We start from the raw sequence: 115,343 nt of genomic DNA, 5'->3' as shown, positions 1-115,343 counted from the left end.
CTTAAATCCGGCTGGAAAGCACCCCTTGAGACCGGATCGTAAACAGCTCTTAACCCTTTTCGTGGCATCTGCTGAGGCTCAGCCGAAATTTTATGAAGCCCCGATATCGTACCTATGTCCAGCCTGACCATGACCGTTTGGAACGCCTTTGACACCCACATGCGCGCCATTTGGCAATCCGCCATCATGGCCCGCCTGCGTGGGGCTTTCGTTGCCCTAACAGGTTTCGCCGGGTTCGTGGCGTTGGCAACCTATCACGCCGAAGATCCGAGCTTCAATACGGTCGGTCACGGTCCGATCCGCAATGCCCTGGGGTCATTCGGTGCGATCATCGCCGACATAGGCAATCAATCCATCGGTCTGGCGGCTTGGCCCGCCGCTGCCCTGATGATCTATTTCGGCCTTCAGCGCACCTTCCATCCCGATCCGGACCAGACCCGTGTGAAGCTGCGCCTCCACGCTCTATGGGCCACCCTGTTCGTCTTGGCGCTGGCCGCTGCCATCGCCCCGCTGATGACCTCCCAGGACGCGGTTTTGGGGCAAAGCTGGGGCGGCTTCTGGGGATCGGGGATTCATAACCTGTTGAAATCCCTATTCGACTTCATGCACCTGCCCGGCGCTGTCATTATCGCCAGCGTGATCTGGGGCGGTCTCTCCCTGCTTGGCTTTAACAAGGCTTTGAGCCTGAACATGGGCCATTATCTGCATCTGTCGAGCGCTATCGGCGCCCTGACGCGCAACGCGTTTTCGGGCGTGTCGCTCGGCGGCATGGCGACCGATGCGGGCGAAGCTGTCGCCACAAAGGTCAAGCGCACCCCGAAGGTCAAGCCAGTGGTCGAAGATCCGGCCGATGACATAGCGGAAGACGATGATTTCGCGCCGGCTCCAGCCCCCGCCTTCAGTGCGGGACCGCGTATTTCGCCCAATACAGCCAAGACCGGCGCACTTCCGCCGCTCGATGACGAAATGGCGCCCTACGAAGACCCTGACTTTGTCGACGACATCGCGCCCCTTCCCGTCATGGATATCAAACCGGCCAAACCGGCGCCCCGCGTAGAAGCTGAAAAACAGCCGGTGTTCGAATTCCTCCGGCCCGGCAATTTCCGTCTGCCCGAGCTGTCCATCCTGGCCAAGCCTAAGCCGCGCAGCCACGCCTATGACGAAGATTCACTGCGTCAGAACGCGCGAATGCTGGAAAGCGTCTTGGCCGAATTCGGCGTGCGCGGCGTCATCGACCAGATTCGCCCCGGCCCTGTCGTTACCCTTTACGAATTGGCGCCAGCCGCCGGCGTCAAAGGTGCCCGCGTCGTTGCCCTGGCCGACGATATCGCGCGGAACATGTCGGCCCGGTCCTGCCGCGTATCGATCGTTCAGGGCCGCAACGCCATCGGTATCGAACTGCCGAACCAGAAGCGCGAGACCGTCTATCTGCGCGATCTTCTGGCCTCCAACGAATTCGAGCGCGCCGGTCACATCCTGCCGATGGCCCTGGGCGAAAGCATCGGCGGCGAGCCCTATATCACCGACCTGGCCAAGATGCCCCACCTGCTGATCGCCGGTACGACCGGTTCGGGTAAGTCGGTCGGTGTCAACGCCATGATCCTGTCGATCCTGTACCGTCTCGATCCCGAGCAGTGCAAATTCATCATGATCGATCCGAAGATGCTGGAACTCAGCGTCTATGACGGCATTCCTCACCTGCTGGCCCCGGTCGTCACTGACCCGAAAAAGGCCGTCGTGGCGTTGAAGTGGACGGTCAAGGAGATGGAAGACCGCTATCGCCGTATGTCCAAGATCGGCGTGCGCAATATCGCCAGCTTCAACGAACGCGCCCGCGCAACCGCCGCCGAAGGTAAGAATTTCGTGCGCAAGGTTCAGACCGGCTTCGACGAAACCGGCCAACCCGTCTACGAATTCGATGAAATGGTGCCCGAGCCCATGCCCTATATCGTCGTGATCATCGACGAGGTGGCCGACCTGATGATGGTGGCGGGCAAGGACATTGAAGGCGCGGTCCAGCGTCTGGCCCAGATGGCGCGTGCCGCCGGCATCCACCTGATCATGGCCACCCAGCGTCCGTCGGTCGACGTCATCACCGGCACGATCAAGGCCAACTTCCCGACGCGGATCTCGTTCCAGGTCACGTCGAAGATCGATTCGCGTACCATTCTGGGCGAACAGGGCGCCGAACAGCTGCTCGGCCAGGGCGACATGCTCTTCATGGCCGGCGGCGGCCGTATTACCCGCCTGCATGGTCCCTTCGTATCGGATGAGGAAGTCGAAGCCGTTGCCCAGTTCCTGCGCGATCAGGGCACACCGAACTATCTCGAAGACGTCACCTATGGCGGCGACGAGGAAAGCGGGTCGGATGGCGGCGCGGGCGAAGGCGGCGGGTCCGGCGACGACCTCTACGACAAGGCCGTCTATTACGTCACCTTCGACCGGAAGGCCTCCACCTCCTACATCCAGCGCAAGCTTCAGATCGGCTATAACCGCGCCGCCAGCCTGATGGAAAAAATGGAGCAGGAAGGCGTGGTCGGACCCGCCAACCATGTCGGCAAGCGCGACATCCTGGTCGGTCCACCCGCCGGTCATTAGCGCTTTCCGAAAAGTGTGACGCACTTTTCGGATCAAAAAACGCGTAAAAATAAAAAATTAGAGCGCCGATCTGATGCAATCAGACCGGAGCTCTAACATCGGCAGGGGGCCGGTTTCGTCTAATGTGACGGGTCTATGCCTTCAGATCCACCCGTCCTGAAATCAGCCCTTCGGAGCGCGCGGTAATCTGTATCGCACCCGGCCGGCCGGCCGTTCTTTGTACGATCGCTTGGGCCAGCCCATTAAACGCCTTGCGATAGGTCGCCTTGTCCGGCTCGTGGCTGGTCGGGTTGCCGTTGCCGACGCCGATAACCCGCGCAGGCCCTTCGACATCGAAATGAATCAGATTGTCGGCACGTGGCGCGGCTATGCCCTTGGCATCGAATAGCTCCGCCTTCAGGACGGTGATGTCGTCGATCGTATCGGCGGTCAAAACCACCCGGGCCGCTTCCCCGGCTGTACGGCGTTCGGCCTTCATGACAACCTTCCCGCCCTTGTAGCCATAGGCCGTTATCTGGCCCGGCGCGAACGGTATGCTCCACTCAAGGTGACGGTCCTTCACCACATCCTTGCGGCCGGCCGACTTGCCGTTGACGAACAGCTCCACAGCTTCGCAATTGGAATGCACCCAGACCGGCACGACCTTACCCACGTCCCAGTTCCAGTGCGGAAACAGGTGCAAGACCGGCTTATCCGACCACCAGGCTTGGTAGTACCAGTAATTATCCTTTGGAAATCCGCACAAATCCATGATGCCGAAATGCGAGGTAACCGACGGCCACCAATTGAAAGGCGTCGGCTCCCCACGATAGTCAAAGCCGGTCCAAACAAAGCCGCCAAGCAGGTTCGGCGTGGCGTTATACAGCGGCCACCAATTTTCGGCCGTGTGTCCCCACTTCGGCGCCGTCGTGTCATAGGCCGGCACATAGAGTTTTGTATCCGAGCGTTCATATTCACCGCGCGTGCACAGGGTCGAGGCCGTTTCCGTCGCCACCACCGGCAGGTTGGGAAACTTTTCACGGACGGGCTGCAATCGCGTGACGTAATAGTTAACGCCCAGCACATCCAGCGCTGCAGTGATGCCGAAACCCTGGCCATTGTTCATTGCTGCCGTAATCGGACGCGTCGGATCCAGCCGCTTGACGACCCGCCTCATGTCACGGGCGATTTTCAGCCCGCGGGCCGTACCTTGCTGCGGCTCCTCATTGCCGATCGACCACAGGATGATCGATGGATGATTGCGCCCACGCCGCACGAGGGTTTCCAGTTCGGCCAGCCCTTCCGGCGCTGACGTCATCAGTCGCGTTTCATCGATGACCAGCAAACCCATGCGGTCACACGCATCCAGAACCTCTGGGGTCGCCGGATTATGCGATGACCGATAGGCATTGGAGCCCATGGCCTTCAGTTGCTGCAAGCGCCAGATATGCAGGGCATCAGGAATGGCCGAACCAACGCCGGCGTGATCCTGGTGGTTGTTTGTGCCCTTGATCTTCATCGGTTGGCCATTGAGGAAGAAGCCATCGACCTTGAACACCACCTCACGCACGCCAAACGTACTGGTGAAAACATCCACCACAACGCCCGCCTCGACGATTTCGGTTTTCACCGTGTAGAGATGCGGATCATCCAGCCCCCACAAACGCGGCCGATCGAGCTTGGTCGCCTGATTGATCGTCTGTTCCGTCTGAGCGGTCAGCGCGACAGCTGTTTCCAGCCGGGCTACGATGTGGCCGTCCCGGTCGGTAATCGTGGACACAAGCGTGACCGTCTTGTCCGCATCACTGGCAACCCGGGTTTCGATATCCACGGCGCCCGAAATATCCGATTTTATGTAAACGCCCCACTGCGGCACGTAGGTCCGGTTTGTTTTGACCATTCGCACATGACGATAAATGCCGGCGCCTTCATAGAACCAGCCCTCGCCATACGAGGCATCGACCCGCACCAGCAAAACATTGGGAGTGTCGTCGGTATTTATGAAGTTGCTGATATCGACTTCGAACGGGGTATAACCGCTTTCATGGCGGTTGATGATGTAGCCGTTCAGGAAAACCGTGGAATCGCGAAATACGCCGTCAAATTCCAGTGTCAGGCGTTTTAGTTCGTCGCCGGGGTCAAGCTTGAACACCTTGCGATACCAACCGACGCTGGTTTCGGGAAATTTGCGGCCGACGGGTTTGTAGCCGTGCGCCGCCGCCTCGTCCTCTTCATATTCGCGCCCGCCGGGCACATAGGTTTCGTTGTTGACGAAGGGCAGGTCCACGGCCCAATCGTGCGGCAACTGTACCGCAGTCCAGGTGCTGTCGTCATATTTGACCTCGGACGCCACAACACCCGACAATCCCTGCTTGGCGTGGGTATATTGATAGGCACCATAGCCAAAGTCGCGGGCAATATCGCTGGCGTGGCCAAACGCAAAGCGCCAGTTGTCATCAAATCTGATAATCTGGCGTGGCCCCGTATCTGGGCTGAGCGGCGCCGCTACGGACTCCCCCGACGCAACGACGGCGGGGACAAGCGACAGGGCTGCCGTTCCTTGCAAGAGATGACGACGGTTCAATCCAGTCATGGGGCGCTCCTTCTGTGGTGGACAAACTTAAATCGACTTACGGCGCAATGACAAGAATAATGTATACGATTTTGCTGAATGGCATTTTCAGACCTGGTTCACCCGTACGCGGATAAGGTCGTAAAAAGGACGCCTTGCAATGATGTTTCAAGGCATTGGATTTTTACGAACATTGTCTTTATGGGTTTTGGCCATGACCGATCTGAACAAACGCACGCTTTTGCTGGGCCTTACGGCCACCGGCCTGGTTTCCGCCTTGACATCTGGCCTGCCCGCCGCCGCGCAGAATAGTAAAAACCAGTTTGGCGGGCTAATTACGCCGCCGAATTTCAACGCCGCCGACAAGGCGCGGATCAAGAAAGCGACCGAATACCTGCAAGCCCTGGCCACAGGTCAGGGTCGTTTTGAGCAGACCGACTACAAGGGCCGACGCACGACCGGCAATTGGTATATCGCGCGTCCCGGAAAAATGCGCTTCGAATACGACCCACCCTATTCGCTGCTCATCGTGTCGGACGGAAAGAACGTGAATATGTGGGACCCACGTCTGCAATCCTTCGACAGCTATCCCTTGAGCGAAACACCCCTGTCGCTCTTCCTTGCACGCCAGATTCGCCTGGATCAAGGCGTCGTTGTCACGGCGGTCAGTTCCAATGCCCAAGGCTTCATCTTGAAAGCGCGCGACCGCCGCAAATCGGTGGAAGGCAATATCACCCTCGGCTTCAGCCAATCCGGCGACGGCTCGGTAGGTTTGCGCGAATGGACCATCACTGATGCGCAAAATCGCGCCACCACAGTCCGACTGACCAGTTTCACCCGCGATTCGGGGCTAAATCCGTCGCTTTTTGTGTTGAATAAGCCGCAGACAAAAAAATAACGCCAGATCAAACTTTTTTCTTGTCGTTTTTTATTGATCGTGTTATTTTTCACACATGGAGAATGACGGCGGTTTTTCTCTAGGCCCGGGACCTTCCGGGCGTGCGTTTTCCCTTTTTTCTCTTCGTGTTATGTGCCAAAATCTTTAAACCGGTTCGTCAGCGCGAACCGGTTTTTTTTGTCTGTTTGCGCAACCGACCTCCGTCATGTGAAACAGGCGGCCGGGAAAGCTTTTTGGAATGCGCCTTAGCCTTGCGTCGTGGAATGTCAATTCGGTCCGGCTCCGCCTGCCGCAGGTTGAACAGTTTTTAAAAACAAACGACATAGACGTCCTGTGCCTTCAGGAAATCAAATGTCAGGAACACGAGTTTCCTCGCGAAGCGTTTGAAGCCCTGGGCTATCCCCACATCCATATCGCGGGTCAAAAAGGCTGGCATGGCGTGGCATTGGTTTCACGCGTGCCGTTCGATGCGCAAGCCACCCCCACCTTCTGCCGCCGCGGCGAAGCCCGGGCTCAGGCCATCCGGATAGGCGACATCGATATCTGGAACTTTTACATTCCGGCCGGCGGCGACCTGCCCGACCGCGAGGGCAATGACAAGTTCGATCACAAGCTGACCTTCTACGAACGCTTGACCGAGGATCTGGCGCGGCGCGGGCCGGACAAACCCCTGCTGATCTGCGGCGACCTGAATATCGCGCCCGGCGAATTCGATGTCTGGAGCCATCGCCAGATGCTGCGCGTCGTCAGTCATACGCCGGCGGAAATCGCGGCGTTCGATGCATTGATGCGTGCGGGTGCTCTGCACGACCCGTTCCGTGTCGCCTATCCCGATCCGCAGAAGATTTTTACCTGGTGGAGCTATCGCGCCGCCGATTTTCGTAAGAGCAATCGCGGCCTGAGGCTGGATCACATTTTGCTCAATCCGGGTTTGATGGCAAAGGTCGGCGATCGTATCGCGGCCAAAATCCATGATACGGTTCGCGAATGGGATCGCCCCAGCGACCACGCCCCCATACAGGTCGAGTTCCAATATGACTGATCCCGTCGAAAGCCGACTGCCCGCCGACATTCTGGCGAAAGCCGATTTGCGTCACAGCGAATATGCCTGGCGGGTCGATAACCTGCCAGACGTCATTGCCGCGGCTAGGGCGTTGGGACTGCGCAATATCGGCGGCCAGTTGCAAATACGTACGCCGGACGCCATTGGCGAATGCGACTGGATCGACATCGATGCCTGCCAACTCATCCCGCCCGTCCTGCCGTGGGAGGCACAGGTCGAGATGGCGGCCAATATATCTTTGCAGGCTCTGGCCGAATTGAAGGCGGAGGTCGATTTCGCCGCGGAAATTCGCGAAGCCTTCCCGGGGCCGGTGGAACAATTGCTGGCCAATGGCGGACGATTGGAAGACGCCATATGGTTCGTGTGGTACGTTGACGCCGAAGACTAAATCGCACGCCGTATCTGATATTCAGAAGGCCGGGAATTCCAGTTTGGTGACATCGTAGCCCAAGGCCTTTGCTTTGGCGACCATGACCGCACGATCTTGCGGTGATGGCACCGCGCGAGCATATACCCACAGGTTCTTCATGGCCGGGTCCGCGCTGATAAACCAGCTATGGTCAGGCGCTTCGTACAGAACCCAATAGTTCCAGGTGATAAAAAACGGATACTGCACCCGCAGGCGCGCATTGTCGCCACCGGCATCGGTCAGCGTGCCTTTTCCCTTTATGGTCTTGAGTTTGCCCGTCGGCGTATCCGTGTGACACCCGTCTTCCACCGTCACCTCGCCCGGCGTCTGGCCTGTGCCATAGGTCGTGTAACCGGCAACGCAGCCATTTGTCAGCCACATGGGCCGGCGCGCGATTTCGAGCCAGGTGCCACTGTAATGGCTCATCGGTATGGCGACGGTTTTGGGTGCTGTGTCCGGGGCGGGCATGGAGGCGCAAGACGACAAAAGAAGTGCCGCACCGATCGTCAGATATCGCAACATAACCAATCCTTTTTTAACCCGGCCCGTAAGCTATACGCCGGGAGGATTGTTTCAGATTAGCCGGTCAGCATTCCACGACATTGACGGCCAGACCGCCCTGGGATGTTTCCTTGTACTTTGACGACATGTCGAGGCCCGTCTGGCGCATGGTTTCGATGACCTGATCCAGAGTGACCTTATGTTCGCCGCTGTCGCGTAAGGACAGGCGGGCCGCATTGGCTGCCTTCACGGCGCCTATAGCATTGCGTTCGATGCAGGGAATCTGGACCAGGCCGCCGACCGGATCGCAGGTCAAGCCGAGATTGTGCTCCATGCCAATTTCCGCTGCGTGCTCGATCTGCGATGCGCTGCCGCCCCAGACGGCGCACAGGCCAGCCGCACCCATGGAACAAGCCACGCCAACCTCGCCTTGGCAGCCCATTTCGGCGCCGGAGAGAGAGGCGCGTTGCTTATAGATCATGCCAATCCCGGCCGCAGTGAGGAGGAAACGCCCAATCTTGCCTTCCGATACCGCATCACCCGGCTGCCAGCCGTCGAAGGCGCAATAATAGCGGATCAGGGCCGGTATCACGCCCGCCGCGCCATTGGTCGGCGCCGTGACAACGCGCCCGCCAGCGGCATTTTCTTCATTGACCGCCATGGCGAAAACGTTGAGCCAGTCGAACAGGCGTTCCGATTCTTGATTGTGACTTTCGCTGATCAGGGTGTCGTACAGCCGCGACGCACGACGCTTTACGCTCAATCCGCCCGGCAGAATGCCTTCGGACCTCAGGCCCCGGTCGATGGCGCCGCTCATGACCTGCCAGATACGCAGCAGGCCGGCATCGGTTTCGGCGCGGGGACGCCGCGCGTCTTCATTGGCCAGGACGACGTCGTATATGTTCAGCCCGTCACGGGCACAGATGGCGAGCAGTTCGGCGGCGGATGAAAACGGTAGAGCCCCCTTGCCCGCCACGCCGATACGGTCGTTTTCGGCTGGTCGCGACAATTGTTCCGCGGAAGCTATGAAACCGCCGCCGGTGGAATAAAAGGTCGCTGAAAAGAGTTCCGAGCCCGCAGCATCATATAGTCGCACGCACAGGCCATTTGGGTGCAGGCGCGGCATGATATCGCCACGAAAGTCGACGTCGCGGCGGTAATTGAAGCCAACGGTCGGACCGTCAAAAAGTGCTATGTCGCTGGCCGTTTTCAACGCCTCGAATGTGGCTTCCGCCCAATCGGGGTCCAGGGTGTCGGGCTCGGCGCCAACAAGGCCCAATATCGCCGCCTTGTCCGAACCATGCCCTATGCCGGTTAGGGCCAGGGAGCCCTGTAGCTCGACCATGACACGGGCGGCGCGGCCCAGTACCCCCCTGTTCTTCGCCTCCTGCAAAGCACGCTTGGTGATACGCATCGGTCCCACCGTATGCGAACTGGATGGACCGATCCCAATCTTGAAGATGTCGAGAGTGGACAACATGGCCTGGCATCCTATGCGAAAGGTGAAACGCGCCCTCGCTTCGGCGCATCGGAAACGGCGCTTGTTTTGAACCCATTCTGAAGAAAAGAACAGATAGTTTCCACAAAAACTATCTTGTGCGCCGACATGAAAAAGCCGGGGCGAAACCCCGGCTTTCCGATCAGAACTGGAGGCGGTAACCGCCGGCGTCCGTCATCAACAGGCGCGCATTGGCGGGGTCCGGCTCGATCTTCTGACGCAAACGATAGACATGGGTTTCCAGCGTGTGTGTTGTGACACCCGCATTATAGCCCCATACCTCCGTAAGCAGCTCTTCGCGGGTGATTGGCTTACCGCCGGCGCGATAGAGGTATTTCAGGATGTTGGTTTCCTTTTCCGTCAGGCGCGTCTTCTTCTGCGTCTGATCGACCAGCACCTTAAGCGCCGGCTTGAATTCATAAGGCCCGATGCGGAAGGTCGCATCTTCGCTGGTCTCGTGCGAGCGCACCTGAGCCCGTATCCGCGCCAGGAGCACGGCAAACCGAAACGGCTTGGTGACGTAATCGTTTGCACCGGCATCGAGACCGAGAATGGTGTCGGAATCCGATGTCTGGCCCGTCAACATGATTACCGGCGTGGTCAGCCCGCCCTTGCGCAGCAGGCGGCAGGCCTCACGGCCGTCCATGTCCGGAAGATCGACATCAAGCAGAATCAGGTCGGCATTGACGCTTTTTCCGAGTTTCAGACCTTCGGTACCGTTCGATGCCTGAATGACCTTAAACTCTTCATGAAGTTCAAGCTGCTCGGCCAAAGCTTCGCGCAGTTCGTCATCGTCATCGACTATAAGGAGGGTTTTTTGTTGCACCATGATCCTGTATCTTGTGTTTATCGTTATGACTAAGCAGCAAAAAGGCCACAATGGTCAAGAATTTTACTGCCCGTGCCGACGGCACGCTGCGCCTGAATGAACATAGGGTGCGTTGCGCCTTGGGAAAAGGGGGCCTGCGCCCGGCAAGCGAGAAAAGGGAAGGTGATGGCGCTTCTCCGGTGGGAATCTGGCCAATCCGTTATGTTTTCTACCGTCCTGACCGTCTGGATAGGCCCCAAACCGCTCTAAACTGTGTCACTTTGTCGCCAGATGACGGTTGGTGCGACGATCCGTCATCACCTGTCTATAACCAACATGTGAAGCTGCCCGTAGAGTTCAGTCACGAGAAATTGTGGAGAGATGACCATGTCTATGACGTGATCGTCGTCCTTGGGTACAATGATGACCCGCCCGTCGCGTGCCTGGGATCGGCCATCTTCCTCCATCTGGCGCGGGAAGATTATAGCGGCACCGAAGGCTGCGTGGCGATCGCGCTGGACGACATGCGCACATTTCTGGCGGCGGCGCAGCCCGGCGACGGTATCGAAATAACCCTGACTTGAGACCATGATCTGACGCTGCGATCAGCGCGCGCCGAACAGCGCCGACCCCACGCGGATTTCGTTGGACCCAAAGGCGATGGCTGTTTCGAAATCATCGCTCATGCCCATGCTGAGGTGGGTTATGCCGTTACGCTCGGCAATCCGTTTCAGAAGGGCAAAGTACGGACCCCGCGGTCCATCCACCGGCGGAATACACATTAGCCCGTCAACAGCCAGTCCATATCCGACCACGGTTTTAAGAAAGGCGTCGGCATCTTTTGGCCAGACACCGGATTTTTGCTCTTCTTCACCGATATTGACCTGAACGTAGGTCGAAAGGGCCTTGCCCTGCCTTTGTATTTCATCGGCAATCGCGCGGGCGATCTTTTCGCGGTCTATGGTTTCGATCACGTCGAAAAACGCCACGGCGTCGGCGGCCTTGTTCGACTGCAACGGTCCGATCAGGCGCAACTCAAGGCCTGGATAGTTTGCGCGTTGCTTCCCCCAACGCTCCATTGCTTCCTGAACGCGGTTTTCACCGAAGCGACGATGCCCGGCGGCCAGGACAGGCGTGATGGCCGCCCATGGTTGATTTTTCGAAACGGCGGTAAGACCGACGCTGTCGGGCAACCGACCCGCATCGCTCAGGGCCTTGTGCATTCGGTCGATCAGCCTAAAATAGGTGTTCCCGGAATGGGCGTCCAGAGATGACATACAAGACCCGCTTTCAATATCTGCTCGATAAGGCCCGCGATATAGCGCAGGCAAGCGGCGCATTGAACCCCCAATTGCCGCCTCTGTTCTTCTTTACCGATCCGAAGCGGACCCCGCACCCTGAAGATATAGCCATTCACCTACCGGCCGGCTGCGGCGTTATCTACCGCCATTTTGGTGAAGCCCACGCGCTTCAGCGCGCGCGCCTGCTGCGCAAGATCGCAGAAGATAATGGCCTGACCTTGCTGATCGGCGAAGACGATGCGATGGCGCATGAGGTTGAGGCCCACGGCGTGCACCTGCGTCAGGCCAGCCAAGGCCGCGCCTGCGATCTGCGGGTCAAGCACCCGCACCTGAAATTGACGGTGGCCTGTCATGACATGGACAGCCTGCGCCGCCTGGACGGTGATAGCGCACTCGATGCCGTTTTTATTTCGCCCATATTCGCCAGTCATAGTCCGTCCGCCGCCAATGTCACCCCTTTGGGGGCAAAGGGTGTGCGTGACTGGACCGCTTTGACAGGCCGGCCGGTCTACGGGTTGGGCGGGATCACATACGACAATATCGCATCCTTGCATGACAGTGGCCTGTCAGGCATCGGCGCGATCGACGCCTTTCATTTATAGATTCAGAATTTAAAGGTCGTTTCCAGACGAACGCGCGGCTGCGACTTGGCGTTCTCTACGACACGACGGGCGGCTTCCGGCTTCAAGGGATCGGACTTTTCACCGAAACCCAGCGATCCGCCGACGCGGACGGACGGCGACAACTTGTAATAGGCACCCGCATCAATATCGTTCGCACCGGACGGCGTGGTCTCAGGCTGGTTGATATCGAACTTGACGCCCCACTTGCCCTGGAGATTGAACTGATAGACCTTGGACTGCGGCTTGGAGAAGCCGGTGGTATCATTGCTGATATAGCTTTCGCCGGCCGGCAGGCTCAGCGGCGTAAGGCCGAAGACATCGCCATTCGAGGCAGACGACTGCGGGCGGACAACCTTGGTCTGAGCCGACGCGACTGTGCTGCTTCCGGCAATCGCCAGAGCCAGGACAGGCACAAGAAAGGTCAGAACAGGTCTCATCATCACCGGCTTTACGTCGTCCAATCCCCCATTTCCCGCTCGTATCCACCCGTTCAGGCGGCTACTACGCAAAGATCACGAAGGATCAAACAGATATGCACATCTAATATGACATCGATGCGTCAATTTGGAATTAAGCTCTGCGGTCTTGTCCGTCAATTGAGATGCCCATAAAAACAGCACCCCAAGGTCATTCGCCTGAAGGATGTGTTGAATCCGCCACGGATGGTTAACGGCTAACGGCAACAAAATTGCCGATACGTCAGGCGTGACATAAAGAAAGCATAAGCTTTCGCGACGTGCCCCACATCCGCCCTTATTTGCTGTTGAGTTAACAAACTTGTGAAGGCACCCCTTGTCATACCCCCGGGCCTCCATGCTATAGAGACGTTCGGGCGCCTGACATATATGGGCATTGGGGCCAATAATTTAAGGATTTCCGGCGCTTTTTGAAGCACGCGCACGGGTCCACAGATGCGGAGTGATCATTCGATGACGACTATGCGGAAATCAGCCCTGGTCCTGGCTGCCCTTGGTGTTTGCCTGTCTTTCAGCGCCTGCGCCAGCTTGGGTAAAAAGTCGCCCGCCACGGCCTCCGCGAACACAACCACGCCGGAAGGCGAGGACAAGATCGATTTCGGCAAACTGTTCGGCGGCGGCAACGGAAAGAAATCGTCGAACGTTCAAGAGACCGCTGGTATTGGCGTCAACGCCTATTTGTGGCGCGCATCGCTCGACACCATCTCCTTCATGCCTCTGACTTCGGCCGATCCGTGGGGCGGCGTGATCATCACGGACTGGTATGCCAATCCGCAAAGCCCGGACGAACGTTTCAAAACAACCATCTTCATCCTCGATGCGCGTCTGCGCGCCGACGCTTTGAACGTCAACGTTCAGAAGGAAGTCCGCCAGGGCGACCGCTGGGTACCCGCCGATGTGTCGCAACAAACTCAGCTCGATATCGAAAACGCGATCCTGACGCGCGCGCGCGAACTTCGCCTATCGAACGTCAAGAACTAAACCTGACCGCCCGAGCACATAAGAAAGCCGCCGCGGTTTGGGCCGCTGCGGCTTTTTTGTATTGGTTTGCAAGGCAACGCGCCCTATAAGCAGCCCACCTGTTTTCCATTCATTCGCACAAGATTTATGGCCCGTTACAATCCCAAAGAGACCGAACCCCGTCAGTTGCAACGTTGGGCCGATGCCGATGTCTTCCTGACGCAGCAGGACGCCGACAAGCCTAAGTACTATGTGCTGGAAATGTTCCCCTATCCGTCCGGCCGCATCCACATGGGCCATGTGCGCAACTACGCCATGGGCGACCTGGTGGCACGTTTCAAGCGGGCGCGCGGGTTCAACGTTCTGCACCCCATGGGTTGGGATGCGTTCGGCATGCCGGCCGAAAACGCAGCTATGGAACGCAAAATTCATCCAAAGGGCTGGACCTACGATAATATCGCCGCCATGCGCGCCGAGCTGAAGCGACTGGGCCTGTCGATCGACTGGACGCGTGAGTTCGCAACTTGCGATCCGGCCTATTACGGCCAGCAGCAGAAGTGGTTTAACACCCTGTTGAAAAACGATCTGGTCTACCGCCGCGAAAGCCAGGTCAACTGGGACCCCGTGGACATGACGGTGCTGGCCAACGAGCAGGTCATCGAAGGCCGGGGCTGGCGTTCGGGCGCCGTGGTCGAAAAGAAGAAGCTGACCCAGTGGTTCATGCGCATCACGCGCTTCGCCGACGATCTGATTGAGGGCCTGACCACGCTGGATCGCTGGCCGGACAAAGTCCGCCTGATGCAATCCAATTGGATCGGCAAGTCGCGCGGCCTGAAAATGACCTGGCCGTTCGCGGACGGTGAGATGGGCGGAAAAGCCGGCGTCGAAGTTTACACCACCCGGCCGGACACCCTGTTCGGCGCCAGCTTCATCGCCATTGCCGCCGATCACCCCCTGGCCCAGGAAGCCGCCGCCGGTAATCCGGATCTGGCCGCCTTCATCAAGACGCTCAACAAGGGCGGCGTGTCCCAGGCCGACATAGACACCGGCGAGAAGCTCGGCTTCAATACCGGTATCAAGGTCAAGCATCCGTTCAAGGACGGGGCGACCCTCGACATCTGGGTCGCCAACTTCGTCCTGATGGATTACGGCACGGGCGCCATCTTCGGCTGTCCGGCGCACGATCAACGCGACCTGGATTTCGCTCGCAAATACGGCCTATCGGTAACCGAAGTCGTATTGCCAACCGGCGCTAATCCCGAGGAGTTCCGGGTCGGCGACGAGGCCTATACAGGCCCCGGCCATATCTTTCAGTCGGAGTTCCTCGACGGTCTCGACATCGAAGCCGCAAAAGATGCCGCCATTGCCAGGATCGAGACCATGGGGCTGGGCGAAGGCGCGACCGTATTCCGACTGCGGGATTGGGGCGTATCGCGCCAGCGCTATTGGGGCTGTCCTATTCCGGTCATTCATTGCGAAGACTGCGGCGTGGTGCCGGTTCCGGACGATCAATTGCCGGTCACCCTGCCCGAAGACGTAACCTTCGACGTTCCGGGCAACCCGTTGGAACGTCACCCGACCTGGAAGCATGTCAAATGTCCGCATTGCGGCAAGGATGCGCGTCGCGAAACCGATACGCTCGACACCTTCGTTGATTCCTCCTGGTATTTCGCCCGTTTCACCGATCCAAAAGCAGAGCAGCCGATCAATAAGGCGGCCGCCGATTACTGGTTGCCGGTCGATCAGTATATCGGTGGCATTGAGCACGCCGTTCTGCACCTGCTCTACGCCCGCTTCATTACGCGGGCTCTGAACCATTGCGGCTATCTGGAAGTCAAGGAGCCGTTTGCCGGCCTGTTTACCCAAGGCATGCTGACGCACGAAACCTATAAGACCACGGCCGGCGCGTGGGTTGAACCCGGCGACGTCGAGGTCAGCAATGAAGGCGGCGTCCGTATAGCCACTCAGGTATCGACAGGCGAAGTCCTGACCATCGGCGATATCGAAAAGATGTCGAAGTCCAAGAAGAACACCGTCGCGCCAGAGGACATATTCAATACCTATGGGGTTGATTCTGCAAGACTTTTTGTGCTTTCTGACTCCCCGCCCGAACGAGATGTGCAATGGTCGACCTCCGGTGTCGAAGGGTCCTGGCGCTTCACCCATCGCGTATGGGATCAATTCGACAGCTTGCCCGACGAAGATGTTCCGTGTACGGACGAATCAGCGGCTGCCGATCTCCTGAAGGCCGCGCACAAGACGGTGAAGTTCGTTACCGAAGGCTTTGAAAGCTTCCGTTTCAACGCGGCCATCGCCAAGCTGTATGAATTCGTCACGATCGTCCGCAACGCCGATATCGCCAAAACCGGTTCCAAAGCGCGCCGCGCGGCATTGACCTTGCTGGCCGGGCTGATCGCGCCGGTCACGCCCCACCTGGCGGAAGAATGCTGGACGCGTCTGGGTCATGATGGCCTGATCGCCGCCGCCGCCTGGCCAAAATTCGATCCGGCCATGGCGCAGGACGACGTTTATGTCATGCCCGTCCAGGTCAACGGCAAGAAGCGCGGCGAAATTTCCATACCGATCGGTGCGTCCGAAGACCAGATTCGCGAGATGGCGCTTGCGGACGAAGGGGTAAAACGGCATCTTGACGGCGTATCGATACGCAAGATCATTATCGTGCCGAACCGAATTCTCAACTTCGTTGTAGGATAGCTGAATGCGCCGCGTCGCCAGACTGATGTTCGCCGGGGTTATTGCCCTTATGCCGGTCGCCCTCGCCGGCTGTGGCTTCGTGCCCCTGTACGCGCAGCAAGGCTTAACGGCCAATATGGCACAGATCGGCATTGAGATGCCGCAAACCCGCACCGGTTATTTCCTGGAGCAGAATCTGCGCAATGGCTTTGGCAGCGATGACAAAAGCCAAAAGCGATACAAGCTGACGGTTAAGATGACCGAAAAGCGCTACGGCGTTGGCTTTCGTGTCGATGACACCTCGACACGTTCCGAATTGACCAGCTCAATTACCTACGTATTGACGGATGCTACCACCCACGCGGTAATGTACCAGAACAGCTTCGTCGAGACCGTGTCCTACGACACATCACCGTCGCCCCTGACCGGGGTTATCGCCCAGCAGGACGCCCAGGAACGCGTCGCATCGGCCATTTCGCGTAAGATTCAAACCGAGCTGGCGGTTTATTTCCACGAAAAGAAATAGTTCGTGGTGAAGCTGGCCAAACGCGCCGAGATCGACGCCTTTTTCGCCAAGCCCCCGGCCCATACGGTCGGGGTTCTCATCTATGGCAAGGACCGAAGCCAGGTCATCGAACGCTGTACTGTCCTCGCAAAGCGTATCGTTCCCGATATCACCGATCCATTCAATGTTTCGATTCTGACCGATAGTGACATCGAAGCTGATCCTGCGCGCCTGGAAGGAGAGTTGCAGTCCCTGTCCCTTATGGGCGGCAGGCGTCTGATCCGCCTCAAGTTCTTTTCCGAAAAAGCCGTCCTGGACAAAGCCGTAGCCGCCAGCCTGAAAGCCCACGCGGCGGGCGAGTTCAACAAGGATGCCTTTATTATCATCGAGGCGGGCGGGCTTGGGGGCGATTCAGCCCTCCGTCGTCTCGCCGACAGCGACAAAAACCTAGCCTCCATTGCCTGCTATGAGGACGAAACGGGCGACATCGTGCGCATGGCCCGCGAAGCCTTGGCCGCCGAAGGTGTATCGCTCAGCACCGGGGCCATGGATATTTTTGCGCAACGTCTGCCCAAGGAACGCGGCATTGCGCGCCAGGAGATCGAACGCCTGATCCTGTTTATCGGACCGGGATCGCACAAGACGCTGAACGAAAGCGAATTGCAGGAATTTCTCGGGGTCGAGCCGGAGGCTTCTCTATTCAAGGCCGCATCGGATGCGTTCGGTGGCCGGATGAAACAGGCGCAAGCCGGCCTGCGTCGTGCTTTTGCTGAAGGCGAAGGGGGCGCCGACGCCATGCGTGCTCTAAGCCTCCAGTACAATAAACTGAAGCTGCTCAAGAGCCATTTAGAAAAAGGTCTCGGCACAAAGGAAGCCGCACGCAATGCCGGTGTCTTCTGGAAGGACGAAGATGACATGCTACGCCAGGCCAGGGCCTGGAGCTTCGATGTACTGGATGGGCTGGCGCGTGATCTGATCGATGCCGACAAGCAATGTAAGTCCACAGGTATGCCGGACCTGCTTATCGCCGAGCGGCTCTATCTGCAAATCGCCGGCCGAGCGGCTCGCATGGGCGTTTAAGACAGCGCTCTGTGGCGAATCTGACGGGCAAATGCCCGACAGAGATCGCCAGATTCACCACAGAGCGATATTATATAAATAATTCAATTATTTCATAAGCTTACGGCAAATCTCGTCAAGCTGTTCCAGCGTTGCATAGCTAAGACGCAGCTCACCCCGCCCGCCCCGGTCGTCCAATTTTACGGTCAGGCCCAATGCCTCTTGCAAGTCCTGCTCAAGCGACAAGGTGTCAGCATTCGGTGCAGCCTTGGGCCGGGGCGCGGCAGCCGGCTTTGGCCCGGCCAGTTCGTCCCGTACCAGTTGCTCCGTCTGGCGGACGGACAACCCTTTAGCGATGACCTCTTCCGCCAAGCCCGTCGCGTTGGCGGAGGTAATGAGAGCGCGGGCATGGCCAGAAGACAACCGGCCGTGCATGACATGGTCCTGTACCTCTTCCGGTAAAGCCAGCAGACGCAGAACATTGGCGATGTGAGAGCGCGATTTACCCACAACCTGCGCCAATGCGTCCTGAGTTCGGCCGAAACGATCCTGCAAAACCTTGTAGGCGCGCGCCTCTTCTATTGCGTTCAGGTCGGCCCGCTGCACGTTCTCGATAATGCCGATTTCCAGCACATCCAGGTCGTCCATCTCGCGAATAATGACGGGAACGGTATGAAGTCCAGCTTTTTGGGCCGCGCGCCAGCGGCGTTCACCGGCAACAATCTGGTAGTGCCCGGCCTGACCGGGTGCAGGCCGAACAAGAATCGGCTGCAAAATACCTTTTTCCCGGATAGACGCTGACAGCTCATCTATCTCGGCGTCGTTAAACAGACGCCGCGGCTGATCGGGATTGCGAACAAGCAGCTCAATCGGCTGCTCCAGACCGCGCACCTGCTCAATGCTGCGTTCCGCAACCGCCGTCGCTTCTGTCCGCGGACTATTGGTATTCTGATCGCCCAGCAATGCGGACAAACCGCGGCCTAAACCTCTATTTTTTTCAGACATATAGTTTCTTTCTTACGCGTCAGGCGGCCTGGGCGCGGCGCGAGCGTTCGCGCGAGACGAGCTCCTTTGCCAGCCGGATATAGGCCTGGCTGCCGGAACATTTCATATCGTAGATTAAGGCTGGCTTGCCGAAAGAGGGCGCTTCCGACACCCGCACATTGCGCGGTATGACCGTGTCATATACCAGCGCGCCAAAGTGCGACCGGACATCGCGTTCCACATGACCGGACAGCGCATTGCGACGGTCGAACATGGTGAGGACGATGCCTTGCAGACTGAGCTTCGGGTTCAGACTACCGCGCACCAGATCGATGGTGCGCATCAACTGGCTCAGACCTTCCAAGGCAAAGAATTCACATTGCAGCGGCACCAGTACCGCATCAGCGGCACTCATGGAATTCACGGTCAGCAGATTGAGCGACGGCGGGCAATCGATAAGAATATAGTCATAGGGCGGATTTTTTTGATCCAGCCCATCCAGCGCGTCACGCAGGCGGTAGGATCGACGTTCGGCCTGGCCCAGTTCGATTTCAACCCCCGACAGATCTGGGTCTGACGGTAGCAGCCAAAGCCCAGGCACGGCCGTACTTACAGCCGTATCACCAATCGGGCGCTGATCGACGATGACGTCATAAAGCGAGCTGGCGCGTTGCTTCTTCGGCACGCCCAGACCGGTCGACGCATTCCCTTGGGGGTCCAGGTCGATAAGCAAAACGCGTTCGCCGATTGCCGCCAAGGCGGTTCCGAGATTGATGGCTGTCGTCGTTTTCCCAACGCCGCCTTTTTGGTTGGCGATGGCCAATACCCGCACTTTGCGTTCGGTTTCGAGGAATTTATCGGGCACGACGCAGCCTCCGGATATGGACCACGCGGCCGCGCGGATCACTGATGGACTCAGTCTGTTCTACGTCAAAGCGCCAGGTTTTTCCAGCTTCCTTCAGTTCACTTTCCACGTTTTCCCCCTTTAAAAACCACGCTTCCGCACTGGCTTTCATATAGGGTTCGGCAAAGCCCAAAAGCTTCGTCATCGGCGCCACCGCGCGTGCCGTCACGACGTCAACCGTCACCCTCACATTCTCCGCACGATCATTGATAACGATCGCCGGTAAGGTCAGGTCATCGACGACCGTTTGTAAAAAGCGGCATCGCTTGGCCAAGGATTCGACCAGATAGACCTTCGCCGGCGGGCCGTCTGCGTGCTTCAGCAGAATGGCCAGGACAAGGCCGGGAAAACCAGCGCCTGCGCCGAGATCAGCCCATGTTCGGGCGTTCGGGGCACGATCCAACAATTGCGCACTGTCGAGAACGTGCCGCGACCAATAGTCGGGCAAGGTTGCCGGCCCGACAAGGTTCATGACCTCATTCTGGGCGGCCAAAACAGCATAGAAACGCGTCAGGTCGCTTAAGGCTTCGTGTTTCACGTGAAACAGCAGCTTCGCCGCCATTTCATCCGGCGTCATATGAGTCATGCCGTCAGCTTGGCCTGATTACGAACATAGAAAAGAAGCGTCGTTAGAGCGCCCTGTGTGATGCCCTCTATGCGGCCAGCCTGCCCCAAGGTGTGGGGCCGTATGCGATTGAGCTTTTCGCGCGCTTCATTCGATAGACCGAGTATGGCCAGATAATCGATATCATCCGGCAGAACCAGATTTTCATCTTTGCGGAAACTCTCTATCTCCGCCTTCTGCCGCGACATATAACCGGCATACAGAGCATCAATTTCAATCTGCTCATACAGTACTTCCGGCCACGCGCCGATTTCGGGCCATAGGGTCTCGAGCCGTTCACGACTACAGCTGTCATAGGCCATCAGCTGGCTGACATTGCGCCGCTGGCCATCGCCGTTCACTTGAATACCTTGAGCCAAAGCCTCCTTAGGCGTAGCCACCAATTCAGCCGCTCGCACGCGAATCGCATCCAGAGCCGCCTTCTTGTTCAACCAGGTCGCCTTCCGCGTCTCACCGACAACGCCGATAGCCAACCCGCGATCCGTCAACCGCTGGTCGGCATTATCGGCGCGCAGGCTGAGACGAAATTCAGCGCGGCTAGTGAACATGCGATAAGGTTCGGTCACACCCCGCGTCACAAGATCGTCAATCATGACACCGATATAGGCTTCGTCACGACCCAACACGGTCGGGCTATATCCCCCTGCCCGCGCCGCAGCGTTGATACCGGCCATCAAGCCCTGTGCCCCCGCCTCTTCGTAACCCGTGGTCCCGTTGATCTGGCCTGCCAGAAACAAGCCCGGCAATGGTTTTAATTCCAGCGTCGGATGTAATTCGCGTGGATCGACATAGTCGTATTCGATCGCGTAGGCATAGCGCTTAATGACGACATCTTCGAGCCCAACGATGGTACGGATAAAGGCATCCTGGGTCGCCTCGGACACGCTAGTTGAAATGCCATTCGGATAAACGGTGTCGTCGTCATAGCCTTCCGGCTCGAGGAAGATCTGATGCGATGTCTTATCGGCGAACTTGACCACCTTATCTTCTATCGACGGACAATAACGCGGCCCACGACCGGACAGGTGGCCACCATATACGGCGGACTCCTGAAGCCGGTCGGCGATGATCTGGTGCGTCTTTTCGTTGGTATAGGTGATCCCGCAGGCAATTTGGGCGCGTTCAATCGAGGGGGTCAGCATCGAAAAAGGTTGAATCGGGTCATCGCCCAATTGCTGTTCCAAGCGGTCCCAATGGATAGTCTTGCCGTCGAGACGCGCCGGCGTGCCCGTCTTTAACCGTCCCATGTCAAGCTTCAAGTCATAAAGGCGTTGCCCCAGACCATTGGCTGGTGCGTCCCCCCACCGCCCCGCAGCAATGCGCTTTTCACCGATATGAATGACACCGCGCAAGAAAGTGCCAGTGGTTAGAACAACCGCTTTGGCCAGATAGTTCGCGCCGTCGCCATCGACAACCCCCGTGACAACATCACCATCCAGAATCAGGTCTTCAGCTGCCGCCTCGACAATGGTGAGATTCGGCGTCTGCGCCAACTCGGCCTGTACGGCTTCACGATAAAGTCGACGGTCGATCTGTGCACGCGGCCCACGTACGGCAGGTCCCTTGGATTTGTTAAGGACCTTGAACTGCATCCCGCCGATATCGGCCATCCGTCCCATGATCCCGTCCAGCGCATCAATCTCGCGCACCAGATGCCCTTTGCCCAGACCACCGATGGCCGGATTGCACGACATCTCGCCCAAGGTCGCAACCCTGTGCGTCAACAAAAGTGTCCGTGCGCCCATGCGGGCAGATGCCGTCGCGGCCTCGCAGCCGGCATGGCCGCCGCCAACGACAATTACGTCCCACATGGTTTTGGGTTTACTCATAAGTCTCACTCTGAATAGGAAGACGCCGCCTATACCATATAGGTGCGGCGCGCGCTACTTGCCGATGCAAAAGCTTGAGAAGATGACATCGAGCACGCCCTCGACATCATAGCGGCCAAAGAGGGCCTCGAAACTGTTCAAAGCCGAACGGATATTTTCAGCCGCCAATTCAGGCACTGCCAGATTTGACCGAATGGCCACCGTCAATTGGTCGCGGGCGTCGGTTAGCCGCTCGACATGACGTTCGCGCGTGGCCGCCGGAAAGGTTTGAACGGCCAATTGTTCACCGACAATGGCTTCCAATCTGGACACAAATTCAGGTAAACCCAGCGCCTGTGAGACACTAACGGCAAACACCGATGTTTCACGTGAAACACTTAAGGCGGCGACGGCCTGTCGCTCTGCTTCGAGGGCATCATCTATCTTGTTAAAGACCAACAGATCGCCGTCACGAAAATCGTCCGGCACGGCCGGACATGTACTATCAATCACCCAAACACGCAGATCTGCCTCATCGGCTTTGGCACGCGCCCGGCGAATGCCTTCGGCCTCGACCACTTCGTCCGTGTCGCGCAACCCGGCCGTATCGTAGAGCAAAACAGAATAGGGTCCGATACGCAGTTGCGCCTCTATGATGTCTCGCGTCGTGCCGGCAATCGGCGTAACGATGGCCGCCTCAGACTTTAGCAGGGCATTGAAGAGGCTGGACTTGCCGGCATTGGGCTCGCCCAGAATGACAATGCGATACCCTTCGCGTATCTGGCGGCCCCGATGCGAGTCAGCAATAGCGGCAGTGAGTGTGGCTTCAAGCGACCGCATCCGCGTCAGGATGGAATCCACCAAACTGTCGGGAAGATCTTCATCCGGGAAGTCAATAAAGACCTCAAGACGTGCCAACAGATCAACCAGATCCGACCGCCACACTTCATATTGCCGTTTGAGTCCGCCGCCCATTTGGGTGAGCGCCTGGCGCCGCTGCGCTTCCGTTTCTGCATCGACCAGATCGGCTATAGCTTCGGCCTGTGTCAGATCGAGTTTGCCATGTTCCAGCGCCCGCCGCGAAAATTCACCGGGAGCAGCGAGCTTGAGACCAAGTTCGTTGAATATGAGGTACAAGCGATCCAAAATCGCCCTTGAACCATGAACATGAAGTTCGATGCAATCTTCACCGGTAAAACTGTTGGGCGCTCGAAACCAAATGACAATGGCTTCATCGATAACATCATCTTGCCAAGTCAACGACGTGTAGGTCGCCTGACGCGGCAGAAGAGTTTTTGATGTAAGGTGTTGGACGGCACTTAACGCCTCTGGACCCGATAGTCGAATTATCGAGACCCCGGCCCGGCCCTGCGCAGACGCCAGGGCGAATATGGTGTGTTTCACGTGAAACACTCCTTTGTACTACTTGTCAGTCTTACCGGTATTGAACGGATTTAAGGAGGCCTGAGCGGCCGTCTGCATCAATTTCATGAACTGGTCCTGAGCATGAACGCCCATACTTGACCAGGATTTCATGATTTCTTCTGGCTTCATTGAATGTATATTCGCCTCGACACGCTTGCGCATCTGTTCGACCATAAAGTCGTTCAGCGGCTGGACGTCGGGAAGCCCCAGAAACGCCCTGGCCTCTTCAGGTGTGCACTCGATATCGAACGTGACCTTCATTTCAAGCTCCGAAAATATGACAAATCAGCCTGAACCCGTCAGGCTGATTTGGCAAGTCATCCTTAGGTGTTCATCGACTGGAAGAACTCGGCATTGTTCTTCGTTTGCCGCAACTTGTCACTGAGGAATTCGATGGCATCCTGAGCGCCCATCGGATTGAGGATACGGCGCAAGACATAGGTCTTTTGCAGGTTAGTCTTTTCGGTAAGCAGTTCTTCCTTACGCGTGCCGGACTTAAGAATATCCATGGCCGGGAAGACGCGCTTATCAGCCACCTTACGGTCAAGTACGATTTCAGAGTTGCCGGTGCCCTTGAATTCTTCGAAGATGACTTCGTCCATACGCGAACCGGTGTCGATGAGCGCCGTCGCGATGATCGTCAGAGAGCCACCCTCTTCGATGTTACGCGCCGCACCGAAGAAGCGCTTGGGACGTTGCAACGCATTGGCGTCAACACCGCCGGTCAGCACCTTACCCGATGACGGGACGACCGTGTTATAGGCGCGGCCCAGGCGCGTGATCGAATCGAGCAGGATGACGACATCACGCTTATGTTCGACCAGGCGCTTAGCCTTTTCGATGACCATTTCGGCGACCTGAACGTGGCGAGTCGCCGGTTCGTCGAAGGTTGAGGAAATGACTTCGCCACGCACGGTGCGCTGCATGTCGGTCACTTCTTCGGGACGTTCGTCGATAAGCAGAACGATCAGATAGCAGTCCGGATGATTGGCGGCAACGGACTTGGCGATGTTTTGCAGCATGACCGTCTTACCAACGCGCGGCGGCGCTACGATCAAGCAACGTTGCCCTTTGCCCAGAGGTGCCACGATATCGATGATGCGGCCCGAACGATCCTTGATCGTCGGGTCTTCCATTTCCATCCACAAACGCTTCTCCGGATAGAGCGGCGTCAGATTGTCGAAATGGACCTTATGACGGATGTTTTCAGGGTCTTCAAAATTGATCGATGTTGTCTTGAGCAGGGCGAAATAGCGTTCACCTTCGCGTGGGCTGCGGATCGGTCCTTCGACCGTATCGCCGGTACGCAGGCCGTAACGGCGAATTTGCTGCGGCGAAACATAGATGTCGTCCGGACCGGGTAGATAGTTGGCTTCGGGCGAACGCAGGAAACCGAACCCATCTTGCAAGACCTCGATTACGCCGGAGCCGGTGATTTCAACGCCTTCTTCGGCGAGCGCCTTAAGGACCGCAAACAGCATGTCTTGCTTGCGCATGTTACTGGCGTTCTCGACGCCAAGCGATTCCGCGAACGTCAGCAGGTCTGTCGGCGACTTGTCCTTCAGGGTCTGAAGCGACATCTTCTGGCCCGTCATCGACCCTTCGACAATCTCCTCATCGCCTTCTTCTGTTTCCAGATCGGCGTCCAGAGTATCTTCGGTTTGGGGTGCCGCGCTCGCGTCTGCCTCGGTTTCGGGCGTGGGCTGTTCGGGGTGGGTTTCGTCAGTCATGGGTGTATCTCTCGTGTGTTGATACGCGCGAGGACTTGCAAAGGGTTAAACCCTTGCAATCGCGATCGTATCCCCTGCCCCTTTTGGCTTAAACGCTTGAAAAGGCTGATAAATGTCATTTGAAGTGGCTGTTCCGCAGAACGCGGGGCCATGGTGCCGGTACCGGCTATCGCTGGATAGGTACACCAACGGCGTACAGAATCAAGAAAAACTTCTGTGCCGAAGGGTCAACGGCCTATCTAGATCCGTATTCCAAGGTCACCGACAACACCATGATAATGGCCAAAACGAACGGGACCTCGTTTATCTTGCGCCAGAAGCTTTCCGTACCGATGGGTTCGCCGCGTTGCAGCTTTTTGAAGCGCGAGCTCAACAGATGGTGATAGCCGGTCATGGCGACAACCCCCGCCAGTTTGACCAATATCCACGCGCTCAGCAAAGACTCCCAATGGGCGTGGAAGCGCATGTAAAGAAGAATGCCACCCAATATCCAGGCAACGATCATCGCCGGGTTCATGATAATGCGCAACAGATTGCGTTCCATGACATTAAAGACGCTTGTCACGGCCGGCACGTCGGCATTCTTGATATGATAGATAAACAGACGCGGCAGGTACAACAAACCCGCCATCCAGGCGATCACTGCCAGGATATGCAGCCCCCTGACCAAATCATACCAATTCATGCCGACTTCCTTTTCGGGCAGAATTTATGGCACCGATCGCAATTGTGATCGCCGATCACAGGCGCTTTCGACCCAATGGCCTTCAGTATCTCGTCATTCAACGCCTTGATGTAGTTCGGATCGATGCCGAGTGCCGGCAGACGAATATAGTCCTTTACCCCTGCCCCACTGGCCAGGTGCGCATATTCGATATCAAGCTCGACCAGGGTCTCGATATGCTCCGACACGAAAGCGATGGGCACCAGAATAATCGACTTGCCGTCCTTACCCGCTTTTTCGATCGTCGCATCCGTCGACGGCCCGATCCATTTCATCGGCCCGACCCGGCTTTGATAACAGATGGTATGCTCAACCGGTGCCCCCAAGGATGTCATGATGCGGGCGACGCAGGCCTCGACCTGTTCCTTGTACGGATCGCCGCGCTGTATGATGCTTTCAGGCAGCCCGTGCGCCGAAAACAACAAGCGGTAATTGACCGGATCCTTGATCGTTTTCAGCTTGGCCGCGATCATGTCGGCATGGGCCTTGATGAAATGATCGTTGTCAGCGTAGCAACAGACCGCGCTGACCTTAGCAGACCCCTTGTACGCCTTCTTGAAAGCCTGAAAGGACGATAGGGTCGTGGTCGATGAAAACTGCGGATAAAGCGGCAGGAGAACAATTTCCTCCGGGTTCCACGCCTCAATCTCCTTCACCGTCTCCTCGATGAACGGATGCCAATAGCGCATACCGATAAAGACCTTCGCGTCGATCCCTTTGGTGCGCGAAATATAGGCTTGCAACGCATCGGCCTGAGCCTGAGTTTCAGCCAGAATTGGAGACCCGCCGCCCATATAGGCGTAATTTTTCCGCGCCGATTCGGCCCGCCGACTCGAAATCAGCGACGCAACACCCTGGCGCACGCCAAAGGGCAGATTGATGATATTACGATCTGCAAACAGGTTGTAGAGAAATCCCTGCACATCTTCGGGAGCTTTCGGGCCGCCGAGATTGAACAATAGAACCGCAACCTTGGTCTGCGCCACCGCTTCGCTGCCTGAGCGCATTTTCATCAACCCCGAATTCGTAATAACACCTGCTCGACATGAGCCATGGGCGTATCCGGGAAAATGCCGTGCCCGAGGTTGAAGATCAAGGGCCCCTGCCCCCAGCTTTGTAAAATCAGATCGACCGCCGCATCCAGCGCCTTCCCGCCTGAGCGTAACACAACCGGATCGAGGGCGCCCTGGATAGGGACCTTTTTCTGTAATTCGATCCCAAGCGTCATCGGCGTTGCCGTGCCCAGGCCCATACCCTGAACCGGCACTGCGTCTATGTAGTCGTGGCAGCGAGCTTCGGCGCCACGCGGAAAGCCGATGATGGGCAAGGTAACGCCCAGTGCCCTCACCCGCTCGATTAACCGGATATGCGGCTGAATGACCAGGCTATCGAAATACGGGTCCGGGAAACCTTCCGCCCAGCTTTCGAAAATCTTCAGAACTTGAGCACCTTGATCCGCTTGCTTTTTCAGATACCAGGCCGATGCCTCGATCACGATATCGAGCAATTCCATAACCCTGACCTCATCTTCGTAAACGAAGGATCGGATCAGGCTGCGATCATGCGCCTTCTTGCCATTGAGCATGTAGGTCATAACGGTCCACGGTCCGCCACAAAATCCGATCAGCGTCGTCTCCGGCCCCAGCTGTGCCTTTACCCGTGCAACGGTCTCACCCACATTCTGCAAAGCCTCTCCGGCAAGCGGGGCCCTTTCACGCATAACCGCCAAATCAGGCAATTCACCCAATATCGGCCCCTCACCTACCGCGAAGGTCAAATCCTGACCCAAGGCCAGAGGGATCATCAGAATATCCGAAAAAAGTATGGCCGCATCAAAGCCATAGCGCCGGATCGGCTGAAGGGTCGCTTCCGCCGCCTTTTCAGGGTTCAGGCAGAAATCGACGAAGCCGCTCGTCGTCGCCCGCAAGGCTCGGTATTCCGGCAAGTAGCGCCCGGCCTGACGCATAAACCATACCGGGGGTACCGACAGCGTCTCTCCGCTGAGAACCTTTAATATCGATGGCTGGGTCACGGTCATATGTCAATCCGGGGTAAAACGTCGAACACGTCATGACCCATACTTAAATAAAAGAAAAGGTATGAAGGAGTTATAGAGGGCAGGGAAAGTGCGCAAAAGTGTCGCAGATTTGGCGGGATTCACTGGTTTTTCACATGAAGACGGAGAAGGTTAATGAGTTCTTAACAACCCTGTGAATGATTGGGATAATTAACCAAATGTTAGGAATAGCTAATAAATTCCTAACGCGATGTCGTGCCGTCTTGTGAATGGTTAATGAAGAGTTAACTTACGCACAGACACCCATAAGGATTTCATACAGTTTTGTGACATGCGGATAATCGACGGGTAAAAACGCCAGTTGTGCACCCTTATCCAATGGCCTTGCGGCACCAACCGAATTATCGGATGATCATCCCCAATCGCTCCCGACTTATCCCGGGCGGCCATCCACCGTTCCTTACACAGATATATTTCATGACTTCGCCCTCTTCCAAAATCGGCAGCTACTTTCACGTGCACCTGGTGTCGGATTCCACTGGCGAAACATTGAACGCCTTGGCCAAGGCAGCGGCGGCCCGTTTTGAAGCCATCCTGCCGATCGAGCATATCTATGTGCTTATCCGCTCCGAAAAGCAGATGGAACGCGCCTTGGCTGAAATCGAAAGTTTCCCCGGCATCGTTCTGCACACCATCGTCGATATGGAGTTGCGCACCATTCTGGAAACACGCTGTCGCGAACTGGACATGCCGGCGATTGGGGTTCTTGATCCGCTTGTTGTTGCCTTTTCCCGTCATCTCGGCGCGGCGGTATCAAAGCGTGTCGGCGCCCAGCACAATCTCGACAACGAATATTTTGAACGGATCGAAGCGCTTAACTACGCCATTGCCCATGACGACGGCGCGGCGGTGGATAAGGTGCGTCAGGCCGATGTCGTTCTGGTCGGTGTCTCGCGCACGTCCAAAACCCCGACCTGTATCTATCTGGCCCACCGCGGTATCAAGGCGGCCAACATCCCCCTCGTCCCTGGCCGTGAGCCGCCGGAAGAACTCGACCAGCTCAATATTCCCTTGATTGTCGGTCTGATAGCCTCTCCGGAGCGGCTGATATCTATCCGCAAGAACCGTCTGCTGACGCTGAACGACGACCGGCCCTCCTCCTATACGGATCAGGAAGCCGTCCGTCAGGAAATCATTCGTGCCCGGCGCCTGTTCGAAAAGAAGGGCTGGCCGGTAATTGATGTGACCCGGCGGTCCATTGAGGAAACGTCGGCGACCATCATCAGCCTGTTGAACGAAAAGCGGACAGGACGGCTGGGCGGTATCTGAGGCGCGCACATCACGTCTCTGCCATTTGCGCAATGAACGGCCCCGGGTTATGGCTCCCCTGCCCGTTTCTATATCCATGCTTCTGTATCAAAGACTGACATGACTGACCTTATCCTCGCCTCCGCTTCCGCGTCCCGATCGGCTCTTCTGACCGGAGCGGGTATTTCGCACACAAAAATCCCGGCGCACCTGGATGAGGACGCCATCAAGGACGATTGCCTCATGCGTGGCATGTCACCGAAATCGGTTGCCTTGAAACTGGCCGAGGCCAAGGCGCTTCATGTCTCGCAATCGCATTCCGGTCTGGTTCTGGGCGGCGATCAGGTGTTGCAACTCGAAAAAGACCTCATTAGCAAATCAAACACGCTCGACGAGGCCCGCGCCCTGCTTCGCCGCATGAGCGGCCAGACCCACTACCTGCATGCCGGTATGGCTTTGGCGGAAAACGGTATTATTGTCTGGTCGAATGTCGAGACGGCGGGAATGACGGTGCGATCTTTAAGCGAGGCCTTTATCGACCGTTATATCGCGCAGACAGGCGAAAAGATCCTGTCGGCTGTCGGCTGCTATATGCTGGAAGGTGAGGGCGTGCATCTCTTCGATACCATTCGCGGAGATTATTTCACCGTTCTCGGACTGCCTCTTTTGCCGCTTCTGGCTCAATTGCGTAATATGAAGGTCTTGATGGCATGATTCAGTCGCTTCCCACCGGCGCGGCCATGGTTGCCGCCATCGTTGGCCAGCCGGTCCATCATTCGATGTCGCCCTTCCTCCACACTGCCTGGCTGCGTCACCTGGGTTTGAATGGGGTCTATGCCGCTTTCGGGCCCAAGGATGAACATGCCTTTGACCGCCTGATCCTGTCGTGCCGGTCGAACGGTATAAAGGGTTTGAATGTCACCGCGCCGTTTAAGGGTCAGGCCCTGGCCCTGGCCGACACGGTCGCCGACAGCGCGCGCCGTTGCGGGTCGGCTAATCTGCTGACCTTTGACGATGACGGTTACGTTCATGCCCAAAGCACCGACGGTTACGGGTTGGTTCGCGCTTTTGAGCTTCAAGCGCCCGATTGCGATTTAACCTCAGGCGCCGTGGTCATCATGGGGGCAGGGGGCGCGTCGCGTGCCGCCGTTGCCGCCATGCTGGATGCCGGCGCGCCTGAGGTCCGCATTGTCAACCGAACCCTGGCGCGGGCCGAAGAACTGGTGTTTGCGTTTCAGGGTGAGACGGTAACGGCCTATGAGCTAAGCGACGTCGATCGCGCCTTTTCCGGGGCCGTGGCAGTGATAAATGCGGCGTCGGGCGGACCACTGCCCTTGTTTGAGGCATTGGATGCCGGGGCGACCGTTATGGACATGACCTATCGCCCACTGCGCACCAACTGGTTGAAGGCTGCGCAGGAAAAGGGCCTGAAGACCGTCGACGGCCTAAACATGCTGATTGAACAGGCGCGTCCGTCGTTTGAAGCCTTTTACGGTGTTCTGCCGGACGGCGCTTTTAATATCCGTAATCTCGCCCTTGAATTTCTTGGGGAAAGCGAATGATCACCCTGGGCCTGACCGGCTCCATTGGCATGGGGAAATCGACCATAGCGGCGATGTTCGCTGACGAAGGTGTGCCGGTTTGGGATGCGGATGGGGCCGTGCATCGACTCTATGCCGAATCCCAGACGGTGAAAGATCAGCTTGTCGCCGCCTTCGGCGATATACTGACAGATGGTGTGGTCGATCGCGTCAAATTGTCTGCCGCGCTGAACGGGGAGGCAGCCAATTTTGAACGGCTGAACGCGATCGTTCATCCGGCGACGGTCTCCGATCGCCAGCATTTTGTTGCGCAGCATGGTGATGCCCCGCTTATCGTTGTCGATATTCCGCTGCTGTATGAAACCGGCGCGGAGGCCTCTCTGGACAAGGTTTTGGTGGTAAGCGCACCCGCAGATGTTCAGGCGGCGCGCGTCCTGGCGCGCGCCGGTATGACGGCGGAAAAATTTGCGACCATCCTGGCGCGCCAGATGCCCGATGCGGACAAACGGGCCCGGGCCGATTTCATCATCGATACGTCGCAAAGTCTGGACGACTGCCGTAACGCCGTTCGTGCCCTGATTGAAAAATTAGCTTAACACCCTTTACAAATCAGCTGTACCTCCGCACTTAAGGACACATGGCGTTAGAAATTGTTCTCGATACCGAAACCACAGGCATTGACCACCGCAAAGGGCATCGCCTGATCGAAGTCGGCTGCATCGAAATCGAAGATCTGCTGCCAACCGGCCGGACTTTCCATCGCTATATCGATCCGGAACGCGAAATCGAAGCCGACGCCATCCGCGTTCATGGCATCACCAATGAGATGGTGCGCGGCAAGCCGAAGTTCGGCGATCTTTGCGACGAACTGGCGGAATTTATCGGTGACCGAAAAATCATCGCCCACAATGCATCGTTCGACCGCGGCTTCATCAATATGGAGATGGAACGTCACGGCCGCATGACGACGCCGGATCACCAATGGATCGATACGCTCGAAATCGCGCGGACGAAATTTCCTGGCGCGGCCAATTCGCTCGACGCCCTGTGTCGCCGTTACAATATTTCCCTGGCTGAACGCGATCTGCATGGCGCCTTGATCGATGCACGTCTGCTGGCCAGCGTCTATCTTGAACTGCTGGGCGGGAAGGAGCGGGGACTCGATCTTGAAATGGCATCGACACGCGCCCAGGCGGCAGCAACCGCTGCGCATACCAGCTATGGCCCGCGTCCGCGCCCCTTGGCATCGCGCATCACGGTTGCGGAAGCCGAGGCCCATGAGGCCTTCGTTAAAAAATATCTGAAAGAGAAGTCGCTCTGGAACTAGGCAGGTTTAAGCAGCCAACCGGCCGGTATTTGATCTGAGCAGCCACAACATGTCTTCGAGCATGTCCATATTTACCGGTTTGACGAGATGCAGGTCAAACCCTGCTTCTGCGGTTTGACGACGCGTCCGGCTATCGCCCCATCCCGTCTGGGCGATTATTTTTATACCGCTTAAGCCAGGCATTGCGCGCAAGGCCTTGCCGACCTCAAGACCGTCCATGTGCGGCATGCCAATATCAAGCAAAACGACATCCGGTCGGAAATCCGCCGCTACGCGCAGAGCAGACTGGCCATCGTGGCAGCTGCGAACATCGTAACCCATCAATTCCACGGCCCAATGGAGGGTATCTGCGGAGGCTTCGTTGTCGTCAACGACCAGTACGCGCATGGTATTTTCGCTTTTTTCAGCGGCAGGCAATTCGTTTGTCATTACTCGAACATCAGGCGGGAAGGGCAGGGGCCGTCTGCCTAGCTGAGCCGGAATAAAAAATCGCTGTGGGTTTGCATTTACCATGAAAAACCCCGCCAGCAGGACTGGCGGGGCGATACTTTTTCAGGATATCCAGGGAATTAAGCCTGGCCTGCGGTCTGCTGCACCTGGATGTTGGCTTTTTGCTGCAAATACAGGGAACCAAAATCGATCGGGTCCAGGAAGAAGGGCGGGCTAAAGCCGCCATCGGCGGTCGCATCGGCAATGATGCGGCGCGCAAACGGGAAGAGGTAGCGCGGGCATTCGACCAGAAGGGTGGGCTCGATCATTTGCTCAGGAATGTTGCCGAGTTGGAACAGGCCGCCATAGACCAGCTCGATGGCGAACATAGGACCATCCGGGGTCGTTGCCTTGACGGTAAGCTTGACGTCGACTTCGAACAGGCTGTCCGGACGGCCTTTGGCGCTCATTTCAACGCCCAGATCGACTTCAGGACGCGATTCCATGCGCAAGCTATTGGGCGCACGCGGGTTTTCAAACGAGAAGTCGCGGATGAACTGCGCTAAAACCTGCATTTGGGCGGGCGGGGTGTCAATAAGGGGGGCTCCGTTCGGGGCGGGCGTATCGGTCATGAATATAGGCTCCGGTATCTGTTACCGGCGCCTGAAACACGGCCTGCCGGTATGTGTGGGAACGCTGCTAACAGATAAGAAAATTTTAAGCAATAAAACGAAGAGTTCCGTTTCGCGAAACTTCCCCTATATAAGTTGGTGAAGTACGCGTTGAACGTCTCCGGAATGGCCTTCGCCGCCGGGAAAGCCAAAAAGAGATACCGTCGTGAACAATAATGTGATTGCCCTTATCGTATTTGCCGTCGTGGCGGTCGTGATCCTGGTCAATCTGTATAATGTGCTGGGCCGAAAGGTCGGCTTCCGTGCCGAGGAAAAGCCGGCCAATATCAAACCAGACGGTGACGTTGAGGTCGGTGTGCGTACCGAACGCCTGACCGAAGGTCCGCGCGTGCCTAATCTCGACGCTCTGAAGACGCGCGATGTTAATTTCAATGAAATCAACTTTCTCGAAAAGGCTAGGGAAACCTATGAACAGGTCGTCTTGGCGTTTCACAAGGGAGAATTGGAGACGATCAAGGACCGTTTGTCGGAGCGCGTGATGCAAAGCTTCAGCCAGGCTGTGGACAATCGCGATGCGCCCCCCAAGGAAACGCTCAGCTTCGTCGACCAGCCCAAGGCTGATCTCGACCTTATCGATTTCAAGGAAGATGTGGCGCAAATCCGTGTTCGTTTCCTGTCGGAACTGGCTTACGAAGATCCTACCGCTGAACCTGTCGCCGCGACCGTTACCGCCGGAAGCAAGGTTTCCGCGAAGAACGAACCGATCAAGCCGCATAAGACGTTCAAACGCACCGCTGAATATTGGACCTTCCAGAAAGCTATGAAGGCGGCGAACAGTCCGTGGCTGCTGACCAAGGTAGAGGCGGCCAAAGCGTGAATTTGAAGGCCGGACTAGCCCTCATGGGCGCGTTGCTTGTGGCGGCGTGCGCAGAGACCCCGACTGCGCCGCCGGTGGTGACCGGCCCGCATCCCGCTCCGCCGGTTGCACATCCCGAGCCGCCGAAGACGCCTTTGCCCTATTTGCCCAGCCCCGTGCCGGAAGACAGACGCCTGTCCAATCTGCCGGGTTGGAGTCAGAGCGACGCCTTTATCGCGCTGGAAGCGCTGCGTAGCACCTGTGTTTATAAAAAGGGCCGGCAATATGGTCAGGTCTGCGCCGATATGGCGAAGCAGGAGTTCAATTCTCCTGTAGAAATCATGGCCTTCCTGAATGCGCATTTGCAGGTCGAACGCATCGAAGGCACGGGGCTCATGACCGGCTATTTCGTGCCGGATTACGAAGCCCGCCATGAACCCGACGCCGAGTTTTCACAACCCGTTCGTACAAAACCGGCTGACCTGGTGGTGGTCTCCGGATCGCAACTGACTCCGGCGTCCAGCGCGGCGAAAGTGGCGGCGCGCAAGGTGGGCGACCTTTACATGCCTTACTTTACCCGCGCTGAAATCGAGCAAATACCGCCGAATTTCGGTACTGGGCCGGCCTATTACATGCGGCCGGAAGATTATTTCTATATGCAGCTCCAGGGCTCGGGCTTTCTCGACCTGCCTGATGGTAGCCGCGTCTATGCCGCCTATGCGGCCGACAACGGTTGGCCGTTTGTCGGCATAGCCAAGGTGATGACCGATCGCGGCATATTGGAAAAGACCCAAACTTCCGGTGACAATATCCATGCTTGGCTGGCGGCCCATCGCGGGCCGGAAGCGGCGGAAGTCATGAACGCCAATCCGCGCTACGGCTTCTTTTCAATCCAGCCGGAAACGACCGATGCCGTGGGCGCATCAGGCCTCGCCCTGCCGGCGGGGTCGGCGATCGCCGTCGATCCGTCACAGAACGATCTCGGCGATCTGTTCTGGATCGACGCCAATGCGGGTACGCTGAAAGACGCGTTTCCCGAATATCATCGATTGGTTTCGGCCCTCGACACGGGCGGCGCCATTAAGGGAAAAATTCGCGCCGATCTGTATGTGGGTCACGGCCAGCGTGCAGGATCTGAAGCCGGACGGATCAAGCACCAACTTAAAATGTGGCGGATCGTGCCTTACGTACCCGCGTCCTGACTGACGGGTGGTTGCCGATTAACGCCTGCCTTACAGGCCAAATCCGATCCACACCGCCTGAATGCACAACAGGCCCAACACCGCTGAACTGGCCAGGAACAGGCAAAAGCGGATGATGGTAATATTGGCCGTTGCCTGAACCAACGAATGGATGATGCGCAGGGCGACATAGAGCCATGCCAGGTATTCGAGGTCCGGGTTTGACAGGCCGCTGAGATAGATGCCCAGGCACAGGGCGTAGAACAGGGTCGGCTGTTCCATCAGATTGTTGTAATTGTCGGCCGACCATTGCGCCTGGGGTGGCAACTGGCGGGTGATATCGCTTTGCAGCCGCGCTTCGGTGAGCGTATAGCGCAGGAGGGCTGGCAGCCTGCGGACATATAGCCACACAAGCATGATCATCGACCAGGCGATCAGAGCGAGAACAGGTTGGATCATAGTCATGAGACTATGCGCCTAAAACCTGAACAATCGGTTGAACCGCTTAGGCTGGAACACGGGTTTACACGGGTTTCGCACAGACATGTGATGGTTGACCGTCTGGCGGCATCTCACGCGGGGTGATAGAAAATAGGTGCCGGTACGTGACTCTCTCGCGGATCGGTCCGCCGGATTTCGAGCCATGCCCCGCTCGGTCTTCGTCGGCAACGGTCAAAACGAAAGCGACGAAAGCCCTTTCCCCCCATAAAAGGTGCTTACGCCCAGGCCGCCAGTCCCCCGCCGGACTGGCGGCTTTGCTTTTTGACGGCGTTCCCAGGCTCAAGCATGCCGAAGCGGCCCAAGGCTTGTATCCAGGGCCTGCACTGCGGACCCTGCATAAAGTGATCACAAAATCTGTAACCCCCGAAACTTTGTAGTGAAACCGGCACACGGTTTTGTTAAACATTGCGCGGCATAGTCGATGTCGATTTTTGGCCGATTTTAAAGACTTTTCGGCCAATATTTAGACCTGATGGTGCAGACATAATAATGAATCGCGAACCGGCACCACCCGGGACCCGCGATCAGGATCAAGTGGAAATACGCACATGGATGCTCTCACGCCCGGCGACAGCCAAACCCCTTCCAAGGACACGCTTACACACGCCTTTATCGCCGCGCGCGGCGCAAAGGACTTTCTTCGGCTTGATGAGCACGAAAGGGTTTTCCTGACCCAGATATTGGAAGATTTCGACGCCGAGGAGCTGTCGGGTATTACGGCCGGCGACCTGAACCGGGTCATAGCCAGTTTCTGGGACTTCGCCGAACAGCGATCGGGGGCCCAGACTCTCAAGCGCATTCGTCCGGTTCTGGATTCCAAGGGTCAGCCGACCAACTACGATGTGGTCGAAATCGTTCAAAGCGATGCGCCGTTCATTGTCGAAACGGTTATGGGCGAACTGATCGATCAAGGCTTGTCGATCCGGTCGATGTTCCACCCCGTCGTTGTTACGCCACGAGACCTAAGCGACAAGCGCACCAAGGGCGGTGAGCCGGTTAAGGAATCGATGATGCTGGTCTTCATCGAACGCCAGTCCGCGGGAGGCATGGGCGCGGACAAACATAAACAAATTCTGGACGGTGTTGAAGGCAGCCTCAACGATCTCAAGCTGGCTGTTCGCGATTTTTCGCGCATGCAAAAACTGCTGGCCGAAGAAATCGCCGCCCTTGAAAAACAACGCGGCAATCCGGCGATTGACGCGGCAACCCTGGACGAAAACCTGGCCTTCCTACGCTGGATCGATCAAAACCACTTCGTTTTCTTGGGCGCTCGCGGCTATGCCTATCCGCGCGAAAGCGACGGCTCTTATGCTCGCGAAGAACCGCTCAACCAAATGCAGGAAGGTTTTGGCGTCCTGCGCGATTCCAACCGTGCCGTGCTGCGCCGGTCATCGGAACCGGCCGTGCTCAGCCAGCAACTGATGACGCAACTGGAAAATTCCGAGCCGGTGACGGTTGCGAAGGCCAATATCAAATCCCGTGTCCATCGTCGTATCTATATGGATTATGTCGGTATCAAACGGTACGGCGCCGATGGCAAGCCTTCGGGTGAGGTCCGCTTCGTCGGCCTGTTTACATCTGAAGCCTATGACCGTCCGGCCTTCGAAGTGCCGCTTATCCGCAAGAAGGCCGAACACGTCCTGCATGAGGCGACCGTGCTTGGTCTGTCAGGGGGCTATAACGAGAAGCGCCTGAAAAACATTCTCGAAACCTATCCGCGCGACGAACTCTTCCAGATGAGTGAGCAGGATTTGCTGCGCATTGCGCGCGGCATATTGCACCTGTCCGACCGGCCGCGCGTTAAGCTGTTTACCCGCGCTGATCCCTTCGACCGCTTTATAAGCGTCATGCTGTACATTCCGCGTGAAATCTATCAGTCGCAGATGCAAAAGCAGGCGGGTGAAATTCTCGCCGCCGCCTATCTTGGCCGCGTATCGGCAGCCTACACCTATATCAGCGACTCCCTGCTGTCCTGCATTCACTATATCATCGGGGTTACGCCGGGCGATCACTTCGACCCCAATATCACCGATGTTGAAGCTGATATCGAGGATATTACCCGATCCTGGCCGCAGAAGGTCGAGGCCCAGGTCGAGGGTATGGCCGACGTCCCAACCGACATCGATTGGATGACATGGGCAAAAGCCTTTCCGGCCGGTTATCAGGATCGCTATACCGCAGGCGAAGCGGTCACCGATACAACCTACCTCAATGGTTTGTCCGTTGATGCTCCGGTCAATCTGCGCGCCTACCAACGCCTGGAAGACGACAACAACCATTTCTGTTTCAAACTTTACACCCGGGCCGAAAAAGCCATTCCGCTGTCGGATATATTGCCTGTGCTGGCCAATATGGGCGTCAAGACGCTGGAAGAATATGGCCACCACGTCAAATCGCCGGCCATAGGCTCATTCTGGGTTCACGAATTCATCCTGAAGCTGCCACGCACCCATGCCAGCGCGTTCAGCGATTTCAAGACCGAGTTCGAACAGACCTTGCTGGCCCTGTGGTACGGTAAGACCGAGGACGACGGCTTCAACGCCCTGGCGTTGACCGGTCAGTCCTGGCGCGAAGTCGCGCTTTTGCGCGCCTTCTGCCGTTACCGCGTGCAGTCCGGCCTTGATCCGAGTCCGGACGTGCAGCAGGCGGCCTTGCGCGACAATCCGGAAGTTGTCGAAGCCCTGCTGGCCCTGTTCAACGCCAAGTTCGCCCTGGAAGCGCCGGAAAAGCAAAATTACGCCGCTGCCCGCGAAGCCAAGGTTACCGAAGCGACCGCACACATCGACGCGCTTCTGCAAAAGGTGTCCAGCCTGGACCACGACCGTGTGCTGCGCCGGTTAGCCGCCCTGATTGGCGCTTTGCGACGCACCAACTATTTCCAGAAGACCGCCGACGGTCAGGACAAGAGCTATATTTCGTTCAAGGTCGCCAGCCGTGAATTGGCCGACCTGCCGGAACCCAAGCCCTATCGCGAAATCTTCATCTGGTCACCGCTGGTCGAAGGCGTGCACCTGCGCTTCGGACCCGTGGCGCGTGGCGGTTTGCGCTGGTCGGATCGCAAGGATGATTTCCGTACCGAGGTCCTGGGCCTCGTCAAGGCTCAACAGGTCAAGAATGCGGTTATCGTGCCGGTTGGCTCCAAGGGCGGCTTCTTCCCGAAGAAATTGCCAAAGACCGGCACTCCCGATGAGGTCAAGGCAGCGGCGATCCGCGCCTATAAGACCTTCCTGTGCGGATTGCTCGACCTGACCGACAATATCGACGCCAAGGGGCAGGTCGTGGCCCCGGCGCAGGTCATTCGCTGGGACGATCCCGATCCATATCTGGTCGTCGCTGCCGATAAGGGGACAGCTACCTTCTCCGATATCGCCAATAGCGTGTCGGCCGATTACGGCTTCTGGCTGGGTGACGCCTTCGCATCCGGCGGCAGTGTCGGTTACGACCACAAGGCCATGGGTATTACCGCCAAGGGGGCGTGGGAAGCGGTCAAGCGTCACTTCCGCGAAATCGGCAAGGATATCCAGGCCGAAACCTTCACCTGCGCCGGCGTTGGCGATATGTCGGGCGATGTTTTCGGCAACGGCATGCTTCTATCGCAACAAACAAAGCTGGTCGCCGCCTTCGATCACCGCGACATCTTCATCGATCCCAATCCGGACCCAGCGGCCTCCTTCGCCGAACGTCAGCGCATGTTCGCCCTGCCGCGCTCGTCCTGGCAGGACTATAATAAGGACTTGATCTCCAAGGGCGGGGGCATCTTCCCGCGCAGCCAGAAATCGATTCCTCTGTCGCCGGAAATGAAGGTCTTGCTCGATCTGGAAGCCAACGAGGTGTCACCATTCGAACTGATGCAGGCGATCCTGAAGGCACGGGTCGAGCTGCTCTATTTCGGCGGGATCGGCACCTATATCAAGGCGCCGGGCCAGGCCAATCTTGACGTCGGCGACAAGGCCAATGACGCGATCCGGATTGATGGTCCAGAGGTTCGCGCCCAGGTCATCGGCGAAGGCGCCAATCTGGGCATGACCCAGGCCGGGCGTATTTCCTGTGCCGAGTCGGGCGTACGGCTCAATACCGACGCCATAGATAACTCCGCCGGGGTCGATTGTTCCGACCATGAAGTCAACATCAAGATTCTGCTCGGTCAGGTGATCGCGTCAGGCAAGCTGAAGGCTGCGGATCGCGACGCCCTTTTGGCCAGCATGACCGATGACGTGGCGCGTCATGTCCTTCGCCACAATTACGACCAGACCCTGGCCCTGTCATTGCAGGAAGCGACATCGGCGCAAGACAATGCGGTCCAGGCCGCCTTCATGACCGGATTGGAAAAGCGCGGGCGTCTTGACCGCAAGGTCGAGGGTCTGCCGTCAAACGCGACGATGGATACCCGTCGGGCCAATGGCCATGGCCTCTATCGTCCGGAACTGGCCGTTATAACGGCCTATGCCAAGCTGGTCCTGTTCGACGACATCGTTGCCGGGACCGCACCGGATGACGCCGGCCTTATGCCTATCCTGGTCGGCTACTTCCCGCCAGCCTTGCACGGCTATACCGACGCCATTCGCAAACATCGCCTGCATCGTGAAATCATTGCGACCGTGGTGAGCAACGAAATCGTCAATATGTGCGGACCCAGCTTCGCCATGCGCCTGACCAAAAGCGCCGGCGTCGATACGTCGGCCATGGTTCTGGCGTTCGAAGCCACGCGCCGCCTTTTCGGCATCGCCGACCTGTGGAAAGAGGTTGATGCCCAAGACAACAAAATCCCGGCGGCTGCCCAGTTGGCTCTGTACAGCGATCTGGCCAGCTTCGTCCGTCACCAGACCTATTGGATGGCGCGCCGTTTCGCCAATGGTTCGCATGACCTGGCCGCCATGTTGAAACCGTATGGCGACGGCGTGACGACCCTTGTCGCGTCAAACACGCTCGCTTTGACGGAGGGTGTGAAGGCACAGCTGGCCAAACGCGTGGCGGGGCTGGAAGCCTTGGGGGCGCCTGCCGATCTGGCGGCCCGCGTCACCCGGCTCAGTGCCCTGCATCATGCCGCGGATATCATCGACCTGGCGGCGGAAAAAAAGAAGCCGCTCGACAAGACGGCCGAGTTGTACTTTCAGACCGGTGAACGCTTCGGCTTTGATAGTCTGCAAGTAGGCGCGGGCAATCTGTCGTCCGCCGATCCGTGGGATCGCATGGCCACGCGTCGCCTGATCGAAGACGTCTTGTCCGAGCAGAAGACCGTGGTGAAAACCATGATGACACGGATGACGCCGTCGGAAATGCCGACCGACATCATCAGCAATTGGGTCGAGGAAAACAAATCCCTGATCGAGCCGTTGCAATCGATGATCGCCGACATGGAGACCGGTGGCTGGAGTTTCGCCAAGCTGACCATCGTCAATGCCTTGCTGCGGGAATGGGCGGCCAGGCTATAGTCAAGCCTCTCCGCAACGCCCCGAATTCCGCCTCCCGCCGCCCGGTTGGGAGGCGGATTGCGTTTCACACCGCGATCCCGCACAACAACCCCCTTGTCATCCTTATGGTTTGCGCCCATTTACGCCGAGTATTCGCGAAAGGCCCGCCTTTCCATCGCCCCAAGGTATCGCCATGTTTATCCAGACCGAAGCCACGCCCAATCCCGATGTCATCAAGTTCATTCCCGGACAGGACGTGCTCGACACCGGAACGCGGGAGTTCCGCACAGCCGACGACGCCAAAAGCTCGCCCCTGGCCGAAGCCCTGTTCAGGATCGATGGCGTCGCGGGTCTCTTTTTCGGCAGCGATTTTCTCACCGTTCGCCGTTCGCCGGAGTCCGACCTGATCTGGGCCCAGCTCAAGCCGCCGATCCTGGCCGCGATCATGGACTTCTATTCGTCGGGTCAGCCGATCCTGCGTGATGCCGCACAAAAAGACGAAATCGTCTATGAGGGCGAACTGGGTCAGATCGTCGCTGAAATAAAAGACCTCCTCGATACGCGCGTACGCCCCGCCGTGGCGCAGGATGGCGGCGATATCGAATTCGACCGGTTCGACCTCGATACCGGCACCCTGTACCTGCACATGCGTGGAGCGTGTTCTGGCTGCCCGTCGTCCTCGGCGACCTTGCGCCAAGGCGTTGAAAGCCTGATGAAGCACTATGTGCCGGAGGTAAAGACCATCGAGCAGGTCCTCTAATTGGACGCGCGTCTGGTCATCGACACCTCGCTCAATGCGTGCGGCCTGGGGCTGTTCGACGGCGAGTCGTGTCTGTTTTCATGCCATGAGGAAATGACGCGCGGCCAGCAGGAACGCCTTCCGGTCATGGCGCTTGACGCCTTTCGCGCGACCGCTATTGCTCCCCGCGACCTGACCGTCATCGGCGTCACCTTGGGACCGGGCTCCTTCACCGGCGTGCGCGTTGGCTTGTCGTTCGCCAAGGGGTTGGCGGCTGGCGCGGGCGTCCCGCTCAAAGGAGTGGGTACGCTTGAAGCGCTCGCCCATCACGCGGCGCTGGCGGGTAAGGCGCGTATGGCCGTAATCAATGGAGGGCGCGGACAGGTTTATGTTCAGTTTTTCGACGCTGAAAATGCGCCCTGCGCCCCGGCCACGCTCGACATTGCGCGCCCCGAAGAGCTAGCGGCTTTCGCGGCCAAAAATCCGGTCGACGTGATGACCGGACCGGCGGTATCTCTTCTGGCGGAATACTGGCCTGGTGTGGCGGAATTCCCCCAAATGTGGCCATCGCTTGACGCCCTTTGCCGCCTGGCCGTAGATGCGGGTCACGATGATTTGACCCCGCTTTACATGCGCGAGGCGGACGCCATTGCGTCCACGCGCGGCATTATAAGCCTTAACGAGTCCACCTGAATATGACGACCATCCGCCAGCTCGACGCACCGTCCAAACAGCTGGAACATATTCATACACGCTGCTTCGACTACGGCTGGAGCGAAGGTGTCTTCGCCGACCTGCTGATCAAACCGCACCATCGCACCTATGTCTTCGATGTCGATGGCGAGATCGTCAGTTTTGTGGTCATGACGGTGGTGGCGGGTGAGGGTGAAATTCTGACCATCTGTACCGACCCGAATTTCCAGAAACGTGGCCTGGCCCGTATGCTGCTGGAGCAGGTCATCACCACCTTACGCAACGAAGGCGCGGAATCACTGTTTCTTGAGGTGGCCATCGACAATCCGGCGGCCTTGCGGCTTTACGAATCTGTGGGCTTCAAGAAAACCGGGCGTCGCAAGGCCTATTACACCCGCAAGGACAAGCCGCCGGCGGACGCGCACATTCTCAGGCTTGCGTTGTAGCGCGCAACATCTTACATCTGGCCGCAGCGGCGGAATGCCGCATCACCCGGAAATATATCTAATCCAACGGGAGCGCAGGCCATGGATCGCATCGAAAAGCAATGTATCGAAAAAGGCATGCGGATGACCGATCAGCGCCGTGTCGTGGCGCGTGTGCTGTCAGCGGCCGAAGATCATCCGGACGTCGAAGAACTGTATCACCGCGCCGCCGCCGTCGATCCGAACATTTCGCTTGCCACGGTGTATCGCACCGTGCGTCTCTTCGAAGAGGCAGGCGTTGTGGAACGGCATGATTTTGGTGACGGTCGGTCGCGCTATGAGCAGGCCGGTGATGACCATCACGACCACCTGATCAATATCAAGACCGGTCAGGTCATCGAATTCTACGATAAAGAGATCGAGGCCATGAAGGAAGCTCTGGCCGAAAAGCTGGGTTACAAACTGGTCGGCCATAAGCTTGAACTGTATGGCGTGCCGATCGGTGAAGAAAAATAGGGCTATTCAGGGCTGAACAAATGCCTTTGTCATGATTACCGAAGCCGGACCCCTTTGGGCCGGCTTTTTTGTCTGTTTCCGACGCAAAGCGAACCCCTGAATTTTTGCCAACCCTTGAATTTCTATCCACAAACGACCATAACGCCCTGATGAACGATCACGTCCCTTTGAAGAAGCTGCATATCAAGACCTATGGCTGTCAGATGAATGTCTATGACAGCGAACGCATGATCGATATCCTGCGTCCGCTCGGCTATGAGGTATCGGACAAGGCGGAAGGGGCTGACCTCGTACTGCTTAATACGTGCCATATACGCGAAAAGGCGGCCGAAAAGGTGTATTCCGAAATCGGGCGCCTGCGGGAAATGCGCGAAGAAAAAGAAGCCCGGGGCGAGGGGCGCATGACCATCGCCGTCGCCGGCTGTGTTGCCCAGGCCGAGGGCAAGGAAATCATGAATCGTGCGCCGGCGGTCGACCTGGTCGTCGGTCCCCAAGCCTATCATCAGCTTCCCGAACTGATCGCACGGACGCACCGGTCGAAGGGTGAGCGCCTGTCCGCCGACTTTGCACCGGAAGCTAAGTTTGACGCCTTGACGGTGGATCGCACCGTTTCCGGTCCGACGGCTTTTTTGACCGTTCAGGAAGGTTGCGACAAGTTCTGTACCTTCTGTGTTGTGCCCTATACGCGTGGCGCCGAATGGTCGCGCCCGCTTGCCTCCATCCTGGATGAAGCTCGGGCCCTGGCGGACAAGGGCGTGCGGGAAGTGACGCTCCTGGGACAAAACGTCAATGCCTACAACGGCCTAAATGCCGACGGTACCCAATCGACCTTGGCGCGACTGATGTACGCCTTGGCGGACATTCCTGGCATCGACCGTTTGCGCTACACCACGTCGCACCCCAACGACATGGGTCAGGACCTGATTGACGCCCACCGCGACCTTCCCGCCGTCATGCCGTATTTGCACCTGCCAGTTCAGTCGGGCTCGGACAAGATCCTGCGCGCCATGAACCGCAAACACGGCCGTCAAAGCTATTTCGACCTGATCGACCGTATCAAGGCGGCACGTCCGGATCTGGCGTTGTCCGGCGATTTCATCGTTGGCTTCCCTGGGGAAACCGACAAGGATTTCGAAGACACGCTCGACCTTATCCGCCAAGTTGGCTACGCCTCGGCGTTTTCATTCAAATATTCGCCGCGGCCGGGAACCCCTGCCGCCGCCATGCCGGGTCAGGTTTCCGACGCCGTTGCCGATGAACGGCTGCAAATCTTGCAGGCCCTGATTATCGAGCAGCAGCAGGCATTCAAGGAAAACCTGGTCGGTCGGACGCTGGATGTTCTGTTCGAAAAGCGAGGCCGGCTAGAGGGTCAGGCGATCGGCCGTTCGCCTTATCTGCAATCGGTTTATGTCGATGGCGCCGTGAACCTTATTGGTCAGATTCATCCGGTGAAAATCATCGCCAATGGCAATAACAGCCTGCGGGGGGCGCTGCTCACTGAGACCGTGGAGGCCTGATGGCTGCCGTCAAAGACGATTTTATTTCCCTCGCGGACCCCTGCGTCCTGGCTGTGGTTGGTCCGGCCGAGCGCTACCTCGCCATGATCGAAGGCGCGTTCAAGGTGCTGGTTGAAATGCCCGGTGGCGGCCTGATTGTTTCAGGCGATGCCCGTGCCCGCCAAAAAGCCAAGGCAGTGATCATCGCCTTGGCCGACATGTATGATCAAGGCATCGACATCAGTGAAGTCGATGTACGGGGCCTGATCAACCAGCCCGCGGTCATCGAAACAGCAGGTCAGTCGGTTCCGTTCGACCAGCGCAATACCATTGTCATGGGCCGGCGCGGCGCCATTGCTGCCAAAACCCCGGGTCAAGCGGCCTATCTGCATGAACTGGGGAACAACGATCTGGTTTTTGCGCTGGGTCCAGCAGGCTCAGGCAAGACCTTCCTGGCGGTGGCGCATGGCGTGTCACTGTTGCTGAAAGGCGCGGTCGACAAGTTGATCATCACCCGACCGGCGGTGGAGGCCGGTGAGCGGTTGGGCTTCCTGCCTGGCGACCTGAACGAGAAGATCGATCCATATCTGACGCCGATCTGGGGCGCGCTGGACGATATTCTCGGGGCGCAAGCCCTGGCCAAGAGGCGCGAGTCGCGTGAAATTGAAGTCGCGCCTTTGGCCTATATGCGCGGCCGCACCCTGTCCTATGCCTATGTCATCATTGACGAAGCGCAGAATACCACGCGCATGCAGATGAAGATGATCCTGACCCGCCTGGGCGAAGGTTCGAAAATGGTTGTTACCGGCGATCCGTCCCAGATCGACCTGCCCAATCGCGGCGATTCCGGTCTGGTCCACGCTGTTCATCTCCTCGACAAGGTCAAGGGTGTCGGCAAGGCGGAGCTGCATGCCGAAGACATCGTCCGGCACGAACTGGTGGCGCGGATTGTGCGCGCCTATGACAATGAGTTCAAAAGCTGATGAAAAATATGGATCTTCTGTTTCATCTGGACAGATTGAGGTTGGCGTGAGCGAAAAAGTGGAACCCTTGATAGATATCGAGATCGAGGTGGACGATTGGCTGGACGTTCTGCCGGAGGCGCAGGCTGTGGTTGAGGCCGGTGTGACGGCGGCACTGAACGCTGTGGAAATCAGCGGGCAGGCCGATATCGTCGTGCTTCTGACCGACGACCGCGAGATGCGCGGTCTTAACAAACAGTACCGAAAAAAAGACTCGGCCACCAATGTGCTGAGTTTTCCGGCATCGAAAGACATGCAGATGCCGGGCATGACGCATCTCGGCGATATGGCGCTGGGTCTGGAAACCTGCGTCAGGGAAGCGAAAGAGCAGGGCAAGACCGTGAAAAATCACGTTCTGCACCTGACTATCCATGGCACTTTGCATTTATTGGGTTATGATCACATGACCGACGCAGAGGCCGAAGAGATGGAAGCGCTTGAACGTGACATCCTGAAGGCCCTCGGTGTCGCCGATCCTTACGGAACCGAACACACCCATGGCTGAGCCAGACGACTCGTCCAAGAAATCATTTTTCGCCTTTCTCGGCTTCAAGACAAAGGCCCAGGAGAAGGCGGAACAGGAAGCCGCCGAGCTGGAAGACAGTCCCGGCGCCAGCAATCTGATCGATCACGCCCGCGCCTTTCAGCGCCTCAGCGTGTATGACGTTATGACGCCGCGCGTCGATATCGTCGCTATCGAACTGTCCTCAACCCTGGCTGACGTGGTGCGCATCTGTGTGGAAAGCGAGCATTCGCGTTTGCCCATCTATCGCGACGGCTTGGATGATCCCGTGGGCGTGGTACACATCAAGGACATTCTGAAGCTTCTGGCACCCGAACCTGGCCGGGCTGCGCCCAACTGGGCGGAGCCTGTCCTGCACCGTCTGCGCCGCGAACTTCTATACGTGCCGTCTTCGATGACGGCCGCTGACCTGATGCTGCGCATGCAGGCGCAGCGCATCCATATGGCGCTGGTTATCGATGAATTCGGCGGCACGGATGGGCTTGTGACGCTCGAAGATCTGGTCGAAGCGGTCGTCGGCGACATCGACGATGAATATGATGAGGCGGCTGACGAAGACATGCGTGAACTGCCGAATGGCCAGTATGAGATCGATGGTCGTGTGGAATTGATCACCCTGGAAGAAAAGCTTGGCCTCAAGCTTTATCCGGAAGATACCGAAGAAGAAATCGACACCCTGGCCGGTCTGGTTGCTGTCTTGGCCGGACGCGTCCCGCAGCGGGGCGAAGTGGTGCCTTACCCCCAGGCCGGGTTCGACATTGAAGTGCTTGATGCCGATGCGCGTCGTATCAAACGCCTGCGCCTCCATCGCCGGGTCCGTGAGACGGCCGATTTGACTGCCGCCGATGACTGATCGGACGAGCGTTCTGGCACATCCGGCATTGGCGCCGGTGCATGCCTTTATTGGCAATCCGCGCAAACGGCCGCGTATGCTGGCGGCGATATCTGGTTTGCTGATTGCCTTCGCGCAACCTCCGTTCGGCTTTCTGCCGGGACTTCTGGGCTACGGACTTTTGCTGTATGCGCTTGAATGTGATCTCGGCAAATGGCCAAAGCGTACAGCCTTTTTCATGGGCTGGGTCGCTGGGTTCTTCTATTTCTTCATTTCCTGCTTCTGGGTTGCTGAAGCATTTCTTGTCGATGCGGAAACCTACGGCTGGATGGCGCCTTTCGCGGCAACGCTTTTGCCCACGGGTATCGGTCTTTTCTGGGGCCTTTTCGCCGTCATCTATACGATACTGGCGCCGAAAGGTTTGTGGCGGTTCATTTTCTTTGCCTCCCTGTTCTCCGTCTTCGAAATTCTGCGTGGCACAGTCATGTCCGGCTTTCCCTGGAATCCCGCGGGATCGACTTGGAGGGCGGGCAGTGCGATGTCGCAGATGGCGGCCTATGTCGGCGTTTATGGCCTGGGCTTTCTGACGGTTCTGGCCTTTTCGGCGGTGGGCGTTGCCCGGCGCGGTAAAGGCGTGTCGGGCTACGCGCCGGTTATCTTCGGAACCTGTATATTGATTGGTGCCTTTGGTGTCGGCCAGACGCGCTTATTGACAACATCCCCAGGTGATACGGGTTATGCTATCCGTATTGTTCAGCCGGCGGTCAGTCAGGCGGCCAAATGGGACAAGGATAATTTCCGTCATCTGTTCAATCTGTATGTGAGCATGAGCAAGGCGCCGCCGAAGCCGGGGCATGTTGCGCCGCAGTTGATCCTGTGGCCGGAAGGCGCCCTGCCGATCATGTGGGAGGACCTGACGGCTGAGGGCACCTATACCCTGCCCGTCATGATGAACCTGCTATCGGAAAATCAGTCACTGATCATGGGGACGTCCCGGCAGGAACTCACACCGAAGGGCCGATTGGTCTATCGTAACTCTCTGCTCATGCTGCGTAAGACCGGTGGGGTGACGCGCGTTGAAGGCGCCTACAATAAATTCAAGCTGGTGCCGTTTGGGGAGTTCACCCCATACCAGGATATACTCAATCCGTTGGGTATGTCGGCTCTGACACACTTTGACGACAGCTTTACGCCCGGCGAGCGTACGCGACCGCACAGCTTCCCAGGAATCCCGAGGGTTTTACCTTTGATTTGCTATGAAGGCATTTTCCCGAGCCTGGACATGACCAGTTATGGACCAAACGACACAATGCGGCCCAAATGGATACTTAACATATCCAATGACGCTTGGTTCGGGCCGACGACAGGACCGGTTCAGCATCTCAATCTGGCCAGCTATAGAGCAATCGAAGAGGGTGTTCCAATGGTTAGGTCAACTCCAACGGGAATATCTGCGGTAATAGATGCACTAGGCAGAGTAATTCCGAATACAAAACTGGGCATGGGCGAAGCAGGCTATAGTGATGTGACATTACCCTACCCTGCGCATATTACCGCTTTCGCCCAGCAGCGTAGTCTGATTATTATATTCATAGTATCGCTCTGCTTGTTCAGCGTTCTACTAGAAAGGGTTTTCCTGCAAAAAAACCGGAAAACCCTTAAAAAAATCTGGTTTTAATTGAACAGTTTCGCTATGCGATTGCGTATAATGTATGTTTTGGCGTGTCAGGTCACTGGACTGAAGCAATTAAGAGGCAAAATTGGAAGATAATTCTAAGGTGGAGCGTGGCCCAAACCCGGTGGATTTACACGTGGGTGCGCGCGTCAGAATGCGTCGTAAGTTCCTGGGCATGAGTCAGGAAGGCTTGGCGGAAACGATCGATCTGACGTTTCAGCAGGTTCAAAAGTACGAGCGCGGCTCAAACCGTATCAGCGCTTCCAAGCTGTATGAAATTTCCAAAGCGCTCAAGGCGCCGGTTGCCTATTTCTTCGAAGGCTATGGCGAAAACGAAGGCCTGGAAGGATTTTCGGAATCCGAATCTGAACAATTTGTCCATGGTTTCCTGATGACAACCGAAGGCATCGAACTGGCTGAGGCTTTCCCGCGCATCAAGAACGCCAAGCATCGCCGCCGTATTCTGGAACTGGTGCGCGCCTTGGCCGAAGAAGAAGACGCCTAAAACTCCGGCATCGTAAACGCTTATCAAAAGCCCCCTTCTTCGGAAGGTGGGCTTTTTGTTTGGCGGAATGTGAACCGCCAATTGCTAACTGGACGTATTATCTTCTTGATCGTATAAACATATCTTTATATGGTTATATAAATCCTTTTAGCCGAGAGCTCGCCCATGCGCCCAAATTATATTTTCACCAGCGAAAGCGTTTCCGAAGGCCATCCCGACAAGGTAGCGGACCGTATTTCGGACGTTGTCGTCGATGCATTTCTGGCGCGTGACCCGGAGGCGCGCGTGGCCTGCGAAACCCTGGTGACCACCAACCGCATCGTCCTGGCGGGTGAAGTCCGCGCCGGCGACGACCAGATCGAGGAAATTATCAGCGGGCTGGAAGACAAGGTTCGCCATGCCGTCAAGGACATTGGATATGCGCAAAAAGGCTTCCATTGGGCCATGGCTGATTACGCCTGCCATCTGCATGCGCAATCGAGCGACATCGCCATGGGCGTCGATTCGTCTGGTAACAAGGATGAGGGCGCGGGCGACCAGGGCATCATGTTCGGCTATGCGACCGATGAAACAGCGGAGCTGACGCCGGCGCCGCTGCAATGGTCGCACAACATCCTGCATCGCCTGGCTGAGGTCCGTCATGCCGGTGAGCATCGTCTGGAGCCTGACGCCAAAAGCCAGGTGACCGTTCACTATGAGAATGGCAAGCCGTCGCGCATCTTGAAGGTCCTGATCTCGCATCAGCATCAGGACGGCCTCACGCCCAAGGATGTTGAAGCCATCATCAAGCCCTATGCCCTCGAGGTTTTGCCGGCCGGTATGGTTGATGAAAATACGGAATGGTTGGTCAATCCCACGGGTAACTTCGTCATTGGCGGTCCTGACGGCGACGCCGGCCTGACCGGCCGTAAGATCATTGTCGACACCTACGGCGGTGCCGCACCGCACGGTGGTGGCGCCTTCTCAGGCAAGGATCCGACCAAGGTTGACCGTTCGGCGGCCTATGCGCTTCGCTATCTGGCCAAGAACGTTGTCGCGGCCGGCCTGGCTAAGAAATGTACGCTTCAGGTCTCCTACGCCATCGGTGTCTCCCACCCGCTGTCCTTCTATGTCGATACCCATGGCACAGGCCAGGTCGATGAGGAAAAGTTGGAAAAAATCCTGCCCGAACTGATCGGCGGCCTGACTCCGAAGTCCATTCGCCTGCATTTAGGCCTCAATCGTCCCATCTATGAACGCACCACGGCCTACGGCCATTTCGGCCGTACGCCCGATAGCGACGGCGGATTCAGCTGGGAAAACACCGATCTGGTCGATCAGCTCAAGGGTGCCTTCTAGGCGTTCGCCTGAATTCAGTCTGGCAAAAAAACGAGAGGGAGTTATACGGACGCGTATAGCTCCCTTTTACGTCTCTCAGGTTTCATGTCCGAAGATAGTCCCAAATTCCTGATGCGCTCGTTCGGCCGCGTCAAATCGCGTAAGATCAAGCCACAACAGGCCAGCCTGTTCGATACGCTTCTGCCCAGCATCGAAGCTAATCCGGCGCGGGTTGCCACCCTGCTGGCCTCCGGCCGGCCGGTCTGGCTGGAAATAGGTTTTGGCGGTGGCGAGCATCTGGCGGCGCAGGCCGCCAACCATCCAAACGTCGATATTATCGGCTGCGAACCGTTTCTCAATGGTGTTGGCTCTGCTCTGCGCCATATCGACGATGGTCATCTCGGCAATGTATCGATTTTGGCCGAAGACGCCCGGCCACTCCTGGATAGTCTGCCTGATGCCAGCCTGGAGCGGATTTTCATCCTGTTTGCCGATCCGTGGCCGAAGGCACGGCACAACAAGCGCCGCTTTATCCAGCCGGAGACCGTCGCCACCTTTGCCCGCGTGCTCAAGCCAGGCGGCAGTGTCCGTTTCGCCACCGACTGGGCCGACTATGCAGACTGGGCGTTGCAACGCTTTCTTGCCAATGCGGATTTTGACTGGACGGCACAGAGCCAGGCCGATTGGAATACGCCGCCGGCCGATCACGTCACTACCCGCTACGAAACCAAGGGCCTTGGCGACTGCAGACCTGTATTTTTCGATTTTTACCGCAAATAAGACGATTTCGAAAAGCGCCCTATAAGCTCAGAACACTGATTTTCCAACGCACTAGCCAAGCGGGTAAAATTAAGACATTGTTAATCTTCTGTCTTGGGGGCGTGTCGGGGGCGTAGCGTATGGAGCGGGTGCATAAAATATCGGCAGGGTTCGTCTTTGCCTTTTTGGTTCTGCATTTCTCTAATCATTTCATAGGCGTGTTGGGCATTTCGGCGCATGCGCAGTTCATGGACGCGGCCCGCCTGGTATACCGGCATCCCGTCGTTGAAATGGCTGTCATGTTGGCCTTCCTGGTCCAGATCGTCACAGGCGTTCCTTTGATCCTCGAAATCTGGGCGAAGCGAAAGGATTTTGTCCATCAATTACAGGCCGCATCGGGCCTGATCATGGTGTTGTTTATTTTGCTGCACGTCGCCTCGATCGCGATGGCGCGGCTGGTCTTTAATCTCGACACAAACTTTGATTTCGCGGCCGCCGGTTTCGTGGCGCCATGGACCTGGGCGGGCTATGGCTTTTATGGCGCGGGCGTATTTGCCCTGTTCACCCATTTCGGCTGCATCTTTTATGACGTGTTCAAGAAAAGCAACAAACCGGTCGGCTGGCTATTGCTCATCGTCACGCTGGGGCTCGGCGGTTATCTGACCTACCTCCTGCTGACAATGTATTCCGGGCACCTCTATCCGGTCGTCGTGCCGGAAGCCTATCGCGTGTCGATGTAGCCCGCCGATTTTATTTCTCTTGGCAAACGAAACAAGCGGGACTATATAGCTGTCAACAATGTCCGATTGCCGAAAGGCAGCGGCGGCGGCCATCGGCCTGCCGCCTTTTTTATTACCAAAAAGACCTGCACGTGCGCGCCAAAACGACTGAAGACCGTAAGCTGATCGAAATTTTCGATCCCATCGCCGAAACGCTGGGCCTTGATATCGTGCGTGTGCGCTTGCAAGGCTCAAGCAAGCCGGGCGGTTCGCGCCGGCTTCAGGTCATGGCTGAACGCAAGACGGATGGCGATATCAATGTCAATGAATGCGCCCGCTTGTCGCGGGCCATTTCGGCCTACATGGACGAAGCTGACCCCATCTCCGGCGAATATATGCTGGAAGTGTCGTCGCCCGGCATCGACCGTCCGTTGACGCGCTTGAAGGACTTCGAAACCTACGAAGGCCTTGAGGCGCGCATTGAGCTTGATCGCCTGGCTGAGGGGCGCAAGCGCTTCCGCGGGATTGTTGCCGGTGTCGAAGACGATCACATTGCCGTCGATCTGGAAGGCGAGGAAGAAACGGCCCTGATCCCCTTTGCCTGGGTGGTCGATGCCAAGCTTATCCTCAATGACGAGCTGTTGAAACGCGGCGCCGAAGCCCGCGCCGCACGTGGCGACGACGAGGATGAAGACGAAGAATCTGATGACGACTTCGAGGATGAAGATGACCTCGATGACGATCAACCTGCCAACGACGAGAAATAAGGAACTCACATGAGCTTCACCGGTATCAGCGCCAACCGCCAGGAACTGCTGCAGATCGCAGAGGCTGTCGCGCGTGAAAAGTCGATCGACAAGTCCGTGGTCATCGCCTCCATCGAAGAGGCGATCCAGAAGGCCGCCCGTTCGCGTTACGGCGCCGATCATGACATCCGCGTCTTCATTGATCCGAAGTCGGGCGAAATGACCATCACCCGCTACGTCACCGTGGTAAATGACGATGAGCTGGAAAACGAATATGCCCAGCGCTCGCTGAGCGATGCTCTGCGCATCGACAAGGAAGCCTTTGTCGGCAAGGAATATTCCGAAATCCTGCCGCCGTTTGAACTGGGCCGCGTCCAGACCCAGATGGCCCGCCAGGTCGTGACCCATAAGGTGCGCGAAGCCGAGCGCGAGCATCAATACGAAGAATTCAAGGACCGTGTCGGCGATATCGTCAACGGTACGGTGAAGCGCGTCGAATACGGCAATGTCATTGTCGATCTCGGCAAGGGTGAAGGCATCATGCGCCGCGATCAGTCGATCCCGCGCGAAGCTTTCCAGGTCAATGACCGTATCCGCGCCTATATCTATGATGTGCGCCGTGAAACGAAGGGCCCGCAAATCATGCTGTCGCGTGCCCACGGTGGCTTCATGGCCAAGCTGTTCGCGCAGGAAGTGCCCGAAATCTACGATAACGTTATCGAAATCAAGTCGGTGGCACGCGATCCAGGCTCGCGCGCCAAGATGGCCGTTCTGTCGAATGACAATTCGATCGATCCGGTCGGCGCCTGCGTCGGTATGCGCGGTTCGCGCGTTCAGGCCGTCGTCGCCGAATTGCAGAACGAAAAGATCGATATCATCCAGTGGTCACCCGATGAGGCCACCTTCATCGTCAACGCCCTGGCCCCGGCCGAAGTGTCGAAGGTTGTTCTGGATGAAGAAGAAGACCGGGTCGAAGTGGTCGTGCCGGACGAACAACTGTCCCTCGCCATTGGTCGTCGTGGGCAAAATGTCCGCCTCGCTTCCCAATTGACGGGCTGGCAGGTCGATATCATCACCGAATCTCAGGACAGCGAGCGTCGCCAGAAGGAATTCGCCGAACGCACCGCCCTGTTCCAGGAAGCGCTCGATGTCGATGAAGTCATTGCCCAGTTGCTGGTCACCGAGGGCTTCACCTCTATCGAAGACCTTGCCTTTGTCGATGAAAATGAAATCGCCGTCATCGAGGGCTTTGACGAAGATACCGCCTCCGAGCTTCAGGCCCGTGCGCGTGACTTCCTTGAGCGTGAGACCGCCGAACAGGACGCCAAGCGCAAGGCGCTGGGCGTTGAAGATGGTGTGCTGGACATCAACGGCGTCACCATGCCGATGGCGGTTGCGCTGGGCGAAGCCGGTGTCAAGACGATCGAAGACCTGGCAGACCTGGCGACCGACGAAATCCGTGGCGGTTTCGAGCAGCGCGGTGGCGAACGCGTTCGCGTTCCGGGCGCGCTGGAATCGTTCAACCTGTCCGTAGGCGATGCCGAAGCCCTGATCCTCAATGCCCGCGTCGTCGCCGGCTGGATCGAGGCCCCTGTCGTCGAAGAAGAGGCTTACGAGGAAGCGGGCGCTTTGGAAGAGTCTGTTGATTTTGAAGAGGAGGGCGAAAATGTCGCCACCTCCGAACAATGAGCCCGCGCTACTAACCGACATCGATGATGCGCTGGTCCTGGGCGAAAGCTCAAAGGGCCAGCCTCAGCGCCGCGATATCGCCAGCGGTGAGACCGTTCCAACCGACGGTCTCATCCGCTTTGTCGTGTCTCCGGACGGAATACTCACGCCCGATATTGCCCATAAATTGCCTGGGCGGGGCTTATGGGTCGCCGCAGATCGCGGCGCTCTTGAAATTGCGCTGAAAAAGAACATATTCAGCCGTGCGGCCAAACGACAGGTTAAGGCCGAACCCACTCTTGTGCCCCTTGTTCACGACCTTCTGCGTCGACGCTGCCTTGATCTTCTCGGTCTGGCGCGACGGGAAGGCGGTATCGTCAACGGCTTTGAAAAAGTGCTGGCCAATGTCAAATCGGGCAAGGCCGCCTGGGTCATAGATGCCTCTGACGGTGCCGAAGACGGCCGCAAACGCATATTATCGGCAGTTGCGGCACAAACACACTCGCCAAACGTCTGCGGAAGCTTTAGTAACGCCGAATTAAGTTTGGCTTTGGGCACGGAAAATGCCATACACGTCGCACTCCTGTCGGGGCGGCGCGTGAAGCGTTGGTCTTTAGAGATGAAAAGACTGTCGGGTTTCGAAACTCTTATCCCGGAAGGGTGGGGTCGAAGACCGGAGCCATAAGGCGCATTCGTTGCGCGAGACTGTGAGTGTTGGTCCTCTCTGCCACGCTCAATTTCGACGGCTGATGGTATATCGGGCGTTGGAAAGACATATTTTTGAAACAGAAATCCGGCAACAGGGCCAGATTTCCCAAGGGTTAGTAAGACGAGCCGGATGAGCGACGGAAAAGACGATAAGAACAACGACAGCCCCCGTAACGACGGATCACGTGAGCGCACGCCGCTGACGTTGAAGCCGCGTGTCGGCGGCAATGTTTCGACGGGCACCGTCAAGCAAAGCTTCAGCCATGGCCGCTCCAAGACGGTGGTCGTGGAAACCAAGCGCCGTATCGGCGCCCCGCCTGCCAGCGGTGGCCAAGCCGGTCATCAGCGCCCAGCCGCGCCGGAAATCAACCGTCCGCAGCAAAGTCAGGCGCCGCGCCCTTCGGGTCAGCCGCAACGGACAGCGCCCGGTGGTTTGCGTCAGGAAGAGCAAGATGCCCGCCAGCGCGCTATCGCCGCTGCCCTGGCCGATCAGGACCGTCGTGCTGCTGAAGCACGTGCCGCCGCGGCGCGTGCCGAAGCCGCCAAGCCAGCCCCGGCCCCTGTTGTGCCTCAGGCACCGCAGCCAGCAGCCGCGCCCCCGGTCGAGGTTCGTGCCGAAGCGGCACCCACTCCGGCCCCGACGCCTGCGCCGGCACCGGTCGTGACCCCCTCCGCACCGCAGCCGGTCGAAGCCCGTGCACCCAGACCGGCCCCTGTTGCGCCGCAAGCGCCCGCCTTCCGCAATGAACGCACGCCGCGTGAACCGTCCCAGTATACGCAGCGCGCCCCTGCCGAACGTTCCGGCGGTTTCAATCGCGACAGCAATCGCCCTCAGGGGGATCGTCCGCAAGGTGACCGTCCTCAGGGTGATCGTCCGCCGTTCAATCGTGACGCAAACCGCCCGCAAGGCGACCGTCCACCACGCGATCCCAATCGTCCGCAAGGCGACCGCCCCCCGTTCAACCGGGATGCCAATCGCCCGCAAGGCGACCGTCCGCCGCGCGATCCCAATCGTCCCTTTACACCGCGCGACCCGAACGCTCCGCCGCGTCCGCCGCGCGATCCCAATGCGCCCCGTGGTGAAACCGTGCGCTATAGCGCCAATTCGCCCCGTCCGCCCCGTCCGGCAGCCGGCGTTTCCGCCAATGCGCCAGCAACCCCTGAGGTCGATCGTATCCGCTCCTCGCGCGGCACTGGTGGCCCCGGCAAGGCGCTTGACGCCCGCAAGGCGGGTGACGAGGATGATCGTGGCGGCAACAAGCGCGGCAAACTGGGCGCGCCGACCAAGGCCGTGTCCCAGACCCGAGGTGAGCCTAAGCGCCGCGAAGGCCGCCTGACCCTGCAAGCCGTTGTCGGAGACGATGAAGGCACCGCCGACCGGATGCGGTCCTTGGCGTCTGTGCGCCGGGCCCGTGAACGTGAGCGCGAAAAGCGTAAGGGTTCCCAGGTCGAACAGGCCCGCGTTGCCCGTGAAGTCATCATCCCCGACGTCATTACAGTTCAGGAACTGTCCAACCGTATGGCCGTGCGCGCCGTCGACATCATCAAGATGTTGATGAAGCAAGGCATGATGCTGAAGATTAATGACGTCATCGACACCGATACAGCCGAATTGGTCGCGTCAGAATTTGGTCATACGGTCAAGCGGGTGTCGGAATCTGACGTTCTGGAAGGCTTCATTGACGCCGAGGACCATGACGACGATACGCAACCGCGTCCGCCGGTCGTGGCCGTCATGGGTCACGTTGACCACGGCAAGACCTCCCTGCTCGACGCGTTGCGCAAGGCAGATGTGGCGTCCGGCGAAGCCGGCGGCATCACCCAGCACATCGGCGCCTATCAGGTGCGCGTGGCATCGGGTGAACGGGTAACCTTCCTCGACACCCCAGGTCACGCGGCCTTCTCGGCCATGCGTGCCCGCGGTGCCAATGTGACGGATATCGTCGTGCTGGTCGTGGCCGCCGACGATGGCGTCATGCCGCAGACGATCGAAGCCATCAATCACGCACGCGCCGCCAAGACGCCGATGATTGTGGCCATTAACAAGATGGACAAGCCCGGCGCCAAGCCGCAGAACATTATCAATGAGCTGCTGCAACACGAAGTCGTCGTCGAAGCCTTGGGTGGCGAAACCCAGGTCGTCGAAGTCTCGGCCAAGACTGGCCTGGGCCTAGATACCCTGATCGACGCGATCCTGTTGCAGGCCGAAGTGCTCGACCTGCGCGCCAATCCGGATCGTACGGCTGAAGGCATTGTCATCGAAGCCAAGCTTGACAAGGGCCGCGGTCCTGTCGCGACTGTCCTGGTCAAGCGCGGCACTCTTAAGCGCGGCGATATCGTCGTTGCCGGTTCGTCGTTCGGTCGCGTCCGCGCCCTGATCAACGAACGTAACGAGCAACTGGCCGAAGCCGGTCCGTCCATGCCCGTGGAAATCCTCGGCCTAGACGGCGCGCCCGATCCGGGTGAGGCTTTCGCCGTGGTGGAAAATGACGCCCGCGCCCGTGAAATCACGGAATATCGCGAACGTATCCGTCGTGAAAAGACCGTAGCCCCTGTCGGCGCCGTGTCTTTGACCGACATGATGTCGAAGCTGGCCGACAAGAAGGTCAAGGAGCTTCAGCTCATCATCAAGTCCGACGTGCAAGGGTCGGGCGAAGCGATCGTTGGTTCGTTGGAGAAGCTCGGTACGGACGAAGTCCGCGCCCGTATTATCCACTCGGCCGCCGGCGCTATTACGGAATCGGATGTCCAGCTCGCCAAGGGCTCGGGCGCACCGATCATCGGCTTCAACGTCCGTGCCGGTAAGCAGGCGCGTGACCTGGCTGAGCGTGAGGGCGTGGAAATCCGCTATTACGCGATCATCTACGACCTGATCGACGACATCAAGGGCGTCATGTCCGGCATGTTGGCCCCGATCCAGCGCGAAACCTTCCTCGGTAATGCCGAAATCCTCGAAGTCTTCGATATTTCGAAGGTCGGCAAGGTGGCGGGTTGTATCGTCAAGGAAGGCAAGATGCAAAAGGGCGCCCGTATCCGTATCCTGCGCGACGATGTCGTCATCCAGGAAATGGGTATTCTCTCGACGCTCAAGCGCTTCAAGGACGAAGTCAACGAAGTCCAGGTGTCGCAGGAATGCGGCATGGCCTTCAACGGCTTCCAAGACCTCAAGAAGGGCGATTTCATCGAATGCTTCACGGTCGAGGAAATCAAGCGCACGCTGTAATTTCCGTAGTCAGCTGTAAAACCATAAAGGTGCGGGACCCCGGTTCCGCACCTTTTCTTTCATTTGAAACAGTCTACTTTTTCAATACTTTCCTGCTATAGCCTTTGCCATGCTCGACACCACAGACCTTGATCCCGCCCATTACGTCCTGATCATCAAATGTCCCGATACGCGTGGTATCGTGGCGGCCGTTTCCGGCTATCTCAACGACAACGACATTTCGATTGTAGAGTCGAACCAGTTCAACGACGCCCATTCCAGCGATCCGCGCGGCGATATGTTTTATGTTCGGGTTGTTTTCAAACAGGCGGGACCGCGTATGCCCCCAATGGCGACCTTGCGCGACGGTTTCAAACCTATCGCCCATCGCTTCGCCATGGATTGGGAGATCCACAGCCTCGGGAACAAGCCGAAGGTTGTAATCGCCGTATCGAAGTTCGGACATTGCCTGAATGAACTGCTCTACCGCTGGCGCTCGGGTCTGCTGCCGGTCGATATCGTCTGCGTCATGTCGAACCATGAGGACATGCGCTCATTGGTCGAATGGAGCGGCATTCCCTATGTCCATCTGCCAATGACGAAGGACAAGGCAGAACAGGAAGCGGCGTTTCTGGCTCTGATCGAACAGTACCAGGCCGATCTCGTCGTTTTGGCACGATACATGCAAATTCTGTCAGACGATCTGGCGCGTCGGCTGGATGGGCGCTGCATCAATATTCATCACTCGTTCCTGCCAAGTTTCAAGGGCGCGAAGCCCTATCACCAAGCCCACGCGCGTGGTGTGAAGATTATTGGCGCGACGGCGCATTACGTCACGTCTGATTTGGACGAAGGGCCGATTATCGAGCAGGATATTCAGCGCGTTCATCATGGTCTGACCCCGGAACAGCTGGTGGCTATCGGTCAGGACATCGAAGCCCGTGTATTGGCGCGCGCCGTAACCTGGCACGCGGAACGTCGCGTCATCATCAACGGCTTGAAAACGGTTGTCTTCAGCTAAGCTGTCAAACCGCTAAGGGCGCTGGCGATCCGTCTTTTCAGTGGTTGATCAGATGAAGCACCAGATAGGCAACGCCAGCCCAGGCGCCCGCGCAGAACAAAACAGCGCCGACCACGGGAAGGTTAAGTCGGACATCATGACCATCTGCACGAACGGTCATTTTTTTGACGGGACGGTCAAAAGAAAGGGCGTCTGAGGAAAGCGACTTGGTCAAGGACTGATACTCCCGATATACACAGACACCACATTTGGGGTTAATTTACCAAATTGTCAAAATTTATTTCTCGTTTTACGTAAGTATTTTACAACGCCTTGATGGGGAACAAATAATTTTTCAATGTGGAGAACGGGCAGGCATGTCGACTTATCCACAGAAGGTTAACGCTTGGTGTCGTTAACCGCATATATAGCCACATTTTAAGGCTTGATTAACGTTCTGTTGCGCCGCAATATTAACGCACTTCCTTACTGCATAAGCTTTCCGTCATATTTCCATCACCTAAATACGGGCCTCGGTCATGTTCGAGATATCGCCTGCAGATTCGCCCACAGGGCGAAATTCAAAACGGACGGCACCTGTCAAAATGCGAAATACGCCGGTTCTCGTCGTAACGCACTACGCGGAACAGGCAGGTATCGGGATGGGCCGTCTGAACGACGGTTCGGTGTTTTTGACACAACGTGGACTGGCAAGACTGTGCGGTGTGCAAAACGCCCATATCGGCACCATCAGTCGCGACTGGTTGACGACCAAACCCCGCATTCTGGCCATCAAGGCGCGATTGCAGGAGTCGGGCCCGGCACATCGCGAACTGATATGGATGGGCCATCGCTTGTTCGCCTATGAGGCGGAGACGTGCCGGGCGATTCTGGATTATTACGCGCTGGACGCCGGCGATCACATTCAGGCAGAGGCCCAAACCAATCGGCTGCGCTTTCTGCGCGAAGACCTGGCCGAATTTATCCGTAGCCAGTTCGTCCAGCCGGAAACGCCAAAATCCACCCCTCTCCGCTTTACACCCTTGCTGCGGCCGGAACCGGAAAGCCTTCAAGTGGTGGACGCGGTCATAGCATACGTCTGTGGCCTCCTGGCGCTGTCGGCTTGGTTGGCCGACACCTATATCGAGGGCCTTAAGCAGCGCGCCTTGAATGCGCCGTGGAATCGCCTTGGCCTGCATTTGCCGCTCAAGGCGATTCTCGAAATTCAGGCCGAAGCGCTTTTGCGGATAAATGGCACCTTTACCGTCAAATAGGTACAGGCCCTCCACAGCCATTCCAGTGGGCCGTACAAGAAGTAACGGAACCAAAGATGAGCGGTGGCGACCTGTACGGCGAAGGCGGCGATGCCAATCAGCACGGCCGTCGATTGCTGCATGGTGGCGTGCAGCCCGAGGCCGAAGCTGTAGAAGACGGGTACGAAAATGATCGATTGCAACACATAGAGTGTCAGGGTCATGCGCCCTGCTGGCGCCAGCAGGTTCAGAACACGATGGCCTGCTCCATAGTAAAGCGACAGGAAGCCCAGAGCCAAGGTAGCCATTAGACTCAGGTCGAACCAACTTGAGACTATGGTGTCCCACAGGGAGTGTGGCATGAACACGGCTTCGGAGGTCGGAACCAAGGCAACCAGCTTCGCCTTGCCCAGATAGAGCCCAAGCGCCAGAACGGCGGCGATTGCCCAGCCGAATAGACGGACCTTGGCGAACCGCTCAGGCTGACTAAAGAAGCCGATGCGACCCAGCACCATGCCAATCAGGGATAGCCCGAGTATCTGACTCAACCGGCCAGCTTCCAGCATGAACAACCATTTGAACGGATGTCCGTCCACCCAGTTCATGCGGATGGTTTCGATCAGGCTTTTGCCGGTTAGATAGGCCTCCGGGATGGTGCCGCCCCAGGACGCTGGCTTCTGATTGGCCCAGCCGGCACCCTGCAGCGCACTCACCATCTGGAAGACCAGCAACGGCTGACACAGGAAGAAGATACCGAGCGCGGTGACAACCGTATTGGATTTGACGCGATAGAAGGGAATGAGGAACAGGCCCATGACAGCCAGGACTTCCAGCACGTCGCCGCGATACCACAGGCCGTGAACGATACCGATGAGCCCAAGCAGGACCAGACGCCAGATGAAGCGGCCGGTGAAATCGATACCGCGCTTGGCTGACCGGTCCATGATGATGAAGAAGGATACGCCAAAGCACAGGGCGAGCAGGGCGAAGGCCTTGCCGGCGAAAGTCGTGAAGATGATATCATGCCAAAGTAACTGGGTCGGGTCTGTCGCCGGATGGGCCCAGTACAGCTCATAAAGTTCCGGCATGTGGACGAGAAACAGCCCCATAAGGGCAAAGCCGCGCAAGGCGTCCAATCCCTCCATGCGAGGCACGAAGTCGGGTTTTACAGCAGTCATTTCATCCCTGTATTGTGTAAGGTTTTACCTCTTATAGCCCAGCCTGGCATTTTGGCGTGGAAAAATTAGCAGAAACGCCTATATGGACCTGCATGAAACGTAACTCATTTAAAGACAAAGCCCAGAGGGATTTGGGACACAAGACCCATGGGCGCGCTCCCGCAGACCAGGGACCGACCCAGCGTCAGCTGCGCGCCGGCGAACTCGTGCGCCACGCCCTGGTGGAAATTCTGCGTGAAGAAGACATCCATGATGATGCCCTTCAGGGGGTATCAATCACCGTCACCGAGGTGCGCTGTTCGCCGGATCTGCGTCATGCCACTGTGTTCGTTGAACCGCTGGGTGCGGGCCTGGGCGGGGTGACGATTTCGAAGGCGCAGATCGGACCGGCGGTTGCCGCCTTGAACACGCATTCGAAATTCCTGCGCGGTATTCTGGGCCGGCATATCGACATGAAGTTTACGCCCGACCTGCGCTTCCTGCACGACGAAAGCTTCAATGAAGCCGCGCGCATCGACGCCCTGTTCATGCGTCCGGACATCGCGCGCGATCTGCGTCACGAAGACGAAACGGACGAAGACTAGAGCATCAGTGGGTGATAACCACCCGCAATTGTCCATGGAGCGGCCGCCGGATGCGCGGCCGTTTCCATGAGGAGTACCCATGGCCCGAAAGAAAAAAGGCGAGGCGATCCACGGCTGGGTCTGCTTCGACAAACCGCTGGAAATGACCTCGACCTCGGCGGTCGGCAAGATACGCTGGCTGTACCAGGCGCAGAAGGCCGGCCATGCCGGAACGCTCGACCCTCTGGCGACCGGCATCCTGCCGATAGCGCTGGGGGAGGCGACCAAGACCGTGCCCTACCTGATGGAGGCCGACAAGGTTTACAGCTTCACTGTGACCTTCGGCCAGACGACCGACAGCTACGATGCCGAAGGCCGGGTAACGGCCGAATCCGACGCGCGCCCGACACGGGACGCCGTGACGGCGGCGCTTGCGCAATTCATCGGCACGATTGAACAGGTTCCGCCCGCTTTCAGCGCCATCAAGGTCGACGGTAAACGCGCCTATGACCTGGCGCGAGAGGGGCAGGTGGTGGAGCTCAAGGCGCGCCAGATCGAGATTTTCGATCTGACACTTGACGATTTCACCGGCGACACGGCCAGCTTTACCCTGCATTGTGGCAAGGGCACCTATGTTCGTTCGGTGGCCCGCGACCTGTGTCTGGAACTCGGTGTTTGCGGCCACGTTACACGCCTGCGCCGTGAAGCGGTCGGTGCGTTTGAAACAAAAGACGCAATAACACTGGAAAAGCTGGAAGATTTAGTGCATAGAGGCGCCCATCTTGAGGCTTTGCTTGGCGTAGAGACGGCACTGGACGACATCCCGGGCCTGCCCATAACGCAAGACGAGGCCACCAGATTGAAGCAAGGACGCGACCTTGCCCTTCTGCCCCGTCAGATTGAACAGCTTCGAACGGCTCTGAAAGCCCGTCTTGATGACGGCTATCATGAGTTCCCCGATACGGTTCAGGCGGTGTTTCAGGGACAGGTTCTGGCCTTGTGTGAGCTGCGCGGCGGAACATTGCATCCGACGCGTCTTTTAAACCTGTAGCTTCTCACTAAGGAGAACCCGATGTCGATTACAGCCGAACGTAAATCGGAAGTCATCAAGACCCACGCCCGCACCACCAACGATACCGGTGGCGCCGAAGTGCAGATCGCGATCCTGTCGGAACGCATCGCCAACCTGACCGAACACTTCAAAGAACACAAGAAGGACAACCACAGCCGCCGCGGCCTCCTGAAAATGGTATCGCAGCGTCGTCGCCTTCTCGACTACTTGAAGAACCGTCACGCCGACCGTTATGCTTCGATCATCGAAACCCTCGGCCTGCGCCGCTAAGTTTCGCACTACCAAAGGGCTTGGGGTTCCGCTCCAGGCCCTTCTACATGACGACCGCCCTGCTTTAAGGGCGTGAAGTGCTTTCTTCGGAAAGCCTCGCCAGAAACGGCGATTATACACCCCGGCCGGACCTGTCCGGCTTGCTTATACACCCGCGAAGGACGACCTTCGCTTACACGCTGGGCCAAAGTTCAAGAAAAAGCCCTTTACACGCGCCGTCCCGATGACGGCAGACCTTGGCGGCATGGGGCCGATCATCGTCAGAACGAAAGACACAAAATGTTCGACATCAAAAGAAAATCCATCGACTGGGCCGGCCGCAAGCTGACCCTGGAAACCGGTCGTATCGCCCGTCAGGCCGACGCCGCCGTGTTGGCCACCTACGGTGAAACCACCGTCCTGGCCACGGTCGTCTATGCGCGTTCGCCGAAGCCCGGTCAGGACTTCTTCCCGCTGACCGTCAACTATCAGGAAAAGACCTTTGCCGCCGGCAAGATCCCGGGTGGCTACTTCAAGCGTGAAGGCCGTCCGTCGGAAAAGGAAACCCTGGTTTCGCGCCTGATCGACCGTCCGATCCGCCCGCTGTTCGTCAAGGGCTTCAAGAACGAAGTTCAGGTTGTCGCGACCGTCCTGTCGCACGACATGGAAAACGATCCGGATATCGTCGCCATGGTCGCCGCCTCCGCCGCGCTCACCCTGTCGGGCGTGCCGTTCATGGGTCCGATCGGCGGCGCTCGCGTCGGCATCATCGACGGTGAATATGTTCTCAATCCGACCTTGGATCAGATGAAGGAATCGGAACTCGACCTCGTTGTCGCCGGCACAGCCGACGCCCTGATGATGGTTGAATCCGAAGCCCAGGAATTGTCGGAAGACAAGATGCTCGGTGCCCTGATGTTCGCCCACCGTGGCATGCAGCCGGTCATCGACGCCATCATCGAAATGGCCGAACACGCCGCCAAGGAACCGTTCGACTTTGAAGCCGAAGATTTCTCCGGCATCGTTGCCGATATCAAGAAGCTGGTCGCCGACGATATCCGCGCCGCCTACGACATCAAGGGCAAGCACGAACGTCATGCCGCCGTCGGCGCCGCCAAGGCCAAGGCCGCTGTCGCCCTCGTGAAGACCGAAGAAAACCCGGACGGCGTAGATGCCGCCAAGTTCGGCGCCGCGTTCAAGGAATGCGAAGCCGAAGTTCTGCGTCGCGACATCATCGATCATGGCAAGCGCGTTGACGGCCGTCCGGTCGACAAGGTTCGCGCCATCGTGTCGGAAGTTGGCGTCCTGCCGCGTACCCACGGGTCGGCCCTGTTCACCCGCGGTGAAACCCAAGGCCTGGTCGTTGCCACGCTCGGCACCGGCGACGATGAGCAATTCATCGATGCGCTGGAAGGCACGTACAAGGAAAAGTTCCTCCTGCACTACAACTTCCCTCCGTACAGTGTCGGTGAAACCGGCCGTATGGGGTCGCCCGGCCGCCGCGAAATCGGCCACGGCAAGCTGGCCTGGCGCGCCTTGCGTCCGATGCTGCCGGAAGTGGCGGATTTCCCCTATACGATCCGCCTGGTCTCAGAAATCACCGAGTCCAACGGTTCCTCGTCGATGGCCACGGTCTGCGGCGGTTCGCTGGCCCTGATGGATGCCGGTGTGCCCTTGAAGCGTCCGGTTTCCGGTATCGCCATGGGCCTGATCCTCGAAAAGGACGGCTTCGCGGTTCTGTCGGACATTCTGGGTGACGAAGATCATCTGGGCGACATGGACTTCAAGGTTGCCGGTACCGAAGAAGGCATCACCTCACTGCAGATGGACATCAAGGTCCCCGGCATCACCGAGGAGATCATGACCAAGGCGCTGCGTCAGGCCAAGGACGGCCGTCTGCACATCCTCGGCGAAATGAACAAGGCCATCTCGGGCGCCCGTGAAGAACTGGGTGAATTCGCGCCGAAGATCGAAACGATCAAGATCGCGGTCGACAAGATCCGCGAAGTCATCGGTTCGGGCGGCAAGGTCATCCGCGAAATCGTGGAAAAGACCGGCGCCAAGGTCGATATTCAGGACGACGGCACGATCAAGATCGCGGCCTCGGAACAGTCGAAGATCGACGCCGCGCGCGACTGGATCAAATCCATCGCGTCGGAGCCGGAAGTCGGCGCCATCTATAAGGGCAAGGTCGTGAAGGTCGTCGATTTCGGCGCGTTCGTGAACTTCTTCGGCGCCAAGGACGGCCTGGTCCACATCTCGCAGATCAGCAAGGAAAAGGTTGCCAAGGTTTCCGACGTCCTCAACGAAGGCGACGAAGTGAAGGTGAAATTCCTGGGCTTTGACGATCGCGGCAAGACCAAGCTCAGCATGAAGGTGGTCGATCAGGAAACCGGTGAGGACCTGACCGAGAAGCTGGACGCCGAGCGCGCTGCCCGTGACGCCGCCCGTGTGGCGTCGGGCGAAGAGCCGGAGCTGGAAACGGCCGAAGGTGGTGAAGAGCGTGGCGGTGGTGACCGTCCGCGTCCGCGTCGTCGTCGTCGCGACTAAAAATGGGATGAGGGGTCGATGACCCTTTATCTTATCCGCTAAAAAGAAGAGGCGATCCCGTTTTGGGGTCGCCTTTTTTTGTTTCAGGCGGGATAAGGGACGCGGCCTATGCCCAAAAGGTGTATAAAATAGGCGCGTAAAGGAAATTCCATGTCTGACACGACGTCCGAAACGACCATTACCGACGAGACCCTCGACCGGGGTGCGATCCTGTTACTCGCCAACAAAGGACAGCCCGTGACCCTGACCGGTTGCGAGGTCGAAGAGGTTGACCTGTCCGACTTTATTCTCAATGGCTGGGTGTTCGATCAGTGCCTGTTCAAGAAGACGAAATTCACGTCCGCCAAGCTGGAGCAGGCGCGGTTTACGTCGTGCAAGGGCGCCCATGCCGATTTTACCAGCGCCATTCTCATCGAAGCCAGGTTTACGGGCTGTGATTTCAACAATGCGCTGTTTCGCGGTGCGACTCTGACCCAGGCGGAATTCCGGCGTTGCAAGCTGACGGGCGCCAACTTCAATGATGCGCGCGCCCTCGACATCAGTTTTGAGGAATGCCGGTTGAACGATGCCCGCTTGCGCGGCATTGCTTTTAACAAGCAGACCCTTAAGCAACTCGACATGCACAATGCCGAACTGCAAAGATGCGATTTCCGCGATGTCGTCTTTGAGGATTGCAGCCTGCGCGATGCGTCCCTGACCGACGCGCGTTTTGAGGGCGCGGACCTGCGCGGCAGCGACATCGGCGGGGTGCGCCTCGAAGATGCGCGCCGGTTCAAGGGGGCGACCATTTCCCGGTCTCAGGCCTCCGAACTGCTGTCAGAGTTGGGACTGCACGTGCGTTAAATTCGCGCGCCGCTTGCCGGCGACGTAGCGGAATGGCGGGTCACCAGCCGGTGCGGTGCCATTTCGTAAGCCTGCGGCTGTCCGCGAAACTGTCCCCGAATTTGCTGAAGTATGATCTCTACTGCCCGTTGCGCCATGGCGAAGACAGGTTGGTGGATGGTGGTCAAGGGGGGCCAAACCATCTGGGCGAAGGGAGCGTCGTCAAAGCCGACGACGGATATGTCCCCCGGCACGCGTACCCCGCGTTCGTGGGCGTGGTACAGTGCCCCTGCCGCCATGTCGTCATTGGCGCAGATCACCGCCGTAGCCGGGAAACCGCTGTCGATCAGGGCCCGCATATGGTCTGCCCCCGTGCTGAAGGTCAGTGTGCCGCGAAAGGCGCGATGATCGGCCTCGCCCAGCCCGGCATCTGTCAGGGCGCGACGAAACCCTTCGAACCGCTGGGCGGCGGAGATATGATCGCGCAATCCGTCGATAAAGGCGAACCGCTTGTGGCCCAGGCCGAGAAGATACCGCGTCAGATCGTAGCCGGCGGCCTCGTCATCTATGCCCACTCCGGCGCTGAGCGACCGCGTGGCCGGGCCGGCGGCAATGCTGGCAACCGGGAAATTGCGCATCTTGAGCAGGCCGATCAGTTCGGCGTCGTCGGAAAAAGGTGGCGCCAGAATAACGCCGTCGCAGGCGTGCTGGATAACCGGCTCCAGGATGCGGTCATGTCGTTTAAGGGAGTCGGGAAAAATCTGGGTCATTTGCAATTGCAATCCGGCCCGGGCGCAGCCGCGTTGCGCGCCGCTTTCGATGAGCAGGTTGTACCAGGTGACCGGCCCGACCTCGTCATTGGCCGGATAAACCAGCATCAGACTATGGACTCGCCCGCCCGCCAGAAGCCGCGCCTGAGTGTTGACCTTGTAGCGCAGAGCATGAATGGCGTCGAGCACGCGCGTCTTGGTGGTTTCGGCGACCCGGCCTTCGCCATTGAGGACGCGCGAAACCGTCGTGCGGCCGACACCGGCCAAAGCGGCCACGTCGTATATGGTCGGCGCCTTGGCCGTCATGCATCTCCCCTGTGTTGCGATGATAGTAGCGGTCGGACGTGACGGGTCAAGCGGACGACTGTCGCGCGCACGCAACGTTCGCGCCTGCAGCGAAAAATAAAACAATCAAAGCATTCAATTTGTTAGTTAAACAGGCCGTGCTGGGGTGACAAGATGAAAGCATGGGAGCGGGTCCATTTTCGCGTCATTGATTGACGGGTGGGGATGATATGGGCTCCTCTGGCGGCAAATTGTGGGACAGGGAAATCGCTATGAACCGCCACCTTATGGCCTAGTCGACCCAGGTCCCCAGGCCGATTCGCCCCTCATTCAGACTCTTCTGAAGCCTTCTGGCCCGCATGATCGTCACACGTGACAGGTCTGCAAACTGGCGAAGGCGGCCCGCTCCCTAAGGGTCGCCTCTTTTTTTGACCGTTCGCAAATAGGACTGTTCTGCGCCGAACGCGGTTACAAAAATAGACATTTTCCTGCCAAATCGCCAAACTTCGCCTTTCCTTGTCGGATAAGGCTTTGCGGGTTTCCGTAAGGGCAATCTCTGTTTTAAGCGCTTGCGCGGCGCCGATAATGGGCCTACGGGCGCAGGCATAGACCCCAAAAATGGGGCTACAAAAGAGGCCAAATATGATTTCAACGTCTGCGTGCCGTCTCATGACGGGCACAGCGCTCGCCTGCGTGTGGCTTGCCACCGCCGTCAACGCTCAAACTCCCGAACCCCCCGCCGAAACGGCCAGTGATCCTGTCGAGGTCACCGTTACGGCGCAAAAAAAGCCTGAACCGCTTAGCCGCGCGCCCATCGCCATGTCGGTCGTGTCCGGTCGCCAGATGGAAAAAGCTGGCGCGCACGACCTGAAGGATATTCAGACCCTGACGCCGTCCCTGCTGATTACATCCACGGCCAATGAAGCCCAGACAACGGCGCGCCTGCGCGGCGTCGGCACGGTCGGTGACAATCCGGGGCTGGATTCCTCGGTCGGCGTGGTGGTGGATGGCGTATCGCGCGCCCGCACCGCAACGGCTATGAGCGATCTGGGCGTTTTGGATCGTATCGAAGTGCTGAAGGGGCCGCAGTCGGATATTTATGGCAAGGGCGCATCCGCCGGCGTCATCCAGGTCGTCAGCAAGCTGCCGAGCTTTACCCCATCTCAGTCCTACGAACTGACGGCGGGTGAGCAGGGTACGTTTGGCGCATCCGCTTACGTCACGGGCGGGCTGTCGCAACATTGGGCAGGCTCTTTGTTTGCCACCAAGCGCCAGCGTGACGGTCAATACACCGTCCATACTGGTGACGGTCCGCGGACCCGCACGGATGACGGAAACCAGAACTACGGCTCGGTTCGTAGCCAGCTGCTTTATGACGGGGACGGGTGGTCGCGCCTGCGGATCATTGCCGACTATACCAAGCGGGATGAATCCTGCTGCGTCGGCACGGCCATCGCTATCGGTGGCACGCGTGGCTATATCGACAGCCTGGCGTCCGACGCGGGTACCGCCAGCGTCGTCGATCCGAAGGGCCGCGAAGCGTGGTCCAATCGCCCGACCGATCAAGTCATCGTCGATTCCGGTCTATCGGCGCAATGGGATCTGCGCCTGGCCAACAATGTCCAGTTGACCTCCATTACAGCCTATCGCCATTGGGACCATACCAACGGCTATGACGCTGACTTTTCGTCCGCCGATATCTATTATCGCGATCCGAACGGTGGGTTTGGCAATCGCTTCGACACCTGGTCACAGGAGGTCCGGCTCAACGGCAAGACTGCGCATTACGAATGGATGCTCGGGGCATACGCTAATCAGGAAGACCTGGTCCGCCATGACGAAACCCTCTACGGTCGGGATTACGAGGCCTATCTCGGCCTGCTGCTGACCGCTGGTGCCAACCGTAACCGGGTATCTGAGCTGACGGGCCTGCCGGTGGGGCAGTCCTTCGTGCCGGGCCAGGGCAATCACGACACCTACAGACAGCGCGAACGCAATATGGCCCTGTTCGGTCACGCCGAATGGTTCCTCACCGATACCGTGTCCCTGCTAGGCGGCCTGCGCTATAACCATCAGACCAAGGACCTGACCTCGGCCTATACCAATAGCGACAATGGCATTGCCTGCGCTCGTGCCACCGGTTCGCGTAGCACGATCTGCCAGCCCTGGTCCAACCCGGCCTTCAACGCCCTGACTGTGTCGCAAAAGAATGCCGAAGACGCGACGACGGGCTCGCTCAAAATGAAATGGCAAGCGACGCCGACGGTTATGGCCTACGCCTCCTATGCCACGGGTTGGAAAGGCGCCGGTTTCAATCTCGACCGGGAACAGATGGCCGATCTGTCCGCCGACCGCGATACCTCGTTCAAGGCGGAAACCTCGCGATCCTACGAAATCGGTCTCAAGGGCCGGTTCCTGTCGCGCCGTCTTGCCCTGGACGTGGCGGCCTTCGACGAACAGTTCCATAACTTCCAGCTCAATACCTTTCTGGGCACCAATTTCGTCGTCAACTCGGTGCCGCACCTGCGCTCCAAGGGCGTGGAAGTCGAAAGCCGTTATGTTGCCGGTGGTCTGATCCTTAATGGCGGCATTACCTATGACGACGCGCGGTTTGGCCCGGATGCCGTGCCCGGCGTGCCGCTGGTCGCCAATGGACGGGCGTCGTTTGCTCCGAAATGGTCGGCGGCCTACGGTCTCGACTACACCCATGGGCTTGGCAATTATCGCTTCAACGCCAGCTTCAGCGCCAAGTACAATAGCGATTACAATACCGGTTCCGATCTGGCGCCGATCAAGCGCCAGACGGCTTTCACTCTGTACAACGGCCGTCTGGCGATCAGCGACCCCGATGAGCACTGGTCGGTCGAACTGTGGGGCCAGAACCTGACGGACGAGGTCTATTACCAAGTGGCATTCTCCGCGCCGTTCCAGGCCGGCAGCTACAAGGCCTTCCTGGGTCAACCGCGGACCGTGGGTCTGACCTTGCGCCTGAGACGCTGATGCCTTCGCCTCCTCGCCATCACCGGCGGGGGGGCGTTGGCAATACGCCCGAAAAATCCCCTGGCGCATTGAGCGCCCGCGCCACATTTGGCGCGTAAGCCCAGGCCACGGAGTGGCCGCCCGGCGACTGAGGGCAAAAATATGTCGCATTGAGCGCCCGCGCCACATTTGGCGCGTAAGCCCAGGCCACGGAGTGGTCGCCCGGCGATTGAGGGCAAAAGCTTGTCTTCGCCGGTGTTTGTGCTAAGGGCACGCACCATGTCCGATATCGAAGCCGAAAACGGCGCCGCACCTTACCAGGTCACTGTCCTGACCATGTTCCCCGAGGCCTTTCCGGGCCCGCTCGGCGTGTCGCTGATCGGAACTGCCTGGAAAGAATCTCAGCGCTGGGCCTTGGAAACACTGGACATTCGCAACTTTTCGAGCGATAAGCGCGGCTTTCTTGACGATACCCCCGCGGGCGGTGGCCCCGGTCAGGTCCTCAAGGCGGATGTGATCGCTCAAGCTCTTGATTCTATGGAGCTTAATGATCGTCCTCTCGTCTATATGAGCGCACGCGGCAGGCCCCTGACGCAGGCGAAGGTCAAGGAATGGGCCCAAAAGCCCGGCCTGGTCGTTTTGTGCGGCCGGTTCGAAGGGGTGGATCAGCGGGTGCTTGACAGCCGTGGGTTCGAGGAAATCAGCGTCGGCGATGCCGTCCTTGCGGGCGGGGAAGCGGCGGCGATGGTTACGATCGAGGCGGTGGTGCGACTTATACCGGGAGTTCTCGGCGCATCGGCCAGTCTGGATAATGAAAGCTTTGAGGATGGTCTCCTTGAGCAACCGCAGTTTACGCGACCGCGGACGTTCGAGGGCCTCGACATTCCCGAAGTGCTGCTGAACGGCGATCACAAGAAAGCCGCCAAGTGGCGTCAAGACCAAAGAGAGGCAACCACGAAGGAACGGCGTCCGGATCTCTGGGCGGCTTATCTTTCCAAATTACAGGCAAAAGGCAAATAAGCCTCAACGTGTGTTTATCCGTAAGGATGGCACCTCAATCTTAGGAGCGTTCATATGAACCTGTTGCAGCAAGTCGAAGCTGAAGAAGTCGCCAAGTTGAAGGGCGGCAAGACTTTCCCCGAATTCCAGCCAGGTGATACCCTGCGCGTCAACGTCAAGATCAAGGAAGGCGACCGCGAGCGCGTCCAGGCCTTCGAAGGCGTCTGTATCGCCCGCGCCGGCGCTGGCATCAATGAAACCTTCACGGTCCGCAAGATTTCGTTCGGCGAAGGCGTCGAGCGCAAGTTCCCCTTCCTGTCGCCGCTGATCGACAGCATTGAAGTCAAGCGTCGCGGTGTCGTCCGTCGCGCCAAGCTTTACTATCTGCGCGATCGCCGCGGTAAGTCGGCCCGTATAGCCGAGCGTTCGATGAACTCGACGCGCGGTTCCAAGGGCGCCGAACTGCGTGCCGCCATGCAGAACGCCGCGTCTTCGGGCAATGCCGACGCCGAAGCGTAAGCTCGGATAAAGATAATACGAAAAACCCCGCCGGCAGCACCGGCGGGGTTTTTTTACGTCTGTGATCGACCGGACGGTTGCGATTATTGCGCTGATGAGTCCGGGCCGTAATTCAACCCGGGTGCGGGCGCCAGACTGCTTGACGACGAAGACGCCGCGCTTTCTGAGCCGAAGGGTTTGAAATCCATCGGCAGGTGAAGCAGGCCTTTCACATCGGTTTCCAGATCGCCGGGCAAGCCCAAATCCTGGCGAATAAAGTGGTAGGCTTTTTTGCTCGAGCAGCTGCAAACACGCAGATCATTGTTTTTGTTACGCCAAAAGACGAGGGGATAGGCGACGTTGACCTTGTTGTTGCGCAAAATCGGCGCGATCTGGTTGATGAAGTCGCGGGACGCCCAAACCACGCCGCTCCGCGCCAGATCGTTATCGGCCACCTCTATATTTTCGGCCTTCCAGACCTCCGCCGGAGTATTGCGCCATTTCACATATAACGGCCAACTGCGGTTCAACCACAGCTCAGCGATGGTGGATCGTTCTTCCGGGGTAGACTGCTTAACTGTACCATTGTCAGCCAGGGCGAACGGAATGACACGGGTTTCGATATTGCCTTGCTGAAGTCTTGGGAATTCAATGTCTTCATAAGCGCGGCAGGTGTCGCAGGTGCGGAATCCGACCATATAGACCCATTTTTTCGCCACGGGCTGGGTCACGGAGGTTGTCACGCCCGATGCCGGACCTGTGGTCAGAATGGCCTTTTGATAGTCGGGCGATACATAATCTGCGCGGTCAAGCAGGCTTTGCAGTTTGGCTATGTCGGCTGAGTTTTGAATCGTAACGGGCGCGTAGCGTTGGAACTGATCCCAATAGAACCAGTACCCCACCCCAAACAGGGTCGGGACGATTACCACGAAGGCCATGGCCCACAGCAGGAATTTCCGGCTCATTCACAAACCCCCCAATGGGCATAATAAGCACCGCACGGCGCCTAAATCAGCAGCGACTATAATCGTTAACGCATACGGGGAAAAGCCATCATGGTTAATATAAGAAATCCATCCCAAACCCCTCTGAAGCGAGGTTCATAAGGCTTTCCCGGTATTACCAGCGCAGGAACATGCTGATGAGTGCAAAAACCACACACAAAACAGCCGCAACCCAAAGCGTCATATAGGATGCGCGGTGTTTCGGCTGCCGCCGGTCCTCGGACACGGGCGAGGCGCGGTTGGTCAGGGAAGAACGGCTTGTGGCATCGGTCATACCGTCAGTCATACAAAGTCATCCGCGATTTGCCAACCCCGATTTGCCGCCTGGGGTGGCAACGGCGTTAACGTGTGGTTGCCTTGTGTACGCTCTTGCCGGATGCCCGGAAACCGGTTTACGGAAGGATATGGCGCAACTGCATATCATCGATGAATTGATATATGAGCGGGCACCCAAATTGGTGCGCTCGCCGGTCTGGCCTGCGCTCAGGCCTTTGCTCTACGCTATACTCGGCCGGCAAAAGGCGGTGGATATGGCGGACGCGGTGGCGGACATGGGCGGCGCGGAAAGCCTCGACTACGTCTCGAAACTTTTGTCGCTTGACGTCAATGTAAGGCATCTCGATCGCGTGCCCGTATCGGGACGCTGCCTCGTGGTGTGCAATCATCCGACGGGGATTGCCGATGGCATTGCTGTTTACGACGCCATCCGCAAACGCCGGTCCGACGCTATCTTTTTCGCCAATGCCGATGCGCTTCGTGTCAATCCCCGTTTTGCCGACGCGTTGATACCGGTGGAATGGGTCGAAGCGAAGCGGACCCGCGAAAAGACGCGAGTAACCTTGCATGGCGCCAAGACCGCTTTCGAAGCCGAACGCTGTGTGGTCATGTTCCCGGCCGGACGCCTGGCGCGGCGCAGTGCCGAGGGCCGTTTGGTCGATCCCCCTTGGGCGCCGACGGCGGTGTCACTGGCGCAAAAATATGCGGCGCCCGTCGTCCCGGTCCATGTCGCCGGACCGAACTCCTTCTGGTTTCACCTGTTTCACACATTTTCCCAGGAATTGCGGGATATCACCCTGTTTCATGAATTCCTCAACAAGGCCGGCAAACGCTTTGACCTGACCGTCGGGCCAATCATCGACCCTCAATCCGAAGAGCTGGAAACCGAAGCCCTGAAAGCCTATGTCGAAACCCGCCTGAGTGCCGATGCGGACGCGCCCTTCCATGCTTGAAATCGATCTGACGCAACCGCAAACCCTTTATCTGGCGGACGAGGCGGAAACCATCGCGCTCGGTGTCGCCCTGGCCCCGCACCTGAAAGCGGGGGACGTTGTCTATCTGACCGGTGAGCTAGGCATGGGCAAGTCGACCCTGGCGCGCGGGTTGATCCGCGCCCTGACCACGCCGGATCAGGACGTGCCGTCCCCGACCTTTACCCTGATGCAGACCTATGAGACGCCCGCCTTCGAAATCGCCCACCTCGATCTCTATCGTCTGAAAGCGCCGGAAGAATCCTACGAGCTGGGCCTGGACGACGCCCTGCCGCACAGTGTCCTGCTGATCGAATGGCCCCAGCGTCTGGCGCATTTGGGCTTTGACGACCGCCTGGATATCGTCCTAGAAGACAGCGACAACACCCACTCAAAGGCCGGCCGGCGCGTAACCCTTACGCCGCGAGGTCACTTCAGGGACTGAGATGATGGACCGCGAGGCGATCAAGCGCCACTTCCTGCTGAGTGCCGGATTTTCTGACGCCGAACGACATCCGTTGCCGGGTGATGCCTCGACGCGTCGTTATGAACGTCTGACGCGCACGGATGGCCGCACCTTCATGCTGATGGACCAGGTGCCCGCATTGGACATCCAGCCGTGCCGCCGCAATGAAACCGAAGCAGAACGGCAGGCATCCGGTTACACGGCCATGGCTCGTCTGTCGGCAGGCCGGATTGAAGCCTTTGTCGGCGCGGCCCATTATCTGCGCGATCAAGGCTTGTCAGCGCCGGAAATCTTCGAGGTCGATACCGCCAACGGCTTCCTGATCAGCGAGGATCTGGGCAATGACCTGTTCGCCCGTCTGATTGAGGCGGGAGCCGACGAAACACCCCTTTATCTCAGCGCCATCGAAGTTCAGGCTCGCCTGCATGACCTGACGCCGCCGGCCGTGCTGGACCATGATTGGCCGCTTCTCAGCTATGACGATATGGCCTTGAAGACGGGAGCGAACCTGTTTGTGGAGTGGTATCCGAAGTATGATGGGTCGGTGTCGCTAAGTGAGTCTGCTGTGGCGGAGTGGGAAGCGCAGTGGGCGCCGCTACGCCAACGCGCCGAAGCGGGTGTGACCGTCTTCATTCACCGTGATTATCATGCCGAAAATCTGTTGTGGTTGCCTCACCGCGAAGGTGTAGCCCGCGTCGGCCTGGTCGATTTTCAGGACTGTCTGCGCGCCCACCCGTCTTGGGACCTGTTGTCCCTGTTACAAGATGCCCGCCGCGATGTGTCGCGCGACCTCGAAACTGTGTGTCTGGATCACTATTTCGCTTTACGCCCCAATATCGATCGTGCGGCCTTCATGCAGGACTATGTCGCTTTGGCCACACTGAACGAAGCCCGTATACTCGGGGTCTTTGCCCGTCTGGTGACGCGCGATAACAAGCCGAGATATGAGGCCTTCATGCCCCGTATGTGGGGTCATATCGCGCGGAATATTCGCCAGCCGGGGATGGAAGGTCTGCGCGACTGGTTCTTGCGTCACGGTTTCGAAGACAGGCTGGCCATATGAGTCCGCAAACCGCTTTTATCCTCGCTGCCGGTCTTGGTACGCGCATGCGCCCTTTGACCGACGATCGGCCAAAGGCGCTGGTCGAGGTTGCCGGCCGCCCCCTGATCGACCATATGCTTAACCGGCTGAAGGCGGCAGGAGCGAAACGGTTTGTCGTGAATGTCCATTATTTCGCCGATCGCCTGGAAGCGCATCTGAAGGCGCGCACGGATATCGACATCATTGTATCGGATGAACGCGAAGCCTTGCTGGAAACCGGGGGCGGTCTGAAAAAGGCGCGCCCGCTTTTGGGGGATGACCCAATCTGGGTGGCCAATATCGACAGCGTCTGGCTGGAGGCGGCACCGGACGGTACGGCGCTTGAAGCCTTGGCCAAGCAATGGAACGCGGCCGAAATGGATGCTGCACTTCTGGTTACCGCCATGGAAACAAGCCACGGGTTCGACGGGGCTGGCGATTTCTTCCTGGGGAAAGATGGTCGATTGTCCTTCCGGGGCGATGCGGCGACAGCGCCTTTCAACTATATGGGCGTCCATATCACCCGCCCGGCGATTATCGATACGGAAACCGACGCGGCGTTTTCTTTGTCACGCATATGGCGGCGGATCGCGCCGCAAGGCCGCCTGTTCGGCACAGAGTTTACCGGCGAATGGATGCATGTCGGCGATCCGGCTGCGCGGGATTACGCCGACAAGCGGCTAAATTCCCGATCCGATCGATAGACGCCAGTGGCCAAACCTGAACTAGGCACCTTGGCCGACTCAGCCCAAAATCGACGCGATGGCATCTCATAACGATATTTTCGCACGGCCTTCGCCCCGATGGTTTTCAATACCGTCGGGGCGCTGTTTCCTGAATGATCTGGCCAGAGGTATTTGCGAGTCCCTAGGTGACCGGCTGTCGACGGCGCAAATATTGACACCGACGCGACGCGGCGCGCGGTCCATGGCCCGGTCGTTTTCCCAGCAGGCCCGTCACGGCGCGCTGCTGTTGCCACAAATCCGCGCCATCGGGGATCTGGACGAAGGCGAGCCGCCATTCGATCTGGACGCATTGGGCCTTGACCTGCCGCCGGCCGTGTCTTCCCTGCGCCGTCGCTTTGAGCTGGCCCGCCTGATCACCCGCCACTATGCCGGGCTCGAAGGTCGTGAGGTATCGGCCAAACTGGCTCTGGAACTGGCCGACAGCCTAGCCGGTTTTTTCGATTCGCTGGCCCTGGAAGAAGTGGATGCCGAAGACCGGCTCGACAGCCTGGTGTCCGGTGCCGGTCAGGATCAATATACCCTGGAAGGCTGGGCGGAACACTGGCAGGTATCGGCCAGATTCCTCAATGTCGCGGTACGTGAATGGCCAAAACGACTGGCCGAACTGGACCTGCTTGATCCGTCGCAGCGCCAGGTCATTTTGATTCGCCGACTGGTTGATCAGTGGACGGATCATCCGCCGCAGGTTCCCCTCATCCTGGCCGGAAGTACCGGATCGGCGCCGTCCATGGCCGACCTGATGCACGCGGTCGCCACCGCGCCGTTGGGCGCGGTCGTCTTGCCGGGGCTCGATCTGCATCTTGCCGAAGATGTCTGGCGTCAGATCGAAGATTCGCATCCGCAAGGTACGATGAAACGGACCCTTGATCGTCATGGGGTTTCGCGCGACCAGATTCATCTCTGGCCTGCCTCCGTCGAGGCCGACCGCAAGGGCGATGCCCGCCGCCGCCTGCTCAATGAAGCGCTGCGCCCGGCCGAGGCGACCAAGGACTGGCTGAGCCAGATTGCCACCTTGAAGGCCGAGGACGGCGATCCATTCCGCGACGGCCTTGATGGCCTCATTGAGATTAACACGGCGCGGGACGAAGAGGCGGCATCCGTCATCGCCTTGCTCATGCGCGAAGCCATCGAACGGCCCAAGGATGTCGTGGCCCTGATTACGCCGGATATTACCCTGTCGCGCCGCGTGGCTGCCCGTCTGTCGCGCTGGGGGTTGCAGCCGGACAACTCAGCCGGTGAGCCCCTGCCCAATACCCTGACCGGTCGGTTCCTGCTCGATATTATGGGTTTGATGGAGACGCCGTACGATCCGGTTTTGCTTCTGTCCCTGTTCAATCATCCCTATTGCCGTTTGGAGGGCCGCCCCGGCCTGTTCGTCCTGGAGACGAGGGCCTTGCGTGGCGCCACGCCTACAGGACTGGACATGATATCTGCCGCAATTGCGTCGGAGCCAATGGCGATTGATCTGTGGACGGATTATTTGGACCTCATCATGCCGGCGCTCGCAGCGCCCGTAACCGACCTGGGTCAGGCGATTGCCAGAATCGTCGGTCTGGCCGAAAGCCTGGCGCGGGAAGACGGTGCCGTTCTGTGGCAAGGGGCGCCGGGCGCACAGGCTTCGGAAATGCTGGCAGAGCTCATTCGCGAAAGCGCCGGCTTCCCGGTTTCGGGCGCGCGGGAGGTGCGTGATATTCTGTCCCATCTCATCGCTTTGTCCAAGGTTCGAACCGGTGGCAACACGCATCCGCGTCTGCTTATTCTCGGCGCCATCGAAGCGCGCCTCGTCAAGGCGGACAGGCTGATCCTGGCGGGTCTTGAAGAAGGGGTATGGCCGCAAGCACCCGATCTCGACCCCTTCCTGTCCCGTCCGATGCGTGAGCGCCTGGGCCTGCCTAGTCCGGAGCGGCGCACCGGTTTGTCGGCCCATGATTTCGTTCAGGCAGCCGCGGCGCCGGAAGTCTATCTCGTCACCCGCCACCGTCGCGAAGGCGAGCCTCAGGTGCAGTCGCGCTGGCTGTGGCGGTTGCAGACCCTGTGTGATGGAGCCGGCGTCAAAATCCCGGAGCGCCCACAGGTGCTGGACTGGGCGCGCGCCATAGATTGCGGCCTGAAGGCCAAGCCGTCCAGCCTGAAGCCCGCCACCCGTCCCGCACCGAAACCGCCCGTGGCCGTTCGCCCGATGCAGATGCCGGTGACCCAGGTCGAGGTCTTCGTGCGCGACCCTTATGCCATCTATGCCCGCCGCATCCTGAACCTGCGGCCCATGGATCGGCCGAATGAGCCGGTCGAGGCCCGTCAACGCGGGACAGCGATCCACAAAAGCCTGGAACGGTTCGGCAAGCAGGATTTATTGGGCGAAGCCGGTGTGAGGCTGCTGACAACCCTGCTGGAAGATGAACTGCTGGCCACGAATCTCTCTCCGGCCCAGATGGCCTTGCAGAGGCCGTTGCTGGAGGGCATGGCGCGGGAGTTTGTCGCGTTCGAGACCGAGCGCAGGGCCGGGCGGCCTAGTCTGTTGATCGAACAGTCCGGTGAGCTGAGGTTAGACACGTCGCGCGGCGACTTTATCCTGACCGCCAAGTCCGATCGCATCGAGGTGCGCGAAGACGCGGTCGATATTCTCGATTTCAAGACCGGCTTGCCGCCGTCGGCAAAGCAGGTCGCTGCGGGATTTTATCCGCAGTTGACCCTCACGGCGGCCATCCTGCGGCATGGCGGCTTTTCTGGCGTCAGCGACCGGCTGATCGGCGACCTGATCTATGTCCGGGTCGCGCCCGATGGCACGACGCAACGTTCGGCTGTTCAGAAGGGCGAAACGGCGTCTGACTTGGCGGAAAAGGCCTTGGCCGGGTTTCGTCGCCGCCTGGATGACTATGCCGATCCGGACAAGCCCTATCTTTCGTGGACCGCGCCGCAATTCCTCAAGATTCGCGGCGGTGACTACGATCAGCTGGCTCGCCTCTATGAATGGAATGTCCTGGGTGACGACGAAGCGATGGAAGAGGAGGTCGAGGCATGAATGCGCAAAATATCGCCGCCGATCCGCGCGCCTCGTCTTTTTTGACCGCCAATGCCGGGTCGGGAAAGACCTCGACCCTCGTCAACCGGGTGGCGCGCCTGTTGCTCAACGGCGCCAGGCCGGAACGCATCCTGTGCGTCACCTATACCAAGGCGGCGGCTGCGGAAATGCAGGGCCGGTTGTTCGAACGGCTGGGTGGATGGGCCATCGCGCCTGATGATGACCTGCGCCGGGATCTGGCCAGTATCGACGAAGCCGTCCACGACCTGCCGCAGGCGCGTGCCCTGTTTGCCAAGGCGCTGGAAACGCCCGGCGGCCTAAAAATCCAGACCCTGCACGCCTTTTGCGAAAAACTGCTGCGTCGCTTTCCACTCGAAGCCGGCCTGTCTCCCGCCTTTCAGGTGCTTGACGATTTGATTGGCGGCGATCTGGCCGAAACGGCACGCACCGGTTTGCTGACGCTCGATGCGCCGGAATTGGCGGCTCTGACAGAGGCACGCGACCGCTTGATCCGTAAACTGAAGGTTGGCGGTTTCGAACGGCTGCTGGCGCAGTTTATTCACCAGCACGACGACATAAAGGCGGCGTTCGAACGATTGGAAGCACGCGGTAATTGGCAGGCCGCGCTATTCCATAGCCTCGGTCTGGACGGCATCTGCACAAGCGTGGAATGCCTCGACGCCTACGAGGCGCGGCTGGAATGGGAAATCATACGCGATCTGGCCGCCGTATTGAGTACCGGTGCATCAAAGACCAATCAGGAAGCAGGCCAAGCCTTCCTGGCGCTTTACGAAGGCTATCAGGCCGGTCAGGGCCTGGACTTCGACCGCCTGAAATCCATCTTCATCACCAAGACGGGAACCCCGCGCAAGGCGACCTATACCAAGGAGACCCCGCCGGGTGACGCCATCGTTATGGACCGCCTCGGGCGCGAGATCGCCCTACTGGTTGAGCAATTGAAGGCGGCTGAGATTGCGGAAAACACGCTGGACGCCCTGCGCCTGTTTGCCATCTTCAGCACGATTTACCAGACGGAGAAACGTCAGCACGGCGCGCTGGATTTCCAGGACCTGATCAACAAGACCAAATCCCTGCTGTCGGATCGCATGATGTCGATCTGGGTGTTGTTCAAGCTTGATGGCGGGCTGGAACATGTTCTGGTCGACGAAGCGCAGGATACGTCCGGTGATCAGTGGGCCATCGTCAAGGCGCTGACCGAAGAATTCTTTGCCGGCGCCAGTCAGACGTCTGTGCAACGCACCGTCTTTGCCGTGGGCGATGAAAAGCAGTCCATCTATGGCTTTCAGGGTGCGAAGCCCGACCTGTTTCTCGGCAATGGCGCCTATTTCGAAGCGCGGGCGAATGAGGCATCCTTGCGCTTTGTCGCACCCGATCTGGTCGAAAGCTGGCGTACCCTGCCTGAACTGCTCGGCTTTGTTGATGCCGTCTTTGCCGAATCGGATCTGTCCCGCGCGCTCAACTTCACGGGCCACCCCATTGTTCACAAGCCGCAACGCCGGCGTCACAACGGGCTGGTTGAACTTTGGCCTCTGGTTCAGCCGATAGAGGTGCCCGAAGCGACGGCGGATGATGACGATATCGCGCCGGTCGACGCACCGTCGCGGGAACCGCCGTCAAAACGCCTGGCCAAGCAGCTGGCCATGACAATCAGGTCGGAAATCGACGCTGGCCGGGCTGTTTACATTAAGGGCAAGGAAGAGCCGCGCCCTATGCACGCCGGTGATGTGCTGATTCTGGTACGCAAACGCGACCATCTGTTTGAACATATCATCCGTGAACTGAAGATTGCGGGTGTGCCGGTATCGGGTGCGGATCGGCTCAAACTGGGCGACCATATCGCCTTCCAGGATCTGCGCGCCCTGATGCGCTTTTGCCTGCAACCCAATGATAGCCTGTCCCTGGCCTGTGTCTTACGAAGTCCCCTGTGCGATCTTAGCGAAGAGGATCTCTATAGGTTGGCGCAGGGGCGCGAAGGGGCTCTGTGGGGACGCCTGCTTGACTATGACGGCGTCGAGGACCGGTTTGTCGAAGCCCGCGTCTTTCTATTGTGGGTGCACCGCACAGCGCATCACCTGACGGCATTCGACTTCCTGGCGCGTGTGCTCAACCGCCGGGATGGCGCGGGCCGTTCGACCAAGCAGCGCTTCCTGACGCGGCTCGGTGACGAATGTGAGGACGTGTTGGATGAAACCCTGGCCCTGGCGCTGAAAGGCGAAGGTGTCGGCGATACTGGCCTGGCGGCCTGTCTCGACCTGTTTGAATTCCGTGCGGCACAGATCAAGCGTGAGCAGGAGGAAGGCGGCCGCAGTGTCCGCGTCATGACGGTGCACGGGTCCAAAGGGCTGGAAGCGCCATGGGTTATCCTGCCTATCGGGCCGCAGCATAGCTCCGCCACCAAGGACGACCTTTTGATGCGCAGCGACGACGGTGATCTGTACCTGTGTGCAACGGGTCGAAAAGGGGATACAGACCGCATCACCGCGATCCGTGACGCAAAGGCCCTTAAGGACGAGCAGGAGGGGTTGCGACTCCTTTATGTCGCCCTGACCCGCGCACGCGATCGGCTCACCCTGTGCGGCTATGCCGGCCGCAAGGCGACCGGCAAAAACAATGCCTTCGCACCCTGGTACGATCTGTTGAAGGACGCGTTCGACCGGCTTCCGACGACGTTGGAGCCGATGCCCTTGAAGGCGCCGTTCGACGATATGGAACAGGCGAAAGAAGTGATTGTGCAGCTTCATGGCGTCCGATCACCTGCCCTGACCGCCGAAGCCGCTGTTTTGGCGCCAGAGGTAAAATTACCCGACTTCGTCACCACCATCGTGGCCCAGGCCGATGTCGATCTGGAACGCGGCGCCGAACGCTGGGCGGCGATTTCGCAAATGGGGGACGAAGACCGTGAGGCGGAGGAACGCGCGCCATCGCCCCTGGAATCGCAAAACGGTCTGGGCCGCTATCGCCGGGGCATATTGATCCACAAGCTGTTTGAAATCCTGCCCGATATCCCCGCCACCAAGCGCGAAGAGGTGGCGATACGCTATCTGGGGCGTCAGGCGGACCTTACGGACAGCCAGCGAATTGAAATGGCGGGTGCTGTGCTGGCCGTCCTGACCGATGCCCGTTTTGCCGAAGCCTTCGGACCGCAAAGCCGTCCGGAAGTCGCATTGGCGGGAGGCATCGGCCGGACGGTGCGCGGAGACGAAATCATGTTGTCCGGGCGGATCGACCGTCTGGTCGTAACCGACGACCGCGTGGTGATTATCGATTATAAATCCAATCGGCCAGCCCCGGACACGGCGGAGGGCGCGTCTGTGACCTATCAGCGTCAGATGGCCGGCTATGTGGCGTTGCTGCGGCAGATCTATCCGCAAAAGACGGTCGAGGCGGCACTGTTATGGACGGACGGTCCGAAACTGACTCCCTTAAGCGAGACTTTAGTAAATCTCCGCCTGGCGGAAATTCTGGCGCGTTGATTTCTGTCACCAATGCTCTTACATATTGGCCAACAGTTGAAAGGAGCCGATTATGGCTACGCATAAGATCACCGACGAATCCTTTGAAAACGATGTCCTGAAGTCCGACACCCCTGTGTTGGTTGATTTCTGGGCAGAGTGGTGCGGCCCCTGTAAGCAGATCGCACCGATTTTGGAAGAACTGGCTGATGGCCTCGGCGACAAGGTCAAGATCGCCAAGCTTAACATCGAAGACAGCCCGATGACGCCTTCGCGTTTCGGCGTGCGCGGTATCCCGACCATGATGTTGTTCAAGAATGGCCAGATGACCTCGATGAAGGTCGGCGCCATGCCGAAGGCCAAGCTGCTGGAATGGCTGGGCGAGAATTCAATCGCTTGAAATTGGCGATAGGCGTCGCGGTCGTCGCTTGCGGGTATTGAAATATACCCGCGTCGCTAGCCGGCTAGCCTCTCATCCAATTTGAAGCGATTGCGACCTGTCAATTAGGTTGGCCACGTCTCTTGGGACATGGCCAGGCAGTCGCCGACCAGATACAGCGAGCCGCAGATCAGGACCCGCAAGGGTGTTTGAGTCAGACTTTCAATCGCATCCAGAGGGCTTGAAGCGACATCCGCTTCAAGCCCTTTGCTTTGGGCGGCGGCTGCCAGGTCGGCGGGGGGAATGGCGGCGTCGCTGCTGAAGGTGACGCAATGGACATGGGCGTCCAACCCGGCAAAATGCGCGAAGAACTCCGCCGCATCTTTTGTGTTGATCAGACCGCAGATCAGATGCAGCGGTTTCGCGTCCCGCGCCTGCTGCCGGTCGATAAAGTCGCGCAAGGCCCGCGCGGCATGCGGATTATGACCGCCATCGAGCCACAGTTCCGAGGCGCGGTCTTTCAGAGCGGTAAACAGGGGGCCGCCCCTGAGCGCCTGCAAACGGCCGGGCCATTGGGCGGTGAGCAGCCCTTTTTCGATAGCCTCGACGCTCAGGCCGAGCATCAGGCCTGCCTTGACGGCAAGGCCCGCATTTTCAATCTGATGTTCACCGGCCAGCCGCGGTAGCGGCAGGTCGTAAAGCGCATCTTCATCCTGGAAGATCAGCCGGTCCCCTTCGCGCCACGCATCTATGCCTTGGCCCATGCTTGTCAGGGTGACGTTCAGCTTAAGCGCTTGGCGTTCCAATGCCTGGGCGGCCTCGTCGGGCTGGCGGGCGCTGAGCGCGGGAACGCCGGGTTTGAAGATACCGGCTTTCTGGCGGGCAATGGTGCTGAGGTCATTGCCCAGAAAGGACTGATGATCATAGTCGATGGGCGTGATGAGAGTCGCATAGGGTTTTGCGATGATATTGGTGGCATCGAGGAGCCCGCCCAAACCCGTTTCCAGCAGCAACAGATCAGCGGGCGTTTCGCTGAAGGCGACAAAGGCCGCGGCCGTGGTCGATTCGAAAAAGGTCAGGGGCGCGCCGGCATTGGCGGCTTCGACCCGGCTGAGGACGTCCGCCAGATAGGTTTCATCGATCAATGTGCCGGCCAGACGGATGCGTTCAGCGAATCGGACCAGATGCGGCGAGGTATAGACATGGACCTTCAGCCCTTGGGCCTCGGCCATGGCCCGCAGAAGGGCGATGGTCGATCCCTTGCCATTGGTGCCTGCCACATGGACGATGCGTGGCAGGCGGTCCTGTGGGCGGCCCAGCGCTTCGCAGACACGCAACATCCGGTCGAGGTTGAGGTCGATCAGCTTGGGATGCAGGGCTTTCAGGCGTTCAAGCGGCGCATCAAAAGGCAACAGGCGGTCGGTCATGCGCGTGTTTAGCGCCTTTCACCGGGACCTGTCTATCCCAGCAAGGGCGCGGTAAAACAAGTACGCCCGTCATAACGAATTTAAGCCGCCTTGCGCTTGCCGCCCATCAGCATGGACATCAGGGCGCCAAGCACTTCCGGCAATTCCGAGCGCGACACGACGCGATCGACCATGCCCTTTTCGACCAGATATTCCGAACGCTGGAAGCCTTCCGGCAGCTTTTCGCGGATGGTGCTTTCGATAACACGCGGGCCGGCAAAGCCGATGAGCGCGCCCGGTTCGGCCAGATGAATATCGCCCAGCATGGCGTAGGACGCCGTAACACCGCCGGTCGTCGGATCGGTAAGGACGACGATATAGGGCAGCTGCACCTTTTTCAGTTCCTGAATGGCCAGGGTAGTGCGTGCCATCTGCATCAATGACAAGGCCCCTTCCTGCATCCGCGCGCCGCCGGCGGCGGTGAAGACGACCATGGGGCATTTGCGCGCGACAGCGGCTTCCGCGGCGGCGATAAAGCCTTCGCCAGCGGCCATGCCGAGCGATCCGCCCATGAAGGCGAAATCCTGAACCAGCACGACGCAGTTCACGCCCTGGACCTGGCCATAGCCGATGGCCATGACGTCACGCGCACCTGTCGAGGCGCGGGCGGCCTTCAGGCGCTCCTTGTAGGGTTTGCCGTCGGAAAAGTGCAGCGGATCTTCGACCACTTCCGGTGTGGGCAGGGAGTCGTAGCGGCCATCGTCAAAGGTGAATTTCAGGCGAAGCGTGGCGCCGATACGCATGTGGCGACCGGAGGGCGTCACCCACAGGGCGGCTTCCAGGTCCGAGCGATAGATCATGTCGCCGGTATCAGGATCCTTGACCCACAGATTTTCCGGCGTTTCGCGCTTGTTGCCGACAAAGTTGGATATGCCTGGCGCAATCTTGCTCAGCCATCCGCCGCGCTCACGGCGCGGTGCGGGGGAGGGGGCTTGCGGCAATTTTGGGCCTTTATTGGACTTGTCAGGTGTCGCCATAGGTTAAGATACTCCGATTAGCCCTTGGCCGCCAAACGTGCAGAATGAACAGCCTGTGCCAAAACTGTGGCCTTTTCCAGCACTTTCGCGCTAGCGGTGCCATTTTCCAGTAAACTTTCTGTTTGCTCTGTCGCGTCGCGGCTTGAGAGCCAGTGTTTGATTTCATCCACCAGCGCCGATCCCACAACCGCCGCATCGGCGATGCGGGCAATACTGGCCGCGCTGTCTGCGCTGCGGATTCCGAAACCAACCGCCACGGGCAGGTTGGCGGCTTCGCGAACCCGCGCGACCGCTTCGGCGATCGCATCGGCATTGGCTTCCTTGACCCCAGTGACGCCTGCCACCGAGACATAGTAGATAAAGCCGCGAGTCCGTTTCACAACCGTTAACAGTCGGTCGGCGTCGGTGGTGGGCGTCGCCAGCCGGATCAGGGCGATATCATTGGCGTCGAGCGCGTCGCTAAGCGCATCGGCTTCTTCCGGCGGGCAATCGACCACGATCAGACCATCGGCGCCCGCTTCGGAGGCGGTTTGCGCAAAACGGTCGTAGCCGAGATATTCGACCGGGTTCATGTAGCCCATCAGGATGATGGGCGTGTCCTGATCGATTTCGCGGAAACGCTTCACCAAGGCGAAGACATCACGCAGCTTTGTTCCGGCGGCCAGAGACCGTTCAGCGGCGCGCTGAATGGTCGGCCCTTCGGCCATCGGGTCGGAGAAGGGGAAACCCAGTTCGATGATGTCGGCACCGGCGGCGGGCAGCCCCTTGAGGATGTCGAAGGTGGTTTCCAGATCGGGATCACCGGCCATCACATAGGCGATGAAGGCGGATGTGTTTTGGGCCTTCAGCTCGGCGAAGCGCTTGTCTATGCGGGCGACACTCACGACAGGGCACTCCCATTTTGTTCGCCCATATGCTTGGCGACGGTGGCGATATCCTTGTCGCCACGACCGGAGAGGTTTAGCACGACGATGCCACCCTTGCCGACTTCGCGCGCCAGGTCGCCGACCTTGGCGATGGCGTGCGACGATTCTAGCGCCGGAATAATGCCTTCCAGCTTGCAGGTCAGTTGGAAGGCATCGAGTGCTTCCTGGTCGGTACAGGTGACGTATTTCGCGCGGCCTGTATCGAACAGGTGGGCGTGTTCGGGCCCGATGCCGGGATAGTCGAGGCCGGCGGAAATCGAATGGCCTTCCAGAATCTGGCCGTCCTCGTCCTGCAGCAGATAGGTGCGGTTGCCATGCAGCACGCCAGGCCGTCCGCCATTGAGCGACGAGGCGTGGCCGTTATAGACATCCAGCCCATGACCGGAGGCTTCGACGCCAACCAGCTTGACCGTGTCGTAGTCGATAAAGGGGTGGAACATGCCAATGGCATTTGAGCCGCCGCCGACGCAGGCGATGAGGGCGTCAGGCAGTCGGCCTTCCATTTCCAGAATCTGTTCGCGCGTTTCCTTGCCAATGACGGATTGGAAATCACGCACCATCTCAGGATAGGGGTGCATGCCGGCGGCGGTGCCGATCATGTAATAGGTGTCGTGGACGTTGGTGACCCAATCGCGCAGGGCCTCGTTCATGGCGTCTTTCAGCGTGCCCTGACCGTTGGTCACTGGCGATACCTTGGCGCCGAGCAGCCCCATGCGGAAGACGTTGGGCTTTTGGCGTTCGACATCGGTAGCGCCCATATAGACGATGCAAGGCAGGTCGAAGCGCGCGCATACCGTGGCCGATGCAACGCCGTGTTGGCCGGCGCCGGTTTCGGCGATGATGCGCTTGCGACCCATGCGTCTGGCCAGCAGGATCTGACCGATGCAGTTGTTGATCTTGTGCGCGCCGGTGTGGTTCAGCTCCTCGCGCTTGAAATAGATCTTTGCCCCGCCGTGGTGCGCCGTCAGGCGTTCAGCAAAATAGAGCGGGCTTGGCCGACCGACAAAATGGGTCATCAGGCTGTTGAACTCTGCCCAGAAGGCGGGGTCATTTTTGGCGTCATGCCACGCGGCGTTCAGTTCCAGAACCAGCGGCATCAGGGTTTCGGGGACATATTGGCCGCCGAACTGACCAAACCGGCCCTTGGCGTCCGGTTGGCTGTAGCTGTTTCGCAGAACGGGATTGCTCACCGTGGGTATTCCTTTGTGTAAAAGAGAAGGAGAAGGGCTTATATAGCTTTTGCCGTGCGAAGAAAGCCAGAAATGAGTCCTGCGTCCTTCTGACCCGGCGCCGATTCGACGCCTGAGGAGACGTCGAGCAGGGTAGCGCCCGACAATTCAACCGCTTCACGCGCATTGGCGGCATCGAGACCGCCGGCCAGGAACCAGGGTGTCGTTCCCCGGTATCCCTGCATGAGTGTCCAGTCGAACCGCAGGCCCAATCCGCCGGGCAAGGCCGCGTCCTTGGGGGGCTTGGCATCGAACATCAGGTAGGTAACATGCGGTTCATAGGCCTCGGCGGCATAAAGATCGGCAGCCTCACCGACGCTCAGGACCTTAATCAGGGGCAAACCGGTCAGGGCGGCAATCTCCGCGACCCGCGCCGGCGTTTCCTTGCCGTGTAATTGAATGAAGTCTGGTCTTACGGTGTCTCTGAGCGCGTCCAGTAATGTGTCGTCGGGATCGACAACGACGGCGACCAGGGGCAGTTGGGCGCCAGTCTCGCGAATCACTTTCATAAGCGCCGCCATGTCATCGACGGACAGATGACGCGGGCTTTTGGCGAAATGAATGAAGCCCAAAAAGTCAGCGCTGTCATTTATAGCCGCCTGAGCGGCAGCTAAAGTCCGAATTCCGCATATTTTTATCTTGGGACGCATAAAACACCTCGACTTGATGTGTCTTTGGGGAGAGCTTTAGCAAAAATCAAGATTTGAGATCTAAATTTCAAATTAAATAATTCGGCTCGTCACAAAAAAGAAACTGCCGAAACTATATCAGGGTACGGAAAATCATGGCTGAATATGTGTTGTTATGCGACATAAGCAACGGAACTTATCTGAAACTGGCACTGGCGCGGCGTGGGGGCCGCCCCCACGAAAATACACATTACGCCTGTAATAGTCTTGAGGAATTCAAGACGGCGATTACCGATTTTCTGGAAGCTCAGGGCCAGCCGACCTTGGCCGGCGCCGCGATTTCGGCGGCGGGTTGGGAGCGTGGCGGCATCATACATCTGCCCAATCACGGCTTTTCCATTGATCGCGCCGACATGCGACAATTCCTCGACATTCAGCGGATCAATCTGGTGAACGACTTCGTCGCCAAGGCCCTGGCCATACCTCGCCTTGAAGCGAATGAACGTGAGCAGATCTGCGGTGGGGAGGCCATGGATGAGCAGGTGATCGCGGTGATCGGCCCGCATAATGGGCTGGGCATGTCTGCCTTGGCGCCCGACGGTATGGGCAACTGGACCGCCATGCCGACCGAAGGTGGCCATTCCGATCTGGCGCCGACCAGCGATCTCGAAGACGCGGTTTTGCGCATTCTTAGCGAAAAGTACGGTCACGTGTCGCGCGAACGGGTGATTTCGATTCCAGGTATCAGCGAGTTGTGGTCCGCAGTGGCCCGTCTTGAAGGCGATAATGCAACGGCGCCGGGCATCGAAGAAGTGATTGCCATGGCATCGACAGGTGATGCGCGGTCAAAACAAGCGATCGATCTCAGCATGGGCTGGTTCGCCGCCATGGCGTCCGATGTCGCCCTCATCCTGGGGGCACGTGGCGGGGTTTATCTGGCCGGCGACCTGCTTGATATGATTGGTGATCTTTTCGATGTGCCGGCCTTCGTCAAGCGCTATGGGACTAAGGGACGCCTGAGCAATTACGTCAATGAGGTTCCGGTTTTCAAGGTAACGGCGCGTGACATGGAGCTTATCGGCCTGGCAACACTGTTTGATTAAACGGCGTACACCCCAGAAAATACACCCAGAATCAAAAAACCCCCAGCCTAAGCCGGGGGTTTTTCGATATCTGAGCCGGAACCCCGTGAGAGGTTCCGGTTCTTGATTACCTGCTCGGGCTAGGCCCGAGTAGTGGCTTACGAGCCTTGCTTATCGCGCAGGGCGGCGCCGAGGATGTCACCGAGCGAAGCGCCCGAGTCCTGCGAACCGTACTGTTCGATGGCTTGCTTTTCGTCTGCCATTTCCAGGGCCTTGATCGAAACGGAGACCTTGCGGGCTGCCTTATCGATGTTGGTGACCTGGGCATCGATGCGGTCGCCGACGGCGAAACGCTCAACGCGTTGTTCGTTACGGTCGCGCGACAGGTCGGACTTGCGGACGAAGGCCGTCATCGGGGCGTCGTCTTCACCGAACTTCACTTCGATGCCACCGGAGGTGACTTCGGTGACGGTCACGGTGATCGTCTGGCCCTTCTTGTAGGTATCGCCGGTCATCGGATCGTTGCCGAGTTGCTTGATACCCAGCGAGATACGTTCCTTTTCGACGTCGACGTCCAGAACCTTGGTCTTGACGACATCGCCCTTCTTGTACTTGGCGATGGCTTCTTCGCCCGGTACGTTCCAGTCGAGGTCGGACAGGTGAACCATGCCGTCGATGTCGTTTTCGAAGCCGATGAACAGACCGAATTCGGTCGCGTTCTTGACTTCGCCTTCGATGGTCGAACCGACCGGATGCTCACGCAGGAACTGATCCCACGGATTTTCCTGGGCTTGCTTCAGGCCGAGCGAGACGCGGCGCTTGGAGGCGTCGACTTCCAGCACGACAACTTCGACTTCTTGCGAGGTCGAAACGATCTTGCCCGGATGGACGTTCTTCTTGGTCCACGACATTTCCGAAACGTGCACCAGGCCTTCGACGCCCGATTCCAGCTCCACGAAGGCGCCGTAGTCGGTGATGTTGGTGATGCGACCGGAGAACTTGCCACCGACCGGATACTTCTGGTCGACACCGTCCCACGGATCGGATTGCAATTGCTTCATGCCGAGGCTGATGCGTTGCGTGTCCGGATTGATCTTGATGATCTGGACGCGAACAGCGTCGCCGACATTGAGGACTTGCGACGGATGCGATACGCGCTTCCACGACATGTCGGTAACGTGCAGCAGGCCGTCAATGCCGCCGAGGTCAACGAACGCACCGTAGTCGGTGATGTTCTTGACGACGCCGTCACGGATTTCGCCTTCGGCCAACTGGCCAACCAGCTCGGTGCGTTGTTCGGCGCGGGCTTCTTCCAGGATGGCGCGGCGCGAAACGACGATGTTGCCGCGCGGGCGGTCCATCTTCAGAATGGCGAACGGCTGTTCCTTGTTCATCAGCGGAGCGACGTCGCGGACCGGACGGATATCGACCTGGCTGCCCGGCAGGAAGCCCGATGCGCCGTCCATATCGACGGTGAAGCCGCCCTTGACGCGGCCGACGATGGTGCCCATGACAGGCTCGCCCTTGTTGAAGATGACTTCCAGGCGGGTCCAGGCTTCTTCGCGACGGGCCTTCTCGCGGCTGATGACCGCTTCGCCCATGGCGTTTTCAACACGTTCCAGATAAACTTCGACCGTGTCGCCAACCTTCAGGTTGCCGCCTTCGGCGCCGAATTCCTTCAGGGAGATACGGCCTTCGGTCTTCAGACCGACGTCGACCATGACGTATTCTTTTTCGACGCCGACGACGAGGCCGTGAATGACCTGGCCTTCCAGCATGTCGCGGCCGTGCATCGATTCATCAAGCAGGGCGGCGAAATCGTCGCGCGACGGATTGTAATCGCTCATTTAGACTCTTTGTTTGTGGGCGCGTGTCCCGGTCTTCCGGATCCCGAAAACGACATGAGGCCGTAACGCTGACGGGGAAAGGGCGCGGGGGTGCGGCTTTGGATTGACTGATATTATGAGGTTTGGGAGGCAGCCTGGCGGCGGGCCCCAAGACATGAACCGCAGGCCTTTCGGCCCCGTGGCGTCCCTAAATGTATCCTCAAACGGCCTCTGGTGGATTTAACACGGCTTGCGTGTCACAGACGGCTTTTCACAAGGGATCGCGCAGTCGCGATGGCCGTGTCTATACCTAAGTCGGAGGTATCTAGCAAGAGCGCATCTTTCGCCATTTCCAACGGTGCGTCGGACCGGCCGGAATCGCGGGCGTCGCGGATGCGGATATCCGACAGAACCTCTTCCAGCGTCAGGGCCGGATTGATTTGAACAAGCTGTTTCCAGCGACGCTCGGCGCGCACTTCCGGCCGAGCGGTGACGAACAGTTTCACCCGTGCGTTCGGCGCGATCACTGTGCCGATATCGCGGCCGTCGAGCACCGCGCCCGTGGATTGATTGGCGAAATCCTGCTGGTACTTGAATAGGGCGGCGCGCACCTCGGGAAGGGCGGCGACCTGTGAGGCGCGCTCGCCGGCTTCGCGACCGCGCAGCGCCTCATCGGCTAAAACCTGCGCATCTATCAAGGTGGCGGCGACGGCGGGATCGATGTTGCGTACATGCGCCAGATGACCGGCGGCGCGGTACAGGAGGCCGGTATCGAGAAAGGGCAGACCGTAATCGGCGGCGAGAAGCGAGGCGAGCGTGCCCTTGCCGGAGGCAGCGGGGCCGTCCACAGCGATCAGAATAGGAGTCGTCATAGTGTTAATAATGGTTAATATGCCACGGCTATAAGCAAATGCGCAGCCAGTCCGGCGGGGGTGTTTGAAAAGCGCTGTAAGTTGCGTAATGTCAAGTCAGGGACCACAGGGGCGGGCATGAATTTCTGGACGTGGATCACAGGGCTGTTCGCCGGCGACTTGCCTGCCCGCAAGTCGGCGGAAGCCAACCGGGCTGCGTTACTGAAAGCCATAGCCACCGCCAATAGCGAGCTAAACGGATTTTATCTTCAGCTTGAAGCCGTTGTGGATGCCTTTGCGCATGAACACATCTTCTTCGGGGACCGCTATTTCCGTCTGCGCTTCGCCATGAAGGCTGTCGTGCCGCCGGCCGATTTCAAACTGATATGCCAAAAGCTGAAGGCGGATGCCGGATTATATACACCGCGTGCGAAGGCCCTGGAGCTGGGTTTGGCTGCCGATGGCTTTTATGATTTTCTGCGGCATCACAACCACGATGTGATCATCAACTTCCTGATGTATGACAACAGCGTGCGGAAGCTGCTGAACACTATAGAAGAAGTCCATCTGCGCCAGTTGGCCACCTTGGCGGCGGGCGCCGGCCAGCCGGGCGGATCCCCGCTGGGGATTAACGCGCTTATCGAAGCTTTCGACGCCGAGGTTCGGCGCTATGCTGCGGCTAAGGCGGGCTTTGCCGAATTGCAGGCCGGTTTGGCCGGTCTGAAACTGGACAGGCCGATTTAACGGCTATTCGACCCGTTATTCGAACCGCATCTCGACGCCGACGCTTTGCAGGTCGCGCCAGTAGCCCGGATAGGTCTTGGCCGTGCAACCGGGGTCGAGAATGCGCAGGCCATGGATCACGAGGGCTGCCTGAGAAAATGCCATGGCGATGCGATGATCGTGATAGGTTTCAATGTCGGCGGCAAGCGTGCGACCAATAAGCGTACGATCGGGCGTGACCAGCAGATCGTCACCGATTTCCTGCGCCAAGCCCGCCTGGATACGGTTTAGTTCCGTTGCCACGGCATTGATACGGTCGCATTCCTTCACACGCAGGTTGGCAATGCCGACGAAACGGACAGGGTGCATGTTGAATGCAGCCAACACGGCGATGGTCGGGATCGCGTCCTGCATCTGGCTGCCGTCGATGACCGCCGGAAGGTGCGGGAACTGCGCGATCACGTCATAGGCCTTGGCATCCGGCTGCATCATGTCCCGCGGGGCGATACCGATATCGATATCCGTGTTCAGGAGCGCATTTATGCCCCAAATGTAGGTCGCGGCGCTGGCGTCGGGTTCTACCCGGTAATCGCGTGCCTGATACGGACGGCTGCCAATGTCCCAGCTCAGTGGGCCCGTCTGGGTAATTTCCGCACCGAAGGCGCGCATGCAGGCTATGGTAATGTCGATATAGCCGCGGGCGCCGATATCGCCGTCCTTGACCTTCAGGCTGAACGGTCCTGTGCCCTTGATGCCTGCCATCATGAGGGCCGAAACATACTGGCTGGACAGGCTGGCATCGACATCGATGGAGCGGGTAGCGAAGCCGCCATTGCTTGTCACGGTGACGGGCGGGCAGCCGCTTGGGGCGCTGGCCGTGATGCCGGTGGCGTTAAGGGCTTCGACCAGCGGCGCGATCGGGCGCTTTTGCATGTGCGCGTCGCCGGTCAGGACCGTCGTGCCAGCGATATTGGCGGCGGCGGCCGTCAGAAAACGCACAGCGGTTCCGGCATTACCGAGGAACAGCGGCGTCTGCGACGGCGCCAGGGTGCCGCTGCTTTCGACCAGAAAATCCGTATCGCCCGTTTCGGTGATCGTGACGCCCAGTTGCGTCAGGGCCCGCGCCATATAGGTAGTGTCGTCGCTTTTAAGCGCGCCGCTGATGTGACTTTTACCTTTCGCCAAGGCCGCGATGAGCAGGATGCGGTTGGTGATGGACTTCGATCCCGGAAGGGCAATATGTCCGGATAGGGCAGCATGGGGAGGCGCAAGTCTTACAGCCGTCATCGGGCTGGTCACGGGCGAGCTGGGCACGGGAAAGTCTCGGTTTAAACGAAAAAATGAACATTACGCCCAAAAGGGGCTTTGACAGGAGGCTTATCTAGTGGCAAGGGGGCCGACGCAATCGAATTTTTCTAAAGACTGAAAAGAAGGACGTCTCGTGGCTGATCCTGCCTTAGGTACCAAACAAGTTTGCCCGAACTGCACGGCAAAGTTCTACGACCTGAACAAACATCCTGCGCACTGCCCGCGCTGTGACACCGAGTTTGATCAGGAAGAAGTCGTCCGTACACGCCGTTCGCGTGTCCGGACCACCGCCCCCGACTACGAGGATGCGGACGAAGAGGCCGAAGATCAGGTCAAGGGCAAAACCGCCAGCGAAGACGAAGACGAAGAAGAGCCGGAAGTTACCGCGCCCGAAATCGACGAAGTCGTCGCCGATGACACTCTGCTGGTCGATGAAGACGAAGACCTTGACCCGGCCGACCCGGCGCGCGTTGGCGCCGGCGCCGATGCGGTCGATATGGACATCGAAGACGCCGACCTGGTCGATGACGATGCCGATGACGTGCCCTTCCTCGAAGACGACGAAGACGCCGATTTCGACGAAGAAATCGACGGCTTGCCCGACGACCAGGATCGCGACGACATCTAAGCCCTTTCCAAGGGACGCAAAACAGATCCAAGACGAAAGCTGCCGGAGTGATCCGGCAGCTTTTTTCGTATTGTCTGCCGCCGACATGTGCGCTATATACTGAACCAAATGGTTCAGTATATACAACCTCATCTGGATGCGTCGTTCGCTGCCCTCTCTGACCCCACTCGACGCGGGGTTCTGGAGCAGTTGGGGCGTGCGGATGCATCGATCACCGACCTGGCGGACAGGTTCCACATGACTCTCACCGGCATGAAGAAGCACGTCGGCGTCCTTGAGCAGGCAGGGTTTGTTATCACCGAAAAGATTGGGCGCGTAAGGACCTGCAAGCTGGGCCTGCGTCGACTGGAGGAAGAAGCGGCCTGGATCGAGCGTTACCGCCGGGTCTGGGAGGCGCGCTTCGACGCGTTGGACGAGATCGTCGAGGAATTGAAAAGCAGGGAGAAAATCGATGAACGAAGCAGAGGGTAGTGAGGCAGCGCCTGTCAAGAACAGCACCAAGGTGGAGCGGACGTCTGAGCGTGAGCTTGTTGTGACGCGAATCGTCAATGGTCCAGCTCGTATCGTGTTCCAGGCTTGGGCGACGCCCGAGCTTTTCAAGCGGTGGTGGGTGCCGAAGTCGTCAGGGATGTCGCTGCTGTCGTGCGAGATGGACGTACGGACCGAGGGTAAGTACCGCCTTGAGTTCGGCCACCCGTCGTCGGAGCGAACCATGGCGTTTTTCGGCAGATACCTCGAAGTGATACCGCCCACCCGAATCGTGTGGACGAACGAGGAAGGCGATGACGACGGCGCTGTCACGACGGTGACGTTCGAAGAGAAAGACGGCCAGACGCTGCTGGTGTTACGCGATCTCTATCCTTCGAAGGCAGCGCTTGATGAGGCCATAGCTTCCGGCAGCACAAGCGGATTTGTCGAGCAGTTCGAACAACTGGACGACCTTCTCCTTGCCCTGGACACAGGCGTCTAATGAGTGACTTCGCCCGTGATCTGGCCATTAAAAAACCCCACCACATGGGCGGGGTTTTTTAATGGTGGAGCTTAGCGGAGTCGAACCGCTGACCTCTTGCATGCCATGCAAGCGCTCTACCAGCTGAGCTAAAGCCCCATCCTTTAACGATGGCCGGGGACGTTGCCGCCTCCGAGGCGGCGACTTCTAGCCAAGCCGTACCGGAGACGCAAGCTCTTTTTTCAACTTTTTTTCGACTCGACAATGTTCTCTTTTTGTTCCATTGTGCATAACATGGACATGCTGTTCGACCTGGGTCTAGAAAACGATGTAACCGAAATCCATGTTCGGCTACGTACCTATTTCGGTGACCTGACCTATAGCACGACCCGAACGCCGGTAGGCGCCTTGGTCAAATCCATGATCAGTTGTCGGACGAAAGACGAGGTTTCGTTGCGGGCCTATGACGCCTTGGTCGCCACCTGGCCGGACTGGCAGGCAGTTGTTGTCGCCGGGTCGGTGGCCGTGGCGGCGGTCATACATGACGTGACGCTGGCGGAGCGTGAAGCCGGCTATGTCTGCGAGGCGTTGCGACGCATAGGGGCCAGTCATCCCGATTTCGACCTCGATTTTCTTGGTGTCGAGCCTGTGCCCCGCGCCATTGCCTGGCTTGAGCGTCTGCCCGGTGTGGGGCGCAAAGTATCTGCCGCGACGCTTAACTTCAGCACTCTGCACCGTCCCGCGCTGGTTATCGATACGCATATTCAGCGTGTGTTTCAGCGGACGGGACTCGTGGCCGCGAAGGCCAGCATAGACGCTGTGTATGATCGCGTTATGCCTGACCTGGCGCACTGGACGGCGGCGGATCTGTCGCAACTGCATGTCCTGGTCAAGCGTCTGGGCCAGGTCCATTGCCATGCGCCGGCCCCCGATTGCCGCGGCTGCCCGTTGGGCGACGTCTGTAAATCCTACCGGTCAAGGCATGGCTTGAATCGAGGCTCGCCTTTCCGGCAAACCCAGCTATAGTCCCGCCATGTCGACTATAACCCTGTGGCGGCCGGTGGGCCCAAAAGAGCTGGCTCTGATCGAATTGTCGGGTATGACGGCATTTCCGCCCCGATTGCCGGAACAGCCGATTTTTTACCCTGTGACGACGCGCGCCTATGCCATCAAGATTGCGCGGGATTGGAATGTGCCGGAAAGCGGGGCTGGATTCGTTACGCAATTTGAGGTCGATGCCGCCTATTTGGCGCGATATGCGGTCGAAACCGCCGGGGGACGGGAACATCAGGAATACTGGATACCGGCCGAAGATATGAACGCCTTCAACGCGGCCATTGTTGGCCTAATACGGATTGTGGATAGCTTCACCGCGCCTTGATGGCAATCGGGTGGGTGCGTCATTGACGGTGTTCCTAACTCTTCATACTCTTGCGCCATGATCACCACCCTGGCCATTTCCGGTTACCGTTCCTTGCGCGACGTGCGCCTGGAACTGGATATGCTCAATGTCATCACCGGCGCCAATGGATCTGGAAAGTCGAGCCTTTATCGGGCGTTGCGCTTGTTGGCTGAGATCGCTCACGGGGGCATAATCCGGGCCATTGCTTCAGAAGGCGGCCTGGACTCGACCTTGTGGGCAGGCCCCGAACAGTTTTCGCGCGCCATGAAATCGGGTGAACACGCTATTCAGGGCACAGTCCGCAAGCAGCCCGTCGCCCTGAAGCTGGGTTTTGTCTCCGAAGACTATGGCTACGGCATTGATCTGGGATTGCCACCGCCATTGACATCGGTGTTTCCGCATGATCCACAAATCAAGGCGGAAAGTCTGTGGATTGGTCAGGTGCTTAATCGCCGCAATGAAATTGCCAGGCGCAAGGGGCCGCTTATCCAGGTGCGTGACAAGGCAAACCTGTGGCAGGAGGTTTTGACCAACCTGTCTCCTTTCGACAGCATGATGACACACGGCAGTGATCCGCGTGAGGGCGCCGAATTGCTTCTGGTGCGCGAAAGCATGCGAAGCTGGCGCTTTTACGATCATTTCCGTACGGACCGTGATGCGCCCTTGCGCAAGCCGCAAATCGGCACCCATTCGCCGGTCTTGTCGAGCGACGGCCATGATCTGGCGGCGGCGATCGAAACAATTCGGGCCGTGGGGGCGGCTGAGGATCTGGACGCAGCCGTGGATGACGCCTTTCCAGGCGCGGCCATTCATGTTGAATTTTCGGGCGCCTATGTCGAAGTGCTCATGCAGCAAAAAGGGCTGTTGAGGCCATTGCAGACGGCGGAATTGTCAGATGGGACCTTGCGCTACCTGCTTCTGATCGCGGCACTTCTGTCGCCACGCCCGCCGTCTCTTATGGTGTTGAACGAACCGGAAATGAGCCTGCATCCGGATTTGCTGGCACCTTTGGGGCGTCTGATTGCTGCCGCTTCCCGGCGCTCACAGGTCATCGTCGTATCGCATGCGCCAGAACTGGTGACCGCCCTGGAGGCGGCGGCCCCAGTCCGGCGCATCCTGCTGGAAAAGGAATTAGGCGAAACCCTCATCCGAGATCAGGACAAGCCGGACTGGGAATGGCCGGACAGATAAGAGTCCACTCGGTTTGGTTAAGCCCTGATTCAGGTCTTCCTCATCGAATCTTGATATTTATCGCGTATATTCGAGCCATGTTCATATGATGAGGCCGGCGCAGACCGGTTGGTAGGGTTCGAAACGATGCAAAAGATCGCCGCTGTAAACTGGATTTCCGCCGCCCGCGCCTGTGCTCCCGCGCAATGCGCCGCCGCCTTTGTCTCCGCGATGGCGGCGCCGCGCAACCGTGCCAATACGGAAGCGCAGCGCCAGCAAGCTAGCCGCTAACCTACCATTTGACGGGTTTCGGATTACGTTCGTCGAAATCCATCTGATGCCAGTAGGGATAGGCCGGATGCCGGTGTGACGCCGCATCCAGTATAGCTACCTGTTCCGATGTCAACGACCACCCGATGGCCCCCAGATTGGCGGTCAGTTGCTCTTCGTTGCGCGCGCCGATAACGATATTGGCCACGCCGGGACGACCCGCCAGCCAGTTCAGCGCCACCTGCGGCACGGTCTTGCCGGTTTCCTCGGCCACTGCCTCAAGCGCGTCAATGACTCCGTACAGATATTCATCCTCGACCTGGGGGCCGCCGCCTGCCCCGCCTTGGGCGATACGGCCCTCTCCCAGGTGTCCGCGCTTGATCTTTCCGGTCAGGCGGCCCCAGCCGAGCGGCGACCACACCATGGTGCCGACACCCTGGTCCAGACCTAGTGGCATCAATTCCCATTCGTAGTCGCGACCGATCAGCGAATAATAGCCTTGATAGGCCACGAATCGCGCCAGGCCGTATTTTTCCGACGTCGCCAGATCCTTCATCAAGTGCCAGCCCGAATAGTTGGATGCGCCGATATAGCGGACCTTGCCCGACTGGACGAGGTGATCGAGCGCTGACAGCTTTTCTTCCGGCGGGGTCAACGCATCGTAGCCATGCATGAAATAGACATCGATATGATCGGTGCCGAGGCGCTTCAGGCTGGCCTCGGCTGCCTTGATGATGTGATAACGCGATGACCCCTTGTCGTTCGGGCCGGAACCCATAGTGAAAGTCGCCTTGGTCGACACAAGCACCTCATCGCGCCGCCCCTTTATGGCCGCCCCCAGAATTTCTTCCGAGGCACCGCCGGAATAGACATCGGCCGTGTCGAAAAAGTTGACGCCGTGCGCCAGGCACAGGTCAACCAGGCGGGTAGCCTCGGCGACATCGACATTGCCCCATTTGCTGAACATGTTGCCCTTGCCGCCGAACGTGCCGGTGCCAAAGCTTAAAACGGGGACTTTCAGGCCGGACCGGCCAAGCTGACGGTATTCCATGGGGAGGCTCCTCTCAAAAAGCCCTCTTCATCTGGGGTGTCGATCGGCCATTTCAAACCGCCGCGGCAAAAAAGACGGCGTTAAATTCAGTCGCCGTTTCGCGATGCCGTGTGATATGGAAAACGGATGACCTTGAAGGACCGTTGGCATGATCTGGCCCGTGCGCTCGGCGTGGGCGAGGCGGAAGGGGCTGTCGTTTGGCAGCGGTTGTCAGGCGTGTACGGCGAACCGCATCGCCATTACCACACCCTGACGCATATCGACGCCGTGATCCACGATCTGGATCGTCTGGCCCAGGCGTTCGTTGCACCGGATGAAGCGGCTCTGGCCCTGTTTTTTCATGATGTCGTCTACGATCCGGCGCGCTCCGACAACGAAGATCGCAGCGCCGAATATCTTCGCGACACCTTGCCGGAATTGGATACCACTCACGCCCAGTCAATGATCCGCGCCACCCGGCATCATCGCGGTGACGCCGACCCGGATACCAATCTCCTGCTCGATATCGACATGGCCATCCTGGCGGCGGACTGGCCGGATTATCTGGCCTACGCGCGAGGGGTATATCGCGAATATCTGCCGGTCTACGGTCATGACGCCTACGCTGCCGGTCGAGTGGCTCTGTTTCTGGAACCCACCTTAGCCCGCACACATCTGTTCCTGACTGACGCTTTCGCCGCCGGTGAAACTACGGCGCGCGAGAATTTGAACAGGGAAATCGCCTTGTGGCGCGATGGCGGGTTTGCGACCTATTCGAACGGGGCTATAACACCGGCTCCCTAACATATGGAGAGACATATGGGCCGCATGATCACCCTCACTCGCCCGGACGGCGGTTCGTTCGACGGCTATCTGGCGGAGGCCGGCAAGGAAAAGCCGTGTGTCATCGTCATCCAGGAATGGTGGGGGCTCAATGACCATATAAAGTCGGTCGCCGACCGGTTTGAATTCGAAGGTTTTAATGCCCTTGCGCCCGATCTGTACCATGGGCGCATCACCCAGGACGCCGATGAAGCCAGCCATATGATGAACGGCCTCGATTTCCCCGGAGCGGTGCATCAGGACATCGTCGCCGCGCGCGATTATCTGGCAGCCATCAACCCCGCCGTCGCCGTCATGGGCTTTTGCATGGGCGGCGCCCTTACCATTGGCGCGGCGGCTCGCCTCGACGGTTTCAAGGCGGCGGTCTGCTTTTATGGCGTACCGCCGAAGGCGTTTGCTGACCCGGCCGATATCAAGATTCCGTTTCAGGGACATTTCGGGACCCGTGATGATTGGATCACGCCGGAGGTGGTCGCCGGCTTGCAGGCCGATATGGAAAAAGCCGGTAACGCGCCGGACGTCTACAGCTACGATGCCGATCACGCCTTCTTCAACAAGACCCGTCCGGAGGTCTACGACGCGGACGCCGCCGAACAGGCCTGGATGCGCATGATGGCGTTTTTGCGCGCCAACCTCTAGCTTAGATTGACCTTTTCGGCGTTTGGGATTAGGCCAGTGCCAACGGGGACACCTGCGGTATTGGCCCAGCGAAAAGGCGTTTGTTTTGACTGTATTCTATCACGAAGGCGACCTGCCGGACGGGCTTGATCTCGGGAGCATCGTTGCCATCGATTCCGAAACCATGGGCCTGCGCTTCCGCCGCGACGACCTGTGTGTGGTGCAATTATCGAGTGGTGACGGCCATGCCCATGTGGTGCGCATGAACCGTCCGGGCTATAACTGCCCGAACCTGAAGGCGCTCCTGGCCGATCCGGCCGTGCTGAAGCTGTTCCACTATGGCCGTTTCGACATCGGTATGTTTGAACTGCACCTCGGCGTGACGACCGCACCGGTCTATTGCACCAAGATCGCGTCCAAGCTGGCGCGCACCTACACCGACCGTCATGGCCTTAAGGATCTGGTTCGCGAACTGCTGGCGGTCGATCTGTCCAAAGCACAGCAAAGCTCAGATTGGGGTGCGGCCACGCTGTCCGCCGAGCAACTGGCCTATGCGGCTTCGGACGTGCTGCATCTGCACGCCCTTAAAGACAAGCTCGATACCATGCTGGCCCGCGAAGGCAGGCTCGAACTGGCCCAGGCCGCCATGGCGTTTTTGCCGCACCGCGTCAAACTGGATTTGGCAGGATGGGAAGATTGCGATATCTTCGCCCATAGCTGGGCCTGAACCAGAGCCCGAACCGAAAGCCAGACATGTCGGATATTCACGCACCGCTTGAGCCCTTAGGCGTCGCCACGCGCATGGACGCGGCGACGGAGGCGGCCGAGCGCCGCGTCCGCCTGTCCCAGCAGGTCGCGGCCGTCCGTCGCCGGTCGCGACTGATCAAGTCGTTGCGTAAGCTGTTTCCGGCGGCGATCATCGGCTTAGGCGTGCTCAACCTGGGCTGGATCGCGGTCCAGACCGTGCTCAATTCGATGAACCTGTACGGCGGCAATTCCAACGAAATCCGCATGACCAATCCGCGCTATTACGGTCAGGGCGACAACGGCGACCACTACACGATCAGCGGGTTGGAACTCATCCGAAAGGGTAACAACGCCACGACCGTCACCCTGCGCGCGCCGAATATAGAGTTCAAGGGGGCCGATACCGATAACCCGACACGGGTGACGGCGGCAAACGGGGTTTACGATCAGAACACCAACCGCATGACCCTGACAGGAAATGTCGTCCTCCAGGCGGGGGAATCGGATTTCGTGCTTAAGACCGAAGAAGCCGTAGCCGACCTAGCGAATTCCACGATCTACGGTAACAAACACGTTGATGGAACGAGTTCGGTGGGTCATATAGAGGGGGAATCCTTTATCATTTCGGATAACGGTAAGCAGCTGACCATGCGGGGCAAGGGCCCCATACAGGTCCATGCGAAAGAGAATCCGGTGCAGAAATGAAAAGGCGCGAAAAGGGACATGCTGCGATGAAAAAGCTTTTGATTTCGGCCGCCGTTCTTGGCCTGAGCCTGGGGGCGGGGGCCATCCTGACCGGCTCAGCCGGCGCGCAAGTGTCGTCGAAGGGCGGGCCGATCATGGCCAGCGGAAATACGATGTCCATCGACCAGAATACCCGCACCCAGACCTTCGAAGGTCAGGTTGAAGTGTTGCAGGACGATGCCCGCCTTAGGGCCGACAAGATTGTGGTAACCCGGGCGCCGGGCGCCAATGGCGAAGGCATGGGTGAGGTGGTCAACATCGTCGCCACCGGCAATGTCTATTATGTCACGCCTGAAAACACCATGAAGGGCGATATGGCTGTCTACACCAAGGCTACCGACGACATGGTCGTGACCGGCGACGTCATCCTGACCCAGGGCCAGAACGTTCTGACCGGCAATCGCGTAGTCAGCGGTGTCTCCAGCGGGATCACCACCATGGATGCGCGCCCGACCGCTGGCAACGCCAAGGGCCGCGTCAAGGCGGTCATCTATCCGGATGACAAGAAGACGCCCGCCAAGAAGCCTGCGCAATAAGATGATTTCCTTCGAAGACCCCAAGTCGACCATTACTGACGCTGCCCTCAACGAAGGCATTGTCGTCGAAGGCATAGGCAAGACCTATAAGGAACGCGCGGTCGTCAAATCGGTCAGCCTTCAGCTGCGGCGGGGCGAAGTCGTGGGGTTGCTGGGCCCTAACGGCGCCGGCAAGACGACCTGCTTTTACATGATTACGGGCCTGATCGAGGCCGATTATGGCACGATCAAGCTCGACGGACAGGACATCACCCACCAGCCGATGTATCAGCGTGCCCGCATGGGCCTGGGCTATCTGCCGCAGGAAGCGTCGATCTTTCGTGGCATGTCGGTCGAACAGAACATACTGGCGGTTTTGGAACTGAACGAAAAAAATCCGGCGGTGATCAAGGAAGATACGGCGCGTCTGCTTGAAGAACTGCGTATCACCCATATCCGCCACAGCCCGGCCACCGCCTTGTCCGGTGGGGAACGCCGCCGCGTTGAAATCGCCCGTGCTCTGGCCGGTAAGCCGTCCTTCATGCTGCTTGACGAGCCCTTTGCCGGTATCGACCCGCTCGCCATTTCGGATATCCGTGAGGTGGTGAACTACCTGAAGGGGCGCGGCATCGGCATTCTCATCACGGACCACAATGTCCGTGAAACCCTGGACCTGGTCGACCGCGCGTCGATCATCCATTCCGGCGAAGTCCTGTTCGAAGGCACGGCGGAACAGATCACCCACGACCCGGAAGTCAAGCGGGTCTATCTGGGTGAATCTTTTGCGTAAAATGGATGCTTGACCAAAATGGTTAAAGCCAAATTTTAACGATTTCATGCCAGAACTAAGCGCTGAAATTCGTTGGATAAAATATGGCGCTCGGTCAAAGATTAGAACTCAAGCAGGGTCAGGGGCTGGTCATCACGCCCCAGTTGCAGCAGGCGATCAAGCTGCTGCAACTGTCGAACCTTGAGCTTGAGGCGGTCATTGAAACCGAGCTGGAGCGCAACCCGCTTTTGCAACGCGACGACAGCGACCCGGCACCGGACGGTGCCGAATCGGATGCGCCCGTTAAGGACGATTCGGGCGAATCGCGCGAACTCGACCTGGGCGACCGCGACGCCATGGCCGCCAATTCTGATCTCGACGCCTCGGTGTCCGATGTCTATGGCGACGAAGCGCCGACCGTGCGTGAACGCGAAAGCGTCGTGTCCGATTCGGGAGAAGGCCCCATTGTTGACTGGTCCAAGGCCGGCAAGGGCGGTGGCAGTTTCGATGGTGACGACGAAGGCTTGGAACGCGCGCTCACGCGCGAAAAGACGCTGCATGAACACCTGACCGACCAAGCCCTGATCGCCCACTTCACCGCACCGGAAATGGCGATTGCCCAGATCCTGATCGATGCCGTTGATGATGCCGGCTATATGCGGGTGCCGCTCGCCGAAATCGCCGACCGTCTGGGCTGCGAACTGACACTGGTCGAAAAGGTACTAACGACCTGCCAGGGCTTCGAGCCGACCGGCATCATGGCCCAAAGCGTGCCGGAATGCCTTAAACTGCAGCTGATCGAACGCAATCGTTTCGACCCTGCCATGGCGGCTTTGATCGACAATCTCGAACTCCTCGCCCGCCGTGACCTCAGCGCCCTGCGCAAGGCGTGCGGTGTGGACGACGAAGATTTGTCGGAAATGATCGCCGAACTGAAATCGCTCAATCCGCGTCCGGGCGCCGCCTTCGATGCCGAGCCAAGCCAGACCGTCATTCCCGATGTCTTCGTCCGTGCCGACGCCCAAGGCGGCTGGCGTATCGATCTCAATTCGGACACCTTGCCGCGCGTATTGGTTGATCAAAAGTATCACGCCAAGGTGGCAACATCGGCCCGGTCGGATTCCGAAAAGACCTACCTGAATGAATGCCTGACCCAGGCAAACTGGCTGATCAAGAGTCTGGACCAGCGGGCCCGGACCATACTCAAGGTCTCGGCGGAAATCGTGCGCCAACAGGACGCTTTTTTCGTCTATGGCGTGGAATATTTGCGCCCGCTAAATCTGAAAACGGTCGCCGATGCGGTAGGGATGCACGAATCGACGATCAGCCGGGTGACGTCCAACAAATATGTCGCCACGCCACGGGGCGTGTTCGAGCTGAAATTCTTTTTCACCTCGTCAATCGCCTCAAGCGACGGTACGTCGGCGCATTCCGCCGAAGCGGTGCGCCACAAGATCAAGAACCTGATCGACGGTGAAAAGACGTCGGGCGAAATCCTGTCGGACGATCGCATCGTCGAAATCCTGAAAGAAGCAGGCGTCGATATCGCCCGCCGTACGGTCGCCAAATATCGTGAAGCCCTGCGCATTCCGTCTTCTGTCGAACGCAAGCGCGCCAACAAATAGCGCGTCGTGAAACGGTCACGACGGTCTCGGTTTCCCCAATTTCCGTTAACTTTATTCGTCTCAGGGCGATGGTGTTTTTATAAAACCATATAAATGTATAGTTAATACGAATTATAATTTACATTTATAAAAACAACTAACCTGATTGTCTAACCTCTATATGTGTTGGCGCACCTGTCCTTAGTAAATGGTCTTTCAGGTGCCACATGTAAGGTGGGCGGCACCGCCTGCCGGCTTTTTGCGATGGCCTGGGATAGATAGAGTTTGCGGCAACTATTTAACGATCAGCCTCAAAGGGGAAAATCGACCGGCGGGCTCTGTCGTCACAGCTAGGTGCGGGTGTTTACACGCTCGCCTTTTGTGGTCTTGGTTTGTCGTTTCCCTGACAGATAAACTGTAATTAATCTATATTAATCAAGGACACTGCGACATTTCGCCCAACACAATTTCTTGACTGGCCATCGCGGCCAAGAGGCGTACAGTTGGCTTGTGCTTACAAGCACTGAGTGCCGCCGACCACTCCAGGCCGGCGACGGTTCTTTAGTCATTAAGAACGGAGCGACATATCGCTATGCAAATTCAAGTCAGTGGAAAACAAGTTGAAGTCGGTGAAGCGCTGCGCGCGCGTATAGAAACCGAATTGACCTCCGGTATTGCTAAGTATTTCGAACGCGGCGGCGACGCCGAGGTGACGATTTCTAAGCAAGGTCACTTATTCAAGGCGGATTGTTGGGTCAGGCTGGCGTCAGGCCAAACCTTGATTTCTCACGCCTTCGGCGGTGACGCCCACTCGGCTTTCGACGGAACCCTCGACAATATGGAAAAGCGCGTGCGCCGCTATAAGCGCAGACTGAAACAGCATCACAACGGCACGCCGGTTAAGGAAGAAACGGCGAATGTCACCGTGCTTCGGGCGTTCGATGGCGACGATACCGCCGAGATCGAACTGGACGACGGCATGGACCATGACAGCCCGCCGCATTCGATGATTATCGCGGAGACCGAGCAGGCGCTGCGTACCATGACTGTCTCCACCGCGGTTGCCGAGATGGAACTCAGCAACTATCCAGCCATCATGTTCCGCAACGCGGCGCATGGCGGGTTATCGGTAATATATCGCCGTCCGGACGGTAATATCGGCTGGATCGACCCGAAACGGACTGGATCCAAGGCCGTGACGCAATAAACCAGGACGATAATTGCCAGTAGGAGAGGTGGGTTGACCTTGTCGGCCCACTTCTCTATGGCATCGGGGCACGGACGGCGCAGGCCGGACGGCACAGGGTGCGGATGCGGCCGCAGTGACGACCACGGATCTATTATGTTTCTAACCACGGTGCTTGACCGGCATGCCATACTTGGCAATGTCAGTGTCAATTCCAAACGCCAGGCGCTCCAGATGGTGGCAGATGTCGCTGCGCGTCAGCTTGGCGTCGATGCGGCTGACGTGCATCAAAAGCTGATCGACCGCGAAAAGCTGGGGTCGACCGGTGTGGGCATGGGCGTCGCGGTGCCGCATGCCGAAATTAAAGGGCTGGACCGGATGCATGGTGTGTTTGTGCGCCTCGAAACGCCGGTGAATTACGATTCGATAGACGATGCGCCGGTCGATTTGATCTTCGCTCTGCTGGCGCCAGAAAACGCCGGCACGGAACATTTGCGCGCGCTGGCCAAGGTCTCACGGGTCCTGCGTCAAAAGGATTTGCGCGAACAGTTGCGCAAGATGGAAAATCCCGACGCGATATATGCCGTTTTGACGGGCATTGCCGATTCGAACGCGGCTTAACCGGTCACTTTAATCGGTATAATCCGGATATCGTCGACCGGCGTCGGTCGGACGAGATCTATGTGCAGCAGGCCGTAAGCCAAGCTGGCGGCGCGCACATCCAAACCATCGCTCAGTACGAAGGCACGCGTAAACCCGCGCAAGGCAATGCCGCGATGGAGGTATTCGCGCTCCGGTGTTTCGCCGACCCTGTCCTTGGTTGCTGAAACGGTCAGGTGTGCGCCCTTGACCTCAATGCGCAACTGATCGGCTGTGAAACCCGCCACAGCAATGCTGATGCGCAGGTGGTCCGGGGGCAGGCTTTCGACATTGTAAGGCGGGTAGTTGTCATGGCTTCGCCCTATGCGTTCGATCAGTGATCGCATATCGTCGAAACCCAGCAAGTACGGGCTGTCAAAAACCACTGTCCGCGTCATGTCACCTGTCCTGAAGCCAAACCAGGATATGGGAGCAAGGCGCCCACGCTCAAGCCATGAAATGCCTGGCCGGCGAAAAAATCAAACCTGGCTTTCCAGGAAGGCCATCAGGGCGGCGCGGGCCTGAGGTTCAGTCAGGTCGGGCGCGTGGCCGACATGGGCGATATCGACGCGGGTGAAGTCGCGGCATTGCGAGGCCATTTTCTTGGCTTCCGCGGCGTCGAGTAGGTCAGAAACACCGCCGCGTATCAGCATGAGCTTACGATTGGCCGCCAGGGACGCATAGCACGGGGCTAGGTCGTAATGATTGACAGCCAGGGTCATCCCCTTGAAGGCATCGGTAATCCGCGGATCATAGGCCAGATGCAGATAACCGTCGCGTCCTTTGCGGAACAGGCGGTGCGCCATCTTAAGCCAGTCGGCCTGGGTATGGTTAGGAAATGACGCCTTGTAGCGTTCACCCGTGAAAACAGCCGCATCGTGCCAGTCGCGCATCGGCCTGTGCGGCTCGGTGACAAAGGTGGATATACGCGCCAGCCCTTTTGGCGATAGTACCGGACCGACATCGTTGAGTACCGCCGATTTGATCAGGTTCGGACGCAGAGTGGACAGAACCATAGTAACCAGCCCGCCCATCGACGTACCGACGAAGATGGCCTGGCCGATGCCGAAGGCGTCGCATAGCGCCAATACGTCCTTGGCATAGGTCCACAGGTGGTAATTGGTCGCGTCGGGATCGTTTTCCGACAGGCCGCGTCCACGGAAATCGGGGACGATGACGCGGCGGTCGGCCTGGGCGATCCAGGTGGCGACCTCTTCAAAATCGGCTGAATTGCGCGTCAGACCGTGCAGACAGATGACGGGCAGGCGAACTCGGCCGGATGCCGCCGGATAATCGCGCGCGTAATGGCGAAGGCCATCTTCGCTCATCCACCAGCGATCGTGATAGGCCGGCGCCTTGTGGCTTACGATGGTCAGGGCATCGTCCGCCAATCCGGGCACTGTCTTTCTCAGATTGAGCACGCGTCATTTCCGAACAATGGTTTTACAGACGCTAACCCGGATATGTTAACACTCCGTCACGGCCCTTGCGCGTGCTTACGCGATTATCGCCGCCAACGGTATTCGCCGTTGGCGGTCTTATCTCTTCGGCCGCATCTAAACCCGTCGCGGCTTGCCTATTTTGCCGGTGCCGCCTGTTCCGAGCAGAGGCCCTTGTCACAAAGACCCTTTTGAATATCTTTCATCATGTCCGGCATGAGGCTCGACATGGCCGGCATGAATTCCTGCATCACTTGCGGCAGCTTCTTGAGAACAGCCTGACCGTTCGGGCTTTCGTAGAAGACGACCATGCTGTTAAGTTCCTCTTCCGTGAATACCTTGGCATAGGCCCTGAACATCTCATCCTTCATGCGCGGCGTATATTTTGTCGTGACGCTGATGGTGACCTGGGTCACATCCTGCACCTGCTGATCGGTAATTTTGGGGTTGGATTGACGCAGGGATTGGAACATTGCCGGCATCATCTGCTCGTACATCTTCTTCATCATGCCGTCGAAATCCATGGCTTGATCGAGGCGCTTTAGAAGGGCCAGCTTCGCCGGGGAAATGTCGGAAGTGGGAACATTTGACGCCGCGGCTGCTTTTACGGGTTCGGCGTTGGATGTTGCGGCACCGGTAAATGCCAAGGTCAATGCCATGACGGAAGAACAGAATAGATTGCGCAACGGATACCCCCATTTAAGTGTGTGACTGGTTTTTCAGCTCAGACAGCGTAAACCCATTTGGCGGGGATATCCAGACTCGCCTTAAAGCTGTTATGTTGAACTTCAAACGGTCCGCGAAGACTTTATCTTACCTGCGGGTGATCAGGGTGTGCATACGACGTGGTGTGGCGCCCGGCACGCGGTTGAGTTTGATCAGCCCTTCCGGTTCGCCCCACAGGTCGTAGGCGTCGGCACGGGTCACCTTGGCGCGGGCGAAATCGCCGGCTTTCAGGCCCGTGAAGCCTTTCAGGAAGATGTGACCGTCGATCTCAGGCGCGTCGCCCCGGGTGCGCGCGATGGCGGTGCCGTCGTTGCGGATATCGTCGACCAGCACGTCCTGAACGGTGCCAACCTTGCTGGCCAGCTTCTGGGCGGAGATACGCGACGCCACGGCCATGAACCGCGCCAGCCGGTCCTGCTTGACCTCCTCCGGTACGTGATCGGGCAGGAGGGCGGCGGCTGCACCTTCGACGTTTTCGTAGGCGAAGGCACCGACGCGATCAATCTGTGCCGCTTCCAGCCAATCCAGAAGCAGGTTGAAATCGGCCTCGGTTTCGCCAGGAAAGCCAACCACGAAGGTCGAGCGCAAGGTCAGGTCAGGGCAGATTTCACGCCAGCTTTCGATGCGCTGCAAGGTCTTGTCCTGATTGCCGGGACGTTTCATCGCCTTGAGGATTTTCGGGCTGGCGTGCTGGAAGGGTATGTCCAGGTAAGGCAGGATCTTGCCTTCGGCCATGAGCGGGATAACCGCATTTACATGTGGGTAGGGATAGACATAATGCATGCGGACCCAGATGCCGAGTTCCCCCAGGCCGCGCGACAGGTCTTCGAACGAGGCATCCCACATCTGGCCGCGCCATTCCGACTGGGCATAGCGGATATCGAGCCCATAGGCGGAGGTATCCTGGCTGACGACCAGCAGTTCCTTTACGCCGGACTTGGCCAGGATTTCGGCTTCGCGCAGCACCTCGGCGACCGGCCGCGAGGCCAGGTCACCGCGCAGGGACGGAATGATGCAGAACGAGCAGCGATGGTCGCAGCCTTCGGAAATCTTCAGGTAGGCATAATGTTTTGGTGTCAGGCGGACACCGGCGCTGTCTTCGGGCACCAGGGCGCGGAACGGGTCGGGCTTGGGCGGCACGATATTGTGCACGGCATCCATAACCGCCTCGTATTGGTGTGCGCCCGTGACGGCGGCGACATTGGGAAAGCGCGACCGGATCAGCGCCTCTTCTCCGCCCATGCAGCCGGTGACCACCACCTTGCCGTTTTCCGCCAGGGCCTCGCCGATGGCGTTGAGGCTTTCTTCCTTGGCCGAATCCAGGAAGCCGCAGGTATTGACGACGATGACGTCGGCGCCAGCATAGGAGGCGGAGGTATCGTAGCCTTCGCCTTTCAGGCGGGTCAGGATACGTTCGGAATCAACCAGCGCCTTGGGACAGCCCAGCGACACGAAACCCACCTTCGGGGCTTCCGATTTCAAGACGGCATCACTCATATGGACAAACTTGGGCTGGAGCGCCGCCCGATATAGGGTGAGCCCATTCGGATAAGACGCGCAAAAAAACAGTATACGGCAAAATCTCGGGGGTTACTTCGCGACGTTTTTGCTATATGCGCTCCCCATACAGAATTATCCCGCCGGTTGGAAGCCTATTCCCGACATACACGGTCGGGAAATGCCCGCCCGCAAGCCCTGAAAGACCACTCCATGCTGCTTTTTGCCGATACCGCTGACACCAAGATCCTTGCCGAACTGCTGGAAACCGGTCTGATTGACGGTGTCACCACCAACCCGACCCTGATTGCCAAGTCGGGCCGCAACATCCTCGAAGTCATCAAGGAAATCTGCGACATGTGCGAGGGGCCGATCTCGGCCGAAGTCGCCGCCACGGACGCCGCAACGATGATCAAGGAAGGCGAAAAGCTGGCCAAGATCGCCACCAACGTGGTCATCAAGGTGCCGCTGACCATTGACGGCCTGAAGGCGACCAAGGAATTTTCATCGCAGGGCCTGATGACCAATGTCACCCTGTGCTTCTCTGCCACTCAGGCCCTGTTGGCCGCCAAGGCCGGCGCCACCTACATCTCGCCGTTCGTTGGTCGCCTCGACGACCAGGGCGCCGATGGCATGCAATTGATCCACGACATTCGCGCCGTCTACGACAACTACGATTTCGATACCGAAATCCTGGCAGCCTCCCTGCGCAACAATACCCATGTTGCCCAGGCCGCCATCGCCGGCGCCGACTGCGCCACCCTGCCGCCGCAAACCTTCCGCGACATGTTCAAGCACCCCCTGACCGACAAGGGTCTGGAAACTTTCCTGTCCGACTGGAAGAGCACGGGCCAAAGCATCCTGTAAGGCGAGGCTGCGCAAGCCGCAGCAGTAAACTATCAGAGGCCGGAAACGCCATAGCGTCTCCGGCCTTTTCTATGACGGCGTTTAAGCGGCATTAACCGCCTTTTGTCACCGGGCGGTAAGGGTGTTTCGTTATCCTGGCGAGGTGAAGGCCGAACCCATCCACATATCGTTTCATACGCCCGGCGTCGTTCGATGGGGCCTGTCCGCGTTCGGGCTTGTCTTGATTGGCCTGGCGGGCAAGGATTTGCTGCGCGCACTATGGCCGATGTCCGCTTTTACGCCTGTGTTTGCCTTACTGATGGGAACGGGCGTCGCGGCCGGCATAGGCCTCGTCGTCGCTTCGCATTGGGGCGCCGATGAGCGTTGGCGCATCGCCGATGGCCGCCTGACAATCGTGCGATCCTTGCGGAAGTTTCGCTCTGAGATCGCCTACACAGCGCGCGCCATTTTCGCCATTCACATCGACGTTGTCGATAAGGACAGCGGGCCCGACGCCTATCGCCTGATTGTCGTGCTCAATAGCGGAAAGCGCCTGAATTCTCCTGATTTCGCGACCTTGGCGCGTGCGGAGGCGGCGCGTGATCGCCTCCTTGCCAACAGCCCGCAATAGGATAAGCTGACGCCGTTATCCTGTGGGGGAGGCGCGAAATGGCCGAAGAGTCCGATGCCGATGCAACCACCGACGGTCCGCTGACAGCGGCGGAGCGTCCGCACCGGCTGGAGATGATCGACCTGTTGCGCGGAGCGGTGATCATGCTGATGGTCCTCGATCATACCCGCGATTTCTTTCACCGCGACAGTTTCCTCTTCGATCCGCTTGATCTGGAAAAAACGACGCCGATCCTGTTCTTCACCCGCTGGATTACGCACTTGTGCGCTCCGACCTTTACCTTTTTGGCCGGGGTGTCGATCTGTCTGCAAAAGGCCAAGGGTAAGGCCGGATGGGCCCTGTCGCGCTTCCTCTTTACACGCGGCCTGTGGCTGGTCGTCCTGGAACTGACGGTCGTCAGTTTTGGCTTTAATTTCGGTTATCCGTTCTTCTTCCTGCAAATCATTTTTGCCATCGGAATCGGCATGATGGTGATGTCCATCCTCCACTTCCTGCCCGGACACTCCGTGCTGATCCTGGGTATCGCTATCATTGCCGGTCACGACCTGCTGGCGGGCGTGGATGTGAAAGGGCTTCCGCCGGGCGGTCAGCTTTTCTGGCATCTCACGATGCAACCGGGTGGATTGGGTGCGTTACCTGGCTTTATTGTCTATCCCGTCATTCCGTGGTTGGGTATTCTGTGCCTCGGTTACGGTCTGGGTCCCATTTTCAGCCTGGAAGAACTGGCGCGCCGCCGGGCGGTGACCTTGCTGGCGGCGGGAATGGTTACCCTCTTTCTTATTCTGCGGCTGCCAAACCTCTATGGCGATTCCAATCTATGGGAATGGCAGAAGAGTCCGGTTCTGATGGCCCTGGACATTCTCGACCTGTCCAAATACCCGCCCTCCTTGGATTATACGCTGATTACGCTGGGCGTGGCCATGTGCCTGATGCTGGCCCTGACCCATTTGCCGAAGATTTTGCAGGCACCCTTCCTGGCTTTCGGGCGAACCCCCTTGTTGACCTATCTCATCCACGTCTATCTGGTGCACGGCGGCGCCTTGCTGCTGGGGCTGGCCATGGGCGTGCCTGCGGCGGGTTTCGCCGACTTCCTGTCTAACCCGGGCAGATTGGCGCCAGCGGGCTGGGGGCTAAGCCTGCCCGAGGTTTACGGCGTCTGGCTGGTGATCCTGATCGCGCTTTATCCTATCTCGCGCGCCTTCGCCGCCTACCGGGCGAAACATCGCCGGTGGTGGACCAGCTATCTGTAATCCCCGGTGTGTAACAGCTTAGCTACCAGACATGGCATCGACGATCTGATTGACCACGGCCTGGACCTGGGCGGCGTCATCACCTTCGGCCATCACGCGGATCAGAGGTTCCGTGCCTGAAGGGCGCACCAAAAGGCGGCCGGAGCCTTTCAGCGCCTCTTCGCCGTCGCGAATCGCCTGTTGCACGGCGGGGCGGTTGAGCGGGCTTTCGCCTGTATATTTCACATTCTTGAGCAGTTGTGGCACGGTATCAAACTGCTTGCCCAGAATGCTCATCGGTTTACCGGACTCGACCAGA

The 115,343-nt window shown here is 58.5% G+C and carries 111 protein-coding genes and 1 tRNA gene (1 of these 112 only partly in view); 73 read left to right on the top strand and 39 right to left on the bottom strand.

Annotated elements, in window-relative coordinates:
• Positions 1-114: 114 nt before the first annotated feature.
• A complete protein-coding gene (locus tag RCJ00_RS11500) occupies positions 115-2,598 on the top strand; it encodes an FtsK/SpoIIIE family DNA translocase (RefSeq protein ID WP_316222060.1) in 2,484 nt (827 codons plus the stop codon).
• 133 nt (positions 2,599-2,731) lie between these two features.
• Here RCJ00_RS11500 and galA read toward each other — a convergent pair whose 3' ends face one another.
• Positions 2,732-5,170 carry a beta-galactosidase GalA gene (galA, locus tag RCJ00_RS11495; RefSeq protein ID WP_316222059.1) on the bottom strand — a complete coding sequence of 813 codons (2,439 nt, stop codon included), beginning with the start codon at positions 5,168-5,170 and terminating at the stop codon, positions 2,732-2,734.
• A gap of 193 nt (positions 5,171-5,363) precedes the next feature.
• On the opposite strand from galA, the gene RCJ00_RS11490 reads away from it, so the two are divergent.
• From RCJ00_RS11490 to RCJ00_RS11480, 3 genes are all read left to right on the top strand, one after another.
• Positions 5,364-6,047 carry a LolA family protein gene (locus RCJ00_RS11490; RefSeq protein WP_316222058.1) on the top strand — a complete coding sequence of 228 codons (684 nt, stop codon included), beginning with the start codon at positions 5,364-5,366 and terminating at the stop codon, positions 6,045-6,047.
• 238 nt (positions 6,048-6,285) lie between these two features.
• Positions 6,286-7,089: an exodeoxyribonuclease III gene (gene xth / locus RCJ00_RS11485; protein WP_316222057.1), complete on the top strand. Its 804-nt coding sequence runs from the start codon at positions 6,286-6,288 to the stop codon at positions 7,087-7,089.
• Entirely contained in the window at positions 7,082-7,498 is a 417-nt protein-coding gene (locus RCJ00_RS11480; RefSeq protein WP_316222055.1) for a hypothetical protein, read from the top strand. The genes xth and RCJ00_RS11480 overlap by 8 nt, the downstream gene beginning before the upstream one ends.
• A 21-nt stretch (positions 7,499-7,519) precedes the next feature.
• On the opposite strand, the gene RCJ00_RS11475 is transcribed toward RCJ00_RS11480, so the two are convergent.
• The 3 genes from RCJ00_RS11475 to RCJ00_RS11465 form a co-directional block, all read right to left on the bottom strand.
• Positions 7,520-8,041, bottom strand: a complete 522-nt coding sequence (locus tag RCJ00_RS11475; RefSeq protein WP_316222054.1) for a lipocalin family protein — start codon at positions 8,039-8,041, stop codon at positions 7,520-7,522.
• Positions 8,042-8,105: 64 nt separating this feature from the next.
• The gene (locus tag RCJ00_RS11470; protein WP_316222053.1) at positions 8,106-9,500 is read right to left on the bottom strand and encodes an L-serine ammonia-lyase; all 1,395 of its coding nucleotides are present in this window, start codon (positions 9,498-9,500) and stop codon (positions 8,106-8,108) included.
• 160 nt (positions 9,501-9,660) lie between these two features.
• Positions 9,661-10,347, bottom strand: a complete 687-nt coding sequence (locus RCJ00_RS11465) for a response regulator transcription factor (protein ID WP_023456094.1) — start codon at positions 10,345-10,347, stop codon at positions 9,661-9,663.
• A gap of 50 nt (positions 10,348-10,397) precedes the next feature.
• Here RCJ00_RS11465 and RCJ00_RS11460 point away from each other — a divergent pair, with 50 nt between their 5' ends.
• Positions 10,398-10,910 (top strand): L,D-transpeptidase family protein, encoded by a 513-nt coding sequence (locus RCJ00_RS11460; RefSeq protein WP_316222052.1) that lies wholly within the window; start codon positions 10,398-10,400, stop codon positions 10,908-10,910.
• A gap of 21 nt (positions 10,911-10,931) precedes the next feature.
• On the opposite strand, the gene RCJ00_RS11455 is transcribed toward RCJ00_RS11460, so the two are convergent.
• Positions 10,932-11,603: a YggS family pyridoxal phosphate-dependent enzyme gene (locus tag RCJ00_RS11455; protein ID WP_411267540.1), complete on the bottom strand. Its 672-nt coding sequence runs from the start codon at positions 11,601-11,603 to the stop codon at positions 10,932-10,934.
• Between RCJ00_RS11455 and RCJ00_RS11450 the strand changes: the two genes are divergently transcribed.
• A complete protein-coding gene (locus RCJ00_RS11450; RefSeq protein ID WP_316222051.1) occupies positions 11,597-12,229 on the top strand; it encodes a thiamine phosphate synthase in 633 nt (210 codons plus the stop codon). The two genes, RCJ00_RS11455 and RCJ00_RS11450, sit on opposite strands and share 7 nt — an antisense overlap.
• A 2-nt stretch (positions 12,230-12,231) precedes the next feature.
• Here RCJ00_RS11450 and RCJ00_RS11445 read toward each other — a convergent pair whose 3' ends face one another.
• Positions 12,232-12,690, bottom strand: coding sequence for an NtrZ family periplasmic regulatory protein (locus tag RCJ00_RS11445; protein WP_316222050.1), 459 nt, complete (start codon positions 12,688-12,690; stop codon positions 12,232-12,234).
• 489 nt (positions 12,691-13,179) lie between these two features.
• Between RCJ00_RS11445 and RCJ00_RS11440 the strand changes: the two genes are divergently transcribed.
• The 4 genes from RCJ00_RS11440 (at position 13,180) to holA (ending at position 17,965) form a co-directional block, all read left to right on the top strand.
• Entirely contained in the window at positions 13,180-13,707 is a 528-nt protein-coding gene (locus RCJ00_RS11440) for a DUF3576 domain-containing protein (RefSeq protein WP_316222049.1), read from the top strand.
• A gap of 126 nt (positions 13,708-13,833) precedes the next feature.
• A complete protein-coding gene (gene leuS, locus RCJ00_RS11435) occupies positions 13,834-16,401 on the top strand; it encodes a leucine--tRNA ligase (protein ID WP_316222048.1) in 2,568 nt (855 codons plus the stop codon).
• Between the two features lie 4 nt (positions 16,402-16,405).
• The gene (locus tag RCJ00_RS11430; protein WP_316222047.1) at positions 16,406-16,906 is read left to right on the top strand and encodes a hypothetical protein; all 501 of its coding nucleotides are present in this window, start codon (positions 16,406-16,408) and stop codon (positions 16,904-16,906) included.
• Between the two features lie 6 nt (positions 16,907-16,912).
• Positions 16,913-17,965, top strand: a complete 1,053-nt coding sequence (holA, locus tag RCJ00_RS11425) for a DNA polymerase III subunit delta (protein ID WP_316222787.1) — start codon at positions 16,913-16,915, stop codon at positions 17,963-17,965.
• Positions 17,966-18,052: 87 nt separating this feature from the next.
• Here holA and RCJ00_RS11420 read toward each other — a convergent pair whose 3' ends face one another.
• From RCJ00_RS11420 to hemE, 10 genes are all read right to left on the bottom strand, one after another.
• On the bottom strand, positions 18,053-18,949 hold the full coding sequence (locus tag RCJ00_RS11420; RefSeq protein WP_316222046.1) for a ParB/RepB/Spo0J family partition protein: 897 nt from the start codon (positions 18,947-18,949) through the stop codon (positions 18,053-18,055).
• 19 nt (positions 18,950-18,968) lie between these two features.
• Positions 18,969-19,760, bottom strand: coding sequence for a ParA family protein (locus RCJ00_RS11415; protein WP_031237922.1), 792 nt, complete (start codon positions 19,758-19,760; stop codon positions 18,969-18,971).
• Positions 19,761-19,782: 22 nt separating this feature from the next.
• Positions 19,783-20,409 (bottom strand): 16S rRNA (guanine(527)-N(7))-methyltransferase RsmG, encoded by a 627-nt coding sequence (rsmG, locus tag RCJ00_RS11410; RefSeq protein WP_316222785.1) that lies wholly within the window; start codon positions 20,407-20,409, stop codon positions 19,783-19,785.
• Between the two features lie 5 nt (positions 20,410-20,414).
• Positions 20,415-22,286: a tRNA uridine-5-carboxymethylaminomethyl(34) synthesis enzyme MnmG gene (gene mnmG / locus RCJ00_RS11405; RefSeq protein WP_316222045.1), complete on the bottom strand. Its 1,872-nt coding sequence runs from the start codon at positions 22,284-22,286 to the stop codon at positions 20,415-20,417.
• Between the two features lie 54 nt (positions 22,287-22,340).
• A complete protein-coding gene (mnmE, locus tag RCJ00_RS11400) occupies positions 22,341-23,669 on the bottom strand; it encodes a tRNA uridine-5-carboxymethylaminomethyl(34) synthesis GTPase MnmE (RefSeq protein ID WP_316222044.1) in 1,329 nt (442 codons plus the stop codon).
• Positions 23,670-23,687: 18 nt separating this feature from the next.
• Positions 23,688-23,951 (bottom strand): DUF6489 family protein, encoded by a 264-nt coding sequence (locus RCJ00_RS11395; protein ID WP_316222043.1) that lies wholly within the window; start codon positions 23,949-23,951, stop codon positions 23,688-23,690.
• 62 nt (positions 23,952-24,013) lie between these two features.
• Positions 24,014-25,420 carry a transcription termination factor Rho gene (gene rho, locus RCJ00_RS11390; RefSeq protein WP_316222042.1) on the bottom strand — a complete coding sequence of 469 codons (1,407 nt, stop codon included), beginning with the start codon at positions 25,418-25,420 and terminating at the stop codon, positions 24,014-24,016.
• A gap of 235 nt (positions 25,421-25,655) precedes the next feature.
• The gene (locus RCJ00_RS11385) at positions 25,656-26,105 is read right to left on the bottom strand and encodes a CopD family protein (protein ID WP_316222041.1); all 450 of its coding nucleotides are present in this window, start codon (positions 26,103-26,105) and stop codon (positions 25,656-25,658) included.
• Positions 26,102-27,157 carry a ferrochelatase gene (gene hemH, locus RCJ00_RS11380; protein WP_316222040.1) on the bottom strand — a complete coding sequence of 352 codons (1,056 nt, stop codon included), beginning with the start codon at positions 27,155-27,157 and terminating at the stop codon, positions 26,102-26,104. Before hemH ends, RCJ00_RS11385 begins: the two co-directional genes overlap by 4 nt.
• Positions 27,157-28,182 carry a uroporphyrinogen decarboxylase gene (hemE, locus tag RCJ00_RS11375; protein WP_316222038.1) on the bottom strand — a complete coding sequence of 342 codons (1,026 nt, stop codon included), beginning with the start codon at positions 28,180-28,182 and terminating at the stop codon, positions 27,157-27,159. Before hemE ends, hemH begins: the two co-directional genes overlap by 1 nt.
• Before the next feature lie 456 nt (positions 28,183-28,638).
• Between hemE and RCJ00_RS11370 the strand changes: the two genes are divergently transcribed.
• The 5 genes from RCJ00_RS11370 to dnaQ all read left to right on the top strand — a co-directional run bounded on the left by RCJ00_RS11370 (position 28,639) and on the right by dnaQ (position 32,337).
• Positions 28,639-29,490, top strand: a complete 852-nt coding sequence (locus tag RCJ00_RS11370) for a pyruvate, water dikinase regulatory protein (protein WP_031237914.1) — start codon at positions 28,639-28,641, stop codon at positions 29,488-29,490.
• 99 nt (positions 29,491-29,589) lie between these two features.
• A complete protein-coding gene (locus RCJ00_RS11365; RefSeq protein WP_316222037.1) occupies positions 29,590-30,183 on the top strand; it encodes a Maf family protein in 594 nt (197 codons plus the stop codon).
• The gene (locus RCJ00_RS11360) at positions 30,180-31,031 is read left to right on the top strand and encodes a shikimate dehydrogenase family protein (protein WP_411267539.1); all 852 of its coding nucleotides are present in this window, start codon (positions 30,180-30,182) and stop codon (positions 31,029-31,031) included. Before RCJ00_RS11365 ends, RCJ00_RS11360 begins: the two co-directional genes overlap by 4 nt.
• On the top strand, positions 31,028-31,606 hold the full coding sequence (coaE, locus tag RCJ00_RS11355; protein WP_316222035.1) for a dephospho-CoA kinase: 579 nt from the start codon (positions 31,028-31,030) through the stop codon (positions 31,604-31,606). The genes RCJ00_RS11360 and coaE overlap by 4 nt, the downstream gene beginning before the upstream one ends.
• Before the next feature lie 41 nt (positions 31,607-31,647).
• Positions 31,648-32,337, top strand: a complete 690-nt coding sequence (gene dnaQ, locus RCJ00_RS11350) for a DNA polymerase III subunit epsilon (RefSeq protein WP_023456071.1) — start codon at positions 31,648-31,650, stop codon at positions 32,335-32,337.
• Positions 32,338-32,343: 6 nt separating this feature from the next.
• Here dnaQ and RCJ00_RS11345 read toward each other — a convergent pair whose 3' ends face one another.
• Together RCJ00_RS11345 and secB are read right to left on the bottom strand one after the other, a co-directional pair.
• Positions 32,344-32,724, bottom strand: a complete 381-nt coding sequence (locus RCJ00_RS11345) for a response regulator (RefSeq protein ID WP_316222033.1) — start codon at positions 32,722-32,724, stop codon at positions 32,344-32,346.
• Between the two features lie 182 nt (positions 32,725-32,906).
• Positions 32,907-33,398 (bottom strand): protein-export chaperone SecB, encoded by a 492-nt coding sequence (gene secB, locus RCJ00_RS11340; protein ID WP_316222032.1) that lies wholly within the window; start codon positions 33,396-33,398, stop codon positions 32,907-32,909.
• A 205-nt stretch (positions 33,399-33,603) separates the two neighbouring features.
• On the opposite strand from secB, the gene RCJ00_RS11335 reads away from it, so the two are divergent.
• Positions 33,604-34,275, top strand: a complete 672-nt coding sequence (locus tag RCJ00_RS11335; protein ID WP_316222031.1) for a Tim44/TimA family putative adaptor protein — start codon at positions 33,604-33,606, stop codon at positions 34,273-34,275.
• On the top strand, positions 34,272-35,456 hold the full coding sequence (locus tag RCJ00_RS11330) for an MltA domain-containing protein (protein ID WP_316222030.1): 1,185 nt from the start codon (positions 34,272-34,274) through the stop codon (positions 35,454-35,456). Before RCJ00_RS11335 ends, RCJ00_RS11330 begins: the two co-directional genes overlap by 4 nt.
• A 30-nt stretch (positions 35,457-35,486) precedes the next feature.
• Here the strand turns inward: RCJ00_RS11330 and RCJ00_RS11325 are convergent, their stop codons facing one another.
• Positions 35,487-35,900 carry an MAPEG family protein gene (locus RCJ00_RS11325; protein ID WP_316222029.1) on the bottom strand — a complete coding sequence of 138 codons (414 nt, stop codon included), beginning with the start codon at positions 35,898-35,900 and terminating at the stop codon, positions 35,487-35,489.
• Between the two features lie 584 nt (positions 35,901-36,484).
• On the opposite strand from RCJ00_RS11325, the gene RCJ00_RS11320 reads away from it, so the two are divergent.
• The 19 genes from RCJ00_RS11320 (at position 36,485) to purU (ending at position 59,913) form a co-directional block, all read left to right on the top strand.
• Positions 36,485-41,368 carry an NAD-glutamate dehydrogenase gene (locus RCJ00_RS11320; protein WP_316222027.1) on the top strand — a complete coding sequence of 1,628 codons (4,884 nt, stop codon included), beginning with the start codon at positions 36,485-36,487 and terminating at the stop codon, positions 41,366-41,368.
• 172 nt (positions 41,369-41,540) lie between these two features.
• Positions 41,541-42,107 (top strand): NifU family protein, encoded by a 567-nt coding sequence (locus RCJ00_RS11315; RefSeq protein ID WP_316222026.1) that lies wholly within the window; start codon positions 41,541-41,543, stop codon positions 42,105-42,107.
• Positions 42,108-42,779, top strand: a complete 672-nt coding sequence (gene tsaB, locus RCJ00_RS11310; protein ID WP_316222025.1) for a tRNA (adenosine(37)-N6)-threonylcarbamoyltransferase complex dimerization subunit type 1 TsaB — start codon at positions 42,108-42,110, stop codon at positions 42,777-42,779. It abuts the gene before it with no gap.
• Between the two features lie 2 nt (positions 42,780-42,781).
• Positions 42,782-43,225 carry a ribosomal protein S18-alanine N-acetyltransferase gene (gene rimI / locus RCJ00_RS11305; protein ID WP_316222024.1) on the top strand — a complete coding sequence of 148 codons (444 nt, stop codon included), beginning with the start codon at positions 42,782-42,784 and terminating at the stop codon, positions 43,223-43,225.
• A gap of 81 nt (positions 43,226-43,306) precedes the next feature.
• Positions 43,307-43,720: a Fur family transcriptional regulator gene (locus tag RCJ00_RS11300; RefSeq protein ID WP_023456061.1), complete on the top strand. Its 414-nt coding sequence runs from the start codon at positions 43,307-43,309 to the stop codon at positions 43,718-43,720.
• 149 nt (positions 43,721-43,869) lie between these two features.
• Entirely contained in the window at positions 43,870-45,237 is a 1,368-nt protein-coding gene (gene miaB, locus RCJ00_RS11295; protein WP_316222021.1) for a tRNA (N6-isopentenyl adenosine(37)-C2)-methylthiotransferase MiaB, read from the top strand.
• Positions 45,237-46,199 carry a PhoH family protein gene (locus RCJ00_RS11290; RefSeq protein ID WP_316222020.1) on the top strand — a complete coding sequence of 321 codons (963 nt, stop codon included), beginning with the start codon at positions 45,237-45,239 and terminating at the stop codon, positions 46,197-46,199. Before miaB ends, RCJ00_RS11290 begins: the two co-directional genes overlap by 1 nt.
• A complete protein-coding gene (ybeY, locus tag RCJ00_RS11285) occupies positions 46,126-46,743 on the top strand; it encodes an rRNA maturation RNase YbeY (RefSeq protein WP_316222019.1) in 618 nt (205 codons plus the stop codon). The genes RCJ00_RS11290 and ybeY overlap by 74 nt, the downstream gene beginning before the upstream one ends.
• Positions 46,736-47,614, top strand: coding sequence for a hemolysin family protein (locus RCJ00_RS11280; protein WP_316222018.1), 879 nt, complete (start codon positions 46,736-46,738; stop codon positions 47,612-47,614). The genes ybeY and RCJ00_RS11280 overlap by 8 nt, the downstream gene beginning before the upstream one ends.
• Positions 47,607-49,271 carry an apolipoprotein N-acyltransferase gene (lnt, locus tag RCJ00_RS11275; RefSeq protein WP_316222017.1) on the top strand — a complete coding sequence of 555 codons (1,665 nt, stop codon included), beginning with the start codon at positions 47,607-47,609 and terminating at the stop codon, positions 49,269-49,271. The genes RCJ00_RS11280 and lnt overlap by 8 nt, the downstream gene beginning before the upstream one ends.
• 151 nt (positions 49,272-49,422) lie before the next feature.
• Complete coding sequence (locus RCJ00_RS11270) at positions 49,423-49,773, top strand: helix-turn-helix domain-containing protein (RefSeq protein ID WP_411267538.1); 351 nt, start codon at positions 49,423-49,425, stop codon at positions 49,771-49,773.
• A 165-nt stretch (positions 49,774-49,938) separates the two neighbouring features.
• Positions 49,939-51,111, top strand: a complete 1,173-nt coding sequence (gene metK, locus RCJ00_RS11265; protein ID WP_316222015.1) for a methionine adenosyltransferase — start codon at positions 49,939-49,941, stop codon at positions 51,109-51,111.
• Between the two features lie 84 nt (positions 51,112-51,195).
• Positions 51,196-51,870 (top strand): tRNA (guanosine(46)-N7)-methyltransferase TrmB, encoded by a 675-nt coding sequence (gene trmB, locus RCJ00_RS11260; RefSeq protein WP_316222014.1) that lies wholly within the window; start codon positions 51,196-51,198, stop codon positions 51,868-51,870.
• Positions 51,871-52,097: 227 nt separating this feature from the next.
• Positions 52,098-52,589: a hypothetical protein gene (locus RCJ00_RS11255; RefSeq protein ID WP_316222013.1), complete on the top strand. Its 492-nt coding sequence runs from the start codon at positions 52,098-52,100 to the stop codon at positions 52,587-52,589.
• Between the two features lie 131 nt (positions 52,590-52,720).
• A complete protein-coding gene (rimP, locus tag RCJ00_RS11250) occupies positions 52,721-53,335 on the top strand; it encodes a ribosome maturation factor RimP (protein ID WP_316222012.1) in 615 nt (204 codons plus the stop codon).
• A gap of 9 nt (positions 53,336-53,344) precedes the next feature.
• The gene (gene nusA, locus RCJ00_RS11245; protein ID WP_316222011.1) at positions 53,345-55,003 is read left to right on the top strand and encodes a transcription termination factor NusA; all 1,659 of its coding nucleotides are present in this window, start codon (positions 53,345-53,347) and stop codon (positions 55,001-55,003) included.
• Entirely contained in the window at positions 54,981-55,667 is a 687-nt protein-coding gene (locus RCJ00_RS11240; protein ID WP_316222010.1) for an RNA-binding protein, read from the top strand. The genes nusA and RCJ00_RS11240 overlap by 23 nt, the downstream gene beginning before the upstream one ends.
• A 153-nt stretch (positions 55,668-55,820) precedes the next feature.
• Entirely contained in the window at positions 55,821-58,913 is a 3,093-nt protein-coding gene (gene infB / locus RCJ00_RS11235; protein WP_316222009.1) for a translation initiation factor IF-2, read from the top strand.
• Positions 58,914-59,022: 109 nt separating this feature from the next.
• Positions 59,023-59,913 carry a formyltetrahydrofolate deformylase gene (purU, locus tag RCJ00_RS11230; RefSeq protein WP_316222007.1) on the top strand — a complete coding sequence of 297 codons (891 nt, stop codon included), beginning with the start codon at positions 59,023-59,025 and terminating at the stop codon, positions 59,911-59,913.
• A 37-nt stretch (positions 59,914-59,950) separates the two neighbouring features.
• On the opposite strand, the gene RCJ00_RS11225 is transcribed toward purU, so the two are convergent.
• On the bottom strand, positions 59,951-60,127 hold the full coding sequence (locus tag RCJ00_RS11225; protein ID WP_316222006.1) for a hypothetical protein: 177 nt from the start codon (positions 60,125-60,127) through the stop codon (positions 59,951-59,953).
• A 370-nt stretch (positions 60,128-60,497) separates the two neighbouring features.
• Here RCJ00_RS11225 and RCJ00_RS11220 point away from each other — a divergent pair, with 370 nt between their 5' ends.
• Entirely contained in the window at positions 60,498-61,166 is a 669-nt protein-coding gene (locus RCJ00_RS11220; RefSeq protein ID WP_316222004.1) for a hypothetical protein, read from the top strand.
• Here RCJ00_RS11220 and RCJ00_RS11215 read toward each other — a convergent pair.
• Entirely contained in the window at positions 61,118-62,323 is a 1,206-nt protein-coding gene (locus tag RCJ00_RS11215) for a DUF418 domain-containing protein (RefSeq protein ID WP_316222002.1), read from the bottom strand. The two genes, RCJ00_RS11220 and RCJ00_RS11215, sit on opposite strands and share 49 nt — an antisense overlap.
• A gap of 92 nt (positions 62,324-62,415) precedes the next feature.
• Between RCJ00_RS11215 and rbfA the strand changes: the two genes are divergently transcribed.
• The 5 genes from rbfA to RCJ00_RS11190 all read left to right on the top strand — a co-directional run bounded on the left by rbfA (position 62,416) and on the right by RCJ00_RS11190 (position 67,600).
• Positions 62,416-62,907 carry a 30S ribosome-binding factor RbfA gene (gene rbfA / locus RCJ00_RS11210; protein WP_316222001.1) on the top strand — a complete coding sequence of 164 codons (492 nt, stop codon included), beginning with the start codon at positions 62,416-62,418 and terminating at the stop codon, positions 62,905-62,907.
• A 79-nt stretch (positions 62,908-62,986) separates the two neighbouring features.
• Entirely contained in the window at positions 62,987-63,937 is a 951-nt protein-coding gene (gene truB / locus RCJ00_RS11205; RefSeq protein WP_316222000.1) for a tRNA pseudouridine(55) synthase TruB, read from the top strand.
• Between the two features lie 21 nt (positions 63,938-63,958).
• On the top strand, positions 63,959-64,228 hold the full coding sequence (rpsO, locus tag RCJ00_RS11200) for a 30S ribosomal protein S15 (RefSeq protein ID WP_023459929.1): 270 nt from the start codon (positions 63,959-63,961) through the stop codon (positions 64,226-64,228).
• Positions 64,229-64,507: 279 nt separating this feature from the next.
• The gene (gene pnp / locus RCJ00_RS11195; protein ID WP_316221997.1) at positions 64,508-66,757 is read left to right on the top strand and encodes a polyribonucleotide nucleotidyltransferase; all 2,250 of its coding nucleotides are present in this window, start codon (positions 64,508-64,510) and stop codon (positions 66,755-66,757) included.
• Between the two features lie 150 nt (positions 66,758-66,907).
• Positions 66,908-67,600, top strand: coding sequence for a pentapeptide repeat-containing protein (locus RCJ00_RS11190; RefSeq protein WP_316221996.1), 693 nt, complete (start codon positions 66,908-66,910; stop codon positions 67,598-67,600).
• Here RCJ00_RS11190 and RCJ00_RS11185 read toward each other — a convergent pair.
• On the bottom strand, positions 67,597-68,655 hold the full coding sequence (locus RCJ00_RS11185) for a LacI family DNA-binding transcriptional regulator (RefSeq protein WP_316221995.1): 1,059 nt from the start codon (positions 68,653-68,655) through the stop codon (positions 67,597-67,599). The two genes, RCJ00_RS11190 and RCJ00_RS11185, sit on opposite strands and share 4 nt — an antisense overlap.
• A 621-nt stretch (positions 68,656-69,276) precedes the next feature.
• Here RCJ00_RS11185 and RCJ00_RS11180 point away from each other — a divergent pair.
• From RCJ00_RS11180 to rplS, 3 genes are all read left to right on the top strand, one after another.
• Positions 69,277-71,634 (top strand): TonB-dependent receptor, encoded by a 2,358-nt coding sequence (locus tag RCJ00_RS11180; RefSeq protein WP_316221994.1) that lies wholly within the window; start codon positions 69,277-69,279, stop codon positions 71,632-71,634.
• A 258-nt stretch (positions 71,635-71,892) separates the two neighbouring features.
• Positions 71,893-72,633 carry a tRNA (guanosine(37)-N1)-methyltransferase TrmD gene (trmD, locus tag RCJ00_RS11175; protein WP_316221993.1) on the top strand — a complete coding sequence of 247 codons (741 nt, stop codon included), beginning with the start codon at positions 71,893-71,895 and terminating at the stop codon, positions 72,631-72,633.
• 54 nt (positions 72,634-72,687) lie between these two features.
• The gene (rplS, locus tag RCJ00_RS11170; protein WP_316221992.1) at positions 72,688-73,131 is read left to right on the top strand and encodes a 50S ribosomal protein L19; all 444 of its coding nucleotides are present in this window, start codon (positions 72,688-72,690) and stop codon (positions 73,129-73,131) included.
• Positions 73,132-73,214: 83 nt separating this feature from the next.
• Here the strand turns inward: rplS and RCJ00_RS11165 are convergent, their stop codons facing one another.
• A complete protein-coding gene (locus RCJ00_RS11165) occupies positions 73,215-74,075 on the bottom strand; it encodes a hypothetical protein (RefSeq protein ID WP_316221991.1) in 861 nt (286 codons plus the stop codon).
• Positions 74,076-74,229: 154 nt separating this feature from the next.
• Positions 74,230-74,388, bottom strand: coding sequence for a hypothetical protein (locus RCJ00_RS11160; protein WP_316221990.1), 159 nt, complete (start codon positions 74,386-74,388; stop codon positions 74,230-74,232).
• A gap of 130 nt (positions 74,389-74,518) precedes the next feature.
• Here RCJ00_RS11160 and RCJ00_RS11155 point away from each other — a divergent pair, with 130 nt between their 5' ends.
• The 7 genes from RCJ00_RS11155 (at position 74,519) to trxA (ending at position 84,546) form a co-directional block, all read left to right on the top strand.
• Positions 74,519-75,343 (top strand): lysophospholipid acyltransferase family protein, encoded by an 825-nt coding sequence (locus RCJ00_RS11155; protein WP_316221989.1) that lies wholly within the window; start codon positions 74,519-74,521, stop codon positions 75,341-75,343.
• Positions 75,336-75,806, top strand: coding sequence for a tRNA (adenosine(37)-N6)-threonylcarbamoyltransferase complex ATPase subunit type 1 TsaE (gene tsaE / locus RCJ00_RS11150; RefSeq protein ID WP_316221988.1), 471 nt, complete (start codon positions 75,336-75,338; stop codon positions 75,804-75,806). Before RCJ00_RS11155 ends, tsaE begins: the two co-directional genes overlap by 8 nt.
• Before the next feature lies 1 nt (position 75,807).
• Complete coding sequence (amgK, locus tag RCJ00_RS11145) at positions 75,808-76,890, top strand: N-acetylmuramate/N-acetylglucosamine kinase AmgK (protein WP_316221987.1); 1,083 nt, start codon at positions 75,808-75,810, stop codon at positions 76,888-76,890.
• Positions 76,887-77,612: a nucleotidyltransferase family protein gene (locus RCJ00_RS11140; RefSeq protein ID WP_316221985.1), complete on the top strand. Its 726-nt coding sequence runs from the start codon at positions 76,887-76,889 to the stop codon at positions 77,610-77,612. Before amgK ends, RCJ00_RS11140 begins: the two co-directional genes overlap by 4 nt.
• 223 nt (positions 77,613-77,835) lie before the next feature.
• Positions 77,836-80,673: a double-strand break repair protein AddB gene (addB, locus tag RCJ00_RS11135; protein WP_316221983.1), complete on the top strand. Its 2,838-nt coding sequence runs from the start codon at positions 77,836-77,838 to the stop codon at positions 80,671-80,673.
• Positions 80,670-84,167 carry a double-strand break repair helicase AddA gene (addA, locus tag RCJ00_RS11130; protein WP_316221981.1) on the top strand — a complete coding sequence of 1,166 codons (3,498 nt, stop codon included), beginning with the start codon at positions 80,670-80,672 and terminating at the stop codon, positions 84,165-84,167. The genes addB and addA overlap by 4 nt, the downstream gene beginning before the upstream one ends.
• Positions 84,168-84,219: 52 nt before the next feature.
• Entirely contained in the window at positions 84,220-84,546 is a 327-nt protein-coding gene (gene trxA / locus RCJ00_RS11125) for a thioredoxin (RefSeq protein ID WP_023459916.1), read from the top strand.
• A gap of 104 nt (positions 84,547-84,650) precedes the next feature.
• Here the strand turns inward: trxA and RCJ00_RS11120 are convergent, their stop codons facing one another.
• The 5 genes from RCJ00_RS11120 to RCJ00_RS11100 form a co-directional block, all read right to left on the bottom strand.
• Complete coding sequence (locus RCJ00_RS11120; RefSeq protein ID WP_316221980.1) at positions 84,651-85,952, bottom strand: bifunctional folylpolyglutamate synthase/dihydrofolate synthase; 1,302 nt, start codon at positions 85,950-85,952, stop codon at positions 84,651-84,653.
• 80 nt (positions 85,953-86,032) lie between these two features.
• A complete protein-coding gene (locus tag RCJ00_RS11115; protein ID WP_316221979.1) occupies positions 86,033-86,968 on the bottom strand; it encodes an acetyl-CoA carboxylase carboxyltransferase subunit beta in 936 nt (311 codons plus the stop codon).
• A gap of 17 nt (positions 86,969-86,985) precedes the next feature.
• Complete coding sequence (gene trpA / locus RCJ00_RS11110) at positions 86,986-87,852, bottom strand: tryptophan synthase subunit alpha (RefSeq protein WP_316221978.1); 867 nt, start codon at positions 87,850-87,852, stop codon at positions 86,986-86,988.
• Complete coding sequence (trpB, locus tag RCJ00_RS11105; RefSeq protein ID WP_316221977.1) at positions 87,849-89,084, bottom strand: tryptophan synthase subunit beta; 1,236 nt, start codon at positions 89,082-89,084, stop codon at positions 87,849-87,851. The genes trpA and trpB overlap by 4 nt, the downstream gene beginning before the upstream one ends.
• A gap of 38 nt (positions 89,085-89,122) precedes the next feature.
• The gene (locus RCJ00_RS11100; RefSeq protein WP_316221975.1) at positions 89,123-89,773 is read right to left on the bottom strand and encodes a phosphoribosylanthranilate isomerase; all 651 of its coding nucleotides are present in this window, start codon (positions 89,771-89,773) and stop codon (positions 89,123-89,125) included.
• Between the two features lie 134 nt (positions 89,774-89,907).
• On the opposite strand from RCJ00_RS11100, the gene RCJ00_RS11095 reads away from it, so the two are divergent.
• Positions 89,908-90,855 (top strand): glucokinase, encoded by a 948-nt coding sequence (locus RCJ00_RS11095; RefSeq protein ID WP_316221974.1) that lies wholly within the window; start codon positions 89,908-89,910, stop codon positions 90,853-90,855.
• Between the two features lie 137 nt (positions 90,856-90,992).
• Here RCJ00_RS11095 and rpsA read toward each other — a convergent pair whose 3' ends face one another.
• Positions 90,993-92,681: a 30S ribosomal protein S1 gene (gene rpsA / locus RCJ00_RS11090; protein ID WP_316221973.1), complete on the bottom strand. Its 1,689-nt coding sequence runs from the start codon at positions 92,679-92,681 to the stop codon at positions 90,993-90,995.
• Between the two features lie 236 nt (positions 92,682-92,917).
• Positions 92,918-93,532, bottom strand: coding sequence for a (d)CMP kinase (gene cmk, locus RCJ00_RS11085; RefSeq protein ID WP_316221971.1), 615 nt, complete (start codon positions 93,530-93,532; stop codon positions 92,918-92,920).
• A gap of 117 nt (positions 93,533-93,649) precedes the next feature.
• Between cmk and RCJ00_RS11080 the strand changes: the two genes are divergently transcribed.
• Positions 93,650-94,255 carry a hypothetical protein gene (locus RCJ00_RS11080; protein ID WP_316221969.1) on the top strand — a complete coding sequence of 202 codons (606 nt, stop codon included), beginning with the start codon at positions 93,650-93,652 and terminating at the stop codon, positions 94,253-94,255.
• A gap of 15 nt (positions 94,256-94,270) precedes the next feature.
• On the opposite strand, the gene RCJ00_RS11075 is transcribed toward RCJ00_RS11080, so the two are convergent.
• Positions 94,271-95,548 (bottom strand): 3-phosphoshikimate 1-carboxyvinyltransferase, encoded by a 1,278-nt coding sequence (locus RCJ00_RS11075; RefSeq protein WP_316221968.1) that lies wholly within the window; start codon positions 95,546-95,548, stop codon positions 94,271-94,273.
• 127 nt (positions 95,549-95,675) lie between these two features.
• On the opposite strand from RCJ00_RS11075, the gene RCJ00_RS11070 reads away from it, so the two are divergent.
• From RCJ00_RS11070 to RCJ00_RS11060, 3 genes are all read left to right on the top strand, one after another.
• The gene (locus RCJ00_RS11070; RefSeq protein ID WP_316221967.1) at positions 95,676-96,170 is read left to right on the top strand and encodes a TIGR02300 family protein; all 495 of its coding nucleotides are present in this window, start codon (positions 95,676-95,678) and stop codon (positions 96,168-96,170) included.
• A gap of 108 nt (positions 96,171-96,278) precedes the next feature.
• Positions 96,279-96,641, top strand: a complete 363-nt coding sequence (locus RCJ00_RS11065) for an ArsR/SmtB family transcription factor (RefSeq protein ID WP_316221966.1) — start codon at positions 96,279-96,281, stop codon at positions 96,639-96,641.
• Positions 96,622-97,140: an SRPBCC family protein gene (locus RCJ00_RS11060; RefSeq protein WP_316221965.1), complete on the top strand. Its 519-nt coding sequence runs from the start codon at positions 96,622-96,624 to the stop codon at positions 97,138-97,140. Before RCJ00_RS11065 ends, RCJ00_RS11060 begins: the two co-directional genes overlap by 20 nt.
• A gap of 62 nt (positions 97,141-97,202) precedes the next feature.
• Here RCJ00_RS11060 and RCJ00_RS11055 read toward each other — a convergent pair.
• Positions 97,203-97,278: transfer RNA gene (locus RCJ00_RS11055), tRNA-Ala, on the bottom strand.
• 135 nt (positions 97,279-97,413) lie between these two features.
• Here RCJ00_RS11055 and RCJ00_RS11050 point away from each other — a divergent pair.
• The 4 genes from RCJ00_RS11050 (at position 97,414) to RCJ00_RS11035 (ending at position 99,982) form a co-directional block, all read left to right on the top strand.
• Positions 97,414-98,145 (top strand): endonuclease III domain-containing protein, encoded by a 732-nt coding sequence (locus RCJ00_RS11050; protein WP_316221963.1) that lies wholly within the window; start codon positions 97,414-97,416, stop codon positions 98,143-98,145.
• Between the two features lie 7 nt (positions 98,146-98,152).
• Positions 98,153-98,500, top strand: a complete 348-nt coding sequence (locus tag RCJ00_RS11045; protein ID WP_316221961.1) for a hypothetical protein — start codon at positions 98,153-98,155, stop codon at positions 98,498-98,500.
• 57 nt (positions 98,501-98,557) lie between these two features.
• On the top strand, positions 98,558-99,712 hold the full coding sequence (locus tag RCJ00_RS11040; RefSeq protein WP_316221959.1) for an AAA family ATPase: 1,155 nt from the start codon (positions 98,558-98,560) through the stop codon (positions 99,710-99,712).
• A gap of 126 nt (positions 99,713-99,838) precedes the next feature.
• Positions 99,839-99,982, top strand: a complete 144-nt coding sequence (locus RCJ00_RS11035; RefSeq protein WP_316221958.1) for a hypothetical protein — start codon at positions 99,839-99,841, stop codon at positions 99,980-99,982.
• A 1-nt stretch (position 99,983) separates the two neighbouring features.
• Here the strand turns inward: RCJ00_RS11035 and RCJ00_RS11030 are convergent, their stop codons facing one another.
• Complete coding sequence (locus tag RCJ00_RS11030; protein ID WP_316221956.1) at positions 99,984-101,012, bottom strand: aldo/keto reductase; 1,029 nt, start codon at positions 101,010-101,012, stop codon at positions 99,984-99,986.
• 126 nt (positions 101,013-101,138) lie between these two features.
• Here RCJ00_RS11030 and RCJ00_RS11025 point away from each other — a divergent pair, with 126 nt between their 5' ends.
• The 9 genes from RCJ00_RS11025 to ptsN all read left to right on the top strand — a co-directional run bounded on the left by RCJ00_RS11025 (position 101,139) and on the right by ptsN (position 108,638).
• On the top strand, positions 101,139-101,795 hold the full coding sequence (locus tag RCJ00_RS11025) for an HD domain-containing protein (RefSeq protein WP_316221955.1): 657 nt from the start codon (positions 101,139-101,141) through the stop codon (positions 101,793-101,795).
• Between the two features lie 15 nt (positions 101,796-101,810).
• On the top strand, positions 101,811-102,473 hold the full coding sequence (locus tag RCJ00_RS11020) for a dienelactone hydrolase family protein (RefSeq protein WP_316221954.1): 663 nt from the start codon (positions 101,811-101,813) through the stop codon (positions 102,471-102,473).
• A gap of 85 nt (positions 102,474-102,558) precedes the next feature.
• A complete protein-coding gene (locus RCJ00_RS11015) occupies positions 102,559-103,179 on the top strand; it encodes a ribonuclease D (protein ID WP_316221953.1) in 621 nt (206 codons plus the stop codon).
• 26 nt (positions 103,180-103,205) lie between these two features.
• Positions 103,206-103,904: an LPS export ABC transporter periplasmic protein LptC gene (gene lptC, locus RCJ00_RS11010; RefSeq protein ID WP_316221952.1), complete on the top strand. Its 699-nt coding sequence runs from the start codon at positions 103,206-103,208 to the stop codon at positions 103,902-103,904.
• A gap of 26 nt (positions 103,905-103,930) precedes the next feature.
• Complete coding sequence (locus tag RCJ00_RS11005; RefSeq protein ID WP_316221951.1) at positions 103,931-104,479, top strand: LptA/OstA family protein; 549 nt, start codon at positions 103,931-103,933, stop codon at positions 104,477-104,479.
• 1 nt (position 104,480) lies between these two features.
• Positions 104,481-105,248, top strand: coding sequence for an LPS export ABC transporter ATP-binding protein (lptB, locus tag RCJ00_RS11000; RefSeq protein WP_316221950.1), 768 nt, complete (start codon positions 104,481-104,483; stop codon positions 105,246-105,248).
• An 83-nt stretch (positions 105,249-105,331) separates the two neighbouring features.
• Complete coding sequence (gene rpoN, locus RCJ00_RS10995; protein WP_316221949.1) at positions 105,332-106,852, top strand: RNA polymerase factor sigma-54; 1,521 nt, start codon at positions 105,332-105,334, stop codon at positions 106,850-106,852.
• A gap of 571 nt (positions 106,853-107,423) precedes the next feature.
• Positions 107,424-108,038 (top strand): ribosome hibernation-promoting factor, HPF/YfiA family, encoded by a 615-nt coding sequence (gene hpf / locus RCJ00_RS10990; protein ID WP_316221947.1) that lies wholly within the window; start codon positions 107,424-107,426, stop codon positions 108,036-108,038.
• A 135-nt stretch (positions 108,039-108,173) separates the two neighbouring features.
• Positions 108,174-108,638, top strand: a complete 465-nt coding sequence (gene ptsN, locus RCJ00_RS10985) for a PTS IIA-like nitrogen regulatory protein PtsN (RefSeq protein WP_316221945.1) — start codon at positions 108,174-108,176, stop codon at positions 108,636-108,638.
• Here ptsN and RCJ00_RS10980 read toward each other — a convergent pair.
• From RCJ00_RS10980 to rimO, 4 genes are all read right to left on the bottom strand, one after another.
• On the bottom strand, positions 108,635-109,054 hold the full coding sequence (locus RCJ00_RS10980) for an Hsp20 family protein (protein WP_316221944.1): 420 nt from the start codon (positions 109,052-109,054) through the stop codon (positions 108,635-108,637). The genes ptsN and RCJ00_RS10980 overlap by 4 nt on opposite strands.
• A gap of 81 nt (positions 109,055-109,135) precedes the next feature.
• Positions 109,136-110,077 carry an alpha/beta fold hydrolase gene (locus RCJ00_RS10975; protein WP_316221943.1) on the bottom strand — a complete coding sequence of 314 codons (942 nt, stop codon included), beginning with the start codon at positions 110,075-110,077 and terminating at the stop codon, positions 109,136-109,138.
• Between the two features lie 155 nt (positions 110,078-110,232).
• A complete protein-coding gene (locus tag RCJ00_RS10970; protein ID WP_316221942.1) occupies positions 110,233-110,781 on the bottom strand; it encodes a DUF2059 domain-containing protein in 549 nt (182 codons plus the stop codon).
• Between the two features lie 127 nt (positions 110,782-110,908).
• Positions 110,909-112,318, bottom strand: coding sequence for a 30S ribosomal protein S12 methylthiotransferase RimO (rimO, locus tag RCJ00_RS10965; protein ID WP_316221940.1), 1,410 nt, complete (start codon positions 112,316-112,318; stop codon positions 110,909-110,911).
• Positions 112,319-112,531: 213 nt separating this feature from the next.
• Between rimO and fsa the strand changes: the two genes are divergently transcribed.
• The 3 genes from fsa (at position 112,532) to RCJ00_RS10950 (ending at position 115,045) form a co-directional block, all read left to right on the top strand.
• A complete protein-coding gene (gene fsa, locus RCJ00_RS10960) occupies positions 112,532-113,185 on the top strand; it encodes a fructose-6-phosphate aldolase (protein WP_023459882.1) in 654 nt (217 codons plus the stop codon).
• Between the two features lie 121 nt (positions 113,186-113,306).
• Positions 113,307-113,795: a hypothetical protein gene (locus tag RCJ00_RS10955; RefSeq protein ID WP_316221938.1), complete on the top strand. Its 489-nt coding sequence runs from the start codon at positions 113,307-113,309 to the stop codon at positions 113,793-113,795.
• A 38-nt stretch (positions 113,796-113,833) separates the two neighbouring features.
• Complete coding sequence (locus RCJ00_RS10950) at positions 113,834-115,045, top strand: acetyltransferase domain-containing protein (protein ID WP_316221937.1); 1,212 nt, start codon at positions 113,834-113,836, stop codon at positions 115,043-115,045.
• A gap of 18 nt (positions 115,046-115,063) precedes the next feature.
• On the opposite strand, the gene glmM is transcribed toward RCJ00_RS10950, so the two are convergent.
• On the bottom strand, positions 115,064-115,343 hold the 3' portion of the coding sequence (gene glmM / locus RCJ00_RS10945; protein WP_316222781.1) for a phosphoglucosamine mutase. The gene runs 1,070 nt beyond the window's last position; 280 of the gene's 1,350 nt are visible here — the last part of the coding sequence; its start codon lies off the right edge, out of view; it ends in the stop codon at positions 115,064-115,066.

It is taken from the genome of Asticcacaulis aquihabitans, assembly GCF_032490435.1.
GTDB lineage: Bacteria > Pseudomonadota > Alphaproteobacteria > Caulobacterales > Caulobacteraceae > Asticcacaulis.
The sequence above is the reverse complement of the archived record's forward strand: the minus strand, read 5'-3'. Positions and strand labels throughout refer to the sequence as shown.

Coding starts and splice junctions, on each gene's coding strand:
- RCJ00_RS11500 (WP_316222060.1), top strand. CDS start 115: ATGTCCAGCCTGACCATGACCGTTTGGAACGCCTTTGACACCCACATG.
- galA (WP_316222059.1), bottom strand. CDS start 5,170: ATGACTGGATTGAACCGTCGTCATCTCTTGCAAGGAACGGCAGCCCTG.
- RCJ00_RS11490 (WP_316222058.1), top strand. CDS start 5,364: ATGACCGATCTGAACAAACGCACGCTTTTGCTGGGCCTTACGGCCACC.
- xth (WP_316222057.1), top strand. CDS start 6,286: ATGCGCCTTAGCCTTGCGTCGTGGAATGTCAATTCGGTCCGGCTCCGC.
- RCJ00_RS11480 (WP_316222055.1), top strand. CDS start 7,082: ATGACTGATCCCGTCGAAAGCCGACTGCCCGCCGACATTCTGGCGAAA.
- RCJ00_RS11475 (WP_316222054.1), bottom strand. CDS start 8,041: ATGTTGCGATATCTGACGATCGGTGCGGCACTTCTTTTGTCGTCTTGC.
- RCJ00_RS11470 (WP_316222053.1), bottom strand. CDS start 9,500: ATGTTGTCCACTCTCGACATCTTCAAGATTGGGATCGGTCCATCCAGT.
- RCJ00_RS11465 (WP_023456094.1), bottom strand. CDS start 10,347: ATGGTGCAACAAAAAACCCTCCTTATAGTCGATGACGATGACGAACTG.
- RCJ00_RS11460 (WP_316222052.1), top strand. CDS start 10,398: ATGGTCAAGAATTTTACTGCCCGTGCCGACGGCACGCTGCGCCTGAAT.
- RCJ00_RS11450 (WP_316222051.1), top strand. CDS start 11,597: ATGACATACAAGACCCGCTTTCAATATCTGCTCGATAAGGCCCGCGAT.
- RCJ00_RS11455 (WP_411267540.1), bottom strand. CDS start 11,603: ATGTCATCTCTGGACGCCCATTCCGGGAACACCTATTTTAGGCTGATC.
- RCJ00_RS11445 (WP_316222050.1), bottom strand. CDS start 12,690: ATGATGAGACCTGTTCTGACCTTTCTTGTGCCTGTCCTGGCTCTGGCG.
- RCJ00_RS11440 (WP_316222049.1), top strand. CDS start 13,180: ATGACGACTATGCGGAAATCAGCCCTGGTCCTGGCTGCCCTTGGTGTT.
- leuS (WP_316222048.1), top strand. CDS start 13,834: ATGGCCCGTTACAATCCCAAAGAGACCGAACCCCGTCAGTTGCAACGT.
- RCJ00_RS11430 (WP_316222047.1), top strand. CDS start 16,406: ATGCGCCGCGTCGCCAGACTGATGTTCGCCGGGGTTATTGCCCTTATG.
- RCJ00_RS11420 (WP_316222046.1), bottom strand. CDS start 18,949: ATGTCTGAAAAAAATAGAGGTTTAGGCCGCGGTTTGTCCGCATTGCTG.
- rsmG (WP_316222785.1), bottom strand. CDS start 20,409: ATGACGCCGGATGAAATGGCGGCGAAGCTGCTGTTTCACGTGAAACAC.
- mnmG (WP_316222045.1), bottom strand. CDS start 22,286: ATGAGTAAACCCAAAACCATGTGGGACGTAATTGTCGTTGGCGGCGGC.
- RCJ00_RS11395 (WP_316222043.1), bottom strand. CDS start 23,951: ATGAAGGTCACGTTCGATATCGAGTGCACACCTGAAGAGGCCAGGGCG.
- rho (WP_316222042.1), bottom strand. CDS start 25,420: ATGACTGACGAAACCCACCCCGAACAGCCCACGCCCGAAACCGAGGCA.
- RCJ00_RS11385 (WP_316222041.1), bottom strand. CDS start 26,105: ATGAATTGGTATGATTTGGTCAGGGGGCTGCATATCCTGGCAGTGATC.
- hemH (WP_316222040.1), bottom strand. CDS start 27,157: ATGAAAATGCGCTCAGGCAGCGAAGCGGTGGCGCAGACCAAGGTTGCG.
- hemE (WP_316222038.1), bottom strand. CDS start 28,182: ATGACCGTGACCCAGCCATCGATATTAAAGGTTCTCAGCGGAGAGACG.
- RCJ00_RS11370 (WP_031237914.1), top strand. CDS start 28,639: ATGACTTCGCCCTCTTCCAAAATCGGCAGCTACTTTCACGTGCACCTG.
- RCJ00_RS11365 (WP_316222037.1), top strand. CDS start 29,590: ATGACTGACCTTATCCTCGCCTCCGCTTCCGCGTCCCGATCGGCTCTT.
- RCJ00_RS11360 (WP_411267539.1), top strand. CDS start 30,180: ATGATTCAGTCGCTTCCCACCGGCGCGGCCATGGTTGCCGCCATCGTT.
- coaE (WP_316222035.1), top strand. CDS start 31,028: ATGATCACCCTGGGCCTGACCGGCTCCATTGGCATGGGGAAATCGACC.
- dnaQ (WP_023456071.1), top strand. CDS start 31,648: ATGGCGTTAGAAATTGTTCTCGATACCGAAACCACAGGCATTGACCAC.
- RCJ00_RS11345 (WP_316222033.1), bottom strand. CDS start 32,724: ATGCGCGTACTGGTCGTTGACGACAACGAAGCCTCCGCAGATACCCTC.
- secB (WP_316222032.1), bottom strand. CDS start 33,398: ATGACCGATACGCCCGCCCCGAACGGAGCCCCCCTTATTGACACCCCG.
- RCJ00_RS11325 (WP_316222029.1), bottom strand. CDS start 35,900: ATGACTATGATCCAACCTGTTCTCGCTCTGATCGCCTGGTCGATGATC.
- RCJ00_RS11320 (WP_316222027.1), top strand. CDS start 36,485: ATGGATGCTCTCACGCCCGGCGACAGCCAAACCCCTTCCAAGGACACG.
- RCJ00_RS11315 (WP_316222026.1), top strand. CDS start 41,541: ATGTTTATCCAGACCGAAGCCACGCCCAATCCCGATGTCATCAAGTTC.
- rimI (WP_316222024.1), top strand. CDS start 42,782: ATGACGACCATCCGCCAGCTCGACGCACCGTCCAAACAGCTGGAACAT.
- RCJ00_RS11300 (WP_023456061.1), top strand. CDS start 43,307: ATGGATCGCATCGAAAAGCAATGTATCGAAAAAGGCATGCGGATGACC.
- miaB (WP_316222021.1), top strand. CDS start 43,870: ATGAACGATCACGTCCCTTTGAAGAAGCTGCATATCAAGACCTATGGC.
- RCJ00_RS11290 (WP_316222020.1), top strand. CDS start 45,237: ATGGCTGCCGTCAAAGACGATTTTATTTCCCTCGCGGACCCCTGCGTC.
- ybeY (WP_316222019.1), top strand. CDS start 46,126: ATGCCGAAGACATCGTCCGGCACGAACTGGTGGCGCGGATTGTGCGCG.
- RCJ00_RS11280 (WP_316222018.1), top strand. CDS start 46,736: ATGGCTGAGCCAGACGACTCGTCCAAGAAATCATTTTTCGCCTTTCTC.
- lnt (WP_316222017.1), top strand. CDS start 47,607: ATGACTGATCGGACGAGCGTTCTGGCACATCCGGCATTGGCGCCGGTG.
- RCJ00_RS11270 (WP_411267538.1), top strand. CDS start 49,423: ATGCGTCGTAAGTTCCTGGGCATGAGTCAGGAAGGCTTGGCGGAAACG.
- metK (WP_316222015.1), top strand. CDS start 49,939: ATGCGCCCAAATTATATTTTCACCAGCGAAAGCGTTTCCGAAGGCCAT.
- trmB (WP_316222014.1), top strand. CDS start 51,196: ATGTCCGAAGATAGTCCCAAATTCCTGATGCGCTCGTTCGGCCGCGTC.
- RCJ00_RS11255 (WP_316222013.1), top strand. CDS start 52,098: ATGGACGCGGCCCGCCTGGTATACCGGCATCCCGTCGTTGAAATGGCT.
- nusA (WP_316222011.1), top strand. CDS start 53,345: ATGAGCTTCACCGGTATCAGCGCCAACCGCCAGGAACTGCTGCAGATC.
- RCJ00_RS11240 (WP_316222010.1), top strand. CDS start 54,981: ATGTCGCCACCTCCGAACAATGAGCCCGCGCTACTAACCGACATCGAT.
- infB (WP_316222009.1), top strand. CDS start 55,821: ATGAGCGACGGAAAAGACGATAAGAACAACGACAGCCCCCGTAACGAC.
- purU (WP_316222007.1), top strand. CDS start 59,023: ATGCTCGACACCACAGACCTTGATCCCGCCCATTACGTCCTGATCATC.
- RCJ00_RS11220 (WP_316222004.1), top strand. CDS start 60,498: ATGCGAAATACGCCGGTTCTCGTCGTAACGCACTACGCGGAACAGGCA.
- RCJ00_RS11215 (WP_316222002.1), bottom strand. CDS start 62,323: ATGACTGCTGTAAAACCCGACTTCGTGCCTCGCATGGAGGGATTGGAC.
- rbfA (WP_316222001.1), top strand. CDS start 62,416: ATGAAACGTAACTCATTTAAAGACAAAGCCCAGAGGGATTTGGGACAC.
- truB (WP_316222000.1), top strand. CDS start 62,987: ATGGCCCGAAAGAAAAAAGGCGAGGCGATCCACGGCTGGGTCTGCTTC.
- rpsO (WP_023459929.1), top strand. CDS start 63,959: ATGTCGATTACAGCCGAACGTAAATCGGAAGTCATCAAGACCCACGCC.
- pnp (WP_316221997.1), top strand. CDS start 64,508: ATGTTCGACATCAAAAGAAAATCCATCGACTGGGCCGGCCGCAAGCTG.
- RCJ00_RS11190 (WP_316221996.1), top strand. CDS start 66,908: ATGTCTGACACGACGTCCGAAACGACCATTACCGACGAGACCCTCGAC.
- RCJ00_RS11185 (WP_316221995.1), bottom strand. CDS start 68,655: ATGACGGCCAAGGCGCCGACCATATACGACGTGGCCGCTTTGGCCGGT.
- RCJ00_RS11180 (WP_316221994.1), top strand. CDS start 69,277: ATGATTTCAACGTCTGCGTGCCGTCTCATGACGGGCACAGCGCTCGCC.
- trmD (WP_316221993.1), top strand. CDS start 71,893: ATGTCCGATATCGAAGCCGAAAACGGCGCCGCACCTTACCAGGTCACT.
- rplS (WP_316221992.1), top strand. CDS start 72,688: ATGAACCTGTTGCAGCAAGTCGAAGCTGAAGAAGTCGCCAAGTTGAAG.
- RCJ00_RS11165 (WP_316221991.1), bottom strand. CDS start 74,075: ATGAGCCGGAAATTCCTGCTGTGGGCCATGGCCTTCGTGGTAATCGTC.
- RCJ00_RS11160 (WP_316221990.1), bottom strand. CDS start 74,388: ATGACCGATGCCACAAGCCGTTCTTCCCTGACCAACCGCGCCTCGCCC.
- RCJ00_RS11155 (WP_316221989.1), top strand. CDS start 74,519: ATGGCGCAACTGCATATCATCGATGAATTGATATATGAGCGGGCACCC.
- tsaE (WP_316221988.1), top strand. CDS start 75,336: ATGCTTGAAATCGATCTGACGCAACCGCAAACCCTTTATCTGGCGGAC.
- amgK (WP_316221987.1), top strand. CDS start 75,808: ATGATGGACCGCGAGGCGATCAAGCGCCACTTCCTGCTGAGTGCCGGA.
- RCJ00_RS11140 (WP_316221985.1), top strand. CDS start 76,887: ATGAGTCCGCAAACCGCTTTTATCCTCGCTGCCGGTCTTGGTACGCGC.
- addB (WP_316221983.1), top strand. CDS start 77,836: ATGGCCCGGTCGTTTTCCCAGCAGGCCCGTCACGGCGCGCTGCTGTTG.
- addA (WP_316221981.1), top strand. CDS start 80,670: ATGAATGCGCAAAATATCGCCGCCGATCCGCGCGCCTCGTCTTTTTTG.
- trxA (WP_023459916.1), top strand. CDS start 84,220: ATGGCTACGCATAAGATCACCGACGAATCCTTTGAAAACGATGTCCTG.
- RCJ00_RS11120 (WP_316221980.1), bottom strand. CDS start 85,952: ATGACCGACCGCCTGTTGCCTTTTGATGCGCCGCTTGAACGCCTGAAA.
- RCJ00_RS11115 (WP_316221979.1), bottom strand. CDS start 86,968: ATGGCGACACCTGACAAGTCCAATAAAGGCCCAAAATTGCCGCAAGCC.
- RCJ00_RS11100 (WP_316221975.1), bottom strand. CDS start 89,773: ATGCGTCCCAAGATAAAAATATGCGGAATTCGGACTTTAGCTGCCGCT.
- RCJ00_RS11095 (WP_316221974.1), top strand. CDS start 89,908: ATGGCTGAATATGTGTTGTTATGCGACATAAGCAACGGAACTTATCTG.
- rpsA (WP_316221973.1), bottom strand. CDS start 92,681: ATGAGCGATTACAATCCGTCGCGCGACGATTTCGCCGCCCTGCTTGAT.
- cmk (WP_316221971.1), bottom strand. CDS start 93,532: ATGACGACTCCTATTCTGATCGCTGTGGACGGCCCCGCTGCCTCCGGC.
- RCJ00_RS11080 (WP_316221969.1), top strand. CDS start 93,650: ATGAATTTCTGGACGTGGATCACAGGGCTGTTCGCCGGCGACTTGCCT.
- RCJ00_RS11065 (WP_316221966.1), top strand. CDS start 96,279: ATGGTTCAGTATATACAACCTCATCTGGATGCGTCGTTCGCTGCCCTC.
- RCJ00_RS11060 (WP_316221965.1), top strand. CDS start 96,622: ATGAACGAAGCAGAGGGTAGTGAGGCAGCGCCTGTCAAGAACAGCACC.
- RCJ00_RS11050 (WP_316221963.1), top strand. CDS start 97,414: ATGGACATGCTGTTCGACCTGGGTCTAGAAAACGATGTAACCGAAATC.
- RCJ00_RS11045 (WP_316221961.1), top strand. CDS start 98,153: ATGTCGACTATAACCCTGTGGCGGCCGGTGGGCCCAAAAGAGCTGGCT.
- RCJ00_RS11040 (WP_316221959.1), top strand. CDS start 98,558: ATGATCACCACCCTGGCCATTTCCGGTTACCGTTCCTTGCGCGACGTG.
- RCJ00_RS11035 (WP_316221958.1), top strand. CDS start 99,839: ATGCAAAAGATCGCCGCTGTAAACTGGATTTCCGCCGCCCGCGCCTGT.
- RCJ00_RS11030 (WP_316221956.1), bottom strand. CDS start 101,012: ATGGAATACCGTCAGCTTGGCCGGTCCGGCCTGAAAGTCCCCGTTTTA.
- RCJ00_RS11025 (WP_316221955.1), top strand. CDS start 101,139: ATGACCTTGAAGGACCGTTGGCATGATCTGGCCCGTGCGCTCGGCGTG.
- RCJ00_RS11020 (WP_316221954.1), top strand. CDS start 101,811: ATGGGCCGCATGATCACCCTCACTCGCCCGGACGGCGGTTCGTTCGAC.
- lptC (WP_316221952.1), top strand. CDS start 103,206: ATGTCGGATATTCACGCACCGCTTGAGCCCTTAGGCGTCGCCACGCGC.
- RCJ00_RS11005 (WP_316221951.1), top strand. CDS start 103,931: ATGAAAAAGCTTTTGATTTCGGCCGCCGTTCTTGGCCTGAGCCTGGGG.
- lptB (WP_316221950.1), top strand. CDS start 104,481: ATGATTTCCTTCGAAGACCCCAAGTCGACCATTACTGACGCTGCCCTC.
- rpoN (WP_316221949.1), top strand. CDS start 105,332: ATGGCGCTCGGTCAAAGATTAGAACTCAAGCAGGGTCAGGGGCTGGTC.
- hpf (WP_316221947.1), top strand. CDS start 107,424: ATGCAAATTCAAGTCAGTGGAAAACAAGTTGAAGTCGGTGAAGCGCTG.
- ptsN (WP_316221945.1), top strand. CDS start 108,174: ATGTTTCTAACCACGGTGCTTGACCGGCATGCCATACTTGGCAATGTC.
- RCJ00_RS10980 (WP_316221944.1), bottom strand. CDS start 109,054: ATGACGCGGACAGTGGTTTTTGACAGCCCGTACTTGCTGGGTTTCGAC.
- rimO (WP_316221940.1), bottom strand. CDS start 112,318: ATGAGTGATGCCGTCTTGAAATCGGAAGCCCCGAAGGTGGGTTTCGTG.
- fsa (WP_023459882.1), top strand. CDS start 112,532: ATGCTGCTTTTTGCCGATACCGCTGACACCAAGATCCTTGCCGAACTG.
- RCJ00_RS10950 (WP_316221937.1), top strand. CDS start 113,834: ATGGCCGAAGAGTCCGATGCCGATGCAACCACCGACGGTCCGCTGACA.